The sequence below is a fragment of the Agrobacterium sp. ST15.16.055 genome, from assembly GCF_027956555.1.
GTDB lineage: Bacteria > Pseudomonadota > Alphaproteobacteria > Rhizobiales > Rhizobiaceae > Agrobacterium > Agrobacterium salinitolerans.
Window position 1 is genome coordinate 57432 of record NZ_JAQKGN010000009.1, and the last position, 112357, is coordinate 169788.

At 60.0% G+C, this 112357-nt stretch carries 106 protein-coding genes and 1 tRNA gene (2 of these 107 only partly in view); 56 read left to right on the forward strand and 51 right to left on the reverse strand.

The window, feature by feature from the left end; all coding sequences use genetic code 11:
* Together PL599_RS14455 and PL599_RS14460 are read right to left on the reverse strand one after the other, a co-directional pair.
* Positions 1-58, reverse strand: the start of a protein-coding gene (locus tag PL599_RS14455; RefSeq protein ID WP_077984857.1) for an acyltransferase family protein. Its footprint begins 1091 nt before the window's first position; 58 of the gene's 1149 nt are visible here — the first part of the coding sequence; its start codon is at positions 56-58; its stop codon lies off the left edge, out of view.
* Positions 59-430: 372 nt separating this feature from the next.
* Complete coding sequence (locus PL599_RS14460) at positions 431-1909, reverse strand: lipopolysaccharide biosynthesis protein (protein ID WP_137412509.1); 1479 nt, start codon at positions 1907-1909, stop codon at positions 431-433.
* A gap of 117 nt (positions 1910-2026) precedes the next feature.
* Between PL599_RS14460 and PL599_RS14465 the strand changes: the two genes are divergently transcribed.
* A complete protein-coding gene (locus PL599_RS14465; RefSeq protein ID WP_271359200.1) occupies positions 2027-2992 on the forward strand; it encodes a glycosyltransferase family 2 protein in 966 nt (321 codons plus the stop codon).
* Between the two features lie 51 nt (positions 2993-3043).
* Positions 3044-4012 carry a polysaccharide pyruvyl transferase family protein gene (locus PL599_RS14470; RefSeq protein ID WP_191218037.1) on the forward strand — a complete coding sequence of 323 codons (969 nt, stop codon included), beginning with the start codon at positions 3044-3046 and terminating at the stop codon, positions 4010-4012.
* A 189-nt stretch (positions 4013-4201) separates the two neighbouring features.
* Here the strand turns inward: PL599_RS14470 and PL599_RS14475 are convergent, their stop codons facing one another.
* Positions 4202-5191, reverse strand: a complete 990-nt coding sequence (locus PL599_RS14475; RefSeq protein WP_269824599.1) for a glycosyltransferase family 2 protein — start codon at positions 5189-5191, stop codon at positions 4202-4204.
* Between the two features lie 109 nt (positions 5192-5300).
* The gene (locus PL599_RS14480) at positions 5301-5579 is read right to left on the reverse strand and encodes an exopolysaccharide production repressor protein (protein WP_077984784.1); all 279 of its coding nucleotides are present in this window, start codon (positions 5577-5579) and stop codon (positions 5301-5303) included.
* Positions 5580-5920: 341 nt separating this feature from the next.
* Here PL599_RS14480 and PL599_RS14485 point away from each other — a divergent pair, with 341 nt between their 5' ends.
* Entirely contained in the window at positions 5921-6187 is a 267-nt protein-coding gene (locus PL599_RS14485) for a DUF6074 family protein (RefSeq protein ID WP_077984785.1), read from the forward strand.
* Positions 6188-6258: 71 nt separating this feature from the next.
* On the opposite strand, the gene PL599_RS14490 is transcribed toward PL599_RS14485, so the two are convergent.
* Positions 6259-7158, reverse strand: a complete 900-nt coding sequence (locus tag PL599_RS14490; RefSeq protein ID WP_077984786.1) for a tetratricopeptide repeat protein — start codon at positions 7156-7158, stop codon at positions 6259-6261.
* Positions 7159-7291: 133 nt separating this feature from the next.
* Positions 7292-7519 carry a 30S ribosomal protein S21 gene (rpsU, locus tag PL599_RS14495; RefSeq protein ID WP_003508541.1) on the reverse strand — a complete coding sequence of 76 codons (228 nt, stop codon included), beginning with the start codon at positions 7517-7519 and terminating at the stop codon, positions 7292-7294.
* Positions 7520-7836: 317 nt separating this feature from the next.
* Here rpsU and PL599_RS14500 point away from each other — a divergent pair, with 317 nt between their 5' ends.
* The 5 genes from PL599_RS14500 to PL599_RS14520 are packed head-to-tail and all read left to right on the forward strand — an operon-like array spanning position 7837 to position 13330.
* Positions 7837-9090 (forward strand): sarcosine oxidase subunit beta family protein, encoded by a 1254-nt coding sequence (locus tag PL599_RS14500; RefSeq protein WP_059756984.1) that lies wholly within the window; start codon positions 7837-7839, stop codon positions 9088-9090.
* Positions 9090-9500 carry a hypothetical protein gene (locus PL599_RS14505; protein WP_162520537.1) on the forward strand — a complete coding sequence of 137 codons (411 nt, stop codon included), beginning with the start codon at positions 9090-9092 and terminating at the stop codon, positions 9498-9500. Before PL599_RS14500 ends, PL599_RS14505 begins: the two co-directional genes overlap by 1 nt.
* 11 nt (positions 9501-9511) lie before the next feature.
* On the forward strand, positions 9512-9826 hold the full coding sequence (locus tag PL599_RS14510) for a sarcosine oxidase subunit delta (protein WP_137412503.1): 315 nt from the start codon (positions 9512-9514) through the stop codon (positions 9824-9826).
* On the forward strand, positions 9823-12783 hold the full coding sequence (locus tag PL599_RS14515; RefSeq protein ID WP_271359209.1) for a sarcosine oxidase subunit alpha: 2961 nt from the start codon (positions 9823-9825) through the stop codon (positions 12781-12783). The genes PL599_RS14510 and PL599_RS14515 overlap by 4 nt, the downstream gene beginning before the upstream one ends.
* Positions 12776-13330 (forward strand): sarcosine oxidase subunit gamma, encoded by a 555-nt coding sequence (locus PL599_RS14520; protein ID WP_269824596.1) that lies wholly within the window; start codon positions 12776-12778, stop codon positions 13328-13330. Before PL599_RS14515 ends, PL599_RS14520 begins: the two co-directional genes overlap by 8 nt.
* Here the strand turns inward: PL599_RS14520 and PL599_RS14525 are convergent.
* The 10 genes from PL599_RS14525 to PL599_RS14570 form a co-directional block, all read right to left on the reverse strand.
* Positions 13327-14370, reverse strand: coding sequence for a DUF2332 domain-containing protein (locus PL599_RS14525; protein WP_271359211.1), 1044 nt, complete (start codon positions 14368-14370; stop codon positions 13327-13329). The two genes, PL599_RS14520 and PL599_RS14525, sit on opposite strands and share 4 nt — an antisense overlap.
* Before the next feature lie 23 nt (positions 14371-14393).
* Positions 14394-14882 (reverse strand): MaoC family dehydratase, encoded by a 489-nt coding sequence (locus PL599_RS14530; RefSeq protein ID WP_271359212.1) that lies wholly within the window; start codon positions 14880-14882, stop codon positions 14394-14396.
* A gap of 54 nt (positions 14883-14936) precedes the next feature.
* Positions 14937-16892: a glycogen debranching protein GlgX gene (gene glgX / locus PL599_RS14535; RefSeq protein ID WP_269824593.1), complete on the reverse strand. Its 1956-nt coding sequence runs from the start codon at positions 16890-16892 to the stop codon at positions 14937-14939.
* 106 nt (positions 16893-16998) lie between these two features.
* Positions 16999-18627, reverse strand: coding sequence for an alpha-D-glucose phosphate-specific phosphoglucomutase (locus tag PL599_RS14540; RefSeq protein ID WP_269824592.1), 1629 nt, complete (start codon positions 18625-18627; stop codon positions 16999-17001).
* Between the two features lie 4 nt (positions 18628-18631).
* Positions 18632-20074 (reverse strand): glycogen synthase GlgA, encoded by a 1443-nt coding sequence (gene glgA, locus PL599_RS14545; RefSeq protein ID WP_269824591.1) that lies wholly within the window; start codon positions 20072-20074, stop codon positions 18632-18634.
* A 5-nt stretch (positions 20075-20079) separates the two neighbouring features.
* Complete coding sequence (glgC, locus tag PL599_RS14550) at positions 20080-21342, reverse strand: glucose-1-phosphate adenylyltransferase (protein WP_077984795.1); 1263 nt, start codon at positions 21340-21342, stop codon at positions 20080-20082.
* A gap of 21 nt (positions 21343-21363) precedes the next feature.
* A complete protein-coding gene (gene glgB, locus PL599_RS14555) occupies positions 21364-23571 on the reverse strand; it encodes a 1,4-alpha-glucan branching protein GlgB (protein WP_269824590.1) in 2208 nt (735 codons plus the stop codon).
* Positions 23571-26033, reverse strand: a complete 2463-nt coding sequence (locus PL599_RS14560) for a glycogen/starch/alpha-glucan phosphorylase (protein WP_137412494.1) — start codon at positions 26031-26033, stop codon at positions 23571-23573. The genes glgB and PL599_RS14560 overlap by 1 nt, the downstream gene beginning before the upstream one ends.
* Positions 26034-26518: 485 nt before the next feature.
* Positions 26519-27289 carry a class II glutamine amidotransferase gene (locus tag PL599_RS14565; protein ID WP_077984798.1) on the reverse strand — a complete coding sequence of 257 codons (771 nt, stop codon included), beginning with the start codon at positions 27287-27289 and terminating at the stop codon, positions 26519-26521.
* Complete coding sequence (locus tag PL599_RS14570; RefSeq protein ID WP_269824589.1) at positions 27290-28003, reverse strand: aspartate/glutamate racemase family protein; 714 nt, start codon at positions 28001-28003, stop codon at positions 27290-27292.
* 167 nt (positions 28004-28170) lie between these two features.
* Here PL599_RS14570 and PL599_RS14575 point away from each other — a divergent pair, with 167 nt between their 5' ends.
* Positions 28171-28632, forward strand: a complete 462-nt coding sequence (locus tag PL599_RS14575; RefSeq protein ID WP_077984799.1) for an Lrp/AsnC family transcriptional regulator — start codon at positions 28171-28173, stop codon at positions 28630-28632.
* Positions 28633-28650: 18 nt separating this feature from the next.
* Here the strand turns inward: PL599_RS14575 and PL599_RS14580 are convergent, their stop codons facing one another.
* The 3 genes from PL599_RS14580 to PL599_RS14590 form a co-directional block, all read right to left on the reverse strand.
* Entirely contained in the window at positions 28651-29634 is a 984-nt protein-coding gene (locus tag PL599_RS14580; protein WP_269824588.1) for an aldose 1-epimerase, read from the reverse strand.
* A gap of 158 nt (positions 29635-29792) precedes the next feature.
* Complete coding sequence (locus tag PL599_RS14585; RefSeq protein ID WP_077984801.1) at positions 29793-30686, reverse strand: NAD(P)-dependent oxidoreductase; 894 nt, start codon at positions 30684-30686, stop codon at positions 29793-29795.
* An 87-nt stretch (positions 30687-30773) separates the two neighbouring features.
* A complete protein-coding gene (locus tag PL599_RS14590; protein ID WP_269824587.1) occupies positions 30774-31529 on the reverse strand; it encodes an SDR family oxidoreductase in 756 nt (251 codons plus the stop codon).
* Between the two features lie 219 nt (positions 31530-31748).
* On the opposite strand from PL599_RS14590, the gene PL599_RS14595 reads away from it, so the two are divergent.
* The 10 genes from PL599_RS14595 to cydX all read left to right on the forward strand — a co-directional run bounded on the left by PL599_RS14595 (position 31749) and on the right by cydX (position 41673).
* Positions 31749-32780, forward strand: coding sequence for an L-idonate 5-dehydrogenase (locus PL599_RS14595; protein ID WP_269824586.1), 1032 nt, complete (start codon positions 31749-31751; stop codon positions 32778-32780).
* Positions 32781-32800: 20 nt separating this feature from the next.
* Positions 32801-33244: a hypothetical protein gene (locus PL599_RS22855; protein WP_442866953.1), complete on the forward strand. Its 444-nt coding sequence runs from the start codon at positions 32801-32803 to the stop codon at positions 33242-33244.
* Between the two features lie 68 nt (positions 33245-33312).
* Positions 33313-33537: a DUF6471 domain-containing protein gene (locus PL599_RS14605; protein WP_269824585.1), complete on the forward strand. Its 225-nt coding sequence runs from the start codon at positions 33313-33315 to the stop codon at positions 33535-33537.
* Positions 33534-34397 (forward strand): hypothetical protein, encoded by an 864-nt coding sequence (locus tag PL599_RS14610; protein WP_269824584.1) that lies wholly within the window; start codon positions 33534-33536, stop codon positions 34395-34397. The genes PL599_RS14605 and PL599_RS14610 overlap by 4 nt, the downstream gene beginning before the upstream one ends.
* Before the next feature lie 248 nt (positions 34398-34645).
* Positions 34646-35224, forward strand: a complete 579-nt coding sequence (locus PL599_RS14615; RefSeq protein WP_137412489.1) for a GbsR/MarR family transcriptional regulator — start codon at positions 34646-34648, stop codon at positions 35222-35224.
* A 155-nt stretch (positions 35225-35379) separates the two neighbouring features.
* Entirely contained in the window at positions 35380-37029 is a 1650-nt protein-coding gene (cydD, locus tag PL599_RS14620; RefSeq protein ID WP_442866954.1) for a thiol reductant ABC exporter subunit CydD, read from the forward strand.
* Positions 37026-38717, forward strand: coding sequence for a thiol reductant ABC exporter subunit CydC (gene cydC / locus PL599_RS14625; protein ID WP_269824583.1), 1692 nt, complete (start codon positions 37026-37028; stop codon positions 38715-38717). The genes cydD and cydC overlap by 4 nt, the downstream gene beginning before the upstream one ends.
* 66 nt (positions 38718-38783) lie before the next feature.
* Positions 38784-40361 carry a cytochrome ubiquinol oxidase subunit I gene (locus PL599_RS14630; protein ID WP_271359214.1) on the forward strand — a complete coding sequence of 526 codons (1578 nt, stop codon included), beginning with the start codon at positions 38784-38786 and terminating at the stop codon, positions 40359-40361.
* 6 nt (positions 40362-40367) lie between these two features.
* Positions 40368-41525: a cytochrome d ubiquinol oxidase subunit II gene (cydB, locus tag PL599_RS14635; protein ID WP_269824582.1), complete on the forward strand. Its 1158-nt coding sequence runs from the start codon at positions 40368-40370 to the stop codon at positions 41523-41525.
* A gap of 25 nt (positions 41526-41550) precedes the next feature.
* Positions 41551-41673, forward strand: coding sequence for a cytochrome bd-I oxidase subunit CydX (cydX, locus tag PL599_RS14640; protein WP_077984806.1), 123 nt, complete (start codon positions 41551-41553; stop codon positions 41671-41673).
* 90 nt (positions 41674-41763) lie between these two features.
* On the opposite strand, the gene PL599_RS14645 is transcribed toward cydX, so the two are convergent.
* The 7 genes from PL599_RS14645 to PL599_RS14675 form a co-directional block, all read right to left on the reverse strand.
* On the reverse strand, positions 41764-41952 hold the full coding sequence (locus tag PL599_RS14645; RefSeq protein WP_003522463.1) for a hypothetical protein: 189 nt from the start codon (positions 41950-41952) through the stop codon (positions 41764-41766).
* Positions 41953-41971: 19 nt separating this feature from the next.
* Positions 41972-42388, reverse strand: a complete 417-nt coding sequence (locus tag PL599_RS14650; protein ID WP_077984807.1) for a DUF3597 domain-containing protein — start codon at positions 42386-42388, stop codon at positions 41972-41974.
* 12 nt (positions 42389-42400) lie between these two features.
* On the reverse strand, positions 42401-42652 hold the full coding sequence (locus tag PL599_RS14655; protein WP_046801707.1) for a GlsB/YeaQ/YmgE family stress response membrane protein: 252 nt from the start codon (positions 42650-42652) through the stop codon (positions 42401-42403).
* Between the two features lie 145 nt (positions 42653-42797).
* Positions 42798-43655: a carboxylating nicotinate-nucleotide diphosphorylase gene (gene nadC / locus PL599_RS14660; RefSeq protein WP_269824581.1), complete on the reverse strand. Its 858-nt coding sequence runs from the start codon at positions 43653-43655 to the stop codon at positions 42798-42800.
* 1 nt (position 43656) lies between these two features.
* Positions 43657-45225 carry an L-aspartate oxidase gene (locus PL599_RS14665; RefSeq protein WP_269824580.1) on the reverse strand — a complete coding sequence of 523 codons (1569 nt, stop codon included), beginning with the start codon at positions 45223-45225 and terminating at the stop codon, positions 43657-43659.
* On the reverse strand, positions 45222-46193 hold the full coding sequence (nadA, locus tag PL599_RS14670; RefSeq protein WP_269824579.1) for a quinolinate synthase NadA: 972 nt from the start codon (positions 46191-46193) through the stop codon (positions 45222-45224). The genes PL599_RS14665 and nadA overlap by 4 nt, the downstream gene beginning before the upstream one ends.
* A gap of 69 nt (positions 46194-46262) precedes the next feature.
* Entirely contained in the window at positions 46263-47165 is a 903-nt protein-coding gene (locus PL599_RS14675) for an NUDIX hydrolase (protein WP_077984863.1), read from the reverse strand.
* Between the two features lie 206 nt (positions 47166-47371).
* On the opposite strand from PL599_RS14675, the gene PL599_RS14680 reads away from it, so the two are divergent.
* Together PL599_RS14680 and PL599_RS14685 are read left to right on the forward strand one after the other, a co-directional pair.
* Positions 47372-47746, forward strand: coding sequence for a PAS domain-containing protein (locus tag PL599_RS14680; RefSeq protein WP_269824578.1), 375 nt, complete (start codon positions 47372-47374; stop codon positions 47744-47746).
* 73 nt (positions 47747-47819) lie between these two features.
* Entirely contained in the window at positions 47820-48323 is a 504-nt protein-coding gene (locus PL599_RS14685; RefSeq protein ID WP_269824577.1) for a thermonuclease family protein, read from the forward strand.
* A gap of 72 nt (positions 48324-48395) precedes the next feature.
* Here the strand turns inward: PL599_RS14685 and PL599_RS14690 are convergent.
* A tRNA-Ala gene (locus tag PL599_RS14690) sits at positions 48396-48471 on the reverse strand.
* Positions 48472-48623: 152 nt separating this feature from the next.
* On the reverse strand, positions 48624-49010 hold the full coding sequence (locus tag PL599_RS14695; RefSeq protein ID WP_063947181.1) for a TIGR02300 family protein: 387 nt from the start codon (positions 49008-49010) through the stop codon (positions 48624-48626).
* 226 nt (positions 49011-49236) lie between these two features.
* Between PL599_RS14695 and cmk the strand changes: the two genes are divergently transcribed.
* Positions 49237-49869, forward strand: coding sequence for a (d)CMP kinase (gene cmk / locus PL599_RS14700; protein ID WP_269824576.1), 633 nt, complete (start codon positions 49237-49239; stop codon positions 49867-49869).
* Between the two features lie 169 nt (positions 49870-50038).
* Positions 50039-51739 carry a 30S ribosomal protein S1 gene (gene rpsA / locus PL599_RS14705; protein WP_063947182.1) on the forward strand — a complete coding sequence of 567 codons (1701 nt, stop codon included), beginning with the start codon at positions 50039-50041 and terminating at the stop codon, positions 51737-51739.
* 98 nt (positions 51740-51837) lie between these two features.
* Here rpsA and PL599_RS14710 read toward each other — a convergent pair whose 3' ends face one another.
* The 4 genes from PL599_RS14710 to PL599_RS14725 form a co-directional block, all read right to left on the reverse strand.
* Positions 51838-53385, reverse strand: coding sequence for a hypothetical protein (locus PL599_RS14710; RefSeq protein WP_269824575.1), 1548 nt, complete (start codon positions 53383-53385; stop codon positions 51838-51840).
* 253 nt (positions 53386-53638) lie between these two features.
* Positions 53639-53947 carry a hypothetical protein gene (locus PL599_RS14715; protein WP_137412480.1) on the reverse strand — a complete coding sequence of 103 codons (309 nt, stop codon included), beginning with the start codon at positions 53945-53947 and terminating at the stop codon, positions 53639-53641.
* A gap of 49 nt (positions 53948-53996) precedes the next feature.
* The gene (locus PL599_RS14720) at positions 53997-55223 is read right to left on the reverse strand and encodes a hypothetical protein (protein WP_173991383.1); all 1227 of its coding nucleotides are present in this window, start codon (positions 55221-55223) and stop codon (positions 53997-53999) included.
* An 83-nt stretch (positions 55224-55306) separates the two neighbouring features.
* Positions 55307-55933 (reverse strand): ribonuclease D, encoded by a 627-nt coding sequence (locus tag PL599_RS14725; protein ID WP_077984817.1) that lies wholly within the window; start codon positions 55931-55933, stop codon positions 55307-55309.
* A gap of 176 nt (positions 55934-56109) precedes the next feature.
* Between PL599_RS14725 and PL599_RS14730 the strand changes: the two genes are divergently transcribed.
* The 8 genes from PL599_RS14730 (at position 56110) to PL599_RS14765 (ending at position 64598) form a co-directional block, all read left to right on the forward strand.
* A complete protein-coding gene (locus PL599_RS14730; protein ID WP_269824574.1) occupies positions 56110-56724 on the forward strand; it encodes a nucleoside 2-deoxyribosyltransferase in 615 nt (204 codons plus the stop codon).
* The gene (locus tag PL599_RS14735; RefSeq protein WP_003522480.1) at positions 56721-57470 is read left to right on the forward strand and encodes an SDR family oxidoreductase; all 750 of its coding nucleotides are present in this window, start codon (positions 56721-56723) and stop codon (positions 57468-57470) included. Before PL599_RS14730 ends, PL599_RS14735 begins: the two co-directional genes overlap by 4 nt.
* 551 nt (positions 57471-58021) lie before the next feature.
* Positions 58022-59209 carry a M24 family metallopeptidase gene (locus PL599_RS14740; protein WP_269824573.1) on the forward strand — a complete coding sequence of 396 codons (1188 nt, stop codon included), beginning with the start codon at positions 58022-58024 and terminating at the stop codon, positions 59207-59209.
* 119 nt (positions 59210-59328) lie between these two features.
* Positions 59329-60933, forward strand: coding sequence for an ABC transporter substrate-binding protein (locus PL599_RS14745; protein WP_077984820.1), 1605 nt, complete (start codon positions 59329-59331; stop codon positions 60931-60933).
* A 61-nt stretch (positions 60934-60994) separates the two neighbouring features.
* Positions 60995-62002, forward strand: a complete 1008-nt coding sequence (locus PL599_RS14750) for an ABC transporter permease subunit (RefSeq protein ID WP_077984821.1) — start codon at positions 60995-60997, stop codon at positions 62000-62002.
* Positions 61999-62913 carry an ABC transporter permease subunit gene (locus tag PL599_RS14755; RefSeq protein ID WP_080794364.1) on the forward strand — a complete coding sequence of 305 codons (915 nt, stop codon included), beginning with the start codon at positions 61999-62001 and terminating at the stop codon, positions 62911-62913. Before PL599_RS14750 ends, PL599_RS14755 begins: the two co-directional genes overlap by 4 nt.
* A 3-nt stretch (positions 62914-62916) precedes the next feature.
* A complete protein-coding gene (locus PL599_RS14760; protein ID WP_077984823.1) occupies positions 62917-63756 on the forward strand; it encodes an ABC transporter ATP-binding protein in 840 nt (279 codons plus the stop codon).
* Positions 63753-64598: an ATP-binding cassette domain-containing protein gene (locus tag PL599_RS14765; protein ID WP_142913437.1), complete on the forward strand. Its 846-nt coding sequence runs from the start codon at positions 63753-63755 to the stop codon at positions 64596-64598. The genes PL599_RS14760 and PL599_RS14765 overlap by 4 nt, the downstream gene beginning before the upstream one ends.
* 51 nt (positions 64599-64649) lie before the next feature.
* On the opposite strand, the gene PL599_RS14770 is transcribed toward PL599_RS14765, so the two are convergent.
* Complete coding sequence (locus PL599_RS14770) at positions 64650-66119, reverse strand: mannitol dehydrogenase family protein (RefSeq protein WP_271359219.1); 1470 nt, start codon at positions 66117-66119, stop codon at positions 64650-64652.
* A 109-nt stretch (positions 66120-66228) separates the two neighbouring features.
* The gene (locus PL599_RS14775) at positions 66229-66903 is read right to left on the reverse strand and encodes a GntR family transcriptional regulator (protein ID WP_269824571.1); all 675 of its coding nucleotides are present in this window, start codon (positions 66901-66903) and stop codon (positions 66229-66231) included.
* 230 nt (positions 66904-67133) lie between these two features.
* Between PL599_RS14775 and PL599_RS14780 the strand changes: the two genes are divergently transcribed.
* Complete coding sequence (locus tag PL599_RS14780) at positions 67134-68252, forward strand: mandelate racemase/muconate lactonizing enzyme family protein (protein ID WP_269824570.1); 1119 nt, start codon at positions 67134-67136, stop codon at positions 68250-68252.
* 49 nt (positions 68253-68301) lie between these two features.
* Here the strand turns inward: PL599_RS14780 and PL599_RS14785 are convergent, their stop codons facing one another.
* Positions 68302-69324: an LLM class flavin-dependent oxidoreductase gene (locus tag PL599_RS14785; RefSeq protein WP_269824569.1), complete on the reverse strand. Its 1023-nt coding sequence runs from the start codon at positions 69322-69324 to the stop codon at positions 68302-68304.
* A gap of 133 nt (positions 69325-69457) precedes the next feature.
* Positions 69458-70375 carry a LysR family transcriptional regulator gene (locus PL599_RS14790; protein WP_077984978.1) on the reverse strand — a complete coding sequence of 306 codons (918 nt, stop codon included), beginning with the start codon at positions 70373-70375 and terminating at the stop codon, positions 69458-69460.
* 212 nt (positions 70376-70587) lie between these two features.
* Here PL599_RS14790 and PL599_RS14795 point away from each other — a divergent pair, with 212 nt between their 5' ends.
* From PL599_RS14795 to PL599_RS14855, 13 genes are all read left to right on the forward strand, one after another.
* A complete protein-coding gene (locus PL599_RS14795) occupies positions 70588-71796 on the forward strand; it encodes an ABC transporter substrate-binding protein (RefSeq protein ID WP_077984977.1) in 1209 nt (402 codons plus the stop codon).
* Positions 71797-71821: 25 nt separating this feature from the next.
* Positions 71822-72607, forward strand: a complete 786-nt coding sequence (locus PL599_RS14800) for an ABC transporter ATP-binding protein (protein ID WP_269824568.1) — start codon at positions 71822-71824, stop codon at positions 72605-72607.
* Position 72608: 1 nt separating this feature from the next.
* Positions 72609-73310, forward strand: coding sequence for an ABC transporter ATP-binding protein (locus tag PL599_RS14805; protein ID WP_269824567.1), 702 nt, complete (start codon positions 72609-72611; stop codon positions 73308-73310).
* Positions 73311-73312: 2 nt separating this feature from the next.
* Positions 73313-74200, forward strand: coding sequence for a branched-chain amino acid ABC transporter permease (locus PL599_RS14810; protein WP_077984974.1), 888 nt, complete (start codon positions 73313-73315; stop codon positions 74198-74200).
* Between the two features lies 1 nt (position 74201).
* The gene (locus PL599_RS14815; RefSeq protein ID WP_142913443.1) at positions 74202-75209 is read left to right on the forward strand and encodes a branched-chain amino acid ABC transporter permease; all 1008 of its coding nucleotides are present in this window, start codon (positions 74202-74204) and stop codon (positions 75207-75209) included.
* Positions 75210-75282: 73 nt separating this feature from the next.
* Positions 75283-76878, forward strand: a complete 1596-nt coding sequence (locus tag PL599_RS14820; RefSeq protein WP_269824565.1) for a GMC family oxidoreductase — start codon at positions 75283-75285, stop codon at positions 76876-76878.
* A gap of 13 nt (positions 76879-76891) precedes the next feature.
* Complete coding sequence (gene mmsB / locus PL599_RS14825; protein WP_269824564.1) at positions 76892-77776, forward strand: 3-hydroxyisobutyrate dehydrogenase; 885 nt, start codon at positions 76892-76894, stop codon at positions 77774-77776.
* Positions 77773-79728, forward strand: coding sequence for an acetoacetate--CoA ligase (locus PL599_RS14830; protein WP_269824563.1), 1956 nt, complete (start codon positions 77773-77775; stop codon positions 79726-79728). Before mmsB ends, PL599_RS14830 begins: the two co-directional genes overlap by 4 nt.
* Before the next feature lie 4 nt (positions 79729-79732).
* On the forward strand, positions 79733-80518 hold the full coding sequence (locus tag PL599_RS14835) for a 3-hydroxybutyrate dehydrogenase (protein ID WP_269824562.1): 786 nt from the start codon (positions 79733-79735) through the stop codon (positions 80516-80518).
* A gap of 118 nt (positions 80519-80636) precedes the next feature.
* The gene (locus PL599_RS14840; protein ID WP_173991398.1) at positions 80637-81680 is read left to right on the forward strand and encodes a helix-turn-helix domain-containing protein; all 1044 of its coding nucleotides are present in this window, start codon (positions 80637-80639) and stop codon (positions 81678-81680) included.
* Between the two features lie 155 nt (positions 81681-81835).
* Entirely contained in the window at positions 81836-82108 is a 273-nt protein-coding gene (locus PL599_RS14845; protein WP_161596369.1) for a hypothetical protein, read from the forward strand.
* A gap of 72 nt (positions 82109-82180) precedes the next feature.
* Positions 82181-82522, forward strand: coding sequence for a hypothetical protein (locus PL599_RS14850; RefSeq protein ID WP_077984967.1), 342 nt, complete (start codon positions 82181-82183; stop codon positions 82520-82522).
* A gap of 103 nt (positions 82523-82625) precedes the next feature.
* Positions 82626-84962 (forward strand): glucose/quinate/shikimate family membrane-bound PQQ-dependent dehydrogenase, encoded by a 2337-nt coding sequence (locus PL599_RS14855; protein ID WP_269824561.1) that lies wholly within the window; start codon positions 82626-82628, stop codon positions 84960-84962.
* A gap of 73 nt (positions 84963-85035) precedes the next feature.
* Here PL599_RS14855 and PL599_RS14860 read toward each other — a convergent pair whose 3' ends face one another.
* Positions 85036-85536, reverse strand: a complete 501-nt coding sequence (locus PL599_RS14860; protein ID WP_137412461.1) for a YciE/YciF ferroxidase family protein — start codon at positions 85534-85536, stop codon at positions 85036-85038.
* Positions 85537-85708: 172 nt separating this feature from the next.
* Here PL599_RS14860 and PL599_RS14865 point away from each other — a divergent pair, with 172 nt between their 5' ends.
* Positions 85709-86194: an MgtC/SapB family protein gene (locus PL599_RS14865; protein WP_137412460.1), complete on the forward strand. Its 486-nt coding sequence runs from the start codon at positions 85709-85711 to the stop codon at positions 86192-86194.
* 6 nt (positions 86195-86200) lie between these two features.
* Here the strand turns inward: PL599_RS14865 and PL599_RS14870 are convergent, their stop codons facing one another.
* The 6 genes from PL599_RS14870 to PL599_RS14895 form a co-directional block, all read right to left on the reverse strand.
* A complete protein-coding gene (locus tag PL599_RS14870) occupies positions 86201-87427 on the reverse strand; it encodes an NAD(P)/FAD-dependent oxidoreductase (RefSeq protein WP_269824560.1) in 1227 nt (408 codons plus the stop codon).
* Between the two features lie 19 nt (positions 87428-87446).
* Positions 87447-87857 carry a TIGR02588 family protein gene (locus PL599_RS14875; protein WP_077984963.1) on the reverse strand — a complete coding sequence of 137 codons (411 nt, stop codon included), beginning with the start codon at positions 87855-87857 and terminating at the stop codon, positions 87447-87449.
* Between the two features lie 7 nt (positions 87858-87864).
* Positions 87865-88725 (reverse strand): TIGR02587 family membrane protein, encoded by an 861-nt coding sequence (locus tag PL599_RS14880; protein WP_142913451.1) that lies wholly within the window; start codon positions 88723-88725, stop codon positions 87865-87867.
* Positions 88726-88778: 53 nt separating this feature from the next.
* Positions 88779-89219 carry a PPC domain-containing DNA-binding protein gene (locus tag PL599_RS14885; RefSeq protein ID WP_269824559.1) on the reverse strand — a complete coding sequence of 147 codons (441 nt, stop codon included), beginning with the start codon at positions 89217-89219 and terminating at the stop codon, positions 88779-88781.
* A gap of 62 nt (positions 89220-89281) precedes the next feature.
* Positions 89282-89842 carry a type 1 glutamine amidotransferase domain-containing protein gene (locus tag PL599_RS14890; RefSeq protein WP_269824558.1) on the reverse strand — a complete coding sequence of 187 codons (561 nt, stop codon included), beginning with the start codon at positions 89840-89842 and terminating at the stop codon, positions 89282-89284.
* 18 nt (positions 89843-89860) lie between these two features.
* Entirely contained in the window at positions 89861-90082 is a 222-nt protein-coding gene (locus tag PL599_RS14895; RefSeq protein ID WP_077984959.1) for a hypothetical protein, read from the reverse strand.
* A gap of 290 nt (positions 90083-90372) precedes the next feature.
* On the opposite strand from PL599_RS14895, the gene PL599_RS14900 reads away from it, so the two are divergent.
* The 3 genes from PL599_RS14900 to PL599_RS14910 are packed head-to-tail and all read left to right on the forward strand — an operon-like array spanning position 90373 to position 94134.
* Positions 90373-91203 carry an N-formylglutamate amidohydrolase gene (locus tag PL599_RS14900; protein ID WP_137412455.1) on the forward strand — a complete coding sequence of 277 codons (831 nt, stop codon included), beginning with the start codon at positions 90373-90375 and terminating at the stop codon, positions 91201-91203.
* Complete coding sequence (locus PL599_RS14905) at positions 91200-93077, forward strand: flavohemoglobin expression-modulating QEGLA motif protein (RefSeq protein WP_269824557.1); 1878 nt, start codon at positions 91200-91202, stop codon at positions 93075-93077. Before PL599_RS14900 ends, PL599_RS14905 begins: the two co-directional genes overlap by 4 nt.
* Positions 93078-93087: 10 nt before the next feature.
* Positions 93088-94134: a glutathione synthase gene (locus PL599_RS14910; protein ID WP_269824556.1), complete on the forward strand. Its 1047-nt coding sequence runs from the start codon at positions 93088-93090 to the stop codon at positions 94132-94134.
* Here the strand turns inward: PL599_RS14910 and PL599_RS14915 are convergent, their stop codons facing one another.
* Positions 94135-95154 (reverse strand): NAD-dependent epimerase, encoded by a 1020-nt coding sequence (locus tag PL599_RS14915; protein ID WP_269824555.1) that lies wholly within the window; start codon positions 95152-95154, stop codon positions 94135-94137.
* 86 nt (positions 95155-95240) lie between these two features.
* Positions 95241-96572: a UDP-glucose dehydrogenase family protein gene (locus PL599_RS14920; RefSeq protein WP_269824554.1), complete on the reverse strand. Its 1332-nt coding sequence runs from the start codon at positions 96570-96572 to the stop codon at positions 95241-95243.
* Positions 96573-96952: 380 nt separating this feature from the next.
* On the opposite strand from PL599_RS14920, the gene PL599_RS14925 reads away from it, so the two are divergent.
* Both PL599_RS14925 and PL599_RS14930 read left to right on the forward strand, forming a co-directional pair.
* Entirely contained in the window at positions 96953-97840 is an 888-nt protein-coding gene (locus PL599_RS14925; protein WP_077984955.1) for a DMT family transporter, read from the forward strand.
* 104 nt (positions 97841-97944) lie between these two features.
* On the forward strand, positions 97945-98925 hold the full coding sequence (locus PL599_RS14930; protein ID WP_269824553.1) for a glutathione S-transferase family protein: 981 nt from the start codon (positions 97945-97947) through the stop codon (positions 98923-98925).
* Between the two features lie 12 nt (positions 98926-98937).
* Here PL599_RS14930 and PL599_RS14935 read toward each other — a convergent pair whose 3' ends face one another.
* A complete protein-coding gene (locus tag PL599_RS14935) occupies positions 98938-99840 on the reverse strand; it encodes a LysR family transcriptional regulator (RefSeq protein ID WP_269824552.1) in 903 nt (300 codons plus the stop codon).
* 201 nt (positions 99841-100041) lie between these two features.
* On the opposite strand from PL599_RS14935, the gene amaB reads away from it, so the two are divergent.
* Complete coding sequence (amaB, locus tag PL599_RS14940) at positions 100042-101571, forward strand: L-piperidine-6-carboxylate dehydrogenase (RefSeq protein ID WP_077984952.1); 1530 nt, start codon at positions 100042-100044, stop codon at positions 101569-101571.
* Between the two features lie 131 nt (positions 101572-101702).
* On the opposite strand, the gene putA is transcribed toward amaB, so the two are convergent.
* Positions 101703-105377, reverse strand: coding sequence for a trifunctional transcriptional regulator/proline dehydrogenase/L-glutamate gamma-semialdehyde dehydrogenase (gene putA, locus PL599_RS14945; protein ID WP_269824551.1), 3675 nt, complete (start codon positions 105375-105377; stop codon positions 101703-101705).
* 177 nt (positions 105378-105554) lie between these two features.
* On the opposite strand from putA, the gene PL599_RS14950 reads away from it, so the two are divergent.
* Positions 105555-106025, forward strand: a complete 471-nt coding sequence (locus tag PL599_RS14950) for an Lrp/AsnC family transcriptional regulator (protein ID WP_077984950.1) — start codon at positions 105555-105557, stop codon at positions 106023-106025.
* Between the two features lie 58 nt (positions 106026-106083).
* Here the strand turns inward: PL599_RS14950 and PL599_RS14955 are convergent, their stop codons facing one another.
* Positions 106084-106650 carry an RNA polymerase sigma factor gene (locus tag PL599_RS14955; protein WP_003508744.1) on the reverse strand — a complete coding sequence of 189 codons (567 nt, stop codon included), beginning with the start codon at positions 106648-106650 and terminating at the stop codon, positions 106084-106086.
* The gene (locus tag PL599_RS14960) at positions 106650-106856 is read right to left on the reverse strand and encodes a NepR family anti-sigma factor (RefSeq protein WP_077984949.1); all 207 of its coding nucleotides are present in this window, start codon (positions 106854-106856) and stop codon (positions 106650-106652) included. The genes PL599_RS14955 and PL599_RS14960 overlap by 1 nt, the downstream gene beginning before the upstream one ends.
* Before the next feature lie 138 nt (positions 106857-106994).
* Here PL599_RS14960 and PL599_RS14965 point away from each other — a divergent pair, with 138 nt between their 5' ends.
* Positions 106995-107789, forward strand: coding sequence for a response regulator (locus PL599_RS14965; protein ID WP_080794289.1), 795 nt, complete (start codon positions 106995-106997; stop codon positions 107787-107789).
* 95 nt (positions 107790-107884) lie between these two features.
* A complete protein-coding gene (locus PL599_RS14970; protein ID WP_142913459.1) occupies positions 107885-108877 on the forward strand; it encodes a sensor histidine kinase in 993 nt (330 codons plus the stop codon).
* 260 nt (positions 108878-109137) lie between these two features.
* Here the strand turns inward: PL599_RS14970 and PL599_RS14975 are convergent, their stop codons facing one another.
* Entirely contained in the window at positions 109138-110862 is a 1725-nt protein-coding gene (locus tag PL599_RS14975; protein WP_142913460.1) for a sensor histidine kinase, read from the reverse strand.
* Between the two features lie 235 nt (positions 110863-111097).
* On the opposite strand from PL599_RS14975, the gene PL599_RS14980 reads away from it, so the two are divergent.
* Positions 111098-111673, forward strand: a complete 576-nt coding sequence (locus tag PL599_RS14980) for a PRC-barrel domain-containing protein (RefSeq protein WP_269824550.1) — start codon at positions 111098-111100, stop codon at positions 111671-111673.
* A 103-nt stretch (positions 111674-111776) separates the two neighbouring features.
* On the opposite strand, the gene galE is transcribed toward PL599_RS14980, so the two are convergent.
* Positions 111777-112357 carry the 3' portion of a UDP-glucose 4-epimerase GalE gene (gene galE, locus PL599_RS14985; RefSeq protein WP_269824549.1) on the reverse strand. 403 nt of this gene lie beyond the right edge of the window, so 581 of the gene's 984 nt are visible here — the last part of the coding sequence; its start codon lies off the right edge, out of view — the gene reads right to left on this strand; its stop codon occupies positions 111777-111779.

The window sequence follows — 112357 nt, forward strand, 5'->3', positions numbered from 1 at the left end:
AAATCAGCAATATGCGCATCAAATTGATACGGGAGGATAGGTTCTGATCGACAGTCACATCAGTCACCCCTATTGGGCGGCGTCCACCCACGCCGCGTTGCAACCAGAACGAACTTAAGCCCGCACTGGAAAGTCTGGTTTCGACTTTGGGATAAAATGTGGCGACGCGGGAAAAACACAAGCTTAGATTTTGCGGGTGAATGTCTGGCGTTCCAGTCATTCCTGTCGCTAAAAAAATTCAAACATTTGAAATTACTATCATTTTTACAAACATGGCCATCGTTAAAAATCGCCCTAGCGTGTGAAATTGTCATTTGTCGTGATATTGCGCTGCAAAAAGAACCGCCATACGCCTCTGCCGCGGTGAGGGAAATCACCGCGGAAAAGGCCGGTTAACGGCGGAAATGAGGCGCGTTTTTCTGCGATTGAACTAACCTTGGGTTGCATCGCTCTGCATGCGCCGCGATTTGACCATTCCGAGAATTTTCCCGAGCAGCGCCCGTTCAGTCAGCAGGATCAGCACCGCATAGATGACGCCACCCACGGCAGCGCCGATGAGAACCTGAAGCGTGGCATTGGGAACGCGCTCAGCCAGAACGTGAAGCAGATAACGCACCGCACCGGCCATGATCAGCGCCGCGATCATCGGCCGGCTGCTGACATAAAGGCCGCGGAAGAAGGGTGTATCGCTTGCCTTGAACACCGCCCAGGAATAGGCGACCAGCGTTACCGCATTGACGATGCAGAGCCAAACCATCGCGTCGATCAGGGTGCCATAAAGCGCGGCAAGCCAGACCGCGACGGTGGTGACGATGGCGCGGATCGTCGCCGACCAGAACAGCACGCGGCCGTAACCTGCTCCCTTCAAATACGGGATGAAGGTGCTGCACGGCGTCAGAATGGCCTTCGACAGGGCGAGCAGGCCGAGAACGGGCCAGGCATAGGCCCAGTTCTGCCCGAAGATGACAAGCATGGCCGGCTCCGCCACGGCCCAGAGGCCGAACATCATCGGTGCCAAAAGCACGGTCAGCACCTGCGTACTGAACATCAGCGCATCGCGCCGGCGCTGCGGATCGTCCATCATGCGGCTGAAGGCGGGAAACAGGACACCCATGACAGCCGACAGAACCACCTGGTTGGGAATGCTGGCAAAGCGGTTGGAGGCGGAATAGGCGCCGGCATCCGCCAGCCCAAGATGCCGGGCAATGACCACCATCGGTGACTGGAAGGTAACGAAATTGGCGATTTCCGAGCCCATCAGCCCAGAACTGAAGCCGAGAAGCGGCACCAGTCGGCGCGGTTTCATGACGAAGCGCGGGCAATAGCGGGAAACGGCATAAAGCCCGACAAGCCGGATGAGGGCTGCGGCAAAAAGCTGGATGATCAGCGCCCAGACGCCGAAACCCATGAAAGCAAGCGCGACCGCGACAATGGCCGCGATGCTTTCCGATGCCATGCTCCACAGCGCGTCCTTGCTGAAATTCATCCGTCGCGCCAGCAGCGAATAGGCGACATCACCGGCAAGCTGCAGCGGGATGAGAAATGCCATGATGCGCAGCAGATAGGCGCTTTCCACCGCACCCAGCAGTTCACCGAAAAATTCCGCGAAGATGTAGAGGACGGCGGCCATGGTGCAGGAGATGGCGAGATTGGCCCAGAAGACGGTATGGATCGTTTCCATATCCTCTTCCTTCTCGACGATAAGGGCGGACGTCAGGCCCGCCCCGGCGATCATGGTCAGGAACTGTACAACCGTAAGTCCTACCGCCACCACCCCGAATTCTTCCGGCGTGAGGAGACGAGCGAGAATTGGGACCGTGACAAATTTAAGCCCGAATGTCCCTGTTTTTGATAAAACGCTCCAGCCGACATTCGTGGTGATGGTCTTTACATTTGGCGCTGGGGGCATACAAGCATCCTGTTTCTGGAGGCCGGCGGGAGGAAGCCGGTTGGGAGTTGCCGATACCATCGGGGCCGCTTTTAGGATCGGGCCCGACACTTCTTGATCAACGCAAGGGGCGAAACAATGGCAAGGTTTACTGTCGTCATTCCCTACTACCAAAAGCAGCACGGTGTCTTGGGACGTGCACTCGCATCGGTTTTTGCGCAGACCTACCAAGACTTCGATCTTGTCATCGTCGATGACGAATCGCCATACCCGATCGATCAGGAACTTGCGGAACTTTCGCAGGGTGAGAAAGACCGGATTCTTGTCATTAAGCAGGCCAATGCCGGCCCGGGCGGCGCGCGTAACACCGGTCTCGACCATGTGCCTGGCGGCACCGACTACGTTGCCTTTCTCGATTCCGACGATATCTGGACGCCAGATCATCTGCAGAATGCGGCCTTCGCACTAGAGACTTACGACGGCGATTGCTACTGGGCATCGATGCAGGCAAGTGACGAATTTTATTATCATTTTGCCATTTCCGAGTTGGAGAAAAATGAGGGCGCGGCACGGCTTTCCGAGAAACCGCTGGTGATCGAACTGCCGGATCTGGCAAGTGTGATGCTGCGCAACTGGAGCTTCCTGCATCTCTCCTGCATGGTGATTGGCCGTCCTCTTTTTGAGAAAATCCGCTTCGATCCGGCGCTCAGACTGGCGGCGGAAGACGTGCTGTTTTTCTGCGATTCCATCCTCGCATCGAAGCGGATGCTGCTCTGTGACGATGCCGGTGCGATGCGCGGAATGGGCGTCAATATCTTCCACAGCATCGACAATACCTCGCCGGAATTCCTGCGCCAGCAGTTCAATACCTGGGTGGCGCTCGATACGCTGGAGGGGCGTTTTTCACGCCGGCCGGACGATGTCGCCTCCATTGCGTCCTATAAAAACACGGCGCGCAAACAGGCGCTGTGGAGCCAGGCGGGCAACTTGAAACGGCGAAAGGCGCCCGAATTCGGACTGTTGTTGAAGTGGGCGATGCGTGATCCGGCACTGCTGCGTGCCGCTTTCGAACTCGGCGCCGGAAAAATCGTCCGCCCGCGATGAGCGAATTCTCGCCCGCAAGAATTTATATGTTTTTCACCCAGGAGTGACCTCATGAAACCTTACCACTGGGAATCTCATCACGGAAATTTCGGTGACGATCTCAATCTGTGGCTGTGGGACTTTCTGCTTCCGGGCCTGCGCGATGTGCATGACGATGTCATGCTCGTCGGAGTCGGCACTGTCCTGAACGATGTTCTTTTGCCGGGAAAACAGCGCAAGCTGGTGATCGGCAGCGGTTATGGTTACGGCGCGGTGCCGGATACCAGCACCGAATTCTGGGACATTCGCTGCGTGCGCGGCGAAAAAACTGCCGCCAAGCTCGGGCTCGCGCCCGAAAAAGGCATTGTCGATCCCGCCGTCATGGTCACCGAGATGCCCGATTTCAAAGACCTGCCGAAACTCTACAAGAAGACCTTTGTTCCGCACTGGGAATCGGCGGAATTCGGCATGTGGGAAACGGTCTGCGAGCCGGCAGGCCTCACCTATCTCGACCCGCGCGGCGAGGCGAAAGCGGTCATCCGCGCCATTGCCCAGTCGGAATTCATCGTGGCTGAATCCATGCATGGTGCAATCCTTGCCGATGCCTTCCGCGTGCCGTGGGTTGCGGTCAGCACCTCGCCGTCGATCAACAGCTTCAAATGGAGCGATTGGGCCGGCAGCGTCGGTGTCGACTATCAGCCGCGCTATGTGCCGGTTTCGACCCGCGCCGAGGCGGCGAAAAAGGGCTCGCGCTTCTGGGGTATGAGCTTCCCGCCGCCGCCCGGCCCCGTCATTGCCGAGGCCGGTTCCGTTCCGGTGCATGAAGGTCCGGCGCATGAGGGTGACGTGCTGGTCCGGCCGCAGGAAACGCAGTCCCGGTCATTGCGCAAATTGGCCAAGCAGGTGCTGGCCGCGCCTTCCACGCTGGCGCTCTGGCAGGCAAGTCGCGCGGAGCCGCGTCTCAGCCCGGATGGCCGGCTGGAAGAGCGCAAGGAGCGTTTCGCCGCCGTTCTGGAAACGGTGAAGCGGGATTATCTCTGAGGGCGAAGAGTGGATGCGGCAGGGAGTTTTCTGCCGCCTTCGCATGAGGATGCCATCCTCTAGGGTCTCTATTGTCATGCTCGGGCCTGTCCCGAGCATCTGCAACCGACCGATCATACGATACGTGAGTAAATCCTCGGGACAAGCCCGAGGATGACGGCGAGAAATTGGCGGAGGTCGCCTTTTCCCTTACGAAACCGGCGTGCCGTCCAGCAGATAACGCACATCACGCACCGGTGGCGATTTGCGGAAGCGGGCAGTCTTGTCGCTCCAGATGCCGCGCATGATGGCGGGCAGGGCGGGGAGGCGCGCAAGGGCGTGGCTTAACGCGCCGCCTATGCCTTTCTGCTTTTTCGTATCGAGAAAATGGCGAAGCTCGAATTTGGCGCGGATATGTTTTTCATGTTCGCGCAGGATCGCCGTTTCCTCCGCCGAAAGCCGGCAACCAGCGAGAATGGCTTTGTCCGCCTCGTATAAGCGGCGAAGATCTTCGGTGCGATGGCGGCCGCTCAGCGAGTTGCCGCGCACGATCGCGCCGTAACCGCAATGGTGGATGACCTTGTAGCGCGCGCCGGCGGCCAGCGCCCGCACGTAAAGCTCGTAATCTTCGCCAAGCCTCAGAGCCTCGTCATAACGCAGCGCATGTTTGTCGAGAAAAGAGCGGCGTATCACCGGTTTCAGAAATCCGGTTTCTCCGCGCTCCACGCCGGGCCTGGAAATATTGCCCTCGACGAATTCCGTGAGCGATAAAAACCGCGCCTGCGGCTCGAAACGGGCCGGCTGCATGGAGGAAGCGCCGGAAACCGATTGCTGGATGAAAGCGATATTGTCAGCCACGAGATCCCAGTCGTCATCGGTCAGCATGGCAGTGAAGCGACCCCTGAAGAAGAAGTCGTCCGCATCGAGAATGCTGATGAGCGGGGCAGATGAAATCGAAATCGCGTGGTTGCGCGCGGCCGAAGGACCGCGATTCACATCGAACCGCACGACCCGCAAACGGCCTGTGCCATCATCCGCCGCATGCGCCACGTCGCTTGTCGTGTCGGTGGAGCCATCGTCGATAACCACGACTTCCCCGACCTCGGGCTCCGCAAGGGCGGAGCGAATGGCGATATCGATGGTTTCAGATGCGTTTTTCGCAGCGATGATGACGCAAATGGGCTGTGAACCGCTCACCATGTGGTGTCCTTCTGCTTTGATCAACCGTCAGGATTTGCCCAGCAGAAAGTGTCAGGCGTATGGATGCAAGCGATTTTTTGCGGCGCAATAAAAGAAGCTGCGTAAAAGCTTACATATCGGTGAGTTTGGCGCCGTGCGGCGGGGCGCTTTTTGCCGGTTCCGCCGCCATGGTCTCGGCGCTGCGATCACGCGAAAAGGTTTCCCGCATCCGCCGTTTTTCTCGGGCGACGAGAACCAGAATTCCAATAAAATAGCCGATTTGCAGAATGACTGCACAGATGAGCGTCTGGATGAATGCGGTATAGAATGATCCGTGGATGAAATACGTGCCAACCGCAAAGGCAAGCAATGCACCGATCATGCTGAAAAAGACACGAGGTGCATACATGGTGCTCTCCTCCCGAGAACGATTTCTCCATTTTTGACTGCGCTGCGGCATTTTTTTTCTTTGCAAGAAATATACGATGAGACCGGTGCTGTTTCAACACACATATATAGTTCTTCTAACGGTTGCGGCATGAAATTTCGGTAATCTGGATTGGTAAATTCCTCCATAACTGCCGATTCGCGCCGATCAGGCCTGCCTGACGACACCGGCTCCTGCGTCTGGAAGCGCCAGAACCGTGCTGCGGTCGGCCCTTGCGGGTTGTCTGTCACGCTCTGCAGACTTCGTTAACCATCTCGCCTTTAAAAAGTCGGTATTGATTCCTCGAAGAGCAGGGTGCCCGCGTGACGACGAGTTCAGAAGTAATCGCCTTTCCGGCAAAGAACCGCATTGCCGACGTAAAACGATGTGCAACCATGCTCGACCGGCTGCATGGTGTGGAGGCGAATGATTTCTGGCGCAGGGAGTGCCGTGAACTGGCCGCCCGTTTGACGGCGCTTGGCTATGAGGACGCCGCCATGCGGCGCGAGGTCATGGAATTTCAAAACGCCGTGCAGGCTGAATTGTGGGCGGGGGACGCCACGCCCGAGGCACGCCGCGACAGCCATTGATGGTTCTTTTTCTTTAATAAAAAAAGCCGGCGGGTTATAAACCAGCCGGCTTTTTGTTGGTTCCGTACGCCTCAGGAGGCGCTAGCGGCGCCGCGCGTGCGGGCAACGCCATCCAGTGCGGGCTTATATTTAGGATCGAGTCGCGCCGCATGCGCATAGGACTTGGCAGCCTTGGCCATCTCACCGCGGCGCTCATAGACCAGCGCCTGGTTGGCCCAGGATTCCGCCACATTACCATCAAGCGAAATCGCGTGGTTGAAATCGGCGAAGGCGTTTTCATCGTCGTTCAGCGCGACATAAGAAAGGCCGCGGCCATTATAGGGCTCGGGCGACGTCGATGACAGCGAGATCGCCTTGGAGAAGTCCTCGATGGCCTGGGCATGCTGGTTGCGCAGTTGGTAGATCAGGCCACGATTGTGCCAGGCGCGCCCGTCGGTTGTTTCCAGCTCGATGGCGCGGGAGAAATCGTTGAAGGCTTCGTTCACGCGGCCGGACTGGCGGTAAAGATTGCCACGGCCGATGAGCGCCACATCGTAGCTCGGATTGATCTGCAGGGCAGCGTTGTAGTCCTGAAGGGCCTGCTGCTGCTGGCCGCTATTGCGGTAAACCAGCGCGCGGTTGGCATAGGCCTGGTAGAAGCGCGGGTTCAGCTGCAGCGCCTTGTTGAAATCCTCGATGGCGCGGCGCGAATCGCCGGCGCGGCCGTAGGCCGAACCGCGAACATTGTAACCTTCAGGGTCCTGCGGATTGGCGTTGATGACCGAGGTAAGCGAGGCGATGTTTTCCTGCGAGCCCTGGGCGCGGTCGATCCGGAACACATCTTCCGTCTGGTTGGATGTCGCACAGCCGGAAAGACCGGCAAGGATGGTGCAGACGACCAGAGAAGCGCGGAACCCTCTGTTGTTTTTCAGTGGCAACCGGCGCGCAGAGGCATCGGCGTTTTTCACAACACAGGCGTCGACAGCGATCATTCGGTGTGGGTTCCCTCGCAGGCCGGTCTCACGATCGTTCTCAAGAACATTCTCCGGCCACAAACACAAAAAGCGGCGGCGAATTGATCGCCCCCGCCCAACAAGCATTCAAAAACGTCCAAAAGACGGCCTATTAACGGCCTGCGCGGGGGCCTGCAACCAGACCTTCGCGCTGTGCACGCTTGCGTGCCAGCTTGCGAACGCGGCGAACGGCTTCAGCCTTTTCGCGGGCGCGCTTCTGGGAGGGCTTTTCGTAATAATCGCGCATTTTCATTTCACGGAAAATGCCTTCGCGCTGCATCTTTTTCTTGAGGGCGCGAAGCGCCTGATCAACGTTATTGTCGCGGACTAGTACCTGCACGTTAAACCCGTTCCTTTAGTTTGGTTATCTTGCTGTGAGAATAAAGGCATTCGCACGCAAACGAAAAATGGTTCGTCCGGCTGTCCAGCTGGGCGATTGGTGACGTGCAATAACAGATCATTTGCGCCAAGTCCAGCCGGTAGCGCATAATCCGCCTGCAAAATACGGGCTGTCCCGCGTTCGTCCCGCAATGTCGAAACAAAATCATTGCGACGTCGCAAAATGAATATTGCCTCCCCTCCCGATTTGCCATGTGTATGATATGGGCCGGGACTATCTTTACGGCCTCTGGCCGGTTCTTGAGGAGCAGATTGCGAATGCGCAAATATTCCGTTTTTGCCGTGGCGCGTGAGGCGCTCAGGGGTCACAAAGGGTGGGATGCGCAATGGGCCTCGCCCGAACCGCGCAAGGACTATGATGTCATCATCATCGGTGGTGGCGGACATGGTCTCGGAGCGGCCTATTACCTTGCCAAGGAACACGGCATTACCAATGTCGCAGTTTTGGAAAAAGGCTGGCTTGGCGGCGGCAATACGGGCCGCAACACCACCATCATCCGCTCCAACTATCTCTATGAAGAGAGCATGGATATTTACGAGCATTCCCTGAAACTGTGGGAAGGCCTGAGCCAGGATCTCAATTACAACGTCATGTATTCGGCGCGCGGCGTGATGATGCTGTCGCACAATATTCACGACCGGCAGTCCTTCAGCCGCCATATCAATGCCAACCGTCTTTATGGCATCGACAATGAATGGCTGACGCCGGAGCAGGCGAAAGCCTATTGCCCGCCGCTCGATATCTCAGGCAATGCGCGGTATCCGATCAATGGCGCAGCGCTCCAGCGCCGCGGCGGCACGGCTCGCCACGATGCGGTGGCCTGGGGTTATGCCCGTGCGGCCTCCGACCGCGGCGTGCACATCATCCAGAACTGCGAGGTCACGGGTATTCGCCGTGGGCCGGACGGAGCGGTGACGGGTGTGGAGACCAATCGCGGTTTCATCGGCGCGAAAAAAATCGGGGTTTCCGCCGCCGGCCACTCCTCCGTCATCATGAAAATGGCTGACGTCCGCGTTCCCCTGCATTCCAATCCGTTACAGGCACTGGTGTCGGAGCCGCTGAAGCCGATCTTCCCCTGCGTGGTCATGTCCAACACGGTGCATGCCTATATTTCGCAGTCCGACAAGGGCGAGCTGGTGATCGGTGCCGGCACCGACCAGTATAATTCCTATTCCCAGACCGGTGGTTTGCAGATCATCACCCATACGCTCGACGCCATCTGCGAACTCTTCCCGATTTTCCGCCGTGTCAAGATGATGCGCCAATGGGGCGGCATCACCGACAACACACCCGACCGCTCCGCCATCCAGAGCGTGACGCCGGTGCAAAACCTCTTCGTCAATTGCGGTTGGGGCACGGGTGGCTTCAAGGCGACGCCGGGTTCGGCCAATCTCTTCGCGCATCTCATCGCCCGCGGTGAACCGCATCGCCTCGCGGCCGGGCTGACGCTCGACCGGTTCCGTACCGGCCGCCTGATCGATGAGGCTGCCGCTGCCGCGGTGGCGCATTGATGCTGGCGGCGGCCATGCTTGCGATCAACATATCAGGCGCGGTTGCGGCCGTGCCCGCCGGCAGCGTCATTCCCGAGGCCAGGGATTTTCGCAGTCAGAAGATTGCGAAGATGCAGGGCGAGAAAGACTGGCCGTTCGCGGCGGAAAAAGGCCTGCTTCTCTGTGCTCCCAGTCTTGCAAACAAGATGGTTTATTTTGTCGGCGAGAAGGAGGATGGCGAGCAGGATTACCCTTTCGCGATCGATACCGACATGATGGCGGTCGCCATCGTCAATATGGGCCGGGCCTCGGCGCTGCGTCCCTTCGATAATTTCGAGCAGCTTTTAAAGCGGCTTTCCCCTTTCGTAGCCATGGGAAAGCGGCTGTGTGACCAACCCGCCGGAACCATACTTCCGGAAAACTCTCTCTAGGTGGAGCGACGATGCTTCTGATCCATTGCCCCTATTGCGGGGAAGACCGTTCCGAACTGGAATTCCGCTGGTCGGGCGAAGCCCATATCGCGCGTCCGACAAACATTGCCGATATCTCCGATGAGGCCTTCGCGGAATATTTCTTCATTCGCGACAATGACAAGGGCCTTGTTTTCGAGCGCTGGCGTCACATTCACGGCTGCGGCCGCTTCTTCAACGCCGCCCGCGATTCAGTCAGCGACAAGTTCTTGATGACCTACAGGGCGGGTGAACCGAAACCGGATACTGAGACGGTCCTTTCCGCAGAAAAGGGAGCCGGGCAATGAGCGGCGATTATCGTATAAAGGGTGCCGGCCGGCTGACCCCGGCCAGAACCGCCCGTTTCACCTTCGACGGCAAGATCTATCCGGCGTTGGAAGGCGATACCGTCGCGTCGGCGTTGCTGGCCAATGGCGTGCATCTGATCGGCCGCTCGTTCAAATATCACCGCCCGCGCGGTTTCCTGTCCGCTGGGCCGGAAGAGCCGAACGCGTTGATCGACGTCTCCCGCGACAGCCTGCGCAAGCAACCCAACGTGCGCGCCACGGTGCAGGAAGTCTTCGACGGCGCGATCATCGCCTCGCAGAACCGTTTCCCGTCACTCTCCTTCGATCTGAGCGCCGTCAACGATCTTCTCTCGCCGATGTTCGCAGCGGGCTTTTATTATAAGACCTTCATGTGGCCGAAGGCCGCCTGGCATAAGATTTACGAACCGCTGATCCGCCGCGCCGCTGGTCTCGGAAAAGCGCCGAGCGAGCCGGATGCGGATCATTATTCCGGCCGTTATGCCCATTGCGACGTGCTGGTGGCCGGCGCCGGCGTCGCCGGCCTGACGGCGGCGCTTGCCGCGGCAAAAACCGGTGCCAGCGTCATTCTGGTGGATGAAAATGCCGAAGTCGGCGGCGCGCTGCGCTTCGACACCGGTGCGGTGATCGACGGCCTGCCCGGCTACGAGTGGGCGCAGAAGGTTCTTGCCGAACTGCAATCCATGCCCAACGTCCGGGTTCTGACCCGCACGACGGCCTTCGGTTACTACAACCACAATTTCGTGGCGCTGGCGCAGCGCGTCACCGATCATCTCGCCACGCCCGCCAGACACCAGCCGCGTGAGCGGCTGTGGCAGGTGCGCGCCAAGAAGGTCGTGCTCGCGGCAGGCGCGATCGAGCGCCACATGGTTTTCGCCAATAATGATCGCCCCGGCATCATGCTGGCTTCGGCGGCCCGCACCTATCTCAACCAGTACGGCGTCGCCGTCGGTCACAATGTCGGTGTCTACACTGCGCATGATTCGGCCTATGAGACGGCCTTCGACCTGAAGAAGGCGGGCGTGAAGATCGCCGCCATCGTCGATTGCCGCGAAAATCCGGACCAGCGTCTGCTGGACGAGGCGCGCGCGCTCGGCATCGAGGTGCTGGCGGGCCACAGCGTCTACAACACCGCCGGCCGCCTGCGCGTGTCTTCCATGACCGTTGGCCGCAATGGCGGCTCCAACAAGCGCAAGATCGCCATCGATGCGCTTTTGGTTTCCGCCGGCTGGACACCGTCGGTGCATCTCTTCTCGCAATCGCGCGGCAAGCTGAAGTTCGACGCGGCCAACCAGCGTTTCCTGCCTGATATCCATGTGCAGAACTGCGTTTCCATCGGCGCCTGCAACGGCACGGACGATCTTTCCGCGATCATTGCCGAAGCGGCAGCTGCTGGCGGCGGTTCGGTGGAATTCTCCGGCGAAAATGCCCGGGCATGGACGGGCGGCATGATCGGTGCGGCCGAAGGCGCAGGCGAGGGCACCGGCGTCAAGGCCTTCATCGATTTCCAGCACGATGTCTGCGCCAAGGATATCCGCCTTGCCGTGCGCGAGGGCATGCATTCCGTCGAACACATCAAGCGCTTCACCACCAATGGCATGGCGTCCGATCAGGGCAAGATGTCGAACATGCATGGCCTCGCCATCGCATCGGAAGCGCTCGGCCGGGATTTGCCCAAGGTCGGTCTCACCACCTTCCGCCAGCCCTATACGCCGGTGACCTTCGGCACGCTCATCAACCATTCGCGCGGTGCGCTGTTTGACCCCACCCGCAAGACGCCGATGCACGAGGAAGAGCTGGCGGCGGGTGCGGTGTTCGAAGATGTCGGCAACTGGAAACGCGCGTGGTTCTTCCCGCGTGCGGGTGAGGACATGCATGAGGCGATCAACCGCGAATGCAAGACGGTGCGGACAAGCGTGGGCGTGTTCGATGCCTCCACACTCGGCAAGATCGAGGTGGTCGGCCCGGATGCGGCGAAATTCCTGAACCTCATCTACACCAATGCTTGGGATACGCTGAAACCCGGCCGGTGCCGTTATGGTATCATGACGCGCGAAGACGGCTTCGTTTACGATGACGGCGTCGTCGGGCGTCTGGCCGAGGACCGTTTCCATGTCACGACGACGACGGGCGGCGCGCCGCGCGTTCTCCAGCATATGGAAGATTATCTTCAGACCGAATTCCCCGATCTTAATGTCTGGCTCACCTCGGCCACCGAGCAATGGGCTGTCATTGCCGTGCAGGGGCCGAAGGCGCGCGAGGTTATCGCGCCCTTCGTCGAGGGCATCGACCTGTCGCCGGAAGCCTTCCCGCATATGGCGGTGGCCGAGGGCAAGTTCTGCGGCGTGCCGACGCGGCTTTTCCGCGTCTCCTTCACCGGCGAACTCGGTTTCGAAATCAATGTGCCCGCCGATTATGGCGCAGCCGTCTGGTCGGCGATCCGCGAAAGGGCGGAAGCCGTGGGCGGCTGCCTTTACGGCACCGAGACCATGCATATCCTGCGTGCGGAAAAGGGCTATATCATCGTCGGTCAGGACACGGACGGTACGGTGACCCCTGACGATGCCGGGCTTGCCTGGGCCGTTTCCAAGAAGAAGACGGATTTCGTCGGCATTCGCGGCCTGAAACGCATTGACCTGACGCGCACCGGCCGCAAGCAGCTCGTCGGTCTGAAGACGAAAGACCGACTGACCGTGCCTGACGAAGGCGGACAGATCGTTGCCGATCCGAACCAGCCGAAGCCGATGACCATGCTCGGCCATGTCACTTCGGCCTACTGGTCGGAAAATCTCGGCCACTCCATCGCCTTTGCGCTGGTGGCGGATGGCAGGGCGCGCATGGGTGAAACGCTTTATATTCCGCTTGCCGATAAAACCATTGCCGTCGAAGTGACCGACATGGTCTTCCTCGACAAGGAAGGAGTCCGTCTCAATGGCTGACATGCTGCACGCAAAACGCAAATCCGTGCTTGAGGATTTTCACGGCGGCTCGCCTTTCGTTTCGCTGAAAACCGCCGCCTCCGCCTCGCGGCTGTCGCTGCGGGCGCGGGAAAGTGCCGTACCGGCGCTCTCGGAGGCACTCGGCCTTGCTCTGCCCACCAGCCCGAAAGGCTCCGTCACGTCGGGTCTGCGCTCGGCTCTATGGCTTGGCCCGGATGAATGGCTGGTGATCGATCAGGGTGAAAGCGACCTGATGGCTGCGCTTGCCGGCGTCTCCGGGCTGTTTTCCGCAACCGATGTTTCCCACCGCAACACGGCCGTCATCGTCTCCGGCCCAGGCGCGGAAGCAGCACTCAATGCCGGCTGCCCGCAGGACCTGTCTCCGGCACGGTTCCCGGTGGGCGCCTGCTCACGCACGGTTTTCGGTAAGGCGGAAGTGGTGCTGCTGCGCACGGCGGACGATACGTTCCGGGTGGAATGCTGGCGTTCCTTTGCCGAATATGTCGGCGGGCTATTGCAGGAGGCGGCCGAGGACGTGGCGGTTTAACCCGCCATCCAGCCTCGCCATTCCACCCATCGCCCATGGAAATCGGCCCGGCCGATTTCCTGCTTCTCGCCGGTCGGCCAGATCTGAAGGGTAATGGCGGCGCTGCCCGGCGTCGCGTCTGCCTCCATTTGCAGCCGGGCAAGCGGGGCATCCGGCGTAGCGCGGGCTCCGGCTTCGCTAATTACAGCCTCGCCGGCCTCCTTCAACGCATCGGGCAGATATTGCCAGGCGACTGAGTGATAGACGACGTGGGCAGCACCCGGATATTGCCTGGCAAGGCGGCGTTTCAGCCAGTCGACCGCGTCCACCTTCTCGACATGCAGACCATGTTCTACGGCTATCCGCAGGGCGGCGGCGGTTCGCTGCAGCCTGTCTGTCTGATCGGCCCAGACATAGGACATCAGCCGCAGGCGATCTTCGGCGGATGACGGGTCGAGCGGGTTGAGGTCGCCTCCGGCACGCTCGATAACCTCGATCCGGCCATCCGGCGGGGTGTTGCCGCGCCATTCCGGCGACAGGAAAACATCGGATCGTTCACCCCAGGTGAGGCCGCCGAGGCGATATCGGTAACGGTCGAATTGCAGGTTGAGCCCGGCGCTCGCTCCCACCTCCGACAGCACCAGCGGCTTGCCGGTCAGTGCCGCGATCGAAAGAAAGCCCGGCAGCAGAACGGCGGAACGGCGAACCTCGTTGGTCTGCGGCGGTGATTTCAACCTTGCGAGGATGAAGGGCGAATGAAAACGAAGGGCGCTGGCGCAGGCCTGCCAGAGCGCTTCTTCGTCTTCCGGCGCAATATCGGCAAGCGGCGCGATCTTTTCCTCGATGGCGAGCGCATGCAGGGCGCCCGCCAGCCGCAGGGGAACGGAATCGCCCGAGGGGCCGACATCACCGGGCCAGGATAAAATGCGCTCGCCTATCTCGGTTTGCCTGTCGAGCCTTGCTGCCATGGCACGGCAGAGCCGTGCGGTAAAGGGCGAGCCGAGGCTGTCGCAGGCTCTTGCCTGCGAAAGAAAGGCATTCCTTACGGCTTCGTCATGCATGCCGTCTCTCCGTTGCGGTGGTTTCAGGCGTCTTGCGGCCTGTCCTCCGGGTTGAACTGGCTGATGGTGGTCCAGCGGGCGGTAAGCGCCGACTTTTTTTCGTTTTCGATTTCCACCGTCACGTCATAAGTTGTCATCAGCATGGCCGCACCGCGAAAACGCGCTTCCGCCAGCGTGAAGCGGCCGCGCACCCGCGCACCGCTTTTGACCGGCGTCACGAAACGGACGGTATCGAAGCCGTAATTGATGCCCATGGTCTGTTCGCGAATACGGGGCAGGGCGTCGTAATTCAGCGCCGAAAGCAGCGACAGCGTCAGGAACCCATGTGCGATGGTGCCGCCAAAAGGGCTTTCAGCACGGGCGCGCTCAGGGTCCATATGGATGAACTGTTCATCCAGTGTCGCTTTCCCGAAGGCGTTTATCATCGTCTGGTCGACGGTGATCCAGTCGGAAACGCCCATTTCCGTGCCGACCAGATTTTTCATCTCCGCCAGCGCAATTTCTTTTGTCATGTTACCTCGTCCGCATTGTTTCCAGGGACTTATACGGCTGGCGACGCGAAGGGATCAACTGCGCAGATAAAACACCACGGAACGGGCGGGCAGGAAGGCGGGATTGCCGAAATCCGTGCCGATCGCATGCCAGCCATCGCCGGGCAGCGTGAAAGGAACGACCTCGCGACCGCGATTGATGAGAACCGCAAGCTCGACCTCGTCGCCCGTTTCCCGGTCCGACGTTGAAAGCACCATGGCGAAGGCGGGTCCATTCGGGCTTTCCCAGTCCGCAATCGTCATGGGCTCCCCGCCCGGAGCAAGCCATGTCACATCGCCGCTGCCGGAAAAGAAGCCGGTCTCGGAAAAGACGCCGAAGCGTTTGCGAAGCGCTGCGAGAAATGCCGTGTGATCGATCAGTTCGGGGACAAGCGAAGACCATTCGACCCAGTTGATGTCATTGTCCTGGCAATAGGCGTTGTTGTTGCCCTGCTGACTGCGGCCGCCCTCGTCACCCGCCGTCAACATCAGGGTGCCGCGGCTGACAAAAAGCGTGGAAAGCAGCGCTTTTACATCCGCAAGGCGAGCGGCGACAATGGCGGGATCGTCGGTCAATCCCTCGAAACCATTGTTCCAGGAATGGTTGTCGTTATGCCCGTCGCGATTGTTCTCGCCGTTTTTTTCATTGTGCTTGTGTTCGTGGCTGACGAGATCGAACAGGGTGAAACCATCATGGGCGGCAAGGAAATTGACGCTGCGGCTTTTCAGGCGGCCATGGCGGGAAAAGATCGGCGAGGAGCCGGACAGGGCATTGGCCAGCGCCCCCGTCGTGCCAGCATCTCCACGCCAGAAACGGCGCATGTCATCGCGGGCGCGGTCGTTCCATTCCAGGAAACTTTCTGGGAAATTGCCGAGCTGATAACCGCCGGGGCCGATATCCCAGGGTTCGGCGATCAGCAGGCGGTCGTAAAGCACCGAGTCCGAATGCATCGCGGCCAGCGTCTCGCTCACCATGTCGAAACCCGCGGCCGTCCTCCCGAGCACCGGCGCAAGATCGAAACGGAAGCCATCCACGCCGGCATTGAGAACGAAATGCCGCAGCGAATCGATGATGAGCTGGCGAACATAGGGGTGGTCGCAGGCAACCGTGTTGCCGGTGCCGGTGTCGTTGACCAGCACGCCCGGCTTTCCCGGCGGGTGGCGGAAGGCGGTGAGGTTATCGAGCCCGCGCAGCGACAGGATCGAGCCTTCGATATCGCTTTCGCCGGTATGGTTGAAGACCAGGTCGAGAACGACGCCGATGCCTTGCGCATGCAGTGCCGCAACCGTATCGCGCAATTCCCGCACGCCGCCAGGGCAGAGGCGCGGATCGAGTGCCATGAAACCGACGGGATTATAACCCCAGGCATTGGAAAGGCCGAGCGGCGGCAGGTGGCGCTCATCGATCCATGCGGTGATCGGCATCAACTCCACCGCATCGACGCCGATTTTTTTCAGGTGCGCGACAATGGCGGGATGCGCAAGTGCGGCAACGGTGCCCCTGATCTCTTCCGGCACTTCAGGATGCAGCCGGGTAAAGGATTTGACGGCGAGTTCGTAAATCAGCCCGCCTTCGGCAAAAAGCGGCGGTTGACGCCTGACCGGCTCATATTGCGAAAGGATCGTTTTCGGCATGATCCCGCCGGTCTCCGCACCAAAGGCGTAAAGCGCGGGGTCGTGCCGGAAGGGGCGGTCGATCTCCGTGGCATAGGGGTCGAGCAGCAGTTTCGCAGGATCGAACCAGAGGCCGTGTTCAGGGGCGTAAATGCCGTGAGTGCGAAAGCCGTATCGCGTGCCGGGGCCCGCGTCGGAGACGGTCAACCGGTGAACGTCATCTTCACCGCGCGCCATCGGCAAACGCGCCGTTTCTTTTTCGCCCTTCGTATCGAAAAGGCAGAGATCGATCTGCGAGGCGTGCCGGGAGTAGACCGTGAATTCCGTTCCGTTTTCCGTCTGGATTGCGCCTTTGGGGAAAACGGAAGGTGTCTGCATGGTCGGTCTCTCCGGGAAATGGTGTTTCTCTTCCAGAATGGAACAGGGAGGCAAGGCCGAGTGAGGGACGCTTTCAGTGCGTCCCTCATGAGCGGGCGGCAAGCCCTTACGTAATAACGCTCGGTGCGTTGCGGCCGGTATGAGCCTTGATGCCGGCGATGGTATCGGCAACGGAAATCAGGTCGGCAAGCGCCTCCTGGGTTTCGATACCGTGGCGGGCCGCATCCGGCTCGTAACGCTCGACATAGAGGCGAAGCGTGGCGCCCGCAGTACCCGTGCCGGAGAGGCGAAGCACGATGCGCGAACCGCCTTCGAACAGGATGCGGATGCCCTGATTTTTGCTGACCGACTGATCGACCGGATCGTGATAGGCAAAATCATCCGCCGCCGCGACCTTCAGATTGCCATAGCTGGTGCCGGGAAGTGTGGCGAGTTTTTCGCGCAGGGTGGCGACCAGCGTGTTCGCCGCATCCGAATCCACTTCCTCATAGTCATGGCGGGAATAATAGTTGCGGCCATATTCGGCCCAGTGCTTGGTGACGATGTCCTTCACACTTTCCTTGCGGGCGGCGACAATGTTCAGCCAGTAGAGCACGGCCCAAAGGCCATCCTTTTCTCGCACATGGTTGGAGCCCGTGCCGAAGCTTTCCTCGCCGCAAATCGTTACCTTGCCAGCATCCATGAGATTGCCGAAGAATTTCCAGCCGGTCGGCGTTTCATACATGCCAAGGCCGAGTTTTTCGGCGACACGGTCCGCTGCCGCACTGGTCGGCATGGAGCGGGCGATGCCGGAAATGCCGGCGGCATAACCGGGCGCCAGTTTGGCATTGGCGGCGATGATCGCCAGACTGTCTGATGGGGTGACGAACATGCCCTTGCCGACAACCATGTTGCGGTCGCCATCGCCATCGGAAGCCGCGCCGAAATCGGGGCCTTGCGGGCTCATCACATCGTCATAAAGCTCCTTGGCGTGGACAAGGTTCGGGTCTGGATGGTGGCCGCCGAAATCCGGCAGCGGCGTTGCATTGCGGACGGAGCCTTTCGGCGCGCCGAGACGCTTTTCGAGGATTTCCACCGCATAGGGGCCGGTGACAGCGCTCATGGAGTCGATGACGACCCTGAAGCCGCCAGCGATGAGCGCACGGATGGCGTCGAAATCGAAAAGTTCTTCCATCAGGGTGGCATAGTCTGTGACCGGGTCTATCACCTCGACTGTCAGCTCATCCACCTTGAAGCTGCCGATCTTGTCGAGGTCGATATCGGCGGCATCGGAAATCTTGTAGCTGTCGATGACCTTCGAGCGGGCAAAGATCGCGTCCGTGATCTTTTCCGGCGCGGGGCCGCCATTGCCGATATTGTATTTGATGCCGAAATCTTCGTTCGGGCCGCCGGGATTATGGCTGGCGGAAAGAACGATGCCGCCGAAGGCCTTGTATTTGCGGATGATGTTGGAGGCGGCCGGCGTGGAGAGAATGCCGCCCTGACCAACCAGCACCTTGCCGAAACCGGCGGCGGCAGCCATTTTGATCGCCTTCTGGATGACTTCGCGGTTGTAATAGCGGCCGTCGCCGCCGATCACCAGCGTCTGTCCTTCAAAGCCTTCAAGCGCGTCGAAGATCGACTGGATGAAGTTCTCGGCGTAATTTTCCTGGGCGAAGACCGGCACCTTCTTGCGCAGGCCTGAAGTGCCCGGCTTCTGGTCCTGATAGGGCTTCGTCTGAACGGTCTTGATCATTGTTTCAATGGCCTTTCGAAATAAGCTGGCTGTAAAGCGCGGCGTAAAGACCGGCGCTCTTTTCCCAGGAAACATCGGATTTCATTCCGAGTTTCTGCATTTGTGTCCACAGTTTCGGGTCGTGGTAATAACGGACGGCCCGGCGGATCGCCTGTTTCAGACCATCGAGCGTGACGGGTGAAAATTGCACGCCGGTCGCCGATTTATTGGCGATGGCGGCATGGTTGGCGTCGATCACGGTATCGGCAAGACCGCCGGTGCGGGCGACGACCGGAATGCAGCCGTAACGCAGCGCGTAAAGCTGGGTGAGGCCGCAGGGTTCGAAACGAGAGGGAATGATGATCGCATCGCAGCCCGCCTGCATCAGGTGCGAGAGTGGCTCGTTATAACCGATAGCGACACCGACGCGGCCATGGTGGCGGGACGCCGCCGCCAGAAGCGCGCCCTCCAGCGCCACTTCCCCCGCGCCCAGCACCACGAGGCGACCGCCAAGGGAAACGATCTCGTCCACGGCTTCCGCCATGAGGTCGATACCCTTTTGCCAGGTGAGGCGGGAGATGATGCAGAAAAGCGGGCTGTCATCATCGTCGATGCGGAAATGTTCGGCGACCGCCTTCTTGTTCAGCGCACGGTTCTTGAGATTGGCGGCTGAATAATTGTCGTGAATCAGGTGATCGGTGGCCGGGTTCCAGACGTCGGCATCGATGCCGTTGACGATGCCGTGCAGCACATGGGCGCGGCTGCCGATGACGCCGTGCAAGCCCATGCCGAATTGCGGGGTGAGGATTTCCTCGGCATAGGACGGGCTGACGGTGCTGAGCGCCGTTGCCGTCTGCAGGCCGCCCTTCAGGAAGCTCACATCGTTGTAATACTCGATGCCTTCCATGCCGAAGGCATGGGCGGGGAGGCCAAGCTTGCTGAAGATATTCGCGCCGAACTGGCCCTGAAAGGCGATGTTGTGGATGGTGAGAAGGCTCGGAATCTCGGGCGTTTCGGCATAACGCATATAGACCGGCGCCATTGCGGCCTGCCAGTCATGGGCATGCACCATATCCGGCCGCCAACCGGGAAGCGCGCCGGCGGCGATGCGGGCGGCGGCCAGGGAAAGCGCCGCGAAGCGTTTCCAGTTGTCAGAATAGTCCTTGCCGGTCTGGTCGAGATAGGGGCCGCCGGAGCGCTCGTAATAGGCGGGCGCGTCAAGAATGAGGAGGTTCAGTCCCTCATGCCGCACTTCGAGCACATCGGCTTTTTCGCCGAGCAGATCGGTAAATTCGAAGCATTTGACGGGATCCGTCACGGCGGCTTTCACCGCCGGATATCCGGGTATCAATGTGCGCGTCGTGACGCCATGGGCTTCCAGCGCGATGGGGAGTGCGCCAACAACGTCGGCGAGCCCTCCGGTCTTGATCAGGGGATAGATTTCGGATGAAACCGAAAGGACATTCATGGGCTCTACAGGTCCAGCTTGTCGATCATCGATTGGGTGATAAGGCAAATGCCGTTTTCAGTGCGGCGGAAACGTTTGGCATCCAGTTCTGGGTCTTCTCCTACAATCAGTCCTTCCGGAATGACCACGCCATGGTCGATGACGACATTGCTGAGCTGGGCGTGACGCCCGATCTTCACACTTGGCAGTACTACGGCATTCTCAAGGCGGGAATATGAATTGGCCCGCACACCCGTAAAGAGGAGGCTGCGGTTGAGGGCGGCGCCGGAAATGATGCAATCGCCGGAGACGACCGAAGACACGGCCGAGCCGCGGCGGTTCTCGTCATCGTGCACAAATTTCGCCGGCGGTGTGATTTCCGCATAGGTCCAGATCGGCCAGGATTTGTCGTATATATCGAGGTCCGGCACCACATCCGTCAGGTCGATATTGGCCTGCCAATAGGCATCGATGGTGCCGACGTCGCGCCAGTAGGGGCCATGCTCGAAATCGGAACGCACGCAGGAATCCGCGAAGCGATGGGCGACGGCTTTGCCGTGCTCGACGATATAGGGAATGATGTCTTTGCCGAAGTCTCGGCTGGAGCTCGGATCGGCGGCGTCGCGGCGCAGCGCTTCCATCAGGAATTTCGTGTGAAAGACGTAGATGCCCATCGAGGCGAGCGCGAAGCCTTCATTGCCGGGAATGCCCGGCGGATCGGCCGGTTTTTCGATGAAATCAATGATCTCGTCTTTTTCATTCACATGCATCACGCCGAAGCCGGTCGCTTCCATGCGCGGCACTTCAAGGCAGCCGATCGTTACATCGGCGCCGGAATCGACATGCTGCTGCAGCATGTATTCGTAATCCATTTTGTAGATATGGTCGCCGGCGAGAATGACCATATATTCCGGCGCATAGGGCTCAATGATGTCGATGTTCTGGTAGACGGCGTCGGCCGTGCCTTCATACCATTGCGTTTCGGAAACGCGCTGGGAGGCCGGCAGAATATCGAAGCTTTCGTTACGCTCGGGACGGAAGAAGTCCCAGCCGCGCTGCAGGTGGCGGATGAGCGAGTGCGCCTTGTATTGCGTGGCGACGCCGATGCGGCGAATGCCGGAATTGAGCGCGTTGGAGAGCGCGAAATCGATGATGCGCGCCTTGCCGCCGAAATAGACGGCGGGTTTTGCCCGGCGGTCCGTCAGTTCCTTCAGACGGCTGCCTCTGCCGCCTGCGAGGACATAGGCCATTGCATCGCGTGCCAAAGGCTGAACTCTTTTTTCCGACATGGTGTCCTCCCTCTGTGTCTGTCAGTTTTCCGGCTCGAGCATGATCGTCGCGAGCGGTGGCAGGACGAGCATTGTCCCGATGTCTCCTCCGGCATCGACCGCCTGAACGCGCCCGCCATTTCCCTTGCCGCTGCCGCCATAAATTTCGGCATCGGTGTTGAGAATCTCCCTCCACCGCCCCGCCTGGGGCAGCGGCACATAATAGTTTTCCCGATAGACCGGTGTCAGATTGCAGATGACCGCCACCGGTTTTTCGCCGGGCGCCGTGCGCAGCCAGGCAAAGACGGAGTTCTCGTGATCATCGACCACCAGCCAGCGGAAGCCGTCGGGTTCGCAATCGCGGGCGTGCAGGGCGGCTTTGGATCGATAGGTGAGGTTGAGATCGCGCACGAGGCGGCGCATGCCCTCATGCATCGGATATTGGCGCAGGTTCCAGTCGAGCGAACCCTTCTCGCTCCACTCGCTCCACTGCGCGAATTCCTGCCCCATGAACAGCAGCTTCTTGCCGGGATAACCCCACATGAAGCCGTAATAGGACCGCAGATTGGCGAATTTCTGCCAGTCATCGCCGGACATTTTGGCGATCAGCGATCCTTTGCCGTGCACAACCTCGTCGTGGGACAGCGGCAGCACGAAATTTTCGGTGAAGGCGTAAAGCAGGCCGAAGGTCAGCTCCTGATGGTGGAACTTGCGATGCACCGGCTCACGCGAGAAATAACTGAGCGTGTCGTGCATGAAGCCCATATTCCACTTGAAACCGAAACCGAGGCCGCCCTCGTGGACGGGCTGCGATACTTTCGGCCAGGAGGTGGATTCCTCGGCAATGGTCATGACGCCCGGATGGGTGCCATAAACGAGGGAATTCATCTTCTGCAGGAAGCGGACGGATTCCAGGTTCTCGCGCCCGCCATATTCGTTGGGGATCCACTCGCCTTCCTTGCGGGAATAATCGAGATAGAGCATCGAGGCGACCGCATCGACACGCAGGCCGTCGAGATGGAATTTCTCGGCCCAATAAAGCGCGTTGTTGATGAGGTAGGACATCACCTCGACGCGGCCGAAATTGTAGATGGCCGTGTTCCAGTCGGGATGGAAACCCTGGCGCGGATCGGCATGTTCGTAAAGCGCGGTGCCATCGAACCAGCGCAACCCGTGCTCGTCGGTCGGAAAATGCGCGGGAACCCAATCGAGCAGAACACCGATGCCGACCTTATGGGCGCCGTTGACGAAACGGGCGAAACCTTCCGGATCGCCGAAACGGGCAGTCGGGGCGTAAAGGCCAGTGGTCTGATAACCCCAGGAAGGGTCATAGGGATGTTCGGTGACCGGCAGGAACTCGATGTGGGTGAAGCCCATATCCGTGCAATAGGGAATGAGCTCGGCGGCCAGTTCGTCCCAGCTCAGGAACGTGCCGTCCTCGCGCCGCCGCCAGGAGCCGGCATGCACCTCATAGATACTGATAGGCTGGCGGCGCTGGTCCACCTGCGCCCAATGTTCCCGATGGGCCTGGTCTTCCCATTCCTGGGCGAGTTCAGGTGCGGTAACGGAGGCGTTCTTCGGCCGCAACTCGGCGCGCCGCGCATAGGGGTCCGCCTTCAGCGGCAGGAGCTCGCCGTTTGCGCCGAGGATTTCGAACTTGTAGGCGCAGCCGGCATAGACGTCAGGCGCGAAGATTTCCCAGATGCCGGTATCCTTGCGGAAACGCATGACATGCCGTCGGCCATCCCAATTGTTGAAATCGCCGACAACGGAAACGCGCCGCGCATTGGGCGCCCAGACGGCGAAGTGGAAACCCTCGACGCCCTCGAGCTTCAGCGGATGCGCGCCCATCCTGTCGAAGAGCCGCAGATGCGATCCTTCGCGAACGAAATAATCGTCCATCGGTCCGAGAACCGGGCCGAAACTGTAAGGGTCGGTCACCGCCCATTCGGCATCGTCGCGGCTGGCGCGATACCGCACCGGTTGGCGCTTTGAAAGATCGATCCGGCCTTCGAAAAAGCCGTCGGGATCGAGCCGCTTTAATTCGCCCACGAAGTTTCCGTCCAGCGTCAGGACGGAAACCTCCTCGGCACCGGGAATGAAACAGCGGGCGGAAAATCCTTCCGGCGTTTCGTGAACGCCGAGAAGGGCAAAGGGATTGGAATGCAAACCGCTCTTGATCGCCTCGATTTCAGCCTTCGTGATATCGCCAGTCTTTTTCTCTTCGGCCGAATTGAGCGGTTTTTTCATCAGGCTCTCCAGATCTCGGTGGCGTATTGGCGGATCGTTCTGTCGGACGAGAACCAGCCCATACGCGCCGTGTTGCGCACTGTCTTGGCATACCAGCTGTCCGGATCGCTCCAGATCGCGTCCACCTCGCGCTGTGCATTGGCATAGGCGTCGAAGTCGGCGGCGACCATGAACCAGTCGCTGTTATAGATACCGTCGATCAGGCCGGCGAAACGGGAGCGGTCATCCGGCGAGAAGACGCCGGAGGCGATGGAAGACAGCGCCTGCGACAACTCCGCCGATCCTTCGATGATCGCGCGGGGATTGTGGCCTTCGGCGCGCGCCTTGGCCACTTCATCCGCCGTCATTCCGAAGATGACGATATTTTCCGCGCCGACATGATCGCGCATTTCGACATTTGCGCCATCGAGCGTGCCGATGGTGAGCGCGCCGTTGAGTGCGAATTTCATATTGCCGGTGCCGGAGGCTTCCATGCCGGCCGTCGATATCTGTTCGGAAAGATCGGCGGCGGGAACCATGATTTCGGCCAGCGAGACATTGTAGTTCGGAATAAACACCACTTTCAGAAGCCCGCGCACGGCCGGATCGTTGTTGATGACCCGGGCAATATCATTGGCAAGCTTGATGATCAGCTTCGCGTTGTGATAACTAGGCGCCGCCTTGCCTGCGAAGAACTTAACGCGCGGCACCCAATCCAGTTCCGGGTGAGAACGGATCTGGTCGTAAAGCGCGACCGTCTCCACGAGGTTCAAAAGCTGGCGCTTATATTCATGGATACGTTTGATCTGGATGTCGAACATGGCGGAAGGGTCGACGCGGATGCCCATGCGCTGCGCTACCGTATTGGCAAGCCGCACCTTGTTCAGACGTTTCACCTCGGCGAATTTTTCGCGGAAACCGGCATCGTCGGCGAAACGGTCGAGTGCTGTCAGCTTTTCCGCATCGTCGAGGAAATCGTCGCCGATCGCCTCGCGCAGCAGGCTGGTGAGCCCCGGATTGCACTGCATCAGCCAGCGGCGCGGCGTAATGCCATTGGTCTTGTTGTTGATACGGTCAGGGTAAAGGCTGTGCAGATCGGCAAAGACCGTTTCCTTCATCAGATCGGTATGAAGGGCGGAAACGCCGTTGATGGAATGTGAGCCGATAAAGGCGAGATTGCCCATGCGCACGCGACGCTCGCCGCCTTCATCGATCAGCGAGATCGAGCGGATCTGCTGATCCGCCATCTTCTTTTCCTTGCGGGCGAAAAGCAGCGTGTTGGCGTTGATCGCATAGACGATCTGCATATGTCTTGGCAAAAGACGCTCGAGCAGCGGCACCGGCCAGCTTTCCAGCGCCTCCGGCAAAAGCGTGTGGTTGGTGTAGGAGAAGGTGCCCTGCGTGATCTTCCACGCCTCCTCGAATTCCAGACCGTGCACATCGCACAGAAGACGCATCATTTCGGCGATGGAGATCGCCGGATGCGTGTCGTTGAGCTGGATCGAGACCTTCTCGGGCAGCGAAGTGAAGTCCGGATATTGCTGCAGGTGACGGCGCAGAATGTCCTGCAGCGAGGCGGAGGAGAAGAAGAACTCCTGTCTGAGGCGCAGTTCCTGACCGGCCGGCGTCGCGTCGGCAGGGTAGAGAACCCGCGTCAGGCTTTCCGCCTTGTTGCTCTCGCGCAATGCGCCGATATGGTCGCCGGCGTTGAAGGCGGCCAGTAAAATGGGGTCGATCGGCTGCGCGGACCAGAGGCGGAGCGTATTGACGCGGGTGCCGCGCCAGCCGACGACCGGCGTGTCATAGGCCATGGCGATCACGCGTTCGGCCGGTTTCCATACGAAACGCTGCGGATCTTCGTATCCGCCGATGGTCTCTACCGATCCGCCGAAGCCGATTTCATAAGAGCTTTCGCGTCGCTCGAATTCCCAGGGGTTGCCATGCGCAAGCCAGGTTTCCGGCAGTTCCACCTGCCATCCATCCGCCATCTGCTGGCGGAAGAGGCCGTGCACGTAACGGATGCCGTAGCCATAGGCGGGAATGTCGACGGTCGCCATGGATTCCATGAAACAGGCGGCTAGACGGCCAAGGCCGCCATTGCCGAGTGCGGCATCCGGCTCCAGCCCGGCGATAACGTCAAGATCGACGCCGAGCGAGGACAGCGCATCGCGAATTTCATGCATCAGGCCGATATTGGAGATGGCGTCGCGCATCAGGCGGCCGATCAGGAATTCCAGCGACAGATAATAAACGCGCTTGGAATTATTGGCATAGGCCTTGCGGGTGGATTCCATCCACTTGTCGATGATGCGGTCGCGCACGACGAGGATGGTTGCGGTCAGCCAGTCATGGGGCTTGGCGACCTTGACGTCCTTGCCGATGCGATAGGTCAGTCGTTCGATGATTTCCGCGGCCATGATTTCCGGGTTGGAACTGCGCGGGGCGGGGCGGGGAAGATCGGCGGTGTTGAGGTTATTGATCATTGGTCGGTCAGCACCTTGGTGGGAGGAGAGGGTCTGAGAGGTCGATCCGTGTTGCCTTTGCTGATGCCAGTTTATGCATCGATATGGAGGTGTGGCAACAGCAATTTTCGCGGAAAGTTGAGCGGCTTAGGATTATGAAAAATAAGACCTTTTCTTCCGCATCCCAAGGATCGCGCAAGGCATTGCCGGCCCTTTATCCGCCGTTACCGAAAAGGTTTGCGTGGTCATTGCGATGCCGGGCATCGTTCAAAAAAGGGAAAGAGGCTGCAACACTTTTAAATGGTTCACCGGTCCTGAAATCTGTTTCGCTCAATGTATCCTGTTTTAAACACCGGGCCAAAAACCGCTTAGCGGGTTCGGTCTGATACTTAGGATCACACACTAGCCTTCGCGGCTGTAACAATTCAATGAAAATAAATAGGCCTTCGCCGCAGCCGCACCTGTTGCCGGTGGCGGCGGCGTGAAACCGGGCGATATCGCCGTGTTCACCCGAGGCAAAAAGGCCGCGTCATCATTTCCCCGGCGCGGATCGTTACGCAGGTATTGGGTGGAACGGCGCACCATGGGGTGCAATCAAACGAAAAGGGCTCGGAACTCAGCGCAATACCCTCTTCCAACCCACGCCAGTAGAGCGTCGGTGGTTTGTCATCGCTAGACCAGCGGAAGGCATGCACGCAATCGCCGTCCATCAGCACGGCGCTGAAGCGCAGGGCGGAGGAGACGCCCGCCGCGATCATCTTTTCCTGACAGAGGCGAAGCGCGGTGGAAATGGCGCGTACCGGATCGGCATCAAGGCCGAGGCCGGCGGCGATGAGGAAAATAGCTTCGCTGTCGCCGGTGCCGCGCCGGGATGCATAGATATCATCGGGAATAAGGGAGTCGATATCGCGCCTTATCTGCTCGTAACCGCCGATCTGGCCGTTATGCATGAAGAGATATTGCCCATGCGCAAATGGGTGGCAATTGGCGCGGGATACTTCGCCCGACGTGGCGGAGCGGACATGGGCCATGAACATGCCCGAACGAAGCTGGTGACAGAGTGCCGCGAGGTTGGCATCCGACCAGGCGGGTCTGGTATCGCGAAAGACGCCGGGCGTTCCGCGTTCGCCATACCAGCCAAGGCCGCAACCATCGCCATTGACGACGGTTTTCGCTTCCCTTGCGGCCATGGACTGGCTGACCAGCGATGCTTCCGGCTCGATCAGCAGGCTGTCGAGCCAGACGGGTTTACCGGAATAGGCAAAGAGGCGGCACATTCATGCGGCTCTGTTCAGGGCCTTGTTTCCGAGCGCGAAGCCGACGGCGGCCTTCGCGTGAATTGCGGTCGAATCGTAACCCGGCAGCGGCAGGGCATCGGGATCGATCAGCAGCGAAATCTCGGTGCAGCCAAGAATGACGGAATCGACGCCAAGTGCGCGGGCTTTTTCGATGACCGCGAGATAGCGCTCGCGCGAGCAGGACTTGATTTCGCCCCGGCAGAGTTCGCCGAAGATGATGTCGTGGATCGCAGCCCGGTCTTCCGCATCGGGCACGACCACGTCGACGCCATGGCGGCGCATGCGCTCGGTGTAAAAACCATGTTCCATCGTGTAGCGGGTGGCGAGCAGAAGCGGCTTGCGGCGTCCGTCCGCTTTCAGGGCAGCGGCGGTTTCGTCTATGATATCGATAAGCGCCACGCCGGACATTTTCGCTACGGTTTCAGCGACAAGATGCATGGTGTTGGTGCAGATCAGCACGCAATCGGCGCCCGCATTGGCAAGGCGCGCACCGGCAGCACCCAGAAGTGCGCCTGCCTCATCCCAGCGATCGGCCTTCTGAAGGGCGACGACCTCGGAAAAATCGAGCGAATGCATGACGATGTCGGCCGAAACCAGCCCGCCGCGGCTGTCGCGCACAGCCTCATTGATCATGCGGTAATAGGTTGCGGTGGATTCCCAGCTCATGCCGCCGATCAGGCCGATCCGTTTCATAAGAGTTCCCTTATCGAGTTTGATTGAAAATAAGAATGCCATCGTCGGGGCGAAAACGGCATGCGTTTTTGCAAGGATTTCACGATATATATGCAAAATCAGGGCGTTCTTTCTATGAAAATCGCAAATTTATTGCGCTATTGCGTTAACCTGTGCATTCTTTAACGATGATTGATGATCGCGACCGCCGAATCCTTGCGATTCTCCAGGAAAATGCAGAAACGCCGCTCGCCGACATTGCGGAGGAAGTGGCGCTGTCGCTATCCGCCTGTTCGCGGCGCATTACGCGGCTGCGGGCGGAAGGTTATGTGACGGGTACGATGGCGCTGCTCGACCGTCGCAAGATCAACTTGCCGACCACGGTTTTCCTGCTGGTCAGAACCGGCCTGCATGCGGAGGACTGGCTGGACCGGTTCCATGCCGCCGTCAGCACCATACCCGAAATTGTCGAGGTTCACCGGCTGACCGGCAATTTCGACTATATTCTGAAACTGGTGCTGCCGAATGTCGAATATTACGACACGATCTACAAACAGATCCTGCGCCGCGTCGAGCTTTACGACATGTCCGCCTATATCTCCATGGAGACGGTGAAGCTGTCGTCTTCGCTGCCGACGACACATATCTGAGTGTTCGTCGGGCCTTGATCAGCGCGCCGCCTTAAAGCGGACGCCAAAGCGAAAGCTTCGCGTCTCGCCGGCTTGCAGCGTAATCGCATCCGCGAGTTCCGGTTGGTTGAAGGCGTTGGTCGGCGTTTCCACCGGTTCGAGCGCGATGGATTGCCGCCTGCCGCGTGCAAGCGTATCGCCGGTGAAGACATGCATGTGCCCGCGCTCCTGCCAAACCGTCAGGCTCGAACCGTCGTGGCGGTTTTCCAGCCTCGTCTCGTAAAGCTCGTTTTCGGATGCGATGAGATCGGTGAAACAGACATCGAGTACATGGCCGGACAGCGGTGCGTAAAGAAAGCGGGTGTCGTCCCGTTTGACCATCCCGCCCTGTGCGCCGCGACGGGGGATCAGGTCCTCGTCTGTTTCAATCGCCGTTCGCGAGGGCAGCGTGAGGAGAAGATCGTCGATAGACGTCGTGCCGGGCAGGCGGAAATAGGGATGCCACCCGGCGGCGAAAGGCAGGGGCCGGTCATCGCGATTGATGCCGCGTATGTCGATGGTGACCTCATGGCCGGCGAAACGATATTCCACCTCGATGGCGAGACGGTAGGGATAACCCTCAAAATCCGCAGGCGCTATTTCGGCGCGGAAGACGAGAGTGTGAGCGCCGTGTTCCTCGAAAGACTGCGTAAGCGCGAAGGGCAGGGCTCTGGCAAATCCGTGGAAGACGAGGTCTTCATGGGCAAGCACCGGTTCAATGCGGTGCGCTTGTCCGTCAAAACTGAACTGGCCATCCGGGATGCGATTGGTGAAGGGTGCGAGAATGCCGTTTCTCACGCCATTGTGCGATTGCATTTCGGCAGGCGTCGAATAGCCGTCGACAAGATTTTCGCCTTCGCCGCCATCGGTAGAGACCGGCCGCCAGCTTAGAAGCGTCGCGCCCTCATAAGCGACTTCGGCTGTGAAACCGTTTCCAGAAACGGTCACACCGGCAATCCCCGTGCCTGTCGTGGGGGTAGTCATCGGGAAATTGTCCTTTGCATACATGCATCTGCGGTCATCGAGGCGACTGCCGTGCCGATTCGCCCGATCATCTTCGCTGACGGACAATTTCGCAATGGCCGTTAAGGGCCCGCAAGGGCTGTATCAACAGGCTCCGCCATTCCGGGTCCGCCGTGCAGTCAGTCCGGAAAAGTGCGTTTCGCGCCGCTGAAATATTCCATCAGCGCGGCCTGATCCTCCCCACCCAGCCCGGCCGCAGTCAGCATGCGGTGCACCTCGGCGCAAACGGCTGTCAGCGGCATGGCCGTGTTGGTGCGCCGGGCGAGATCCTGCGCGCCGTTCAGGTCTTTCACCATATTGTCGATGCGTCCGGTGCGGCGGTAATCTTTCGCCACATAACGCGGCATGTATTCCTGCAGGATGGCGCTGTCGGCGCGGCCGCCCTTCAGCGCCTGCGGTATCTTGGCGGCATCGACGCCGGCATCCAGCGCAAGCTGCGTTGCTTCCGCCACAGCAAGGAAATTCAGCCCGCACAGAACCTGGTTGATGAGTTTCGTCGTCTGCCCTGCGCCACAGGGACCCATATGGGTGTAGTTGCTGGCCACATGCCGCAGCACGCGATGCGCATCGGCCACATCCTTGTCGCTGCCGCCGGCCATCAGCGTCAATTGCCCGATGAGCGCCTTGGGTGCACCGCCGGAAAGGGGGCTGTCCACCCAGCGCAGGCCTTTTCCCGCAGCGTCGGCCGCCAGTTCCTTCGTCGCTTCCGGATCGATGGAGGACATGTCGATGATCAGCGTGCCGGGTTTCGCCCCTGCCGCGACGCCATCCTTGCCGAAAACGGCGATGCGAACGATTTTCGGCGAATTGAGGCTGAGGATGACCACATCGGAAACCGAAGCCGCTTCCGCAGCCGTCCCCGCGCTCTGCGCGCCAAGGCTCGTCAGCGCCGCCACCTTTTCCGCATCCAGATCGAAAACCGTCAGCTGATTTCCGGTCTCGATGAGCCGTGTGCCGATCGCCCCGCCCATGGCGCCGGCGCCGATCAGGGCGACTTTGTTCTTCTCGGTCATGGTGTTCACGGCCTCCTCCCAAAGTGTCGTGGTGTCGTCGGTTCAAAACCGGATGGCGGCCGCAGCCGCCCGTCCGGTTTCGGTGTTTTAAAGCGAAGCGGTGATGCCGCCGTCGACATAGAGAATATGTCCGTTCACGAAGGACGAGGCATCGGACGACAGGAAGATGCAGGCGCCGACAAGCTCTTCGACCTTGCCCCAGCGACCGGCGGGCGTACGCTTTTCAAGCCATGCCGAGAAGGTTTCGTCCGCCACCAGGGCCGCGTTGAGCGGCGTGTCGAAATAGCCGGGTGCGATGGCGTTGCATTGCAGGCCGTATTTGGCCCAGTCCGTCGCCATGCCTTTCGTCAGGTTGCCGACGGCCCCCTTGGTGGCGGTGTAGGGCGCGATGCCGGGGCGGGCAAGGGCGGTCTGCACGCTGGCGATGTTGATGATCTTGCCACGGCCACGGCCGATCATGTGGCGCGCGGCAGCCTGCCCGGCGTGGAACACCGAGGCGATGTTGGTCTGCAGCAGGCGCTCGAAGGCATCGGCTGGAAAATCCTCCAGCGGGGTGCGGTGCTGCATGCCGGCATTGTTGACCAGAATATCGATGGGGCCGACCTCCGCCTCGAAACCGCCGATGGCCTTGCGCACCGCTTCGTGATCGGTGGCGTCGAAGGCGAGGGTTTTCGCACCCTTGATGCCGGCGGCGGCGGCTTTCAACTTCGCCTCGTCACGCCCGTTCAGCACCACTTCCGCGCCCGCTTCCGAAAGCCCTTGCGCCAGCGCAAAGCCAATGCCCTGGGACGAACCCGTGATCAGGGCGCGGCGGCCGGAAAGATCGAACAAATTAAGGCCCACTGTTTCCTCCAGTCTCTCGATATTGCATTCGTACAGAATTATGTTATCGATAACATTCATCCCTTTCGGGCGTGGATGTCAAGGCTTAAACGCCCGGTCTCGGTACGGGTCGGGCGCGCGGGGAGGCCGCACGACGTGTAAATGCGCGGCAGGCGGCGGTGACAGGGATGCGGATTATTCGTCGCGCCATTCAGGCGCGATGTCGAGCGGGAGATATTTATGAGAGCGATTGTCGCCCATGGGGCAAAGGATGTGCGCATCGAGGAGCGGCCCGAGGAAGCGCCGGGGCCGGGAGAGGTGCGGCTTCGTCTGGTCCGGGGCGGAATTTGCGGCAGCGATCTGCACTATTACAACCATGGCGGCTTCGGCGCGGTGCGGCTTCGTGAACCCATGGTGCTCGGCCATGAGGTCTCCGCTGTCGTCGAAGAACTGGGCGAGGGCGTGGAAGGGCTGAAGGTCGGCGGTCTGGTTGCCGTTTCGCCGTCCCGCCCGTGCCGAACCTGCCGCTTTTGCCAGGAAGGCCTGCACAACCAGTGCCTCAACATGCGGTTTTATGGCAGCGCCATGCCTTTTCCGCATATTCAGGGCGCTTTCCGTGAGGTTCTGGTGGCCGACGCCCTGCAATGCGTGCCGGCCGATGGCCTGAGCGCTGGCGAGGCCGCCATGGCGGAGCCGCTGGCGGTGACGCTTCACGCCACGCGCCGCACCGGCGATTTGCTGGGGAAACGCGTGCTTGTCACGGGTTGTGGCCCCATCGGCATCCTGTCCATTCTGGCTGCGCGCCGGGCGGGTGCAGCGGAAATCGTCGCCACCGACCTTTCCGCTTTCACGCTTGCCAAGGCGCGTGAGGCGGGTGCGGATCGTGTCATCAATAGCAAGGATGAGCCCGACGCACTTGCCGCTTATGGTGCGAACAAGGGAACTTTCGATGTTCTCTATGAATGCTCTGGCGCAGCCGTCGCACTTTCCGGCGGCATTACCGCGCTTCGTCCGCGCGGCATCATCGTCCAGCTCGGGCTTGGCGGCGATATGAGTCTGCCGATGATGGCGATCACCGCCAAGGAACTGGATCTGCGCGGCTCTTTCCGCTTCCACGAAGAATTTGCCACCGGCGTTGAATTGATGCGTAAGGGCCTGATCGACGTCAAACCGTTCATCACCCAGACCGTCGATCTCGCCGACGCCATCTCGGCTTTCGAATTCGCTTCGGATCGAAGCCGTGCGATGAAGGTGCAGATCGCTTTTTCGTAAGCGCGTTTCCCCGCACGTAAGTGTTTGAAGCTTTTGACCGGTGGCGGATCACTCTGTCACCTGCTTTTTTTGGCGGCGCTTTCCCACCCACGACAACCGTTGAGCATGTTACCGATATCATGTTGTGTTTTGAGCGCTGTACGGGAAAAAGCCAAGCCATTGGCATTTTTCCGGTGTTATGTAGCAAGCGCACCATAAAAATAAGAAAATCCAAGCACCAGTTTGCTTACAATCGCTTGGCAGGCAGCGCACTTGAACTTGCGGCGGGTCTTGATTTCGTAGTGGTCAAGGCAACCGCACTTCTGGCAAATCGGTTCACCACCCTGCCAGCGGAGCTTCCAGAAGGTTTCGTTAGCCTTTTCCTCAGCACCCCTAAAGATTTCCCTGAGGGAGAGGGCTTCTTCGGAGAGAAGGAAATGTCGCGTCATTTGTCATCGTTTCCGTTACCTATGCATCGTATATAGTATATTGACGTGACGCAGTCAATGGCATACGCCATCATTTACGATACATTTTGCATCATAGGTGATACATGGTCGAAAAGACTGACTGGGAAATGAAGGCGGCGAACCTTCTGAAGGCGGAATTGAAGCGAAAAGGCGTGACTTATTCCGGCCTTGTCGAAATGCTAGCCGAGATCGGTGTTGACGAGAAGGAGGTGAACGTGCGGAATAAGCTTTCCAGGGGCAAGTTTACGGCGGCGTTTTTATTACAATGTCTAGAGGCTATTGGTTCGTCATCGCTGCGGTTGGATTGACCCTCACCTTTGGGTCAGGTCAAGCACAGGATCAGCCCGATAAGGCCAGTGGGGAAGCAGGCGCACATCAGAGCGCACCCTACCAGTTTCCGTTTTCTGTCCCGGTTAACATAATCGAGGACAAGGCCACATCCGATGCCCGCGACAGGCATGAGCAAGAAGCTCGCCAGCGCGAGATAGAAGACCTTGTCGCCCAACAAGGCATGAACTTTGCTACGCAGGCTATGAATGATGCCACCCAGAGAATGGCTGAATATGCTTGGTGGTCTACTGTATTTGTCGGAATTGGCACATTACTTCTGATTTTCACTCTCTGGTTGACCCGACTAGCAAACAAAGCGGCCCAAGAAGCCGTTGCCGTTACCCGCGACATGGGGCAACGGCAGTTGCGCGCCTATCTCCACGTTGGCGCCAACTACCCCTTTGCAATCATCGAGGGGGATGTTTCGAGTGATGGTACTAAGATCGTACAAGGGTTTGGCGTCTCCCTTTCCATCGAAAACAAAGGTATCACTCCCGCCAAGAAATTCACCTTTGTGGCCCACGCGAGAGGAACCAGAAACGGCGCTGCCGTTTGGGAACGCAGTCTCTGCGCGATTGATGCCGGAGGCGACTTCGAAGATATCAGCGGTAGTATTGGTTGCAACCTTTCTATCCGGCCCATCCCTAATCTCCAACGCTTGACGCAAATGGAACGGGACGAAATCGACGTTGAGATCGAAATTGGCTATCAATACGAGGACGTTTTCGGAAACCGGTATCCGGGGACTGTCCTTTATTCGGGCCGCTTGGGGCAGCAAGGCTTCCTGAGACGAATGCCTTTCATCGTCGACAAGAACTTCGGGTTGCAAAGTCAGTGAACCAAGAACGAAGCCAATACCTATTAGCATTCCAAACCATTTCCATACGCGCATAGAGCTGTCCTTTCTTTAGGGCTGGCCTTCGTGGAACCGCTTGGTGCGCTTGCTACATAAGGTCGCATTTTTCCTCTGACAGTCACCTGCACCGGCTTGCACATTTTGACGCAGGTCAAAAAGGTGATTTGCCACCTGCCGCTATTTGCGTTATCGAAATTTCAGAAATTACTGAAAATTCAGGAAACGAAGAAATGCCGACCAACCTCTCGCCGCTCGTTCAGTCCTTCGTGCTGCATTTCGGTGAGATGGGCAGCCGCTGGGGCATCAACCGCACGGTCGGCCAAGTCTATGCTTTGCTCTATATTTCGCCGCAGCCGCTGTGTGCGGACGATATTGTGGAGGCCCTCGGTATTTCCCGTTCCAACGTGTCGATGAGCCTGAAGGAGTTACAGGCGTGGAACCTTGCAATTCTCAAGCATTTTCCCGGCGATCGGCGCGATTTTTTCACAACGCCTGACGATGTCTGGCAAATTCTCCGCACCCTTGCCGAAGAGCGCAAGAAACGCGAGATCGATCCCACGCTCAGCGTGCTGCGCGAAATTCTGATGGAAACGCCCGAAAACGAAGACGAGCGGCATGCGCAACAGCGCATCGATGAGATGAAAACGCTGATCGAGCAGCTGACCGGCTGGTATGACGATGTGAAGCGGCTGGAGACGGAACGGCTGGCTTCGCTTCTCGCGCTCGGTTCGAAGGTCACGAAGTTTCTGGAGGCCAAGGACAAGATCGTCTCCCTCGCCAGACCCCGCGGCGCGAAGAAGGACGGGTGAGGAGATCGGCCGTGAGCATATCAGTGGAAATTCGCCAGGGGTCCGATGGTGACGGGGCAGTCTGTCCCGTTCCGGCTGCAGTCTCGCCCGATACGATGGGGCGGCGCAAAGCCAACCGCAAAACCTTTCGCGACAGAGCTGACGGGCGGGCGAAAATGACAGGCGCGCCGGTGGTGGGGAAATTCGTTGCCCTGCCGCATGTGCTGGCGGCGCTGCTCTGGTTGCCGCAGGCAGGTTTGCTTGCCTTTTCAGTCGGAAGAATTGCCGATGGCGCGCCGATGATGGCGATCGTGCCCGCCGCGGCTGCGGTTCTCATCCTCGGCCTCATCAAGGCATGGCTGGAAAAGATGGCGGCGCGTCTGTCGTTTCGTGCCGCCCGTGCGGCGCTGTCGCAACGGCGGCTGGAAGCGCTGAAGGCCGTGGCGAAGGTTTCCCCGCTCGATCTGTCACGTACCGCCTCCGGTGAGGCGGCAGGCGTCGTGGCCGAGGCGGCGGAAGCGCTGGTGCCCTATCTTTCCCGTTTCCAGCCGGCGCGGATGAAGGCGACCTTCGTGCCGCTGGTTTTCGTGCTGGCGATCCTGCCATTCACCTGGATTGCGGCGCTGGTGCTGCTGCTCGCCATGCCAACCATCCCGCTTTTCATGGCGCTCATCGGCTGGCAGGCGAAGGCCGCCAGTGAAAAGCAGCTTGTTGAGACCGGCAATATGAATGCCTTCCTGCTTGATCGCCTGCGCGGGCTGGAAACGATCCGCACGCTTAAAGCCGTCGATCTGACTGCAAAGCGTCTTAGCGCCGATGCGCAGAACCTGAAGAAGCGGACGATGGCAGTGCTCAGGATCGCCTTTCTCTCCTCGGCGGTGCTGGAGCTTTTCGCAGCGCTCGGCGTTGCCATGACCGCCGTCTATATCGGTTTTCATCTGCTCGGTTTTCTCAATTTCGGCGCCTGGGGCCACAAGCTGACACTCGCCGAAGGTCTTTTCATCCTGCTTCTGGCGCCGGCCTTTTTCGAGCCGCTGCGGGAACTCTCCGCCGTCTGGCACGACCGCGCAGCCGGCGAAGCGGCGCTTGATGCGCTCGGCAAATTGACGGCCGGCGGCGCGGCTATTACGGGCGAGGGCGCGGATGTGGCGTCTGTCCCATCCCCGATGCCCGGCCTGGTGGAGATCAATAATCTCTCTTTCGCTTATCCGAGCGCCCCACCTGTCATCCAAAATCTCAACCTGACGGTTCAGCGGGGTGAGAGAGTTGCGATCCTTGGGCCTTCCGGTTGTGGCAAATCCACTGTACTCTCCTTGATTGCCGGGTTGGCCGAGGCTGGAGAGGGCTCGATCAGGGTCGGTGGCGTCAAGCTCGATAATGCGACGGCGGATGGGCTGCGCAGGACGATCGGCTGGGTCGGCCAGAAGCCGTTCTATTTTGCCGGTTCGCTGAAGGCGAATATTCGCTTCGGCCGTTCGGTTGTCAGTGACGGCATGGTGGAAGAGACGCTGCGCCGCACCGGGCTCGACGGCTTGTCGCATGCACGCCGGCGCCTGCAGATCGGCGATGGCGGATATGGAATCTCGGGCGGGGAGGCGGTGCGGCTTGCCATTGCGCGTGCTTTCGCAGACCCCGCAACGCAGCTAGTTCTGGCCGACGAGCCGACAGCCCATCTCGACCGGGAAACGGCTGCTCTCGTCACGGATAACCTGCTGCAACTGGCAAATGGCAGGACATTGATCGTCGCGACCCATGATCCGGTGCTTGCGGCGCGCATGGACAGGATCGTGGATATGACGGCGATCCATTCGAGGGGGCAGCCATGATCGCGCATTTTGCGATATTGAGACCCATTATTGGCCTGTTCTGGTCGACGCGGCGCGGCATGCTGCTGGCGGGCGCGGCTCTGGCGGTAACGACGGTGCTGGCGGGCATCGGCCTTCTCGGCGTTTCCGGCTGGTTCATCACCGCTACGGCGATTGCCGGCCTTCTGCCGGCAACGGCCTATGCTTTCGATGTCTTTGCGCCTTCGGCCGCCATTCGTCTTCTGGCGCTGGCGCGCACCGCCGCCCGTTACGGCGAACGCATGACGACCCATGACGCCACGCTTTCCGTGCTTGCAGCCCTTCGGGAAAAGCTGTTTCGTGGCTTTGCCGCGCCGCAGGCTGCGAAATCCCTGGAGGCGAGGCCTGCGCGCCTGCTGAACCGGCTGACGGCGGATATCGACGCGCTGGATTCGCTTTATCTGCGCGTGCTGGTTCCCGCCGCCGTGGCGATCCTTGCCGCAATCGCGACAGGCCTCGGGCTTGCTTTTCTCCATCCTCTGGCGGGCATTCTGGCGGCGGTTTTCCTCATCGCGGCGGGGCTTGGAATTTCGGTGCGCGCCGCCTTGCGGGCGGAAACATTCTCGCGCCGCCGGGCAATCGGGCTGGAAGCCCTTCGCGCCCGCACGGCCGATCTCGTGAACGGGCAGACGGAGTTCTTGACCGCCGGCCGCCTCTCCGCGCAGGTCACGGCGGTGAAACGGGCGGATGATTACCTCTCTGCCTGCGATGGTACCCTGAACCGCATCGAGACCGGTGCCGGTTTTTCCTTCGGGGTTTCAGCGGCCGTTCTTTTGAGCGCGGCCCTTCTCGGCATGGCCTGGCTTGCCGAACGGGGGGCGGTCACCGCGCCGACGGCGGCGCTCGGGCTGCTGGTCTGTTTTGCCGCGCTGGAGCCTTTCACGGCGCTGCGCCGCGGGGCGATGGAGCTTGGGCGCACGCTGTTTTCCGCAAGGCGCATCGCGCCGCGTCTCTCGGCAACGGTTGAGGGTCGGTGTCCCGTCTTGCCGGCCAGCGGGATGGCGGCAAAACTCGAAGATGTGCATCTGGAGCGGGAGGGGAACGACAATCCTGTCCTGACGAATATCAACCTTGCAATCGCTGCCGGGGAACGGGTTGCGATCGTCGGCCCGAGCGGCGCGGGCAAGACAAGTCTCATCCAGCTTCTGGGGGGTGAATTGCAGCCGGTTGCAGGCACGGTCAGCGCCCTGCCGTCCACTCTTATGACGCAGCGAAGCCAGCTTTTCCGCGACAGTATCGCAGACAATCTGCGGCTCGCGAAACCCGCCGCAACCGGGACCGAGCTATGGGACGCGCTTGAGGCGGCAGGCCTTGCCGAACACGTCAAAACCTTGGCCGCCGGGCTGGAGACAAGGCTTGGCGAGGCGGGCCAAGGGCTTTCCGGCGGCCAGTCGCGCCGGCTGGCGCTCGCCCGTTTCCTGCTCGCCGACCGGCCGCTCTGGCTTCTCGACGAGGTGACGGAAGGGCTGGACGGCGAGACAGCCCGCGACGTGCTCACCCGGCTGTTTGCGAGGGCGGAGGGAAAGACTGTCGTGATGATCACCCATAATCGCCGCGAGGCGGAATTTGCCGATCGCATCATCGTGCTGAAAGACGGGCGCCAACTTGATCAATGTCAAAGCGGCACCCCGGAATACGACGTAGTGCTTGAGACACTACGTCCGGACTGAGATTTTTGAGAGCCGGCGTCGTCTTTGAAATGGAAGGCCGGTCTTCCGGAAAAGGTGGGTAAGACTATGGAACTCGACATAGTGGCGCTGTCGCGCCTGCAATTTGCAGTGACGGCTTTATATCACTTTCTGTTCGTTCCCCTGACGATTGGGCTGTCGGTGGTGATCGCCATCATGGAAACGGTCTATGTCATGACCGGCCGCACGGTCTGGCGGCAGATGACGAAGTTCTGGGGCACGCTGTTCGGCATCAATTTTGTGCTGGGTGTTTCCACCGGCATCGTGATGGAATTCCAGTTCGGCATGAACTGGAGTTATTACAGCCATTATGTCGGCGATATCTTCGGTGCGCCGCTGGCCATCGAGGGTATGATGGCCTTCTTCCTGGAAGCCACCTTCGTCGGCCTGTTCTTTTTCGGCTGGGACAAGCTGTCGAAACTCGGCCATCTCGTCGCGACATGGTGCGTGGCGCTCGGTTCGAATTTTTCGGCACTGTGGATATTGATCGCCAATGGCTGGATGCAGAACCCGACGGGCTCCGCCTTCAATCCCCAGACCATGCGGATGGAGGTGACTGACTTCTTCGAGGTTCTGTTCAACCCGGTGGCGCAGGCGAAGTTCGTTCACACGGTTTCTGCGGGTTACGTGACGGCCTCCATCTTCGTGCTCGGCGTTTCGGCCTGGTATGTGCTGAAAGGCCGCCATGTCGATCTCGCCAAGCGTTCGATGACGGTTGCCGCTTCCTTCGGTCTGGCGTCCGCGCTGTCGGTCGTCGTGCTGGGGGATGAAAGCGGTTATCTCTCCACCGAACACCAGAAGATGAAGCTCGCCTCCATCGAGGCCATGTGGGAAACGGAGCCGGCGCCTGCCCCCTTCACGGCCATCGGTTTTCCTGATCAGGAAGCACGCGAAACGCATTTCGCGGTGAAGATCCCGTGGGTGATGGGCCTCATCGGCACCCGCTCGCTCGACACGCAAATTCCGGGCATCAACGATCTGGTGGAGCAGGCGAAGAGCCGCATCCGTGACGGCATCAAGGCCTATGATGCGCTGATGCAGATACGCGCCACCGGCAAAGGTGCGCAACTGCCGGAAGAGGTGCGCGGCACCTTTGCGGAACTCGGCCATGAGCTTGGTTATGCCCTGCTGCTGAAACGCTATGTCGACGATCCGCGTCAGGCGAGCGTAGAGCAGATCGCCAAGGCGGCTGCCGATACGATCCCCCATGTGCCGACGCTGTTCTGGTCGTTCCGTATCATGGTCGGCCTCGGTATGTTCTTCATTCTGCTGACGGCGACGTTCTTTTATCTCTCGGCCCGCCGGCGGCTGGATCATTATCCACTGCTGCTGAAAGTGGCGGTCTTTGCCATTCCGCTGCCGTGGATCGCTGCGGAAATGGGCTGGATCGTGGCCGAATTCGGCCGCCAGCCATGGATCATCGAGGGCGTGCTGCCCACGGCTGCCGCCGTCTCCAGCCTCAGCGCCTCGACCGTCCTCATCACGCTCCTGTGTTTCATCGCCATCTACACGGTGCTGTTCATCGTCGAAATGGGGCTGATGCTGAAGGCGATCCGCAAGGGCCCCGAGCCGGACCATGAGCCGGAAGCGCCGCTCGTTCCTGAAAAACTCGTCGCTGCGGAGTAAACGATCATGATATTGCACCAACTCATCGACTATGAAATCCTCCGCGTTATCTGGTGGCTGCTGCTCGGCGTGGTGCTGATCGGTTTTGCCGTGACCGGCGGTTTCGATCTCGGCACCGGCGCGCTCCTGCCCTTCGTGGCGAAAACGGACATCGAGCGGCGTGTCGTCATCAATTCCATCGGCCCCGTATGGGAAGGCAATCAGGTGTGGCTCATCCTTGGCGGCGGCGCGATCTTCGCCGCCTGGCCGCCGCTTTATGCGGTGTCGTTTTCAGGGTTTTACCTGGCGATGTTCGCCACCCTGTTTGCGCTGATCCTGCGGCCGGTCGGTTTCAAATATCGCTCCAAGCGTGAAAGCACCGCGTGGCGCAGCGCCTGGGATTGGGCGCTCTTCATCGGCGGCTTCGTTCCCGCGCTGATCTTCGGCGTGGCGATCGGCAATGTGCTGCAGGGCGTTCCCTTCCACCTCAATGACGACCTCAGGATTTTCTATGATGGCACGACGCTGTTCGAGCTTCTGAACCCCTACGCCATCCTTTGCGGCCTCGTTTCCGTCGCCATGCTCGTCATGCACGGTGCCGCATGGCTGGTGCTGAAAACGGATGGTCCGGTAGCCGCCCGCGCTCGCGGTTTCGGCAGCATCGCGGCGCTTGCCACCACCGTTCTTTTCGCGCTCGGCGGCGTCTTTCTGTGGCTCGGTATCGATGGCTATCGCTTTACCTCGGAGGTCGTGACCGACGGTCCGTCCAATCCCCTGTCGAAGACGGTCGAGGTTGCGGGCGGTGTCTGGTTTGCCAATTATGCGGCGCATCCCTGGATGATGCTGGCGCCAGCGCTCGGTCTTGTCTTCCCGCTCGTCGCTTTCGTCTTGCTCCAGGCCCGCAGGGAAGTGCTGGCGCTGCTTTCCAGCTCGCTTGCCATTTTCGGCGTCATCTCAACGGTGGGGCTGACGATGTTTCCCTTCATCCTGCCGTCTTCGGTCGATCCGAAATCGAGCCTGACAGTGTGGGATGCATCTTCCAGCCATATGACGCTGTTCATCATGCTGGTCGTCGCCCTCATCTTCATCCCGATCATCGTTGCCTATACATCATGGGTCTACCGCGTGCTGTGGGGCAAGGTGGATGAAAAGGCGATCCGCGACGACAGCGGTCATGCCTACTGAGACTCAAGAAAGAAGGAGATCGAACATGTGGTATTTCGCCTGGCTGCTCGGCCTGCCTCTCGCCGCCATCTTCGCCGTCATGAACGCCATGTGGTATGAGCTGATGGAAGAAAACGCGAAAAAGGCGCAAGCGAAGCTTGATAAATAAAGCTTCGAGGTTCGTGGCATAAAAAGGGGGCGGCATCCTGTTGGGATGACGCCCCTTTGTGGACAGCAGCCGTGCCTGCGATGCGCGGCTTCAGTGGATCGCGATGCCGCGCTTGTCCGCTTCTTCCTTGATGATGTCTTCGACGATGGCCCTCTTGAGATTTGGATTTCCCAGAAGATAGTCGTCGGCGATCTCGAAGATCGACTTCGGATTCTCGGTCCGGTGCAGGGTGTCGAGGTCCTGGCCGATCTGCTCTCGAAGGCTGGAATAGTCGTCCATCGCGGCGCTCCCGTTTATCTCAATCCAGAAGGTCGGCCGGAACCTTGCCGCCGTTTTCGGAAAGTTTCTTGATGACGGCCTTGTGCAGCCAGATGTTCATCGTCGCCGAATCCGAGGTATCGCCGGTATAGCCGAGCTCGCTGGCGAGTTCCTTTCTGGCGCTCAGGCTGCTGTCGAGGTCGAGAGCCTTGAGAAGATCAACGATGGAATGTTTCCAGTCGAGCTTCTGCCCGTTTTTCTTGACAGCCTCATCCAGAATGGACGCGACATCGACATTGCCGGTCGGCGCCGGAGCCGCCGTTGTCGGGGCTGGTGCTGCCGGGCTTGCTGCGGTCGGGCTGGCCGTAGTCGGCGGTGTTCCGGCCGGAGCGGATGTCTGCGGCGCGGCCTCAGCCTTGCCGAAAATCGCGTTCTTGATCTTGTTGAAAAAGCTCATTCTGTCCTCCCCTTATCTGCGAAATGCGCGCCCGACGGCGATGAGAATGCAGGCACCGATGAAACCGGCGATGAGATAGCCAATCCAGCCTCCGAGCGAGACGCCGATGAGCCCCAGAAGGAAATTGGCGACGATGGCGCCAACAATGCCGAGGATAATGTTCATGAAAACACCCATATTGCTTTTCATGAACTGTTCGGCGAGCCAACCGGCTACGCCGCCGATGATGATTGCTGCAATCCAGCCAACTTGTGCGTCTTCCATAACAGGCCTTTCCTTTCTAGAGAGAGGTCAGAGGCATATGGACCCGCATTTTTTGCGCACGTCCCCCCGCCTTGAATTGACCCCAGGCGCTTATTAACGAAGAGGCGGAAGTTTTGTTCCGTGAGACGTGTACGTTAGCGCAAACTCAACTCTGGCTCTCAAAATCCAGCCCGATATCAAGAACCGGCGCACTATGGGTGATCCAGCCGATGGAGATGAGATCGACGCCGGTGGCGGCGATGGCTGCCGCTGTCTGCGGATTGATACGGCCCGAGGCTTCGGTGATGGCGCGACCGGCAACGATCTCCACCGCCTCACGCAGCTGTTCCGGTATCATATTATCGAGAAGAACCGCATCCACGCCCTCTTCCATGGCCTCGTGCAGCTGGATGAGCGTATCGACTTCCACCTCGATCTTGACGAGATGTCCGACACCCTGCCTCGCACGGCGGATGGCTTCACGCACGCTGCCGGCAACCGCGACATGGTTGTCCTTGATGAGAACCGCGTCATATAGCGCAAAACGGTGGTTCATACCGCCGCCGGCGCGCACGGCATATTTTTCCAGCGCCCGTAGCCCCGGCGTCGTCTTGCGGGTGCAGGCGACCGACGCTTTTGTGCCGGTAATGGCGGCAACGATTTTTGCGGTGACGGAGGCGATGCCCGACAGATGGCCTAGGAAATTCAGCGCCGTGCGCTCCGCCGTCAGAAGGCCGCGCGAGGGGCCTTCGATCGTTGCGATGATATCGCCGGGCGCCACGGTGGCTCCGTCCTGCACATGCCGTTTCATTACGATGGCCGGCTCCACGAGCTGGAAAGCCAGTTCCGCCGCGTCGAGACCGGCAATAACGCCCGGTTCGCGCGCGGCCATGACGACGACCGAGCGATGATCGGCGGGAATGACGGCGGCGGACGTGATGTCGCCCGCCAGGCCAAGGTCTTCCAGAAGGGCGTTGCGTACAAGCGGTTCGATGATGAGGCGTGGCAGGGGAGAAAGGGTCATGTCAGGCGCTCCGCGCAAGGCTGGCCGAAGAATGGCTGGAGGAGGAAAATTCGTGGGCGATGGCGAGGACGTCGCTGAGGCTCAGTCTGCGCCTAGTGGTCGTCGCATCCTTTTCGGGAAAATCATCGCGGAAATGTGCGCCGCGCGATTCCGTGCGCAGCGCCGCGAAGACGGCGATGGCAAGGGCAACAAGGGCGGGATCGGATGCCGGGCCGTTCCGCTCGGTCAGTGGGAGAAGATCGCGGATTGCGCCCGTCAGCCCTTCCGCCTGTCTTACGATGCCGAGATGGCGGGAAACGATGGGCCGCACGGAAGAGAGGTCGACTGCCGGGAAGTCAGGTGCGGGGAGTGTTACGATCTCAGCTGGCTTTTTTCCAGCATAAGTGCGCCTGCCAGCAATATCTTCTGCCGCGTGCATGCCCATGGCGGCCGCTTCCAGCAGGGAATTGCTGGCAAGCCTGTTTGCGCCATGCAGCCCCGTGCAGGCGGTTTCGCCGGCAACCCAAAGACCCGGCACCGAGCTTCGGCCTTTGCCATCGGTGGCGACGCCACCCATATGGTAATGCACCGCCGGGCGCACCGGAACGAGCTCTCGGGCGGGGTCTATCCCGGCTTCGCGGCAGAGCAGGTCGATCGAGGGGAAGCGGGTGGAAAAGCCCGTGCCGAGCGCCTTGCGGGCATCGAGAAACACCCTGCCGCCACGCAATATTTCGCGGTCGATGGCGCGGGCGACAATATCGCGCGAGGCAAGTTCCGCACCCGGAACTCCCGCCATGAAACGTTCGCCGTTTTCGTTGAGAAGCAGCGCGCCTTCGCCCCGCACCGCCTCGCTCACCAGCGCCAGCGGCCGTCGGGGCGAGGAAAGCGCGGTTGGGTGGAATTGCACGAATTCCATGTCGGCGAGGATGGCGCCGGCGCGGGCGGCGAGCATGATGCCCTGCCCGAAGTTGCCGGAGGGATTGGTCGTCGCCTCATAAAGCCCGCCGAGGCCTCCGGTGGCGAGAACGACCTGTGTAGCCGGTAAAGTGAAGCAGCCCTTTGGCCCAATGCAGGCGAGACCGGCGATGACGCCGTCCTCGGTCAGCAGGCGGCGCACTTCCGTGCCTTCCAGCATGGTGATGGACGGCGTGCGAAGAACGGCGGCTGCAAGCGCCCTGACGATCGTCGCACCCGACCCGTCGCCTTCTGCATGGAGAATGCGCCGCCGGCTATGGGCGGCTTCCAGCCCGAAGACATAGTTGCCTGAGGCGTCGCGGTCGAACCTGACGCCCGCCCCCTCCAGTGCATCGATGACGGCGGGGGCCGCGGATATAATCTCAACGGCCAGATATTCATCGCAAAGGCCATCGCCCGCAGCGAGCGTATCGGCAAGATGCAGGGTCGCGCGGTCATCAGGGCCGAGACTTGCCGCGATGCCGCCCTGAGCCCAGGCGCTGGAGGTCTCGCCGCTGAGCGCGCCGCGTGTCAGAAGCAGCACGGGCTGCGGCGCAAGCGTTAGCGCCGCCATCAGGCCCGCAATGCCGCTGCCGACGATGACTGTCCAGTCCCGCTGCGGCGAAAATGCGCTCATACTTCCAACATCCTTTCCACGGCGCGGCGGGCGGCGACAGCGATGGCCGGATCGACCGTCACTTCGTGGCGGTTTTCCTCCAGCGCCGCGCGGATATTGCCAAGCGTGATGCGCTTCATATGCGGGCAGAGATTGCAGGGGCGGATAAATTCGACATCGGGGTGATGCACAGCGACATTGTCGCTCATCGAGCATTCCGTCAGAAGCACCACGCGGGCGGGGCGCTCGCGGCCGACATAATCCGACATGACGGCGGTGGAGCCGGAAAAATCCGCAGCCTCGACGACATCGGGCGGACATTCCGGATGCGCCAGCACGGTGACCCCCGGATGGCTTTCGCGCAATTCGCGAATATCGTCGGCGGTGAAAAGCTCGTGCACCTCGCAATGGCCGCGCCAGGCGATCAGCTCGACATTGGTTTCCTTGGCCACGTTCTTCGCCAGATATTCATCCGGCAACATCAGCACGCGCGGCACGCCGAGCGATTCCACCACCTGGCGGGCATTGCCCGAAGTGCAGCAGATATCCGAAACGGCCTTCACCGCCGCTGATGTGTTTACATAGGTGACGACGGGAACGCCGGGATAGGCCTTGCGCAGAAGTGCGATGTCTTCGGGCGTGATGGAATCGGCGAGCGAGCAGCCGGCTGCCATATCCGGAATGAGCACGGTTTTTTCCGGATTGAGCAGCTTTGCCGTCTCGGCCATGAAATGCACGCCGGCCAGAACGATGACATCGGCTTCCACCTCCATTGCCTTGCGGGCAAGGGCGAGGCTGTCCCCGACGATATCGGCGACGCCGTGGAAGATTTCCGGTGTCTGGTAATTATGGGCGAGGATGACGGCGTTGCGCTGGCGCTTTAGCGCCAGGATCGCCTCCACATCCTCCTGAAAGCCCATCCATTCGGCCTTGGGGATGACGCGGGCGACGCGATCATAAAGGCTGGCGGCGGAAATCTGCTCGTTCACGGTGCTCTCCCATTTATACTCTTATTGAGTATATCTAGAGCAAAGACATATTCTCATTGTGAGCATATGTCAATTGCGGGAGAGTGGCAGTTTCGTTCCGGAAAGGGCGCGTTCATCGAGAACAGTCTGGCGGAAGCGGAAGAGCTTTGCCGGGCGGCCGCCGGTTTCGGTCGCTATCTCACCGGTTTCCTCCACCAGCTGCTGCTGTTCGATCAGCCGGCGGAAATTCTGTTTGTGCAGCGTCAGGCCGGCCAGCGCCTCGACGGCGCGCTGCAGCTGGAGGAGCGTGAAGGCGTCGGCCATCAGTTCGAACACCACGGGGCGATATTTGATCTTGGCCCGCAGACGGGCGATGCCGGTCGCAAGGATACGGCGGTGATCGGCAAACATCGGCCTGCCGAAATTGATCCGCGGTTCGCCCTGCGCTTCCGCGACCAGCCCGGCCTCATAAAGCAGCTCATAACGTTGCAGGGTCAATTCCTCGTTCCAGCCGCCGCCATCGAGACCGAAGGTAAAGTCGGCCCGCAAATGGCGCTGGTTTTTCGCGGCGGGATCGGAATCCGCCCAGGCGCGCAGCCTGTCGATGATGCTTTCCAGAACGTCCGGGCGTCCCTGACGGTGATCCTCCCAGGGGAAATATTCGTACCAGCCGTGCCAGAGCGGGCGTTTGCCGCCGGAGGCTTCCTGTTCGCGAACCAGCCCGAGATAACCGATGGAGATGGTTCTGCCGCCTAAAATGTCGTTATTGCGGTCGCGATCGGCGAAAGTATAGAGCTGCTCGAGGTAGCCCACGGGGTGATGGGTCTGTTCGTGGATCCATTCCCGCAGTCCGCTCTGGAGGGTTCTGTGCCCGAATTCGAACGGTCCCGACGGAAGCGCTGCACCTTCCCGAACGGTCATGACCCGCGGCTCATCCGTGGTGATGGCGGTGACGACGGCGATGAGTTCGGCATGGGCAAGGCCGATGGTCACGGCGGCTCCTCTGGTCGTTGGCGCAAGATCAATCTTCTTTGGCACAAGAAGGTTGCTTCGCCAACATGACGGCCGAAAAGGGCTGTCGATAAGTAGCCTTACTGAAAACGGGACGCCATCAGACAAAAAGATGAGTTCTTGTAGTTAGTCGTCCGTCGTCTGATATGGTACAGAGCCGCACGAGCATTTCAGACTGTAGAAGGCCGATGCTGAAAAACATATCTCTCGAAGAGACACTTGTGGGTTACTACACCTGGAATGTCGGGCAAAATCTGGTTTACCTGGATGCCGTGGCCGCCCGCCTGCGCGAATTTTCGCCGGAATATGCCGCCTGCGGCATCCCGGTCGAAGATTTCATCGCGCAGATCGAAAGCGGCTCGCGGGAGCGTGTCGCCAAGGCGGTTTATAATTCGCTGACAAACGGCGTGTTTTATGATCAGGAATACCGCATTATGCTTAAATCCGGCGGTTTCCGCTGGCTGCGGACAACGGGAAGAGTGATCCTGGATGGCGATCGGATCCCGATCATGGCCATGGGCACGGTGCGGGATGTCAGTGCCAGCAAGGTTTTATTGATGTGATAAGCGGCGAACCTCCTCGCGAGGCGGCGGCCGATCGATTTTAGTTCGTTCATCGTTTTGATGTTGCGGTGGAATGGTCCGGCAGATCGCAATTTTGCTGTTTCAGATCGTCTTGGCCATTGGCCTCGGCATAGCCGGCATCCGCATCGCCTCGCTTATCAATGGTGAGGCGACGTCGGCGCCAGTGGGCCTTGCGGCCAATACGGAACTGCTATGGACGACCTCGCCGGTGCGGGTCGATCCGCGTAGCCAAAATTACGAGCGCATTCCGCCGCCTCCCGATCTTTATCCGCTGAAAATGCGTGCGGACCAGCGCCTGCGCGTCATCTCCAGCAGCCGCTTCGCCTTCAACGGCCAGGAATTCCAACTCGCTGGTGTGGAGGAGGTCGAACGTGACCGCGTCTGCACCGGCCCCGACGGTCGCCGTTACGCCTGCGGCCTAAATGCCTTCAAGGCGCTGCAGAACCGTCTGCACGGCAGATATCTCGAATGTCGGACGGTGGGTGAGCAGGGCAGTGCGCCCCGGTCTGTGGAGTGCCGGATCAACGGCCAGAATGTGCGGGCGTTGTTGCAATAACGATTGCTTCAGGCGGTGCCGCACAACGATAAACTGGTTAGCTGAATGCGAGATATTTTCGTCTTGGAGATTTGGTGGAGCTAAGCGGGATCGAACCGCTGACCTCTTGCATGCCATGCAAGCGCTCTCCCAGCTGAGCTATAGCCCCATAAGGGTTCCGGCATTTCTTCCGGTTCCGGGAACCGAAGCGGTTGTTGTTCCGTTCGGTGGCGGCTTACTACTGCGGCTTTCCGGCGAGTGCAAGCATAAAAAACGGCCCGGCGTCATTTTTTTGTCGTCGGGCCGAATTATCAAGTAAAATCAAGCTTCTTCGTCGTCGCCGGGTACGCCGATGATCCCGGACATATCGTCGTCGTCATCTTCGTCGTCGGTTTCGAGGAAGGTGTCGTCGTCGTCATCGATTTCGACGTCGTCGTCGTCACCCAGATCAGGGATATCGTCGCCGCTGTTGTCGCCGTCGGCATCTTCCAGCGAGACGAGTTCGACTTCCGTGTTTTCGGTATCGACTTCCGCCACTTCCTCTTCTTCAGCCTGTTCCATCTTGGCCTGGGCGGTGCTTTCCTCGAAGAAGGAGAGCGGCCAGGACTTGCCGGTGTAGGGAGAAACGACCGGATCGCGGTTCAGATCGTAGAACTTCTTGCCGGTATCGGGGTCTGTGCGCTTGGTACCAAGTTCCGCTTTTGCCACTGTCTAAGCCTCAAATTGTCGAATGAGTTTCGGTGTGTACGCCGTAAAACCGGCATAGACGGTAAAATTTATAGCCGGTCCCCTTAATCGTTGCGCTCTTTCGTGTCAAAGACAAACTTCGGGTGCGGCCTCCGTTGGCGCAAGCCCTATGCGTCAATGCTGATGTAATAGGAGAGGCTTTGCACACTTTATTATAATGACGACGAATGCACGGACGGAACGCTTCATGACCTTTACGATTGCCATAGACGGGCCGGCTGCGGCGGGCAAAGGAACGCTTTCGCGGAAGATCGCGGAGACCTATGGCTTTCATCATCTCGATACCGGGCTGACATACAGGGCAACGGCCAAAGCGCTTCTGGATGCCGGCCTGCCGCTCGATAATGAAGCGGTCGCGGAAAAAATGGCGCTGGAACTCGATCTTGCCGGGCTAGACCGCGCCGTTCTTTCCCGGCACGAGATTGGCGAGGCGGCGTCGAAAATCGCTGTCATGACGCCGGTGAGGCGGGCGCTCGTCAAGGCCCAGCAGCTTTTTGCCTTGAGAGAGCCGGGCACGGTGCTTGACGGCCGCGATATCGGCACGGTTGTCTGCCCTGAGGCGCCGGTGAAGCTTTATGTCACGGCCTCTGCCGATGTACGGGCGCGGCGCCGTTACGATGAAATTCTGGCCAATGGCGGCAATGGCGATTATGATGCCATTTTCGCCGAGGTGAAACAGCGCGACGAGCGCGATATGGGCCGCGCCGACAGCCCGTTGAAGCCGGCTGAAGACGCGCACTTGCTAGATACGTCGGAAATGAGTATAGAGGCGGCGTTTCAGGCCGCGCGCACGATTATCGACGCCGCCCTGAAGAGATAGGTTTTTCGCGGAACGGCTTGCCGCCCTCTGCGTTTAGTCCGGAATTGCCTGAAGACATGTCCTTGCGCCGGAAAGCCTTTTGAAAAGGCGGGCATGGGTTCGGGTATCAACAACACTAGCCCACCGGCGCTTTGTATTCGCGCTCACGCGGATGCATTCAGGAGATTTCATGTCAGTATCTACCCCCACGCGCGACGATTTCGCAGCGCTTCTCGAAGAATCCTTTGCCTCGAACGATCTTGCCGAAGGCTATGTTGCCAAGGGTATCGTAACGGCAATCGAGAAGGACGTCGCGATCGTTGACGTCGGTCTCAAGGTCGAAGGTCGCGTTCCGCTCAAGGAATTCGGCGCGAAGTCCAAGGACGGCACGCTGAAGGTCGGCGACGAAGTCGAAGTTTACGTCGAGCGCATCGAAAACGCTCTCGGCGAAGCTGTTCTGTCGCGTGAGAAGGCTCGCCGCGAAGAAAGCTGGGTCAAGCTCGAAGCCAAGTTCGAAGCTGGCGAGCGCGTCGAAGGCGTCATCTTCAACCAGGTCAAGGGTGGTTTCACCGTCGATCTGGACGGCGCTGTTGCGTTCCTGCCGCGTTCGCAGGTCGACATTCGTCCGATCCGCGACGTTACCCCGCTGATGCACAACCCGCAGCCCTTCGAAATCCTCAAGATGGACAAGCGTCGCGGCAACATCGTTGTTTCGCGCCGTACGGTTCTCGAAGAGTCCCGTGCCGAGCAGCGTTCTGAAATCGTTCAGAACCTCGAAGAAGGCCAGGTTGTTGACGGCGTCGTCAAGAACATCACCGATTACGGTGCGTTCGTTGACCTCGGCGGCATCGACGGCCTGCTGCACGTCACCGACATGGCATGGCGCCGCGTCAACCATCCTTCGGAAATCCTCAACATTGGCCAGCAGGTCAAGGTTCAGATCATCCGCATCAACCAGGAAACCCACCGTATCTCGCTCGGCATGAAGCAGCTCGAGTCGGATCCGTGGGATGGCATCTCCGCCAAGTACCCGGTTGGCAAGAAGATCTCCGGTACGGTCACGAACATCACCGACTACGGTGCATTCGTTGAGCTGGAGCCGGGCATCGAAGGCCTGATCCACATTTCCGAAATGTCCTGGACCAAGAAGAACGTACACCCCGGCAAGATCCTGTCCACGAGCCAGGAAGTTGACGTTGTCGTTCTCGAAGTCGATCCGTCCAAGCGCCGTATCTCGCTCGGTCTCAAGCAGACGCTTGAAAACCCGTGGCAGGCATTCGCTTACAGCCATCCGGCTGGCACGGAAGTCGAAGGCGAAGTCAAGAACAAGACCGAATTCGGCCTGTTCATTGGCCTCGAAGGCGATGTCGACGGCATGGTTCACCTGTCGGACCTCGACTGGAACCGTCCGGGCGAGCAGGTCATCGAAGAGTACAACAAGGGTGACGTCGTTAAGGCTGTCGTTCTCGACGTTGACGTTGAGAAGGAACGCATCTCGCTCGGCATCAAGCAGCTCGGCAAGGACGCTGTTGGCGAAGCCGCTTCTTCCGGCGACCTGCGTAAGAACGCAGTCGTTTCCGCTGAAGTCACCGCGGTCAACGATGGCGGCATCGAAGTGAAGCTCGTCAACCACGAAGACCTCACCTCGTTCATCCGTCGCGCGGACCTTTCCCGTGATCGTGACGAGCAGCGCCCTGAGCGCTTCTCGGTTGGCCAGGTTGTCGACGCCCGCGTCGTCAACTTCTCGAAGAAGGACCGCAAGGTCATGCTTTCGATCAAGGCTCTGGAAATCGCTGAAGAGAAGGAAGCCGTCGCACAGTTCGGTTCTTCCGACTCGGGCGCTTCGCTCGGCGACATCCTCGGCGCGGCTCTGAAGAACCGCGGCGAATAATCGCTCCGATCTTTGAAATGAAGAACCCGCCGGAATTTTCCGGCGGGTTTTTTGTTGCTCCCAGGTAGCGCCGGTGGGCGGGCAATGGCCCCCGCTTGTCAGAGCATGCCGCTCATCTTGAGATAATAATTTTCCGCGTTGTCGTCGGAAGCCGCTGCAGGCGTGCTTTCCTGCTCGTCGGTCGGGTAATTGGCAGCAATGCGTTCTTCCGTATCATCCTGACCATCGGAATTTTCAGCCTCGGTCTCGGCCTCACCTTCCGCCTCATCCTCGGAAAAGGGACCGCCTCCGCGTGGCGGTGTTTCCGATTCATAGTCTTCGTCCGCCGGCGGATAGGCGATGAGCGGCAGCGGCGTGCCGTCTTTTACCAGGGCGGCGGCGATCAATGACTGCGAAGCCGATTGCTCCAGCATCGCCATTCTCGCTTCCGGGTCCAGTGTGGCGCGCGGCAGGGGCTGGGCTTCTGGACGATGGGTCGCCGTCTCCGTTTCTTCACCCGAGGGGCGGGCGGCGGCCGTTGCGACGGTGGTTTTTTCAGCGGCCTGGTCGTCGGGCGGTTGCTGTGCGCCACTTTGCGGCGCGGGCAGAGGCTGCTGTGTACCGGCTGCCTTGGCAGAAAGCTTGCCGGCTGTGGCGGCAAGCAGCAGGGTGTTCACGGTCTCGGCGTCGTCCGCGAGCGGACCGGATGGCGGGGTAAATCCCGTGCGGATTTCTTTCTGCTCCGGCTTCATCGTCTCCCGATGCGGAAGGGCGGGGCGGGCTTCGCCCGTTTCGGCGCGGGGCGGATTTGCCGGGCGGACCTCGGCCGATACTTCCTTCGTCACGCTGCCGGTTTGTGGCGGAAGCGGACGTGCCGCGTTTTCGGCTCTTCCATCCGGCTTTGCGGCATTGGTCGGCATCTCAAGTGTGTCGGCAGGCGGAGTGGAAGGCGCAGGCCGGGGGTCCAGTTGCGCCGTTAGCGCCGCCACCGTTGCTTTCATTGCTGCGCCGCTGAGGGCGAGCGGCCCGATGAGCAGCGGCAGGAGCCGGCTGACGGTGGCGGAATTTGCCGCCTGCGCTGTCGCGGCCGGAGACGGGCGAGCTTCCGCATTCTGGCTCTGCGCGTTCTGCTGTTTCGGCTGGGCCGATTGCGCGGGCGCGGGATTGGAGGAATTGTTCTGCTGATAGGAGGAAATCACCGCCTTCGCCGCAAGATCCATTCCCCTGTAACGGGAAAGCTCGACCAGTAGCGCGAGGCGGGCGGCATCCGGTCCGGTCGGCTGTTTCAGGATTTCGGCGAGCATCGAAAGGGTCAGACCCTGCAGGGCCTTGCCGACCTGCTGTTCCAACGCCAGGCGTTGTGACGCCGGCAGGGTGCGGAGCGCTTCCGTCAGCCGCGTCACATAGGTCTCTATGGCCTCGCCATCCCGCCGGGGCAGGTTCATCAGCTTGCCGAGTGCTTCCGCGAGAATCGCGGTGCTGCGCGAGAGCTGAAACTCACTGGTAAGGGAGGCGATTGCCGCACGGGCAAAAAGGCTGCTGTTTTCAGGGGCGGGGGTGCTCGGCAATGGCGGTGCGATCTCTTTCACCTGCTCGCGCGGTGTCAGTGAAACCGTGGCTCCATAGGCGGCGTCGGTTGCCGCAATTTTCGCGACAGGCGGTAACATGCTGCGCTCCGTTTCTATCGGTGACCGCCGCTGGCGGCGAAAGGGCCAATCCCCATTGGCTCTGTGATCCGCATCTGGCTTGAATGTTGAAAAAATCGCCGCGCCGGTGATGGACAGGTGTCATCTCGCCCGCTCATGCGGGAGCGCCGTATACGCCTCTGGCCGCAATGCCGGTTGCAGCGCATACAGAATCATCAAGCTCAATCTTGGCTTGCAGATATTAAGATTTGGCTAACCAACGAATTGGCGTCCGTTAGGGAGAAACGCCGATGAACATCCGGTAAAGGCCGTTATCGTCGGAATTGACAGAGGAAATATGGTCGGGATCGCTGGGTGCCGTCTCAAAAGCTTCCGGCGGCATGGCGTCGAGCCAGCTTGCCTTGGGAAGTCTTCTTTCGGGTTGAGCGTTCGCGGGGTCGATGGGGCTGGCTTCCTCAGCGGGCGCGGTGAAGGCCGCATCATCGGGGACGAGCGGCGGGGCGGCCATGGATAGCAGCGCCTGCGCGGCATTGGGTTCTGTGTCGTAAGCGGCGCTGCCAGCCAGGCCGGAAATATCGGTCATGTCTGAACTCACATCATGTTTTGTTCAAGGGAATGATCGGGAGCGGCAATCATGCCGCCTTCTTCTTCAGCAGTTCATAAAGGCCATTGTCGTCGATCGAGATCGGCAAAATGGCTCTGCGGGCGTCTTCGACAAGCGCCTGTGCATCGAGCAGTTTTTGGCCGTCCGTTTCCGTCTCGGCCGGATTGCGGCCGGTGTCTGTCTCCGCGGGCACATTTTCGGTTTCCGCCGGGGCGGCCTGCTCAGCGGGCGCAGCTGCAAGTACGGAGATCAGTGTCGTTTCCGATGACGTGTCGGCCGGCGCCTGCGGGTCGTCGCCTGCCGTTTTTTCGTCGCCGGAAGCATCGATATGCTCCTTCACGACGTCCTGGAGCTCTTTAACGTCGTCAAGCTTGCCCTGCGCATCGCGGGCCTGAATATCCTGTTTCCTTTCGGCCTTCACTTCGGCATCGTTGATTTCGCCGATGCGTTCTTCACCACGTTCGGCCTGCAACTCTTCCTTGGTTTTGGGGTCGGCGACGTCTTCCAGACGCTGGATGACCTTCAGGGTTTCACGCGTCATGAAACTGGCGCTCTGCGTCTGGTGGTTCAGCGCGTCCTTAACGGCGCGCGCCTCATCGCCATAGGGGTTGGCGATGGCGGCGATCATCTGCCGGGCGGAGACGCCGAGTTGTTTGATGCCGGTCGATTCTTCCAGATCGTCGACGTTTTTCGGCAGGGTCGCGCGCGCCGCCATGATGGCATTCGACATCTGCTCGCCGAAATCCTCTTCCGTGCCGGTCAGGCCTGCGCCCTTCGCAATGCGGGCGGCAAGCGCGGCCATGGGGGCGGTCTTGGCGTTGGCGCCGTTGTTCAGCACATCCACGACCTGCGCTTCCGAAACGCCAAAGGATATCAGGGAAATCTTCCTGGCATTTCCCAGTGCGTCGGATTTTTCGAACTGGGTCAGCGTAAGCGCGTCCTGGAGCCGGCTTGCGAAGGCAAAGCTCGATTCGTTTGCTTCCTGCGTGACGCCAAGCGCAGAAACAAACCGGGAGATGAGGGACAAGAAAGCGTCAGGATCGAGTTTCATGGCGCCGAAGAGATAGGCGCTTATCTTCTCGTTGGCGGCGCGCTGGCTTTCGTCCGGGAGCGGGTTTGTCTTGACCGCATCGTTCTTTTTGGTGCCGTTGGCCTTTTCCTGCTCTTCGCGCTGGCGTTCTTCGATAGTTTCAACCATCGAGCGCATGAGGTCGCTGACTGCAATGCCCGCCGTCCGCTGTAACGGAGTAATCATCTGGAAAATCCCCGGCCGCCCAAAGTTGCGGCCGAGAATAGGCAATTCTGGTAAATCAGTGCTTAAACGAAGCGGCAGAAGGCTCAGCTATGGGCGAAAATATCGGTTTCTTCCCAGCCGAGGAGATCGAGCTTCGCGCGGGTCGGCAGAAAGGCGAAACAGGCGTCGGCGTGGTCGAGGCGGCCGTCACGCACGAGACGCCCCGTCAGCTTGTCGCGCAGCGCGTGCAGGTGCAGCACGTCGGAGGCTGCATATTCGAGCTGGGCCGGCGACAGGGTCTCGGCAGCCCAGTCGGAAGATTGCTGGGCCTTGGAAATATCGACTTCCAGCATTTCCTTGAGATTATCCTTCAGCCCGTGCCGGTCGGTATAGGTGCGGGTCAGCCGCGAGGCGATCTTGGTGCAGAAGACCGGCGTGGTCGTCACGCCGAAGGTGTGGAACAAAACAGCGATATCGAAACGGCCATAGTGAAAGATCTTCTGGCGGGCGGGGTCGGCAAGCATCCGCACGAGGTTTGGCGCTTGCCTCTGGCCGGCGGCGATGCGAATGACGTCCGCGGTGCCGTCGCCCGGCGAAAGCTGAACGACGCAGAGGCGGTCGCGGCGCGGCACCAGTCCCAGCGTTTCCGTATCGATTGCGATGGCGCCGTTGTAACGCGCGGCATCTTCGGCGGAAATATCGCCTTCGTGGTAACGGATGGGTGCTGCCATGTCCTGCTCCAGAAATTCCAGTTTCCTGCTCCGGCTATAACGGAAAGAGCGGCGGGACGATACCGTTTTATCGGCCCGCCCAGCGCATCGCGCTCCACCGCCCTTGGTACTTGCCTTTGCGAAAGTCCCCGGGTTAGGGTCAGACATTCTTTCCTGACAAATCGCATGAATTCCTGATGACAAAGAAAATCTATCTCGCCGGACCGGAAGTCTTCCTGCCGAACGCGCGCGAAATGCTCGATCTCAAGGCCTCGCTGGCGCGGGAAGCCGGTTTCACGCCGCTTTCGCCGGGCGATCTGCAAATCCCGCCGGCGGATACCAGGGTCGGTCACGGCTGCAACATCAATGCCGTCGATGAGCGGATGATGCTGGAAGCGGATGCGGTGATCGCCAATCTCACGCCGTTTCGCGGCATCGCGGCCGATACGGGAACCAGCTATGAACTGGGCTTCATGTGCGCGCTGGGCAAGCCGGTCTTTGCCTATACCAATGTTGCGGCCAATCACTTCACCCGCATCAAGGCGCATTATGGCGGCGTCGCCACTCTGGATGAAACGGGCCGTTATCGCGGGCCGGACGGGCTGTCGATCGAGAATTTCGACATGGTCGACAATCTCATGCTGCATGGCGGGATTTTGCGGCGCGGCGGCGTCATCATCATTGGCGATGCTCCCGAAGAGGCCTTGTATACGAATCTCGAGGCCTACAGGCGCTGTCTCGCGGCGGCGGCCGAAAAGTTACTGACACCGATTGACCCTGAAAAAACGAATAGAGTGGAGGCATCATCATGAGCGGAACCATCCTCATCACCGGCGCGACATCCGGCTTCGGACAGGCCACGGCGCGGCGCTTCGTCAAGGAGGGCTGGAAGGTCATCGGCACGGGTCGGCGGGCGGAGCGGCTGGAGGCGCTTTCCGCTGAACTCGGCTCCGCCTTTCATGGCCTCGCCTTCGATATCACCGACGAGGAGGCGACTGGAAAGGCGCTGTCCGGGTTGCCGGAGGGCTTTCGGGATATCGACGTTCTCGTCAACAACGCCGGTCTGGCACTCGGCACCGCGCCCGCACCGCAGGTGCCCTTGAAAGACTGGCAGACCATGGTGGACACCAACATCACCGGTCTCCTCAACATCACCCATCATCTGTTGCCGACGCTGATCGGGCGCAAGGGTATTGTCGTCAACCTCTCGTCAGTGGCGGCACATTACCCCTATACGGGCGGCAATGTGTATGGCGGCACCAAAGCGTTCCTGCGGCAGTTTTCGCTTGGCCTGCGTTCCGACCTGCATGGCAAGGGCGTGCGGGTGACGTCCATCGAGCCCGGCATGTGCGAAACGGAATTTACGCTGGTGCGCACCGGCGGCAATCAGGAAGCCTCGGACAATCTCTACAAGGGCGTCAATCCGATCACGGCGGACGATATTGCCAACACCATTCACTGGGTCGCCTCGCAGCCCAAGCACATCAACATCAACAGCCTCGAACTCATGCCGGTCAACCAGTCCTTCGCCGGTTTCCAGGTCTATCGGGAAAGCTGATTTTCCCACGATTCCGGGGAGTGCTGAAAAACCGGGCAGGAATTGTCGAGCTATGCAGAAATGCAATGCTGCATTGCGAGACTTGCTCTGTTAAAAATCACGGATACCGCTATATTCAAATCATCGAAGCGACGCACTCCTCCTCCCAGCGTTGCTCGATGCGGATCGGTGGTACTCCTCCTCCCAATCGCCGATCAAGTTTGAAGCCTGCCGCACCTCCTCCCGCGGCAGGCTTTTTCCTTTTTGGGCGTGGTTTCCTTGAATATTTTTGGCTGACGACTTCCTGCGCGCCGGCTCAGTGCCGAGGGCGAGCCGTGATCGCCCTTGGATTTCCAGGGGATTTTGAATTTCTCCGTCAAGGCAACGCGTGTTGAAATCAGGCGTGCGTCGATCACATTTCCGTTATGTCTAGATAAATTTGCACAGTTTTGTCGTGGTGCGCCCGGCCGGGCCATTGCTTAGCCCCCGCCCTGTGTTTAAGCATGTGCAAAAGAACGCTTGGGAGGTTGCCGGCACGCCTGTGTCTGCGGCCCGAAAGCGGCGGGGAGAGAATGGCAGACTTTCTAGAGACGCTGAAGCGGTTTCAGCCGATCGCGGTTTCATCGATCGCTGAAGACGAGCTCAGGTTGCGGCTACGCGGCCTGCAGGCGCGAATGATCCAGCAAAATATCAAGGCGGTCTGGCTCGATGCATCATCGTCGCTGACATATTATACCGGCCTGTCGCTTGGTCTTTCCGAGCGCATTCATGGCGCCCTGGTGCCGTCGGAAGGCCCTCCGGTCTATGTCAGTCCGACCTTCGAGGAGCCGAAGCTTCAGACGCTCATCCGCATTCTGGGTGAGGTTGCCGTCTGGGAAGAGGATGAAAGCCCCTTCGACCTGATGGCAAGGCGCATTGAGGCGCTGGCCTGTCCCGGTCATCTTGTTGCCATCGATCCCGCCACCCCCTTTGTCTTCGCATCGGCCCTCATGCAACGTCTGGAAGGCCGCATCATTTCCGCCCAGCCGATGATCGTCGCCCAGCGGCAGGTCAAATCCGCAGCCGAGATCGCCATCATCCAGACGGCGATGGACGCGAGCTACCGCGTGCAGAAGGCCGTTTTCGAAGGGCTGCGTCCCGGCGTTTCCACCACGGAAGTCGCCGATTTCGTCAACGCGGCGCATATTGCCCTTGGCCTGAAGCCGCTATTCGTGGCCGTCCAGTTCGGCGAGGCGACGGCCTATCCGCATGGCGTGCCCCATGCGCAGACGCTCAGCGAAGGCGATATGGTGCTGGTCGATCTCGGCGGCATTCTTCACGGTTATCGTTCCGATATCACCCGCACCTATGTCTTCGGCAAACCGACGGAACGGCAGCGTTTCCTCTGGAACGCCGAGCGCGACGCGCAGGCGGCGGCATTTGCCGCAGCCCAAGTCGGCGCTGCCTGTTCGGATGTGGACAGGGCCGCGCGCGAGAGCCTGAAAGCGGCCGGTTTCGGCCCGGATTATCAGCTTCCCGGCCTGCCGCACCGCACCGGCCACGGGCTTGGGCTGGATATTCACGAAGAACCCTATATCGTTGCAGGAAACACCACGGCGCTTAAGCCGGGCATGTGTTTTTCCATCGAGCCGATGCTGTGCGTTTATGGCGAATGCGGCGTCCGTCTCGAAGACATAGCCTATATGACGGAGGCGGGACCGCGCTGGTTCTGCCCGCCGGAGAAGAACCTCGACCGGTTGTTTCAGCCGGTCGCCGGGTAATTGGTCGGGAGGCAAAGGACCGAACGGCGACATGGGGCTCCCGCGTCGCTGCTGACCAGAAGAGGTAGGCCCCCGGACGGGGCCGCAGGAACTCAGAAAAAGAGGGAAAGGACCACCAGATGAAAACGCTGACCCGCAGTTTGCTTATCGCCTCTGCGATTGCGATCACTTCCGCCATGCCCGCCATGGCGAAGACCTTCGTTTATTGCTCCGAGGCATCGCCGGAAGGCTTCGATCCGTCGCCCTACACCGCCGGCGGCACCTTCGACGCTTCCGCGCATCCGGTCTACAACCGCCTGACCGAGTTCAAGAAGGGCACGACCGAAGTTGAGCCCGGCCTTGCCGAAAAATGGGAAGTTTCGAGCGACGGTCTGGAATATACCTTCCACCTGCGCAAGGGCGTGAAGTGGCACTCCAACGACAAGTTCACGCCGAGCCGCGAATTCAACGCCGATGACGTGATCTTCAGCTACGACCGCCAGCGCGATGCGAAGAACCCGTGGAACCAGTATATCGCAGGCATCACCTACGAATATTTCAACTCCATGGAAATGCCGTCGCTGATCAAGGACATCGTCAAGGTCGACGATTACACCGTCAAGTTCGTGCTGACGCGTCCGGAAGCGCCGTTCCTCGCCAATATCGCCATGCCTTTCGCCTCCATCGTGTCGAAGGAATATGCCGATACGCTGGAAAAGGCCGGCACCAAGGAAGACTTCAACAACCTGCCGATCGGCACCGGCCCGTTCAAGTTCGTCGCCTATCAGAAGGACGCGGTCATCCGCTACCAGAAGAACGCCGACTACTGGGGTGAAGCACCGAAGATCGACGATCTGATCTTCGCGATCACGCCGGACGCCGCCGTTCGTCTGCAGAAGCTGAAGGCCGGCGAATGCCACCTGATGCCGTACCCGGCTCCGGCCGATCTTGCCGCCATCCGCGCCGATTCCAACCTCAAGCTCGACGAACAGCCGGGTCTGAACGTCGCCTATTTCGCCTATAACACCACCGTTGCGCCTTTCGACAAGCCGGAAGTGCGCAAGGCGCTGAACATGGCGATGAACAAGCAGGCGATCATCGACGCCGTGTTCCAGGGCGCCGGTCAGGTTGCCAAGAACCCGATCCCGCCGACCATGTGGTCCTATAACGACAGCATCAAGGACGATGCGTACGATCCGGAAGCGGCCAAAAAGGCTCTCGAAGCCGCTGGCGTCAAGGATCTGTCGATGAAGATCTGGGCAATGCCGGTTCAGCGTCCTTACATGCCGAACGCGCGCCGAACCGCCGAACTCATCCAGGCGGATTTCGCCAAGGTTGGCGTCAAGGCCGAGATCGTCTCCTATGAATGGGGTGAATATCTCAAGAAGTCGACGGAAGTGAACCGCGACGGCGCCGTCATCCTCGGCTGGACCGGTGACAACGGTGACCCTGATAACTTCATGGGCGTTCTGCTCTCCTGCGCTTCGGCAGGCGAAGGCGGCACGAACCGTGCGCAGTGGTGCAACAAGGAGTTCTCCGACCTGATTTCCAAGGCGAAGCAGGCGACTGACGTTGCCGAGCGCACCAAGCTTTACGAACAGGCGCAGGTGATCTTCAAGGAACAGGCTCCGTGGGCGACGCTTGCGCATTCCACGCAGTTCGTTCCCATGTCCGCCAAGGTCTCCGGCTTCACCATGAGCCCGCTTGGCGACTTCACCTTCGAAAACGTCGACATCGCGGAATAATCCCAAACAACGGACGCGCGGAAGGACCCTGTTCTTCCGCGCGTCTTTTCAGGAAAAAGCCATGATCCGGTTCATTCTCGGCAAACTTCTCTATCTCGTTCCGACATTTCTCGGGATCACTTTTGTCGCCTTCTCCTTCGTGCGCGTCCTGCCGGGAGATCCCGTGCTGCTGATGGCGGGCGAACGCGGCATTTCACCCGAACGGCATGCGCAGCTTGCCGAACAACTCGGTTTCAGCCAGCCCATCTGGCAACAATATCTTCATTTTCTCGGACGGTTGCTTCAGGGCGATCTCGGCAATTCGCTGGTTACCAAGAAGCCGGTTCTGACCGAGTTCCTGTCGCTCTTCCCCGCGACGGTCGAGCTTGGTCTCGTCGCCATCATCATCGCAACCTTGATCGGCGTGCCGGTCGGCGTCATCGCTGCCATCCGTCGCGGTTCCTGGTTCGACCAGATTTCCATGACGACCGCGCTTGTCGGCTTCTCCATGCCGATCTTCTGGTGGGGACTGCTGCTGATCATCATGTTCTCCGGCATTCTTCAATGGACGCCGGTGTCGGGCCGCATTTCGCTGATGTATTTCTTCCCCTCCGTCACCGGTTTCATGCTGATCGACAGTCTGATTTCGGGCCAGAAGGGCGCCTTCGTGTCGGCCTTTTCGCATCTTATCCTGCCCTCCGTCGTGCTCGCCACCATTCCGCTGGCGGTGATTGCGCGCCAGACGCGCTCGGCCATGCTGGAAGTCATGGGTGAGGACTATGTGCGCACCGCCCGCGCCAAGGGCATGTCTCCAGCCCGTGTCGTCGGCATTCATGCGCTGCGCAACGCCATGATCCCGGTCATCACCACCATCGGCCTGCAGATCGGCGTGCTGATGGCGGGCGCCATCCTGACCGAAACCATCTTTTCCTGGCCGGGCATCGGCAAGTGGATGATCGATTCCATCTCGCGCCGCGACTATCCTGTCGTGCAGAGCGGCTTGCTCCTGATTGCGGGTCTGGTGATGATCGTCAACCTGCTCGTCGATCTGACCTATGGCCTCATCAATCCGAGGATCCGTCACAAATGACCGATGTGACCACCACTCCCGGCGTCCGCCTTTCGGACGCCGCCATCCGCCGCCGGATGCTTGCCGATTTCTGGTTCTATTTCCGCCAGAACCGCGGCGCCGTCATCGGGCTTGCCGTCTTCATCCTGCTTGTGCTGGTGGCGATCTTCGCGCCTATCCTGGCCCCGCATGATCCGACACAACAATATCGCGATGCGCTGCTCGTGCCGCCGGTCTGGCAGGAAGGCGGTCGTGCCGCCTTCTTCTTCGGCACCGACGCGGTGGGCCGCGACATGCTGTCCCGCCTGATCTATGGTGCGCAATATTCGCTGTTCATCGGCATCGTCGTCGTCTCCATCGCCCTTGTCGGCGGCATCGTCATCGGTCTTGTCGCCGGGTTCTTCGGCGGCTGGGTGGACACCGTCATCATGCGCGTCATGGACGTCATTCTGGCGTTTCCGTCGCTGCTTCTGGCGCTGGTGCTGGTTGCGGTCCTCGGGCCGGGTCTCACCAATGCCATGATTGCGATCGCCATCGTCTACCAACCGCATTTTGCGCGTCTGACGCGTGCGGCCGTCATGACTGAGTTGAGACGAGAATATGTCACCGCCGCCCGCGTGGCCGGTGCCGGCAATTTCCGGCTGATGTTCAAGACCATCCTGCCGAACTGCCTTGCACCGCTGATCGTTCAGGCGACGCTCTCCTTCTCGTCTGCGGTTCTCGATGCCGCCGCTCTCGGCTTCCTCGGCATGGGCGCGCAGCCGCCCGCCTCCGAATGGGGAACGATGCTGGCGGAAGCGCGCGAGTTCATCCTGCGCGCCTGGTGGGTCGTGACCCTTCCGGGCCTGACGATCCTGATCTCGGTGCTCGCCATCAACCTCATGGGTGACGGCCTGCGCGATGCGCTCGATCCCAAACTGAAGCGGAGCTGAGCAATGAGCCTGCTGAAAATCAAAAACCTCACCGTCAAATTCGCCACCGCCACCGGCGCCTTTACGGCCGTCGACGGCATCGACGTCTCTGTCGACAAGCATGAAGTGCTGGCCATCGTCGGCGAGTCCGGTTCCGGCAAGTCGGTATCGATGCTCGCCGTCATGGGGCTTCTGCCCGATACGGCGACGATTACCGCCGATGAGATGACCTTCGACGGCAAGAACCTGTTGGCCATGTCGCCGCAGGAGCGCCGCAGGCTGATCGGCCGCGAGATCACCATGATCTTCCAGGAGCCCATCGCCTCGCTCAATCCGTCCTTCACGGTGGGTTTCCAGATCGAGGAGGTTCTGCGCCTCAATCTCGGCATGAGCGGCGCTGCCGCGCGCGCCCGCGCCCTTGAACTGTTCCGGGCTGTCGGCATTCCCGAGCCGGAAACCAAGCTCAAGGCCTATCCGCACCAGATGTCCGGCGGCCAGTGCCAGCGCGTGATGATCGCGATTGCAATCGCCTCCAAGCCGCGCCTGCTGATCGCCGACGAGCCGACCACCGCCCTTGATGTGACGATCCAGAAGCAGATCCTCGATCTGCTGATGAATCTGCAGGAAGAATACGGCATGGCGCTGATTCTCATCACCCATGACATGGGCGTCGTGGCGGAAACCGCCGACCGCGTCGTGGTACAATATAAGGGCCGCAAGATGGAGGAGGCGGATGTCTTGAGCCTGTTCGAAGCCCCGCAGCACCCCTATACCAAGGCACTGCTTTCGGCCCTGCCGGAAAATGCCACCGGCGACCGTTTGCCCACGGTTTCCGATTTCTTCGGCAAGGAGGGCGTTCAATGAGTATCGTTGTCGAAGGCAAGGGCATTACCCGCGACTATCACGTTCCCGGCGGCATGTTCGGCGGCGCCAAGACGGTGCAGGCCCTGAAGGGTATCGACTTTACCGTCGAGCGCGGCAAGACGCTCGCCATCGTCGGTGAATCCGGCTCCGGTAAATCGACGCTGGCGCGGATCATCGCGCTGATCGATCCGGCATCCGGCGGCGAACTCAAGATCGAAGGCAAGCCGGTCGATATCGCCAGGCGCCGTCCCGATACGGAGATGCGCTCCAAGGTGCAGATGGTGTTCCAGAACCCCTATGGCAGCCTCAATCCGCGCCAGAAGGTGGGCGACGTCCTGATGGAGCCGCTGGTCATCAATACCAAGATGCCGGCTTCCGAGCGACGCGAGCGGGCCGAAGCCATGCTGGTGAAGGTCGGTCTCGGTCCTGAACATTTCAACCGCTATCCACACATGTTCTCCGGCGGCCAGCGCCAGCGCATCGCCATTGCGCGCGCACTGATGCTGAACCCGGCGCTGCTGGTGCTGGATGAGCCGGTCTCCGCGCTCGATCTTTCGGTGCAGGCGCAGGTGCTGAACCTTCTCGCCGACCTTCAGGAAGAATTCGAGTTGACCTATGTTTTCGTCAGCCACGATCTTTCGGTGGTGCGTTACATCGCCGACGATGTGATGGTCATTTCGAAGGGTGTGGCGGTGGAGCAGGGCACGCGCGAGGAACTCTTCGCCGATCCGAAGCATCCCTATACCCGCCAGCTTTTCGCCGCGACGCCGATTACGGATGTCGATGCCATCCGCGCCCGCGTGGAACGCCGCAAGGCGGCACGGCTGGCAGCGACGGCCTGAAGGCTGACGACCGAGGTTAAGAACAGGCCGGATTTCCGGCCTGTTCTTTTTTCAGGACTTCAGGAAACGCTCGATTGCCGCAAGCGCGCCCTGTTCCCGAATGTCGCGATAGGCGGCTTTCAGCGCTAGGACGAAGGTTTCGTTCCTGGGCAGGTCGCTGCCAAATGTGCGCTCGAAAGTCAAAAATCGGTCGACGACTGCATCCGGCGTCATTGCCAGTTGATCCGGCGCATCCCACTCCTTGAAAGCGGGATCGAGAATGGTGATCGGCTGCCCCTTTTCATTCTTGTCCGCGCAGGACCTGATCCAGAGCGCGACGGCGAAAATGACCGCCCGGCTTTCAGCCTTCTCCGCAAGCAATTCGCGCAAGGGGCCAAGAATGCGCAGCGGCACTTTCTGCGACGCATCGGAGGCGATCTGCATGGTCTTGTGCTGCAATGAGGGGTTGGCGAAACGCTCCCGCAGGCCGTCTGCGAATTCCACCCCGTCGACGGCGGGGTCGAGCGTCCGTTCGATCTCGCGCCAATAGGCATCGATGAAATCGCGCACGGGCTTTTCACCCCATGCATCCGCCACCGTCGCAAGGCCGGCAATCTGGCCGATGGCGGCGATGGCGCTGTGGGAGCCGTTCAGCATTCTGAGCTTCATATGCTCGTATGGCTCGACATTGCCGACGAATTCCACGCCCGATTTCTCGAGCGCCGGCCTTCCATGCGGAAAACGGTCTTCAATGACGAAACGGAAATAGGGTTCGGCCACCACCGGCCAGGCGTCGCTGAGGCCGAGTGCGGTCGAAATCGCCTCGCGATCGGCATCCGTGGTGGCGGGAACGATCCGGTCCACCATCGAGCAGGGGCAGGCAATATTGGTTCTGATGAAAGATGCCAGTTCCGGATCGGTCAATTCCGCAAACTCCAGCAGAATCTTTTGCAGCACATGGCCGTTGGCGGGCAGGTTGTCGCAGGAAAGGAGCGTCAGGGGCCGGGAACCCTCTTTACGCCTGCGCCGTGTGGCCGCAAGGATGAAGCCGATGATGGAGCGCGGCCGCTCCGGGTTTTCGAGATCATGGACGATATCGGGATGATCGCGCAGCAGGCTGCGGGAGGCGAGATTGGTCAGGTAACCTTTTTCCGTCACGGTCAGGGTGACGATGAGGACGCGCGGATCGGCCATCCGCTCCAACAGCCGTTCAGGCTCTTCCGGCGCGACGATGGTTTCGAGAATAGAACCGATCACGCGCAGGCGCTCGCTCTCACCGTCACGCAGGCAAAAGGTGTAGAGATTATCCTGCGGCTCGATGGCGTCGCGCGTATCAGGGCTGCGCAGCGATGCCGCGACGATGCCCCATCGGGTTTCGCCGCGATTAAGGCAATCGTCGATGAAAACCGCCTGATGCGCCCGATGAAAGGCTCCGACGCCGAGGTGGACGATGCCGGGCGTGACGCTTTGACGGTCATAGGCGGGTGTCGTGACGGATTGCGCCAGGCGGGGCAGGGTTGCAGCGGAAAGCCGATCTGTCATCGATGCAAAATCCCCATGCGGAACGGGGCGGTTGTGGCTTGCGCCGCTCTCGTTGCGGCATCCGGCTTGTGGCGCATCATGTCGGTTCCTCCCCTTACATGCGGAATGATCAGGCGCCGGCCTCTTTGAGCAGCCGGACCTGGCGCAGCGTATTCTGGCGGCTGCGCTCGAGATGCCGCCACAGGGCATCGACGATCTGGGCCTTGCTGCCGGCGGCGATGGCATCGGCGATATTCTGGTGCTCCTCAACCGAGCGGGCGTAATCGCCGAGGATAGAGACGAAAACCGTGTGGGTCTGGTCGAGAATGCGCTCATGCGAGCCGGAAATGACCGGAATGCGCGCCGCCGACACAAGGGTCGCATGGAAGCTGCGGTCGTAAAAAAGCGCTTTCGACAATTCGTCGAGCGTCGAGCCTTTGGCGAATTCGCGATGTTTCGCAAGGCTTTCCAGAAGCTCCGCGTGCAGGGCTCCATCCAGTTGCCCGGCATCGAAGGCCACTTCCACCGCACCTTTTTCGAGCAGCATTCTGGCGGCGTAAAGTTCCTCCACATCCTCCACGGTGAAATCGCGAACCACCATGCCGCGCCGGGAGGAATTGACCACCAGCCCATCGGCCTCGAGTTTCAGGCACGCTTCCTTGACCGGCGTGGGGCTGATGCCGAGATCGGCGGCAAGCTCGTTCGGGAGCAGGCGTTCGCCGCCGCGCAATCTGCCACTGACAATGCGCGCGCGCAGTTCCTGATGCGCCTGTTCGGCGAGCGTGACTTTGACCAGCGAGTTCATGGCGGCATCATCGCCCAGCTTTGCGGGACTGGCAATGGTAGAATATTAAAAATAAAAAATTTTTTATTTTACAAAGGCCATTTTTGCTTTAGCTCTATCCGTCATTGGAAGCCGGCTGCTGGAGGAGGGCGGTCTGGCAATTTCCCGAAAGCCATCTTCGCGGCCCGTGGTCGCGGCGCGCGGCGTCTATTCCTCCCCGGAAGCGATCAAGCATCGAGGAATGACCGATCATGAGAATTACCGCTGTCGAACCTTTCATCCTGCACCTGCCGCTGACATCGGAGTCCATTTCCGATTCCACCCATAGCATCACCCATTGGGGCGTCGTCGGTGCAAAAATCACCACCAGCGATGGCCTTGAGGGCTATGGTTTTACCGGCACCCACGCGCATCTGCCGTCGGACAGGCTGATCACATCCTGCATCAGCGATTGTTACGCGCCCTTGCTGGTGGGGGAGGATGCGTCGGAGCATTCGAGGCTCTGGACGAAATTGGCCCGTTATCCGGCTCTACAATGGGTCGGCAGGGCGGGCATCACCCATCTGGCGCTGGCGGCAGTGGACGTTGCGCTCTGGGACCTGAAGGCGAAAAAGGCGGGCGTGCCGCTCTGGCACTATCTCGGCGGCGCGCGCACGGCGGCGGTGGAGGCTTATAATACCGATATCGGCTGGCTTTCCTTCGCGCTGGAAGATTTGCTGGCGGGCAGCGCAAGGGCGGTGGAGGAAGACGGTTTCACCCGCCTGAAGATCAAGGTCGGGCATGACGATCCGAATATCGACATTGCCCGCCTTGCGGCCGTGCGCAAGCGTGTCGGTTCGTCCATCCGCATCGCCATCGACGGCAACGGCAAGTGGGATCTGCCGACCTGCCAGCGTTTCTGCGCGGCGGCGAAGGATCTGGACATTTACTGGTTCGAGGAGCCGCTCTGGTATGACGATGTGACGAGCCATGCGCGGCTGGCGCGCAATACATCCATTCCGATTGCGCTCGGGGAGCAGCTCTACACGGTGGATGCGTTCCGCTCATTCATCGATGCGGGTGCGGTCGCCTATGTCCAGCCGGATGTGACCCGGCTCGGCGGCATCACCGAGTATATTCAGGTCGCCGATCTGGCGCTTGCCCATCGCCTGCCCGTTGTGCCGCATGCCGGCGAGATGAGCCAGGTGCATGTGCATCTGAGCTACTGGCACCCGGCCTCGACTGTTCTCGAATATATTCCGTGGATCAAGGATCATTTCGAAGAGCCGATCCATGTGCGGGATGGTGTCTACAAACGGCCGGAGCAGCCGGGGGCGAGCACCACGCCGCTGGCTGAAAGCTTCGCCCTCTACGGCAAGGCGGTGAAATAAAAAGGCGGCGCAGAGAATGCGCCGCCTTACTCATTTCGAGAAATAGCCGTTATCGCCAGCCGAGAGCCGGCGCTACCTGCTTCAGGATCGTCTCGATCACATGGGCGTTGTAATCGACGCCCAGCTGGTTCGGCACGGTCAGAAGCAACGTATCGGCTTCAGCGATGGCTTCGTCGGCCTTCAGCTGTTCGATCAGCTTTTCCGGCTCGGCGGCATAGCTGCGCCCGAAGATCGCGCGCGTCTTGTCGTCTATATAACCGATGTTGTCGTCGCCTTCGTTGCCGTAACCGAAATAGGCCCGGTCGCGGTCGTTGACGAGCGCGAAGATGCTGCGGCTGACCGATACACGCGGCTCGCGGTTATGGCCTGCTTCCTTCCAGGCTTTCCGGAAGGTGCGGATCTGCTGCGCCTGCTGGACATGGAAAGGTTCGCCCGTTTCATCCGTCTTCAGGGTGGAGCTTTGCAGGTTCATGCCAAGCTTTGCCGCCCAGACCGCCGTCGCATTGGAGCTTGAGCCCCACCAGATGCGCTCGCGCAGCCCTTCGGAATGCGGCTCTAGCCGCAGAAGGCCGGGCGGGTTGGGGAACATCGGGCGCGGGTTCGGCTCAGCGAAACCTTCGCCCTTCAGAAGCTCGAGGAAGACTTCGGTGTGCTGGCGCGCCATGTCTTCTTCGCTTTGGCCCTCGGCCGGGCGGAAACCGAAATAACGCCAACCATCAATCACCTGCTCGGGCGAGCCGCGGCTGATGCCGAGCTGCAGGCGCCCGCCGGCGATGAGATCGGCCGAACCGGCGTCCTCCGCCATGTAGAATGGGTTTTCATAGCGCATGTCGATGACGCCGGTGCCGATCTCGATCTTCTTCGTGCGCGCGCCGACGGCGGCCAGCAGCGGAAAGGGTGAGGCAAGCTGGCGGGCGAAATGGTGCACGCGGAAATAGGCGCCGTCAGCGCCCAGTTCTTCCGCAGCCACGGCAAGGTCTATCGATTGCAGCAGCGTGTCCGCAGCCGAGCGGGTTTGCGACTGGGGCGAGGGCGTCCAGTGGCCGAAGGACAGGAATCCGATCTTTTTCATGATGACCTTCCAGATGTCGGAGGATGCCGGCTTTGCCAGCCAGCTTCGTTGTTGTCAGTCATATAAGCAGTTGGGCGCGTTCTCCAATTCGCCACCGGTAGACACGGTGTCGCCGAAATGTGAACGATGCCGCTCAAGCGGTCGTCTTTCGATCGAGCACGAAGAGATTTTGGTGGGCGCGGGCCGTGGTGAGAATGAAATCCATAAGCGAGCGCACCCGCGGCACGTTGGCAAGGTCCTGGTGGCTCGTCAGCCAATAGCCTCGACGCAGCTCCACTTCACCGGAAAGCACCATTTGCAGATCCGGAAAGCGGGCGGCGATGAAATTCGGCAAAATGCAAAGCCCTCTGCCGCTTAGCGTTGCGGTCAGCTGCGCAAAAATGCTCGAGGACTGGAAACTCGGCCGCAGACCGGGCAGCACGTCACGCATATAATCGAGGCCCGGTGAGAAGATCAGGTCCTGCACGTAGCCGATGAAGAAGTGGTCGAGCAGGTCCTCGCGCTTTACGATTTTCGGCCGCCCGGCGAGATAGGAACGCGAGGCATAGATATGCAGCGTGTAATCGATGATCTGTTCATTGATGTAAGGACCGGCCTTTGGCGGATCGAGCGTTACCGCCACATCCGCCTCTTTTTTGGACAGCGCCATGATTTGCTGGATCGTCACCATCTCCACCATGATGTGGGGATGGGTGACGGCGAAGTCTTTCAGCCTCTCCACGAAGAAAAAATTGGAAAAACCTTCAGGCGCGCTAAGGCGCACCACGCCGCGCAGCAAGCTGCCGCTTTCGGAAATGTCCGATTGCAGCCTTTCCGCTTCAGCCTCTATGCGCTCGACGGTATCGACCAGCCGCCGCCCGACGGTCGTAAGTTCATAACCGCGCGGATTGCGCTCGAACAGCTTGGTTTTCAGGGAAAATTCCAGCCGGTCGATATGGCGGGAGACGGTGGCGTGGCTGGTGCGCAGGCTTCGGGCGGCCGATGAGAGCTGTCCGGTGCGGGCCACGGCCAGAAAATATTGTAGGTCGTCCCAGGTGAAAGGGGTGGCCATATTTGTCTCCCATCAAAAGTTCTGTTCAAAAATGAACAGTTCCTGTTCGCAATTTGATGATGCCCCGCTCTTGTGTCAACGGCCGAATTCGAGAAGTCTAGGCTCAGGATGCATCGCTTTGAGGAGGGCGGTGTGACCGTTCAGGTGCAATGGTTTCGTTCACCGTTGCACAGACAATCTGAGGCTCGCAATCATCTCTGGGAGGAGAAGTCATGCGCAAGAGTATCGTTTTATCCACGGCCATGGTGCTGGCCGCTGGCACCGCCGCTTATGCCGCCGAGATTTCGGACGGCAAGGTCAAGATCGGCATTTTGAACGACCAGTCGGGCGTCTACGCCAATTTCGGCGGCAAATACTCTTATGAAGCCGCGAAGATGGCGGTTGAGGATTTTGGCGGCAAGGTGCTCGATGCGCCGGTGGAAGTGGTGACCGCCGATCATCAGAACAAGGCGGATGTCGCCTCCAATATCGCCCGCCAATGGTATGATACCGAACAGGTCGATTCGATCATGGAACTGACCTCGTCGTCGGTGGGTCTGGCTGTGCAGGCGCTGTCGAAGGACAAGAAGAAGATCACCATCAATACGGGTGCGGCCACCACCGAGCTGACCGGCAAGCAGTGCAGCCCCTATGGTTTCCACTGGGCCTATGACACCTATTCGCTGGCGGTCGGCACCGGCGGTGCGCTCGTCAAGCAGGGCGGCGACAGCTGGTTCTTCCTGACCGCCGATTATGCCTTCGGTTATTCGCTGGAAGAAAACACCGGCAATTTCGTCAAGGCGAATGGCGGTAAGGTGCTGGGTTCCGTGCGACATCCGCTCGCCACGACGGATTACTCTTCCTTCCTTTTGCAGGCGCAGTCCTCGGGCGCGAAGGTCATTGGTCTTGCCAATGCCGGTCTCGATACCTCCAACGCCATCAAGCAGGCGGCCGAGTTCGGCATCGTCGCCGGTGGCCAGCGGCTCGCGGCGCTTCTCTTCACACTCGCCGAAGTTCACGGCCTCGGTCTCGAAGCGGCTCAAGGGTTGACGCTGACGGAAGGTTTTTACTGGGATCGCGACGATGAATCGCGCAAATTCGGCGAACGCTTCAAGGAGCGCACCGGCGCCATGCCGAACATGGTCCATGCGGGCACCTATTCCGCCGTGCTGCACTACCTGAAGGCCATCGAAAAGGCCGGCACCGACGATGCCGATGCCGTTGCAAAGGCCATGAAGGAAATGCCGGTCAATGACGTCTTCGCCAAGGATGGCCAGGTCGCCGCCAACGGCCGCATGATTCACGACATGTATCTCATGGAAGTGAAGAAGCCGGACGAAAGCAAGCAGCCCTTTGATTATTACAAGGTGCTGGCCACCATTCCCGGTAAGGAAGCCTTCATGGACCCCGCAAAAAGCGGTTGCCCGCTGGTAACGCAGTAAAGAAGAATAAAAAGGGGAAAGCTTGATGATGATCGCTCCCGCCCCCGCCGGGCAGGCCGAACCTCGCGTCGTTCTTTCGGCGCGTGGTCTCTCCAAGACCTTCGGCGCATTCGCGGCCGTGAAAAACGTCGATCTCGACGTCCACCATGCCCGCGTGCATGCGCTTATCGGTCCGAACGGCGCCGGCAAAACAACGGTCTTTAATCTATTGACCAAGTTTCTCCAGCCGACGGGCGGGGCGATCACCTTCATGGGAACGGATATAACAAGGACGCCGCCGGACAAGGTGGCGCGTCTCGGCCTCGTCAGGTCTTTCCAGATATCGGCGGTGTTTCCGCATCTGACGGTTCTGGAAAATGTGCGGGTGGCGTTGCAGCGGCCGAATGGCCTTGCAACGCAGTTCTGGCTGCCGCTCTCCTCACTCGACAGGCTGAACGCCCGCGCCGAGGAGCTGATCGCCACGGTCGGCCTCACACGGGAAAAACATGCGCTTGCGGCCGATCTTTCTTACGGCCGCAAGCGGGTTCTCGAAATCGCCACCACGCTGGCGCTCGATCCGAACGTTCTGCTGCTCGATGAGCCGATGGCCGGCATGGGCGGGGAAGATGTCTCCCATGTGGCCGAACTCATCCGGGAGGTGGCCAAGACTCGCGCGGTGCTGATGGTGGAACATAATCTGAAAGTCGTGGCGGATATCTGCCATCAGGTCACGGTGTTGCAGCGCGGCGAAATTCTGGCGGAGGGTGATTATGCCACCGTTTCAGCCGATCCGCGGGTGCGCACGGCCTATATGGGCACGGAGGAGGCCTGATATGGCGGCAATGCTCGAAGTCTCCAACCTCAAATCCTGGTATGGCGAAAGCCAGGCGCTACACGGTGTCGATATGACGGTCGGCGAGGGCGAAACCATCACCATTCTCGGCCGCAACGGTGTGGGCAAGACCACGACGCTGCGCACCATCATGGGTATCATCCGCAACCGCAAGGGTTCCATCAAGCTGGGCGGCAAGGATATGATGCCGGTGCCGCTGCATCGCACGGCAAAATACGGCCTCGGTTTCGTGCCGGAGGAACGCGGCATCTTCGCGACGCTGAGTGTCGAGGAAAATCTGATGCTGCCGCCCGTCGTCGCCTCCGGTGGCATGACGCTCGATGAAATCTACGAGCTGTTTCCCAATCTATACGAACGTCGCACCAGCCCCGGCACCAAGCTTTCTGGCGGCGAACAGCAGATGTTGGCCATGGCGCGCATCCTGCGCACCGGCGTCAAGGTGCTGCTGCTCGACGAACCGACAGAGGGACTTGCGCCCGTTATCGTGCAGCGCATTGGCGAGGTGCTGCAAAAGCTGAAGAGCCGCGGCATGACCGTCGTTCTGGTCGAACAGAATTTCCGTTTCGCCAGCCGTATCGCCGACCGTTTCTACCTGATGGATCACGGCCAGATGGTCAGCAACTTTCCGGTGGCTGAGCTTTCCGGCCGTATGGGCGAACTCAACAAAGTGCTGGGGGTTTAACGATGACGATGCTCTTCGGTATTCCAATTCAGGCGCTGCTCGGGCAATTGCTGGTGGGCCTTATCAACGGCTCGTTTTATGCGCTGCTGTCTTTGGGCCTTGCCGTCATTTTCGGCCTGCTGCGCGTCATCAATTTTGCGCATGGGGCGCAATATATGCTCGGCGCTTTTGTCGCCTTTCTCGGCCTGCAATATTTCGGCATCAATTTCTGGGCGGCGCTGGTGGTGACACCGCTCGTTGTTGCGCTTTTCGGCGCGATCGTCGAACGCTTCCTGCTGTCGCGGCTTTATGATCTCGATCCGCTTTACGGGCTGCTCTTCACCTTCGGCTTGGCGCTTGTGGTGGAAGGCACGTTCCGCTGGCTTTACGGTGCGGCCGGCCAGCCTTATTCGGTGCCGCGTGAGCTTGCCGGCGGCACCAATCTCGGCTTCATGTTCCTGCCGAACTACCGCGCCTTTGTCGTCGTGATTTCGCTCATCGTCTGCATCGCCACCTGGGCCTTGATCGAAAAGACGCGTCTCGGCTCTTATCTGCGTGCTGCGACGGAAAACCCGACACTGGTGCAGGCCTTCGGCATCAACGTGCCGGTGCTGCTGACGCTGACCTACGCCCTGGGCGCTGGCCTTGCCGGTTTCACCGGAGTTCTCGCAGCGCCCATCTATCAGGTCTCGCCGCTGATGGGCACCAACCTTATCATCGTCGTCTTCGCCGTGGTCGTCGTCGGCGGCATGGGGTCGATCATGGGCGCCATCGTCACCGGCTACATGCTGGGCGTCGCCGAAGGCCTGACCAAGGTGTTTTATCCGGAAGCCTCCAACATCGTCATCTTCGTCATCATGGCCTTTGTGCTGCTCATCCGCCCCGCCGGACTTTTCGGAAAGGACGCCTGATATGTCCAAAGCCACCCACAACCCCACCGCCGGTGCGATGCCGCAAACCGAAGTCTCTGCGACCGCCGGCGCCATCAAGACCGTGCTTATTCTGGCTGGCCTTGCTGTCCTCGTCGCCGCGCCGATGTTCGTTTATCCGATCTTTCTGATGAAGCTGCTGTGCTTTGCGCTTTTTGCCTGCGCCTTCAATCTGCTGATCGGTTACACGGGACTGCTGTCCTTCGGCCATGCGGCATTCTTTGGCGGTGCGGCCTATTTCACGGCCTATTCGGTGAAGGAATGGGGCGTGACGCCGGAAATCGGCCTTGTCATCGGCATGGCAGGGGCGGCCCTTCTCGGCTTGGTCATCGGCTTTTTCGCCATCCGCCGCCAGGGCATCTATTTCGCCATGATCACGCTGGCACTGTCGCAGATGTTTTATTTCTTCTGCCTTCAGGCGCCGTTTACCCATGGCGAGGATGGGTTGCAGGGCGTGCCGCGAGGCCATCTCTTCGGCCTTCTCGACCTTAATGCGCCGCTCAATATCTATTACACGGTGCTTGCAGCCTTTGTGCTGGCACTGCTGGTCATCTGGCGTTTCGTCAATTCGCCCTTCGGCATGATCCTGAAATCGATCCGCGAAAACGAGCAGCGCGCCATTTCGCTGGGCTACAGCGTGCAGCGCTACAAGCTCGGTGCTTTCGTCATGTCGGCGACGCTGGCCGGTCTTGCGGGAGGCCTCAAAGCGCTGGTGTTCCAGTTCGCAACGCTCACCGACGTCACCTGGCAGATGTCCGGCGAAGTGATCCTGATGACGTTGCTCGGCGGTATCGGCACCATGATCGGCCCGATTTTTGGCGCAGGCCTTGTCGTTACCTTGCAGAACTATCTCGCGACATCGGATTTCCCGGTCACCATCATTACCGGCCTTGTCTTCATGGCCTGCGTCCTGGTGTTCCGGCGTGGTCTTATCGGCGAATTTTACGCGTCGCGGCTCGGGAGAAAACTCGGCTTTCAGCACCGCAGCTAGACATTTTTAAAACACTTGGAAGGCGGCCTCCGCGTCCGGAACGGTGCGGCAAGGGTGACGCGTGGAGAAGAGCATGGGCGAATATGACTATATCGTCATCGGAGCGGGGAGTGCCGGATGCGTTCTCGCCAACCGCCTTTCGAAAGATCCGAACAACCGCGTTTTGCTTCTGGAAGCGGGCGGCAACGATAATTACCACTGGATCCACATTCCGGTCGGTTATCTCTATTGCATCAACAATCCGCGCACCGACTGGTGTTTCAAAACGGTGGAAGAGCCGGGGCTTAACGGCCGCTCGCTGATCTATCCGCGCGGCAAGGTGCTCGGCGGCTGCTCCTCCATCAATGGCATGATCTATATGCGCGGCCAGGCGCGCGACTACGATATGTGGCGGCAGCTCGGCTGCGAGGGCTGGGGGTGGAACGATATCCTTCCCTATTTCCTGAAGTCGGAAGACTTCTATCGCGGCAAGAGCGATCTGCATGCCGCCGGCGGCGAATGGCGCGTGGAAAAGGCGCGGGTGCGCTGGGATGTGCTGGACGCCTTCCAGAAGGCAGCGGGCGAAGCGGGCATTCCAGCGACCGATGATTTCAACCGGGGCGACAATGAAGGCGCCGGTTATTTCGATGTCAACCAGCGGGCCGGCTGGCGCTGGAACACGGCGAAAGGCTTTCTGAAGCCGGTGCTTGGCCGCAAGAACCTGACGGTGCTGACCAAGGCGCATGTTAAGCGTCTTATCATCGAAGAGGGCCGGGTGACCGGCGTCGAGTTTCACCATGACGGCGTCTTGAAAACGATGCGGGCGCGGCGCGAGACGGTGCTGTCCGCCGGCGCGATCGGTTCGCCGCATGTTCTGGAGCTTTCCGGCGTCGGCCGTGGCGATGTGCTGCAGGCGGCCGGTATCGACACCGTGGCCGAGGTTCAGGGTGTGGGCGAGAACCTGCAGGACCATCTGCAATTGCGCATGGTCTACAAGGTCTCCGGCGTCCTGACGCTGAATGAAAGGGCCTCCACCCTGTTCGGCAAGGCGAGGATCGGGCTGGAATATGCGCTGACGCGCTCCGGGCCGATGTCGATGGCACCCAGCCAGCTCGGCGTCTTCACCCGCTCCTCGCCGGAAAAGGAAACCGCCGATTTGGAATATCATGTCCAGCCGGTTTCACTCGACAAGTTCGGCGATCCGGTTCACAATTTTCCGGCCATTACCGCAAGTGTCTGCAATCTGCGGCCGGAAAGCCGGGGTTCAGTGCATGTGAAAGGACCGGATTTCGCCATGCAGCCGGAAATCCGCCCGAACTATCTTTCCACCGAAGGCGACCGCCAGGTGGCCATCGACGCCATGCGGCTGACGCGCCGCATCGTGGCCCAGCCGTCCTTCGCGCGCTTCAAGCCGGAGGAATACAAGCCGGGTCCCTCCTTTGAAAACGACAATGATCTTGCCAAAGCGGCGGGCGATATCGGCACCACCATCTTCCACCCTGTCGGCACGCTGCGCATGGGGTCGGATATGGAAAGCGTTGTCGATGCGCGGCTGAAATTCCGCCGGCTCGCCGGGCTGCGCGTCGCCGACGCATCGGTGATGCCGCGCATTACATCCGGAAACACCAATTCGCCGACGATCATGATTGCCGAAAAGGCTGCCGACATGATCCTTGCGGATAATCGCTGAAAGGAGCGCACCTATGAAGACCGTCGCTTTTCTCGGGCTGGGACATATGGGCCTGCCGATGGCCGCCAATCTCGTCAAGGCAGGTTATGCCGTCAGGGGATATGATCTTGCCGACGCCTGCCGTGCGGCGGCGAAAGAGGCGGGCGTTCCCGTCGCGGCGAATTCGGCCGAGGCCATCGAAGCCGTTGAAGTAATCATCACCATGCTGCCGAAGGGCGAACACGTCGTGTCGGTCTATGGCGATCTGGTTCGGAAAATCCCTGCTGGAACGCTTCTCATCGATTGCTCGACGGTGGATATGGAAAGCGCCCTGAAGGCGCATGAACTCGCCGCTTCCGCCGCTTGCTCCTCGGTTGACGCGCCCGTATCGGGCGGAACAGGCGGAGCTGCCGCCGGCACGCTCACCTTCATGTGCGGCGGTGAGGCTGCGGCCTTCTCTGCGGCAAAGCCGGTGCTTGAGGCAATGGGCAAGAAGATCGTGCATTGCGGCAAGGGCGGTAACGGCCAGGCGGCGAAGATTTGCAACAACATGATCCTCGGCATCTCCATGATCGCAGTCTCGGAAGCCTTCGTGCTGGGCGAAAAACTCGGGCTTTCCCATCAGGCGCTGTTCGATGTCGCCGCCACTTCTTCCGGGCAATGCTGGTCGCTCACCACCTATTGCCCGGTGCCCGGGCCGGTGCCGACATCGCCCGCCAACAAGGATTACCAGCCCGGTTTTGCGGCGGCCCTGATGTTGAAGGATCTGAAGCTTTCGCAGGAGGCGGCGAATGGAGCCGGGGCTTCCACCCCGCTCGGCGCGGCGGCGGCGGCGCTCTATGAAAACTTCGTCGATGCGGGAAGCGGCGGGCGCGATTTTTCCGCCATCGTTGAGATGCTGCGTGGGGTCGATGCATGATGGACGCCACGCCTTCCGATATTCTGTGGGTGCCGCCGCGTGAAAGGCTGGAGCATTCGTCGCTTTTTTCCTTCGCGACGAAAACGGCAAAGCTGCACGGGCAGGCCGCCGATGATTATGCCGGCCTGCTGCGCTGGTCCATCGACGCGCCGGATGAATTTTACGATGCTCTGTGGGACGAACTCGGCATTATCGGCACGCGAGGCGGCGTGGCGTTCAAACCGGGCGCGACGATCCGGGAGGCCGAGTTCTATCCGGGCACGAGGCTCAATTATGCCGAAAACCTGCTGCGCGATGCGGATGAGCGGCTGGCCATCATCGCCTATCGCGACGATGGAACAAGGCGCGAGATTACTCGCAAAGAGCTTTACGCCGAAGTGTCCCGCATGGTGCAGGCGCTTGCCCAAGCCGGTGTGAGGGAAGGCGACCGTGTCGGCGCCATCGTCACCCACGATATCGAGACGATCGTCAGCTATCTGGCTGTCAGCGCCATCGGGGCGATCTGGTCGTCCTGCTCCCCCGATTTCGGCCCCGCCGGGGCCTCGGACCGCCTTTCCCAGATCGACCCGAAAGTCCTCATCGCCGTGCCGGAATATGGTTATGCTGGTAAACGCATCGATGTAGCCCCGACCATCCGTGCGGTGGCGGAAAGTGCACGTCCCGAAAAGATCGTGCTGATCGGCGATGCCGTTCCCAAAAGCCTTGCCGATCTCGGCTGCGTGACGCTTACGGATTTCGTCGCGCCTTATGCGGGGGGTGAGATTGCCTTCAACCGTCTGCCCGTCAAGGCGCCGCTGGCGATCCTTTATTCTTCGGGCACGACCGGCAAACCGAAATGCATCACCCATTCCGGCGGCGGTTTGCTTCTTCAGCACATGAAGGAGCAGAAGCTGCAATGCGACATTCAGGAAGGCGAGCGTTTCTTCTATTTCACCACCTGCGGCTGGATGATGTGGAATTGGCAGGTATCCGGTTTGGCGCTCGGCGCAACGCTTGTCACCTATGACGGCAATCCCGGTTATCCAACCTCCGCGCGGCTGATCGATCTCATCGACGCCGAACGGATCGCCACTTTCGGCACATCGGCGAAGTTCATCGACGCCTGCCTGAAGGCTGGGCTGAAGCCGCGTGAAAGCCATGACCTTTCATCGCTCAGGACGATCCTTTCGACAGGCTCGCCGCTCATCCCGCAATCCTTCGATTATATCTATTGCGACTGGAAGGCCGACGTGCACCTCGCCTCCATTTCCGGCGGCACGGATATCTGCGCCTGTTTCCTCGGCGGCAACCCTTTGCAGCCGGTGCATCGCGGCGAATTGCAGGGCGCGATGCTCGGCATGGATATCGATACGCTTGACGACGAGGGCCGTTCCGTTCGCGGCGTCGCCGGTGAACTTGTCTGCCGCAACGCTCATCTGTCCATGCCGGTGAAATTTTGGGGCGATGTGGACGGTTCACGGTATCAGGCCGCCTATTTCGACCGGTTTCCGGGCATCTGGGCGCATGGCGATTTTGCCGAGCTGCGCCCCTCCGGCGGATACGTCATTCATGGGCGTTCGGACACGACCCTCAATCCCGGCGGGGTCCGCATCGGGACGGCGGAAATCTACCGGCAGGTGGAAACCGTCCCCGAAGTGGAGGAGGCCATTGCCGTCGGGCAGGATATAGAGGGTGACCAGCGGGTTATTCTCTTCCTGCGCATGAAGGGCGGCACTGCCCTGACGGAGGAGTTGGAAAAGACCATCCGCAGCCGCATCCGTTCAGGCGCGACGCCGCGGCATGTGCCGGCAAGGATCATTGCCGTTGCCGCCATTCCCCGCACCCGTTCCGGCAAGATTTCCGAAATCGCGGTACGCGACGCCATCCATGGCCGGCCGGTGAAGAATGTCGATGCGCTCGCCAATCCCGAAGCGCTTGAACTTTTCCGCAACCTGCCGCAGCTGAAGGACTAGGCCTATGGAGGATCAACCGAAAACCGCGCTTGTCACGGGCTCCACCAGCGGCATTGGGCTTGCCATCGCCAAGCGTTTCGCCGAAGCGGGATTTCGGGTCGCGTTGCATGGCATAGAGGCGGCTGAGGAGGCGACGCCGGCGCTGGAGGCCGTGGCGAAGGCGGCGCGGCACAGGCCGGTCTATTTTGCCGCCAACCTCGCCCATTATGACGAGAGCGCGCATCTGCCGGAAACCGTCATCGCCGAGTTCGGCCATATCGACGTCCTGGTCAACAATGCCGGCATTCAGAAGGTCGCGCCGATCGACGAGTTCGATTTCGCCGATTTCTCCCGCATCGTCGCCATCTCGCTCGACAGCGCGTTTCACACCATCCATGCGGCCTTGCCCGGCATGAAGGAAAGGGGCTGGGGCCGCATCGTCAATATCGCCTCCGCCCATGGTTTGCGTGCCTCGCCCTTCAAGGGGCCTTATGTGGCGACCAAACACGCGGTGGTTGGCCTGACGAAAAGCGTGGCGCTGGAGGTGGCCGAACTTGGCATTACCTGCAACGCCATCTGCCCCGGTTATGTCTGGACACCGCTTGTCGCCGCCCAGGTCGCCGATCAGGCGCGCGTGCATGGCATGAGCGAGGAGGACGTGGTGAAAAAGGTAATGCTCGCGCCGCAGCCGACCAGACGGTTTGTACAACCGGAAGAAGTGGCGGAAATGGCGCTCTATCTCGCGGGCGATATGGCCCGCTCCATCACCGGTGCCACCATCTCCATCGATGGCGGCTGGACCGCGAAATAATTTTCGCATACCCGCTTTAAGCGAACCGTCTCGTCGACTTCCGTCATTGTTGAACGGTTTCAATCCTGTATAATTTCGTAGACGGCGGGGTTCAGCGCCGTATTCACGGAAAAGCGGGATGACGAACACAGGGTCTTTTGAGGCGCCGCTGGCGCGCTCACGCTTTGATACGCGCCAAGTGCTGAAACGCGACGCCATGGCGCTGTGGCGGGATTCGATCAATGTGTTGTTCGATGCCCGCCTGCGGCGATCGCAGGATGACGGTTTCTTCGCCAGCGTCGATGCCGCTTTCATCGGCAATGTCGCGCTTGGCCGCACCCAGTCGTTCGCGCAGGATTTCGACCGTTCGCGCCATAAGATCGCCCGCGACGGCATGGATGGTTTTCTCCTGCAGTTCTACGCCAGCGGACGTAGCATGTCGCGGCGCGGATCGGGCGAGACAGCAGGCCCCGGCGACCTCTATCTCATCGATATGGCGCAGCCGCTGGCCACTACTACGTCGGATCACGATCATCTCAGCCTCGTCGTGCCGCGCCGGCTGCTGGAAGGCAGGCTTTGCGGTTCCGGCAATCATCATGAACGCGTGCTGCCGGCCGGTCTGCCGCTGGTATCGCTGCTGCGCGAAACGATGACGAGCATCTATCGCCATTTCGACGTCATGAACGCCAGTGAAGGCGCAGCCACGGTCTCTCCGCTTCTGGAACTTGCTGCGGCCGCCATCAACAATCATGTCGGGCACGGCAATGCGCAGGGCGTGCAGCGGGCGCTCAGGGCATCCATCCGGCGTTATATCGACAATCACCTGCTCGATCCGGCGCTGTCAGTGGAAAAGGTCGTGGGCGAATTCGGCGTGTCGCGACGCACCGTCTACCGGCTCTTCGAGCCGCTGGGTGGGTTTTCGGCCTTCATCACCCACCGGCGTCTCGAGCGCGCGATGGATTTCCTGCGGGCGCCGCAATCGGCGCATATGACGATTGCCGAGGTGGCTGCGTCCTATGGTTTCACCAATCCGGAAAATTTCAGCCGCGTCTTCAAGAAGACCTTCGGCCTTTCGCCGCGCCAGATGCGGCATTTCGCGTTGGAAAGCCGTGATATTGCACCGGATATTCTGAAGCCGGATAGCGCCGAATGGACACGCTGGATCGTACGGCTCGGCCGCTGATCACGCCTGGTCGGGCGTTGATCTGGCACTCAATGGCGGCTTGTTGGCACAATTCGACCATTCGCTGCAGTTGCGGCGCAACGGGGATGCGCATGGCCGCCAGACGTGCCAAAAAGGCGAGGTTATTTTTTTAGATATATTGCCTGACAATCATGATGCTGAAAATTCTTGCTTTTCTGGACCTGTGGCGCGGATGGCGCCCTGCGGTGAAAAAATACTTTTCTTTTTCGGACGCCGAATTTCTCAAGGCGCCATCGCCCTCGCTATTGGCGGATTTGGACGGCCTGCCAGACGAGTTATGGGAAATGGATGATGACGGAGTGCACTTGCCGGTCTCCTGGCTTGGGCTCGGGCAAAGCTTCAGCGCGGTGGATGTGACAGGCTGCGACGGCTCAGAGAGGTCTCGTATACCGGTCGAGTGCGGTTAAGGCGGTCCGGTGATCTGGAACAAAACCCTGACCCCGGGGATTAGATCAGCAGGGTTACAGGGAGTGAAAGACATGGCCAGAGATAATGCCAGCTATCTTCGCGGTCGGGATGCGCCGAAAAGCGAAACTGCAACACGTGCGCGGCAGGGATCGCGCGGGCGTCCCGTCCTTGTCATTCTGATCGTCAGCGTGTTTCTTGCACTGGTGGTCTGGGCCGTTGTCGAATATTCGGTTTTCGAACCAGACGAAAACCGGCCGCAGAATTCGCAGACAGAAACGGCGCCCGTGCCGCAGCAGCCGTCCGGGTCCGGAACCTTCGACAACAATCCGGCAAATGGCCGTGCCCAGCCGCCATCGTCGACAGAGACAAATCCCGTACCGCAGGATTCGACCGGAGCCCCACAAAACCCGTGACCACCATGGCGTGAAGTTTTTTCGCGACGACGATGATTTTCATGGAACCATATCGCGCCCGATTTCATTTCACGCAAAGTGACAGGAATCGGGGGTTTCATTCATGGCAGTCACCGTCACTGCAGTTTTTCTCACGCTGATCGGCCTCGCGCTGTTCGGTTTCGGCTCTCAGCTCGTCATGCTGGGCGGGAGCTTTTATTACGTTCTTTCCGGGCTTGCCTTTCTGCTGACGGCCTTTCTGCTGTTCAAGCGCAATCGCGCAGCCCTCCATGTCTATGCTGTCTTCATTGTCGCGACGCTTGCCTGGGCCATCTGGGAAGTCGGCTTCGACTGGTGGCAACTTGGCCCGCGCGGCGGCGTCATCATTCTCATCGGTCTCTGGCTTCTGGTTCCATGGGTCAGAAAGCCGCTCGGTTTTGCAAGCCCGACCGGACATAGCTATGGGCCGAATGCCTGGCCTCTTGCCCTTTCCGTCCTCGCCTCCATCGTCGTTGCCGGATATTCCATGGCGCAGGATCCGCACGATACGGCAGGTTCCCTGCCGCAGGAAACGGCCTCGGCCACGCCCGTTTATGGTGGCGATGTCCCTGACGGTGACTGGCATCAATATGGCCGCACGCCCTATGGCCAGCGTTATTCACCGCTCACCCAGGTCAATGTCGACAACGTCTCGCAACTCAAGGAAGCCTGGCGTTACCAGACGGGCGATGTGAAGCTGCCAGATGACGTGGGTGAAACCACCTATCAGGTGACGCCGCTCAAGATCGGCAATATGCTTTATATCTGCACGCCGCATAATTGGGCGATCGCCATCGACGCCGCCACCGGTAAGGAAAAGTGGAAATACGACCCCAATGTCGGTCTCAATCCGGACCGCCAGCACCAGACCTGCCGCGGCGTTTCCTATTATGCCGAGCCGAATGCCGCTGAAGGCACGGCCTGCGCACAACGCGTCTACCTGCCGACCTCGGACGCGCGGCTGATTGCTCTTGACGCTGCCACCGGTCAGGTCTGCACGTCCTTTGCCGATCAGGGTGTGCTGCATCTTGAGCAGGGCATGAAATACAATCCTGCCGGTTATTATTATTCAACCTCGCCACCCGTCATCGCCGCGGGCAAGATCATTATTGGCGGTGCGGTGAACGACAACTATTCCACACAGGAACAGTCCGGCGTCATCCGCGCTTTCGATGTGAACAGCGGCGCGCTCGTCTGGAACTGGGATTCCGGCAATCCGGCGAAAACCGAACCGATTGCGGCGGGTGAGACCTACACCACCAATTCGCCCAACAGCTGGTCGGTCTTCAGTTACGATGAAGGCCTCGGTCTCGTTTATGTCCCGCTCGGCAATCAGGTGCCGGATCAGCTCGGCATGGGCCGCAGCGAGAATGTGGAGAAATACTCCTCCTCCATCGTCGCGCTGGATATCAATACCGGTAAGGATCGCTGGGTGCGCCAGACGGTTCATCACGATCTCTGGGACATGGACGTGCCGGCTCAGCCGGTGCTGCTCGACATCACCAAGGACGGCCAGACCGTGCCGGCCCTCGTCGGCCCGACCAAGCAGGGGGATATCTACGTTCTCGACCGGCGCACCGGCGAGCCGCTGCTGCCGATCACCGAAGAGCCTGCACCGGGCGGGGCAATCCCCGAGGATTTCACCTCTCCGACGCAGCCGACGACGGCGTTGTCCTTCAAGCCGGAGCCGTTGCAGGAAAAGGACATGTGGGGCGTTTCCATGTTCGACCAGCTCGCCTGCCGCATCCGCTTCCATCAGTTGAACTACGAGGGCCGCTATACGCCGCCCTCGCTGAACGGCTCGATCATCTATCCCGGCAATTTCGGCACCTTCAATTGGGGCAGCGTGGCGGTCGATCCCGAACGCCAGGTCATGTTCGGCATGCCGACCTATCTGGCCTTCACCTCGCAGCTCGTGCCGCGCGCCGACATTCCGCCGAAGGGTCAGGACGAGAAAGGCAGCGAACAGGGCCTGAACCGCAACGACGGTGCGCCCTATGGCGTGTTCATGGGCCCGTTCCTCGGTCCGCTGCAGATTCCCTGCCAGGCCCCGCCATGGGGTTATGTCGCGGGCGCTGACCTGCGCACCGGCGATATCGCCTACAAGCACAAGAACGGCACGGTCCATGACATGACGCCGCTGCCGCTGCCCTTCAAATTGGGCGTGCCGGGCATTGGCGGGCCGATGATCACCAAGGGCGGCGTCGCCTTCCTCGGTGCTGCCGTCGACAACTATCTGCGCGCCTATGACCTGACGACCGGCAAGCAGCTCTGGGAAGTGCGTCTGCCGGCCGGCGGTCAGGCAACGCCCATGACCTATTCGCTGGAAAACGGAAAGCAATATGTTGTGATGGTAGCGGGCGGCCACGGTTCGGTTGGAACCAAGCCCGGTGATTACGTCATCGCCTATACGCTGCCATAGGGTCTACGGGTCTTCAGGCACAAAAAAACCGGAATGGGTGACCATTCCGGTTTTTGTTTTGAATGAAAGCGCCTTACGCCGCCTTTTTCTCTGCGGCGGCATTAACAGAGGTTTTGGCGAGCGCTGTCAGGGCCTCGTCGGTCTTGGACTCTTCCTTGAGCGTGGCATCCAGCAGTGCGACGGCCTTTGTGTGGCCAAGCTTTTCCGCCCATGCCTTCAACGTGCCATAGCGGGCGATCTCGTAGTGCTCGACCGCCTGTGCCGAGGAGACAAGGCCGGCATCGAGAGCGGGCGTTCCCTTGAAATCCTCAATGATCTCTTCGCCTTCGGCGATGATGCCCTGAATGGCTTCGCAGGTCTTGCCCTGAGCCCGCTTGCCAATGATTTCGAACACTTCCTGCAGGCGTTCGATTTGGCCCTGGGTTTCTTCTTTGTGCTTTTCAAAAGCCTGTTTCAGCTTCGGGTCGGTGGCCGCCCGGGCCATTTTCGGCAGGGCTTTCAGGATCTGCCTCTCGGCGTAATAAATATCCTTCAGCGTGTCATAAAACAGGTCGTCGAGTTTCTTCTCGGCCATTGGTCCTTCTCCCATGTGTGAAAATATGTGACGTGCGCCCATGCGCACGGGAGGCAAACCCTTTGCCTCGGCCATAGTTCCGGCTCTGTTGCGCGCAACGTTTATATTGCCGAGTGGAACCAACACGTCTCCTTAAACTTAGTGTGAAGAAATTGCCGGAGGAGATGCGACCTTGCCCCAAAGCCTAGCAGAAGAATTTTCGATGAATATTTCCATCCCTTTCGAGGTGCTGCTGGTGCGTGTGTTTGGCGCGGTCATCCTGTGCGGCCTGATCGGTCTGGAACGGGAGTTTCACAAGAACACCGCTGGACTGCGCACCAACATGCTGATCGGCCTCGCCGCCGTCACCTTTTGCGTCATCACCGTTCATATGATGGAGACAATGGCGGAAGGTCATGAAGCCGCACGGCTCGATCCCATCCGGTTGGTGGAGGCGGTGACGGCCGGCATCGCCTTCCTCGCGGCGGGTGTGGTCGTTTATACCAGAGGCGATGTCAAAGGCTTGACGACGGGCGCCAGCATGTGGCTTTCGGCGGCAATCGGCCTTTCGGCCGGCCTTGGCATGTGGCCGCTTGCCCTTCTTGCTTCGGGGATGGGTATTGTCGTCCTGTGGACGCTGCGCCGCATGCAGGTGGCGGCGGGCATCAAGGAGGACTAAACGACATCAGTCGAAGCGGAAAAGATCGGCGTCGGGGTCCTTGCCGCCATTGACGGCGGCGGCCACGATTTCAGCGGCGATCTGGCTGAAGGTAATGCCGTTGCCGCCAAAACCCATCACTGCATAAACGTTGTTCATTCCGGGCACGGGGCCAATCAGCGGCAGACCGGTGGTGGTCGTGCCGAAGGCCGCCGCCCAGCGATATTCCGGTTCTCCCACATCGATGTCGAGAAGCTTTTCGATCTTGCGACGGATCGTTTCCGCCTTGGCGGCGAGCTTGCGCTCCGACTGGTAGGCGGTGGGGTTTTCTTCGTCCTCGCCTCCGGCGATCATCCGCCCCTCCCGGTCGGTGCGCAGGTAGAGATAGGGATCGGAGGCCTCCCAGACGATGTGGTTCTCCAGCCAGTCGGGCAGGTCAAGCCCCTTTCTGCTCGCCAGCGCCCAGGTGGAAATGATCTGGTGCTTCGGGCTTTCGAGCATTTTCAGAAATTCATAGCCGGTGCAGAAAACGACATTGCGTGCGGAAAGGATTTTGCCACCGGCGGTGGCGAGGACAACCGCGTCGCCGAGGTTTCTGAGATCGGTGATCTCAAGCTGCGAGACGATTTCGGCGCCCGCGCCCGCCGTGTGGCGCAAAAGGCCGGCCGTCAGCTGTGCGGGATTGGCGGAGGCCGAGATGTCGCTGAGGATGGCCCCGGTCCGGTGCATGCCGTATTGCTCTCTCAGTTCCGCAGCGGTGAGGAAACGGGCCTCGATGCCCGCTTCTTTGCGGGCATCCGCTTCGGCTTTCAACGCGCGCGATCCCATGTCGTCTCCGGCGAGATAAAGCGCCTGTTTGCGCTTCATGCTGCAGGAAATGCCGAGCGAGGAGACGATTTCCTCCAGCCGCAGGACGGCGCGGGCGGAACGCTGCCATGCCCTGTCAGCCGCGTGCCTGCCGATCATCTTTCGAAGCTGCGTCAGCGGCGTATCGATCTCGTGCTGGATCATCGCCGTGCTGGCGACGCTGCTGCCCATGACCGGCTCACGCCGGTCAACGATCAACATGGATTGACCTGGCCGTTGCAGGGCGTGGGATACGAGTGCGCCGCTGATGCCGGCGCCGACGACAATCGTATCGTAATGGTCGGCCTCCGGCATGCGCCTGCTGCGGACTCCGATACGCGGGCTATCCGCCCACACGGGTTTTGAGTCCCTGAGGTCACGTTCTTTTGTCAGTTCCGATGTCGGCATGAAATCATCCTGAAAGGTGTCACGGCTCGGTATAGCCGGCGACATTGATGGTGAGCGTTGCGCTGCGGGGATCGTTGCGGAAGAAAAGCGTGCCGGTGTCGCGAGACTCCGAGGCGACGTAATCGAATGTCACATCGGCGCTCTCCAGCGTCGCGTCGTTTTGCTGCAGGTCGCCGCGCACCTGCACCTGCGCCGCCGTCGTCATGGAAAGGTTGCGGATGTCGAATTTCACCCGGTATTGCCCGGGTTGCCCCTCTACGCCGGTAACGGCGATGTCGAAGCGGGCATCCTCCGGCCTGTAGCGATAAATGTCATAACCGATCGAGCCTAGCATGGCGGCGACCAGAAGCGTGCAGATGGTTCCCGTCACCCATTCGATCCAATGCGGATCGGCGCTTTCCATCTGTTTTCCGTTTTTGGATATCGTCATCTTGTCCTCACAGGATCAGCCGGGCCGACGCCGCGCCGATCGAGGCGGGCACGCCGAGAATGACGGCGGCATTCATGATCTGCGATAGCGAGGTGTGGTCGAGGCGCTCGAAGGTCCAAAGCGTATAGATGCTGATGGCGATGGCGACGACATAGCCGGGCAGGGTGAAGCGGATGAAGGATTGCCACCACTTCTGCCCTTCGTGCAGCTGGTGCGAGCCCTTGAAGTGAAGCGCGTAGACAAAGCCATGCATGATGGCGATCGACAGCAGGCAAAGCGCCAGAATGTGATAGGGCGTCACCTTATAGGCGATCAGGATCATTTCTTCCGTCGGGGCGACATTGAGGCCGAGGAAAAGCGCGCCGACCATCATCATGAACAGTTCGTGCAGATAACCCGTCTCGCCCGAATATTCGCCCTCCTCTTCATCCTTCGTATCAGAATGCTGACCGAGCTGGCTGCGCCCAAGCAGCGCGCCGATGCTGGCTGGAACGGATTGCAACGCAATCTTGGCGATGAAGTTGGAGGCGGTGATCTGGTCGTTCAGAATGCCGAACAGCAGGAGTACGGCGGCGCTGACGGCGATGCCCAGCCCATAGGCCGTTATCGCGTCGCGCAGCGCCTGGCTCCAGGAGTAAACATTCTCGAAACCGATGCGGCGGGCGAGAAGCAGCAGCAGCGGCAGGTTGAGGATGCAAAGCAGAAAAAGCCGCCATGAATTGATGTAAAGGCCGAGAAACCACATTTCCATGGTCATCAGCATGGGCAGGGCAAACAGCAATGCACCCGCCGTGCCGCGTGCGAGACCGATCAGAAATTGCCCGACCTCGTCATCATCCGCATCTCTTTGATTGATCGCCGCCACCATGCTACCCCCTGTCCAGAGCGATAACGCAATGGTGTTTTTCCGGTTCCGTGGGTTTATTTCGCGGGATCGATGAGAGCGATGCCGAATTCCCGGCGATAACTGCGCCGCAACTCCGCAGGTGTTTCGCGGATGACGACTTCCAGCGTTGGCCGCACCACTCCTTTGAGAAAATGGCCGCCCTTCGTGGAGCCGTCGGCAAAGCCCAGAACCACATGCAGGTGCGGATTGGGTGTGTCGTTCTCGTCAAGGGTGATATCGCCGAGCAGGCTCAGAACCTCGCTCTGGTCGGTGACCGGTATTTCATTGTAGTCCCGCGTCGAAAGGTCGAAAAAGGCGAGGGTCGCCGTGGCGAAAGCCCCGATCGCGCTCACCGAGGCGGCGTTGATGTTCTCGGCCTTGGCAAAGCGCGTGATAGCCTCGAATGCTTCTTCTTCGGGATCGATGACGAGGATGAAGGTACGCTCCGCGCCGCTTGCCAGCAATCTGCTTTTCATGTCTTCCTCCCAAATAGAAGTGCCGCCGGAAAACCGGCGGCACGGGAATAAAGGTGCGTGTCTTAAGCGGCGCGGCGTTCGTGGCGGCCTTCCTCGACCTCTTCCACGATCTTGGCGACAAAGGCGTCGAGATCGTCAGGGCTGCGGGAGGTAACGATCCCCTTGTCCGTTACCACCTTTTCATCCTTCCAGTTGGCGCCGGCATTCTTGAGGTCGGTCTTGATCGACCAATAGGAGGTGGCGTCGCGGCCACGCAGGGCGTCAGCTTCGATAAGCAGCCACGGTGCATGGCAGATGGCGGCGACCACCTTGCCGGATTTGACGAAATCGCGGACCACCCGCATCGCATCCTCGTCGTGACGCAGAATATCTGGGTTGATCTGGCCGCCGGGAAGAACCAGCGCGTCAAAATCTTCCGCTTTGACGGCTTTCGCCAAGAGATCGACGGCGATGCTGTCGCCCCAGTTCTTCTTGTCCCAGCTCTTGATCTCGCCCTCCTCGATGGAGGCGATCTTCACGTCTGCACCTTTGGCCTTCAGCTGGTCATAGGGCACGCGCAGTTCGGAACGCTCATAGCCGTCCGTTGCGAGAATGAGGATTTTTGCGGCGTTGATGGCAGTCATGTCTTTCTCCTTGTAGGTTTAGTCGTCCTTGTCAGAATTGATAGATGGCAGGAAAAACTCCACGTCCTTGCGGCGCTCCGCATCGAGATTTTCGATATGCGTTTGCCAGAACCGTTCGGCCTCCGCCGGTTCGTGCTCCCATTGGCGCACGAAGGTCTTGTTATCGTCGATCATCACCTGACGCGTGCCGCCGAGACGCAGATATTCTTCCGCAAGTTTGCGTGTTTCGGTCTTTTCCATGTCGCGGCTCCTTGTGCGTCGAAAGCGGGAACGGAGGGGCGCCGGATGGGTAAGAAGCTCGGCTGCCGTTTCGTTGGCCATCGGGAGAAAACGGAAAAATCCCGATGTTCTTCAGCGCCATCGCGTCCGTTTGACACGGCGGCCCCTCCAGTTGGAACAACGTGATCTTTCCGGTAAGGTTCCGTAGTTTTCCGGCGGCGTCATTGCCGAGCGGAATGTATCGCGCGCAATTTTTCACCGGAACAAACGGGCATGTCCCGCTGTTTTATCCCCGATGCAGGGGAGGCGGCATGGCAGCCAGACAGAGCGACGGTGAATACCGGAATAACCACGAAAACAAAGGCTTCTGGTCGATCGATTTCGGCGGCTCGCCTGTTATCGGCACGGCCATCCATGACGGCCATCGCATTAGACCTGACGTATCGCGGCTCATGGCCCTTTCCCCGGAACAGAGGCTGAGGGAGGAAGATCCTTTCACCGGTGAGATGATCGCCGGGCTGACGAACCGTATCGTCGTTCACCATTCACGTTTCGAAATCGATCTCAACCGAGCGGCCGATCAGGCGATCTATCTGAAGCCGGAACAATCCTGGGGGCTTGAGGTCTGGAAAGAAGAGCCGGCGCAGGAAGCCGTCCGGCAGTCGCTCGACTTTCACGCCGACTATTACACGATGCTGGAGACTATGCTCTCCGCAATCGAAAGGCGGCATGGGGCTTTCGTGGTGCTCGATATACACAGCTATAATCATCGCCGGCAGGGTGCGGCCGCGCCACCGACGGCGCAGGCGGAAGCGCCCGATATCAATATAGGCACCTTTTCCATGGATCGCAGCCGCTGGGGCGATATCGTGAGCGCGGTCGGGCGCCATTTCGCGTCAGCGACCATCGGCGAACGCCACCTCGATGTTCGCGAGAACGTGGCGTTTCAGGGCAAGGGAGAGCAGACCCGTTTCATCCACGAAAGGTTCGCAGAAAATGGCTGCGCCATCGCAATCGAGTTCAAGAAATTTTTCATGGACGAGTGGACGGGAAAGCCGGATGAGCGTGTGGTGGCGGATATTCGCCAAGCGATCGCGGCACTCCAGCCAGTAATCGAAGAATGTCTGAGGTCGCGGCGATGAATCCTTCATCCGCCCCCAGCGCGCCCTCTCCCGTCGCCGATCTGGTCGATGACGTCGTGTCCTGCCTCGAGGCCGGCAAGGCCATCCGCCGCGATGTCGGCAAAGACGGTCGTATGCATATCGACCGGCCGCTGCCGTTCCTGTGCCTGCATCTGACCGGCGGCACGAAAAATCTCGCCGCCCGCGATATCGCCGCCGCCCATGCCTCCTATCTGATCGTGCCGACCATTCAGGAGGCGGCGCCGCTGATCGAGGCTATTGGCACGGTCATGCGGCAGCGTTTCGGCGCCTTCATCGTACTCGATATCGGCGAACTGGAGCACGACATCCTGCTGGCCGACGATTCACCTTTCCTGCCGCATTTTGAGGTTTCGGTCTCCGCCACGTCAGAACCGGAAACCCAGAAAGCGCGTCGGGTCTTCATAAAGGCAGTCTGCGATGCCGAGGTACGCTTTCGCACGCCGCGCATCACCCGGCCGGAGCCGGAAGCCGATCCGATCCTCCGGTTTCAGAATGCCGGGCTGGATTTTCCCTGCATCAGCGTGCGTTTTGCGCCGATCTATCGCCAGCCGGAATCCGGTGCCGATTATCCCGGTTTGCGGGAGACGATGATCGCCGATCTTTTCGATGCGGGTTTGCAGGCCTTTTCGTCTTTTTCCTCCGATATGGATGCGTTAAACGTCGCCAGTCACAGGGCGCTGGGTCGCAAGGCCTTTGTGGATGCGGTGAAACGCGCCGACCGATCTATCGACGACATCGTCTCGTCGTTCGATTTTCTACTCTCGGTCACGCCCATCAATGCGCGACGGGCCTTCGAGGAGTTTCGCGACGGCGGCTTCCAATACGCGCCGCGCCTGCTTTACCGACCGCTGGGCGTGGATGTGGAAGAGCAGAAGCGCAAGCTTTATTCCGTCGCCTTCGATCACCTCGAAGACCCTGTGCTCTATCATCTTTATCGGGAGAAACAGCGGGAGATCGATCTGCAGCTGACGATGCTGGCCAGCCTGCATCATCGTACCTTCACCGATTTCTCCCGCGCGCTATATGGCGCCGTCGAACTCGCGCTTCTGACGCTGGCGCTTCATGTGCTCAAGGATTGCCCGCGCGGGCAGGAAAGTGGCGAAATCGCCATGGTCGATTGTTATGCTGTCGCGAAGAAGTCGCGCGAGATGGTCGAGACCTATCTGGCGGAAGAACCGGAGTTCAAGGCGCGCGTCGAAATCCGCGACGACCTGCCGCCGGGCATGATGGTGACGGGCGAGAAGCTTTTGATCTCCCGCCATACCGTCATGGAACAGCGCCGTGTCGAGGCGCTGCTGTCGCATGAGATCGGGGTGCATCTTCTCACCTATTTCAATGGCTCGTTTCAGGGGTTGCGGCTCTTCCGCACCGGCCTTTCCGGTTACGAAGGCGTGCAGGAGGGGCTGGCAGTGCTGGCGGAATATCTGGCTGGCGGCATGACGCGTGAGCGCCTGCGGCTGATCGCTGGCCGCGTTGTCGGATGCGCCGCAATGCTGGATGGTGCAAGCTTCGTGGAGACCTTCCGCATCATGACCCGCGATCACGGGTTCGATGAGGCCGGCGCCTTCAACATGGTGCTGCGCATCTATCGCGGCGGCGGTCTCTCCAAGGATGCGATTTATCTGCGCGGGCTGGCCGAGGTGATGGACCATCTAAGAAAGGGCGGGGCGCTCGATCCGTTCTGGATGGGTAAGATCGCCGCTCAGCATTTTCCTGTCATGCAGGAGCTGGCGTTGCGCGGCCTGTTACGTCCCCCTGGGATAAGGCCAGCATTTTTATTGCCCGCCAAGGCCAATGAGCGCCTGGAGAAAATCCGGGCGGGATTATCCATCGCCGAACTGGCGACTTTATAGGAGGGGCTTCATGCGTATCGCATTTTTCGTCAATTCCATCGAAACCGAGGGGCCGACCTTCGCCACGGGCCTGCTGGCCATGGCCGCGCTCAATCGCGGCCATGATGTGGTCTATCTGACACCGGGGGATTTTACCCTGCGCTCCGATGACACGCTGGCGGTTCATGCCACTGTTGTCCGCAAGGGAAAATACAAAAAGCCCGAGGCTTTCCATGTGGCACTCCAGGACAAGGCGCTTGAGCGCATGACCATGGACGTGGAGGAAATCGACGCGCTGATGCTGCGCAACGATCCGTCGCTCGACCAGACCACCCGGCCATGGGCCGTTCATGCCGGTATTCTGTTCGGCAGGCTTGCCGAGCAGCGCGGTGTGGTGGTGCTGAACGACCCCGAAGGTCTGGCGCTTGCGCAGAACAAGCTTTATTTTCAGAGCTTCCCGGAAATCGTTCGCCCAACGACGCTGATTTCCCGCAACGTCGAGGAAATCCGAGCCTTTGCCGATGCGCACCCGAAGGGCGTCATCGTCAAGCCGCTGCAGGGCTCCGGCGGCAAGAATGTTTTCAAGATCGGGTCGAGCAAGGAGACCAATCTCAACCAGATTTTCGAGGCGGTGAGCCTTGAGGGTTATTTGATCGCGCAGGCCTATCTGGCGGCCGCGAAAGAGGGTGATGTTCGGTTCTTCATGATGAATGGCAGGCCGTTGATGCGCGATGGCCAATATGCCGCGCTTCGCCGGGTGCCGGCCAAGGGAGACCTGCGCTCCAACATCCACGCCAACGGCACGGCCGAAGCGGTGAAGGTGACGGATGAGATCGTTGAACTGGCTGAAATGATGCGGCCGAAGCTCGTAGAGGATGGCATGTTCCTTGTCGGCCTCGATATCGTCGGTGACAAGATATTGGAAGTGAACGTGTTTTCGCCTGGTGGCCTCTCCAATATCCTTGAGCTCACCAATGTGGACTTTAGCGATACAATTATCGAAGCCGTCGAAACCAAGGTTTCGATGCAGGCGGCGTCGGGGGGTGCTCTCTCCAACCGGCTGCTGGCAACGCTCTGATTATTCTTTCAGATTGCCGTTCATGTCGCGATACCAGGTGACGAGGGCCTTGATGCCCTCCTCGACCGGGGTCTGCGGCACATAACCGGTCAATGCCCTCAGGAGATCGGGCGAGGCGAAGGTGCGGGGAACATCGCCCTGCTGCATCGGCAGCATGTTGCGGATCGCCGGCTTGCCAACGGCCTTTTCGATCGTTTCGACGAAATGCATCAGTTCCACCGGCTGGCCGCCACCGATATTGACGACGCGGAAAGGTGCGTGGTGCGAAAGCGTGTCGGTCACGCCTTCCTGCGTCACACGGTTTTCCTCGGAGGGGATGATCTGGCTCAACCGGACAATGCCCTCCACCAGATCGTCGATATAGGTGAAATCACGGCTCATATTGCCTTGCCCGTAAATATCGATGGGCCGGCCGTTGGAAACGGCATCGACGAATTTGATCGGTGCCATGTCCGGCCGTCCCCACGGGCCGTAGACCGTGAAAAAGCGGAAGGCGGTGGTGGGCAGCTTGTGCAGATGCGCATAGCTGTGCGCCATCAGTTCCATGGATTTTTTGGTGGCGGCGTAAAGCGTCATCGGCTCGTCGGCCTTGTCGCTTTCCGCAAACGGGATTTTCTCGTTGGCGCCGTAGATGGAAGAGGTAGACGCCAGCATCAGGTGCTTGACCTCCAGGCTTCTGGCGAGCTCCAGCATGTTGAACGAGCCGATGAGATTGGAATCGATATAGGCGCGCGGATTTTCAAGGCTGTAACGAACACCGGCCTGTGCGGCGAGGTGGATGATGATCTCAGGTTCGGCGGCCTCAGCCGCGCGCCTCAGCGCATCCGTATCTTCCAGCATGCCGATTTCGGCCCGGAAGCCGTTGGAGCGGGCAAGTATTGCGTGGCGTTTTTCCTTGAGGCTGACATCGTAATATTTCGTCATGCCATCGAAGCCGGTGACAAAATGGCCGGCGTCCAGCAGCCGTTTCGCAACGTAAAAGCCGATGAATCCTGCCGTGCCGGTAACGAGATAACGCATGATGACTAAGTCCCGAATCCGTTGGTGCGTTTGCGGCTGAACCGAAGCGCGAAAATTGTTGGCGTGAAATTCCGAAGGCTGAACCGCTAGAGTTCCTTGCCGGAACCACTCTCATGCGGGCGGCCGACCGCGGCATAGATAAAGCCATGCGCGGCAACTTCATCCGTTCGGTAGATATTGCGCAGGTCCACGAGCACAGGGCTTTTCATGATGGCTTTGAGGCGCGGCAGGTCGAGCGCGCGGAACTGGTTCCATTCCGTCACGATCACGACGGCGTCGGCGTTTTCCGCGGCTTCGTAAGGGCCTGCCGCATAGTCGATGTCTTCCATCAGATGCCGGGCATTCGCCATGCCTTCCGGATCGTAGCCCACCACTTTTGCGCCACCATCCTGCAAAGTCTGGATGATGGCGATTGCCGGGCTGTCGCGCATGTCGTCGGTATTCGGCTTGAAGGTGAGGCCAAGCACGGCGATCTTCTTGCCGCGCACATCGCCGCCCACAGCGTTGATGACCTTGCGGCCCATGGCGCGCTTGCGGTTGTCGTTGATGGCGATGGTGGTTTCGATCAGCCGCACCGGCGCATCATAATCCTGCGCGGTCTTGGCGAGCGCCAGCGTGTCCTTCGGGAAACAGGAGCCGCCATAACCGGGGCCGGCATGCAGGAATTTCGGGCCTATGCGGCCATCGAGACCGATGCCGCGCGAGACGTCCTGCACATTGGCGCCGACCTTTTCGCAGAGATCAGCCATTTCGTTGATAAAGGTGATCTTCATCGCCAGAAAGGCGTTGGCGGCATATTTGATGAGTTCGGAAGCGCGCCTTGTGGTGAAGAGCAGCGGTGACTGGTTGAGGTAAAGCGGGCGGTAAACCTCGGTCATGACGGGGCGGGCGCGCTCATCCGAAAGGCCGACGACGATGCGGTCCGGCCGCTTGAAATCCTCGATGGCGGCCCCTTCGCGCAGGAATTCCGGGTTGGACACCACGGCGAAATCGGCGGATGGGTTTTCCTCGCGAATGATACGCTCCACCTCGTCGCCGGTACCGACGGGAACGGTGGATTTGGTGACGATCACGGTGAAACCATCAAGCGCATGGGCGATCTCTTTCGCTGCCGCATAGACATAACCGAGATCGGCATGGCCGTCGCCGCGTCGCGAGGGTGTGCCTACCGCGATGAAGACGACATCGGCATTGGCCACCGCTGCGGAAAGATCGGTCGTGAAGCTCAACCGACCGGCTTTGGCGTTGTTGGCGACGATTGTTTCGAGACCCGGCTCGAAGATGGGGATATGGCCGCTTTTCAAAGCCTCGATCTTCTCCGGCATCTTGTCGACGCAGACCACGTCATGGCCGAAATCGGCAAAACACGCGCCGGACACGAGGCCGACATAACCCGAACCGATCATCACAATCCGCATTCTTTTTCCTTTCGGTTAGCGAGGCCATGTTAACGCAGCAGCACCGGCCGGGGAAATCGGCGGGTGAAAAATCGCATGATGATGTTTAGCCGCCTTCATGTCCGTCGCCAAGCGCTGCGATCAACACGGGCTAACCTCTTTCCATGACGGGGATGTGATGGCCGAGCGGGACAAATTTGCCGCACCTTGCAGCCGATTGCATCGATGCTGTGAGATCGCCCATTTTTGCCTGTTTTGCGGCTTGCACTCATAGGTAGCCGGGTCTAGCCATAGGGTCGAGGATCACATCTGCCAGACCGTCTGTCCCTTGGTTGGGGCGTCCAGGTCGCGTCACGCGGCCGGGGGATGCTTTGCATTGCGGTCGATGTTGGGGAAGTCAAATGCAAAAGGGTTTTCTGCTCGGTCTGTTCGCTTATGCGACCTTTTCCATGGGCGATGCCACAATCAAGTCGCTGGGATCGCAGATCAGCGTTTTCGAAATCGGCTTTTTCAGCATTCTTTTCTCCGGCATCTTCATCTTCTTCAGCAAGCCGCGCGAAGAAAGGTGGCGTGAATTCTGGCGCATGAGCCGGCCCTTCGCCGTGCATGGGCGCGCCATCTCCGGCCTCTTCGCCGGTATTTTCGGAATCTATGCCTTCACCACCATTCCGCTGGCGGAAGCGTATGCGCTGATCTTCCTGTCGCCGCTCTTCGTGACCGTCCTTTCCGCCGCCGTGCTGAAGGAGAATATCGGCCCGTGGCGCTGGGCGGCGGTTCTGGCCGGCATCGTCGGTGTCATTCTCGTCGTGCGGCCTGGTTTCAAGACACTGGAGCTCGGGCATATTGCCGCCATCGGCGTGGCATTCCTTGCGGCCATGACCATCGTTCTTTTGCGCTCGCTGGCGGGCAAGGAAAAGCGCACCTCGATCATGGGCGTGCTGTTGATCTATGGTTTGACCTTTAATGGCATCGCGTCGATCCCCGATTTCGTCATGCCCAATCTTCACCAGTTGCTCGCCTTCGCTTTCATCGGGCTTTGCACGGCAACGGGCCAGATCACCCTTCTGGTCGCAACCCGCATCGCGCCGGCAAGCCAGATCGCGCCCTCGCATTATTCGCAAATCCTCTGGGCCGTGGCGATCGGCATTGCTTTCTTCCACGAATATCCTGACGCCACTGCTGTGCTTGGGCTCGCCGTCATCGCCGCATCGGGACTGCTGACGATGATCCGTGAGAAGGTAAGGCTCGGCACCGTGCGCTGGAACCCGTTTTTCCGCAATCGTCTTTGAACTCACCCTTGATCGGAAACAGTGCGTCAACCGAAGCGCGGCTTGTGAAGCGGCGGCGACCCGGCCCATAAGGCTTTCATCTTTAGATGAACGGGGAGCCGCAAATGCTCGTGGATGGAAAATGGACCGCCGACTGGCATCCGGTGCAGGCGACCGACAAGAAGGGCGGCTTCGTTCGCCAGACCTCCGGCTTCCGCAACTGGGTGACACCTGACGGTTCGGCGGGGCTGACGGGCGAGGGCGGTTTTGCGGCCGAAAGTGGCCGCTATCATCTTTATGTCGCGCTGATCTGCCCCTGGGCATCGCGCACGCTGATCGGCCGAAAGCTGAAGAAGCTGGAAGAGGTGATTTCCGTTTCCGTGGTCGAGCCGGCGCTTTCCGATGAGGGCTGGAAATTCGGCGACTATCCGGGTTCGGACCGCGATACGCTCAACGGCTTTACCTATATGCACGAAGCCTATACCAGGGCGGATCCGCATTATACCGGCCGCGCCACCGTGCCCGTGCTTTGGGACCAAAAGACAAAAACCATCGTCAACAACGAATCCGCCGATATTCTGCGCATGTTGAATTCCGGTTTCGGCGCTCTGGCCGATGATGGCGTGGACCTGTATCCGGAAGGTTTGCGCGATGAAATCGATGCTCTCAATGACCACATCTATCCGCGCCTCAACAACGGCGTTTACAGAACCGGTTTCGCCACCACACAGGTGGCCTATGAAGAGGCCTTCGCCGACGTCTTCGCAACGCTTCAGGAGATTGAAAATCGTCTTGTCTCAGGCGGGCCTTTCCTTTTCGGCGATCTTCTGACCGAAACGGATGTCCGGCTTTTTGTGACGCTGGTGCGTTTCGACGCCGCCTATTACGGCCTGTTTAAATGCAATCTTCGCCGCATCGCCGATTATTCCGCGCTGCACGCCTATATGATGCGCGTGCTGAACGTTCCGGGCGTGCGCGACACGGTCAATATCGATCACATCAAGCGTGGTTATTATTCCATCAAGGCGCTCAATCCGACCCGTATCGTGCCTGTCGGCCCCGATCTTCCGGGACTTGACGGTGTTTCCCTTCGCCCTTTTCTCTGAGCAGATGATGGATTACACCGGCTTGCCGACCTGATCGAGCAGCCAGGCCTGAAAGGCGCGGGCCAGCGCATTGTCCTGCCGTCCTTCCGGCAGGGCGATGTAATAACTCTTGTCGGTCCGCAGGGGAATGTCGAAGACGATTTCGAGACGGCCGGAGGCGATCTCCGCCTCGATGAGATATTTTGGCAGAAGAGCAAAGCCGATGCCGCTCGCGGCTGCCTCGATGATCATCGAAAACTGGTCGAAACGGCTGCCCTGATAAGCGTTAGCCGCCGTCACACCGTTCATCTCCAGCCATTCCGTCCATAGTTTCGGCCGCGTCGTCACATGCAGGAGCGGTTGTCCGGTCAGGTCCTGCGGCACGCTCACGCTGGCGCGGCGCAGGAGGGTGGGGCTCGCAACCGGCACGATCACCTCGTTGCATAAAAATGTGCAGGTGCCATGCGCCCAGACCGGCTGGCCGTAATGAATGGCGAGATCGAAACCTTCCTCATCGAAATCGAAGGGGTGGGAGCGCGAGCCGATAGTGATTGCCACATCAGGATTGTTGTCGATGAAGCGGCGGAGGCGCGGCATCAGCCAACGGCTGCCGAATGTCGGCAATGTCGCGACGGAAAGCGATGCGTGCGATGTTCCGGCTGAAACCGCGCGCACCATCAGCTGTTCGGACTGCTGCAACAGGCGTCGCACGTCCGGCAGGAATTTGCGGCCCGCCTCCGAGAGCACGACCCGCCTGCGGATGCGCTCGAAAAGCTGCATTCCCGTCTGCGCTTCGAGTTCACCGATCTGCCGGCTCACCGCGCTCTGCGTGAGGTTGAGTTCTTCCGCCGCACGCGTAAAATTGCCGTGCCGCGCCGCGCATTCGAACGCTTGCAGGGTAACGATGTCAGGGACCAGTCTTCTGCGTGGATCCATTCCATTCTCGCATCAACTTACCCGCTTTCCTCATTAGAAAGCGTTATTGTAGCCATATATGATTACGGGAAAGAATGGAACGGTGCAAAACGCCAGTTCCAGAGAACGGATGACAAATTCGGGGAAAGAAAAGTGACGGGAGTTGAAAGCGCCGCATCAAAACGGCCTTTCCTCCCTTTTTTAGCCAAAAGGACGACGGATATGGATGCGACCACGAAGCTCGATGTGAAACAGGAAGCGGCGGCCCTGCTCGACAGGATGGGCGTTGCCCGCGAACTTTATACCAGCGGCGATATGGCGTCCTTCAGCCCGGTGACGGGTGAGCAGGTCGCGAGCCTGAAGACCGTTTCGGTCGAAGGTGTCGCAGCCGTGATCGACCGGGCCGACGCCGCCTTCAAGGCATGGCGCAATGTGCCGGCTCCCCGTCGTGGTGAGTTGATCCGGCTGCTCGGTGAGGAACTGCGCGCCTTCAAGAGCGATCTCGGCCGTCTCGTATCGCTGGAAGCGGGCAAGATTCCGTCCGAAGGTCTCGGCGAAGTGCAGGAAATGATCGACATCTGCGATTTCGCCGTCGGTCTTTCCCGCCAGCTTTATGGTCTCACGATCGCCACCGAACGTCCAGGCCACCGCATGATGGAAACCTGGCATCCGCTTGGCGTTGTCGGCGTCATCTCCGCCTTCAATTTCCCGGTCGCGGTATGGTCGTGGAATGCGGCGCTCGCCATCGTCTGCGGCAATTCGGTGGTCTGGAAGCCTTCGGAGAAGACCCCGCTGACGGCACTTGCAGTTCAGGGCATCTTTGAGCGCGCCGCCGCCCGCTTCGGCGATGCGCCGGAAGGTCTCTCGCAGCTTCTGATCGGCGACCGCGCCGTTGGCGAGGCATTGGTGGATAATCCCAAGGTGCCGCTCGTCTCGGCCACCGGTTCCACCCGCATGGGCCGTGATGTCGGCCCGCGTCTGGCGAAACGCTTCGCCCGCGCCATTCTGGAACTCGGCGGCAACAATGCCGGTATCGTCTGCCCTTCCGCCGATCTCGACATGGCGCTGCGCGCCATCGCCTTCGGCGCCATGGGCACGGCCGGTCAGCGCTGCACCACACTTCGCCGTCTCTTCGTGCATGACAGTGTCTATGACCAGCTCGTGCCGCGCCTGAAAAAGGCCTATGCATCCGTTTCCGTCGGCAACCCGCTGGAAACCTCCGCACTCGTCGGTCCGCTGGTCGACAAGGCGGCTTTTGACGGCATGCAGAAGGCCCTCGAAGCGGCGAAAGCGCATGATGGCGTGGTGAATGGCGGCGGCCGCGTGGATACGGGTGCGCCTGATGCCTATTACGTCCAGCCGGCGCTTGTCGAAATGCCGAAGCAGGCGGGGCCTGTGCTGGAAGAGACTTTCGCGCCGATCCTCTACGTCATGAAATACAGCGATCTCGATCAGGCGATCGACGACCACAACGCCGTTGCCGCCGGTCTTTCGTCATCGATCTTCACCCGCGACATGCAGGAATCGGAACGGTTCCTGTCGTCGGAAGGCTCCGATTGCGGCATTGCCAACGTCAATATCGGCACTTCGGGTGCGGAAATCGGCGGCGCCTTCGGTGGCGAGAAGGAAACCGGCGGCGGCCGTGAATCCGGCTCCGACGCCTGGAAGGCCTATATGCGCCGCGCCACCAACACCATCAACTACTCCAAGGCGCTGCCGCTGGCACAGGGTGTTTCGTTCGATATCGAATAATCGCCTCTTCCAGAGAGAAATTGATCCACCATGCCGGCGCGGCTTCATCCACGCCGGCATTTCTATTCGCCGTGGCGGCACCAACGGACAAGGCATGAACCGGCAGGGCCGAGACCCGCCGGACAATATCGTCAGCCAATGCTCATCAGGCTGGCGTTGCCGCCGGCGGCCGTGGTGTTGACGCTGACGGAGACTTCTTCGACCAGCCAGTCGAGATTATAGGGCTGGCTTTCACCGCAAAGCGCTTCCGTCGCCGCGGCCTGAACGAGAGTGAGCGGGCCGGGCAGGGCGGCGATCTTTTTATTGACCGTCACGATACGATCCGCGTCTCCCTCAACCAGCGCGCCGGCGAAGGGACCGGATTTTTCCCAATCATCCGCCCAGACGATGCGCGAGGTTACAGTTGCCGGCAAGCCATAGATCGACTTCTCCAGTCCAGAAGCATTGTCGATGACAACCGCGTTTCCGGTCGCAAGCGCTGCCGCGAGCTGGCGGTAAAGCCCCTGTTCGGTTGCCGGAACCAGCAGAACCTTTCCACGCGGATGCAGTGCATAGACATTGCGCTCGCCGACAGGCCCCGCCAGCTCGGTTTCAAAGCCGAGGCCGGAAAGCGCTGCCGCCTGACGTGCGGCTTCGGCCGCGACGGTTTCGCCGTTTTCGTCCAGCCAGCGGGCGAGATCGACGGCTGCCTGATCCTGCTGGCTGGCGATGCGGTCGATCTTCGGCGCCTTTTGCGTCATGCGGCCGAGATAAAGCGGGCCGCCCGCCTTGGGGCCGGTGCCGGAGAGGCCGCGTCCGCCAAAGGGCTGCACGCCGACAACCGCGCCGATGATGTTGCGGTTCACATAAAGATTACCGGCCGCGACGCGGGACAGAACGTGCTGGATCGTATCGTCGAGACGGGTGTGCAGGCCGAAGGTGAGGCCGTAACCGGTGGCGTTGATCTCGTCGATCAGCCGGTCGAGATTGTCGCGCTTGAAGCGGATGACGTGCAGCACCGGGCCAAAGACTTCGCGTTTCAGATCGGCAAGCGATTTCATCTCGATGATCGTCGGCGGCACGAAGGTGCCCCTGCCGGTCTCACCCGCAAGCGAAATCTGTTCGATGCGGTGGCCGAGCCCGCGCATGCCCTCGATATGCTTTTCGATGATGCCCTTCGCCTCCGCGGTGATGACGGGGCCGACATCGACGGAAAGCTTGTCGGTGCGGCCGATGCGCAATTCATGCAGCGCGCCTTTCAGCATGGTCAGCGTGCGGTCCGCCACATCTTCCTGCAGGCAGAGGATGCGCAATGCCGAGCAGCGCTGGCCGGCGCTGTCGAAGGCGGACGCGATGACATCGGCGACGACCTGCTCGGCAAGCGCAGAGGAATCGACGATCATGGCATTCTGTCCGCCGGTCTCTGCAATCAGCGGCACCGGCTGGCCATTGGCCAGAACCCGACCGGCAAGCTGGCCCTGAATGAGCCGCGCCACTTCCGTTGAACCTGTAAACATTACACCTGCCGTCGATGGTGAACCGACGAGTGCTGCACCTGTTTTACCGTCGCCCGGCAGAAGCTGCACGGCGTCTTCCGGAACGCCTGCCTCATGCAGCAGGCGTATGCCCTGAGCCGCGATCAGCGGCGTTTCTTCGGCGGGCTTTGCCAGAACCGGATTGCCGGCGACCAGCGCCGCCGCTACCTGACCTATGAAGATCGCAAGCGGAAAGTTCCACGGGCTGATACAGACGACCGGGCCGAGCGGCGTTTCGCCGGCCTTGAAGTTCCTGCGGGCTTCCGCCGCATAATAACGCAGGAAGTCGATCGCCTCGCGCACCTCGGCAATGGCGTTCGGCATGGATTTTCCCGCTTCGCGCATGATGAGGCCGAGCAGGGCGGACATCTCGGCCTGCATCGCGTCGGCGGCGCGCTCCAGGCAGGCGGCGCGTTCATCCACCGGGGTGGAAGGCCAGTTCGAGGCCGCCGCCCGCTGCATGGCCGCTTCGGCATCGGCTTCAGTCGGTTCGGTCACATGGCCGACGATATCATTGTGGTCGCCGGGATTGAGAACCGGGCGCGCGTTACCGCCTGCCTGCGGCGCGGCGGCTTTCCATTCCGTTGCTGTACCTGCCTTGAGGGTTCCGTCCAGTGCGGCGAGCGTCGTTTCGTTGGAAAGATCGAGGCCGGCGGAATTTTTGCGTTCAGGGCCGAACAGACCTTCAGGGGCGGCGATGCGGTCGTGACGCGCGCCGGGAACGGGGTAGGTTTTAACCACCGTGACCGGGTCTTCCAGCAGAGAATCCACCGGCACGGCGGGGTCGGCAATGCGGTTGACGAAGGAAGAGTTCGCACCGTTTTCCAGCAGGCGGCGCACGAGATAGGCCAGCAGCGTCTCATGCGTGCCGACGGGGGCGTAGAAACGGCAGGGACGGTCGAGCTTCTTTTTGCCGACGACTTCGCTGTAGAGCGGTTCGCCCATGCCATGCAGGCACTGGAACTCGTAGTCGCCGAGTTTGAAGTCTGGACCGGCAAGATGGTAGATCGTCGCCATGGATTGCGCATTGTGGGTCGCAAACTGCGGAAAGACCAGGTCGCGCGCGGCGAGCAGCTTGCGGGCGCAGGCGATGTAGGAGACATCCGTGTGCACCTTGCGGGTGAAGACCGGGAAATCCTCCAGCCCCTCCACCTGTGCGCGCTTGATTTCCGCGTCCCAATAAGCGCCCTTGACGAGGCGCACCATGATGCGGCGGCCCGCACGGCGGGCGAGGTCGATGATGTAATCGAGAACGAAGGGGCAACGGCGGCCATAGGCCTGCACCACAAAACCGAGGCCGTTCCAGCCAGCGAGATCCCTGTCGAGCGCCAGTTCTTCGAGAAGATCGAGCGACAGTTCCAGCCGGTCGGCTTCCTCGGCATCGATATTGAGGCCGATATCGTATGTCTTACTAAGCATCATCAGCGATTTGACGCGCGGAAGAAGCTCCGCCATCACCCGCTCGGCCTGGGCGCGGGCGTAACGCGGATGCAGCGCCGAAAGCTTGATGGAAATGCCGGGACCACCATAGATGCCACGGCCGGCCGACGCCTTGCCGATGGCGTGGATGGCGTTTTCATAGTCCTTGTAATAACGCTCCGCATCCTTAGCGGTGGTCGCGGCTTCGCCGAGCATATCGTAGGAATATTGGAAGCCCTGTTCCTCCAGCGGCTTCGAACGCTTGATCGCTTCGCCGATGGTTTCGCCGGTCACGAACTGCTCGCCCATCATGCGCATGGCCATATCAACGCCACGGCGGATGACGGGTTCGCCGGCGCGGGCGATGAGTTTGGTCAGCGCCGACGAAAGGCCGCTATCGTTTACCGTCGACGTCAGCTTGCCGGTGATGACGAGGCCCCAGGTGGCGGCATTGACGAAGAGCGAGCGCCCTCCGCCAATATGGGACTTCCAGTCGCCGCGCGCGATCTTGTCGCGGATCAGCGCGTCGCGGGTGGCTGTGTCGGGAATGCGCAGCAGCGCTTCGGCAAGGCACATCAGCGCCACGCCTTCATGGCTGGAGAGCGAATATTCCTGCACCAATCCCTCGACACCGGTGCCCTTGGTCTTGGCACGCAATGCCTCGATCAGTTTGCGGGCGGTGTCGCGAATGGCTTTCGCCTCTTTAGCCGTCACCGTTGCCGCCTCGATAAGCGGCGCCAGGCATTCTTCTTCCGGGCGACGATAAGCGGCGGTGATCGCCTTGCGCAACAAGCTTTGCTCGCGCACCGGCGGCGCAAAATTCTGGAAGATACCGTTCGCCACTACACCGGCGTTGCTTGCACCATCGGCCATTCTGAAAAACCCTGAAAACGCTGTTGAAGACAGACCTTCGGCGGCCGCGTGTCCTCCGCCCGCCGCTTTTCATCTCTGGCACAGACAATATCATCATCGCAAAAATTGCTATGGCCCTATTTTCGGGATAAAACAGGCTATATGAACTTTTATTTTTCAGATAAGGCGTAAAATCGCGTGGCAAATAGTCAAAAAACAGACGGTCTGGACCACTTCGATCTCAAGATCCTCGAGGCGCTCAGCGAGGACGGGCGGATGTCCGTTCTGCAATTGTCAAAACGGGTCGGTCTTTCCAAGACGCCCTGCCAGACGCGGCTGAAGCGGCTGGTGGATGAAGGCTATATTCTCGGCTTCCGCGCCATGCTCAATCCGCAGAAGCTCGGCGTCGATCACATCGCTTTCGCCGAGGTAAAACTCTCCGATACGCGTGAAAAGGCGCTGGAGGAGTTCAACGCGGCGGTGCGCAAGATCAAGGAAGTGGAGGAGTGCCACATGATCGCAGGCGCCTTCGATTATCTTCTGAAGGTGCGCACCAGCGATATTCGCAAGTATCGAAGGGTACTCGGCGAGAAAATCTCGAGCCTGCCATCCGTGGCCAACACTTCGACCTTCGTGGTCATGCAATCGGTCAAGGAAACCGGCATCTGAAAAGCGGCCATGGAAAAACGGGCAGACGTTTGCCTGCCCGTTTCTGTCGTTCAATTCCTCAGCGCGCCGTGGCAGCGGCGGTCACCGCGCTCATCTGCGCATCCGGGCCGAACTCGTTTTCGTTCTCGATGCCAAGCAATTCCTGCAGGCGCAGTCTCGCACGGCTCACGCGGCTCTTGATTGTGCCGACAGGGCAACCGCAAATCTCGGCGGCTTCCTCGTAGGCAAAACCCGAAGCCCCGATCAGCAGGATGGCTTCACGCTGGTCGTCCGGCAGCTTTGCGAGTGCTGCGCGGAAATCCTGAAGGTCTACCGAACCATGCTGTTCCGGCGGCACCGACAGGCGCGAGGTATAGACGCCGTCCGTATCCTGCACCTCACGGCCGGATTTGCGAATCTGGCTGTAGAACTCGTTGCGCAGGATCGTCACCAGCCATGCCCGCATGTTGGTGCCAGGCTGGTAGCTGTCCTGTTTGGCCCAGGCCTTCATGATCGTGTCCTGCACGAGGTCGTCGGCACGGTCCCTCGAGCGGATGAGCGAAATCGCGAAGGCGCGCAGGTTCGGCAGCGCCGCCAGCATTTCCCGCTTGAAATTGTATTCTGTCTGTTCCGGCTCTTTCGCCATCATTCCTCCGAAGCCTTCGTCTTGGCTCTGCTTTCGGCTTCATCGAGTTTTTCGAGAAGGTCGAGGAATTTGTCAGGGATGCCTTCATCCTGAACGGCATCATAAAGCTCCCTGAGCTTGCGGGAAATCACCGCCCGTCCCGAGTGTGGAACCTGGGGGGCGGCCGGATTGTCCGGCTGGTCTTGGTCCGATTGAAATATTCTCATAACGTCCGGTATTCCTTCTGCGTCGTGGCAAAGAATGCGCGGTGAAAAAAATAGTTCCGGCGATCCGGAACTATTTTTGACATGCGCACGTTGCTATCGTGGGTTTGCGTTGCAGACCGCATGAAAGGGGAGAATTCCATGTCAGTTTCTACACGCATCGCACCGCACCTGCCATATCTGCGCAGGTTCGCGCGTGCCGTTTGCGGCTCACAATCGACGGGCGATGCCTATGTTGCGGCAACACTCGAAGCTCTGATCGCCGATATCAGCATTTTTCCGCAGACAAGCAGCGATCGCGTTTCGCTCTATCAATTGTTCGTATCGATCTTTAGTTCCGTCACGATCAATATTAAGACCGACGAAAACCTGTCGGGATGGGAAAAACGCGCCTCGGCCAACCTCTCCGCCGTGCCGGCGCTGGCCCGTCAGGCTTTCCTCTTGACGACGGTCGAAGAATTCACGCCATCGGAAACCGCAGAGGTCCTGAAAGTCTCCGAGGATCAGGTCGGCAAGCTGATCGATGAGGCAGCCTCCGAGATCGCCCGGCAGGTGGCGACCGACATCATGATCATCGAGGACGAACCTCTGATCGCGATGGATATCGAGCAGATGGTCACCGATCTCGGTCACCGTGTCACTGGCATCGCCCGCACGCATACGGAAGCGCTCGATCTCTTCCATCGCACCCAACCGAAGATGATCCTTGCCGATATTCAGCTTGCCGACGGCAGTTCCGGTCTCGATGCGATGAAAGACATTCTTGAGATGACCACCCTCCCGGTTATCTTCATCACGGCTTTCCCCGAGCGTCTTCTGACGGGCGAACGGCCGGAGCCGACCTTCCTCGTGACGAAGCCGTTTAATCCGGACATGGTGAAGGCGCTTATCAGCCAGGCCCTGTTTTTCAACGAAAGCTCACGCGCCGCGGCGTGAATTTTGCCGAAGCCGCAGGCTGACCGGGAACCAGTCTGGCGCCCGGGCGTTGGCGGTTACAGTCGTGGGGCTAACCTGCGGCGTTCTGCAAGGAGATGAATTTGCATCGGCTGGCATGGCACAACGCGGAGAGGAACGAAAGCGAACTTCACGATTCGCTCGTTCTCGCCTTGCTCGATTCGGGTGAAACAGTCATGCTGCAGGACTGGAACCGCGACTATATATTCGTGGCCAATCTGCCGGATGTCTGGAAACTTCCGGCCGATTCCCACCCGACCGACGAAAATCTGTTCGGCAAAGATCTCTCCGCGCGGCTTGCCGAACTTAAAAAGGACATGAAGACGGCGGGCAGCCGCGGTATGCTGGAAGTCAATGCCGGCAACGATCGTGTCTTTCAGTTTCAGGTCCACTCCACCTTCAACCAGTCGAACCAGGTGGTGATGAAAACCACCATTCGCGAGGTGACGGCGGAAAGGCGGCGCGAGCAGCTTCTGCGCTCGTTGCTGCGCGAGGTCAGCCACCGTTCCAAGAATCTCCTGGCGATCATCCAGAGCCTTGCAGGCCAGACGGCCCGCTTCAGCCTGACCAAGGACGATTTTCTGAGAAAGTTTCGAGGACGGCTACATGCTCTTGCGCAAAGTCAGGATCTCATCACGGATTCGGACTGGCGGGGCGCGCGAATATTCGAGCTGCTGCGCCAGCAATTCGATCTTTATGTGCCGGAATATCCGAACCTCATCCATATGGAAGGCGAAAACCTGCTGCTAAATCCGAACGGCGCGCTTTATATCGGGCTCGCCTTCCATGAACTGGTCGTCAACACCGTCAGCCATAGCGGCAATCTTGCCTATCACCCCCCCATATCCCTGCAATGTCGTCAGGAGGGTGAGTTTTATATGGTTGAATGGAATGAGCCGATGATGCCGTCGAAAGAGCCGGTCGAAACCCGGCGTGGCAGCTTCGGCAGCGTGGTGCTCGAAAAGGTGGTTCCCTCCGCGCTGGGTGGAAGCGCCGAATACGAGTTGACGGCTAAGCGAATCGTCTACCGGCTGAAATTTCCTTCCGGCGACAGCGTGGACGCCGCCTGAAATCGCGATATCGGGCGCGACGCCGGGTTTAACGCTCATGTCCTGGAAATCAAAAACAAATAGCACGGCTCATGAAAAGAGCCGTGCTATTTCATGACAGGTTTTCAGGGGTGAAACCTGTTTATTTTCAGCCAAGCTTCAGGCGGGGACGGGGGAATTGCTTGGCCTGCAGTAAGAATGCACCTGCCGGGAATAGGTTCCCGCAAAATGCATTTTTTAACAATCGACAAATGAGCTGCTTTTGAACCCGCTTGCCAGCATCAGTGCTGGCCTGTCTGTTCCGATCTTTTGGGCGTGAAATAACGCATCGGCGCCTCCAGCGTCCACTCGAAGCCGGCTTCACGATATTGCGTCAGCACCTGCCCACCGAAGGCGCCTTCCGCATGCCTTTTTATGACCGTGGTGCCGAAACCTTTGCGGCTCGGTTCGCTCGCCGGAGGGCCACCCGTTTCGGTCCAGACGAGGTGGATCATCTGGCGCCCGTCTTTTTCAAACGGCTGCCAGCGCACGGTGATTTTTCCTGTTGGAACCGACAATGCGCCATATTTGATGGAATTCGTCGTCAGCTCATGGATCACCAGGCCGAAATTCTGTGCTGCTTCCGGGGAGAGCATGAAATCATCTCCGATCAGCACGACGCGATGCGCCACGGTGCCGAAAACTTCGAGATGGGTCTCGATCAGCTTGCGGATCGGCAGGCCTTGCCATTGAACCTCCGCCAAGGCCCGGATCGACATTCCAAGGCCGCGCAGGCGGTGATCCACCTCCTTTTGAAATTCCGGAATACTTTTATTTTCGCGTCCCAATTGCCGTATCATCGCCTGAACCAGCGTCAGAATGTTCTTGGAACGGTGTACAAGTTCGTGCAGCAGCAATTGCAGACGCTCTTCTGACTGGCTTCTGTCGAAGGACGCGTTGGAGAGTGCTATGGCGACCTGGTTGGCTTCCTTTATCTTGGTATCGATGGGTGCGACGATCTCGCCCTCACCGATGCGCTCGGCCATCAGGGTCAGATCACGAATGGAGCTGCGCAATTGCCGGCCGACCAGATAGGCGCCGCCAATGGCGATAAGCACCAACACCAGGCTGCCGATCATCATCTGTCGCCAGGTATCTATCAGCGCCGCCTGGCTTGCGGCGAGCGGACCCCACATCACCGTCTTCCATTGCCAGCCCGGTAATTGGGCATAGGCATAGAGATTGCCCTTGCCGTCAAAAAAATTGCCGCTGAATGCCTGCATCTCCGAAAGGACGTCCGGGGTGACAAACGGCTTGCCCATTTCCGCCTCATCGGGCGCGCTTGAGACGACAACGCGGTTGTTGCCGTCAATGATGGCGACCGCCCAGTTGCGTGGCAGGGTTTCCGTGGGAATGAGCCGGCTCAGGTCGCTGGTATTCTGCGTCAGGATCAGGGCGTCTCCGGCGGCGTCCAAATCCGGGCCGAGCGGCAAGGTGACGTTGAACACCCATTCCTTGCTGGTCTGGCCGAAAAACATGTTCGAGACGGTGATGCGGCCAGAGTCGATCGCTTTGGCCAGGTTGGCTTCCGCCGGCACCTTGCCGAGCGGCTGGCCATAGGGCATGCGTGTATTGAGACGCTGCTGGCCATCTTTGGTCGTGAGAATGGCGTAGAGGCCCTCCCGCTTCAGGCTATCGGCGACGCGTCCCTGAAACGCGGCGAGATTGCCGCTTTCAAGTTCCGGGAATTGCGACAGGAGATTGAGAGACGTGGCGATTTCCTGCAGGCGGCGGTCGATATTGCGCGAGGCCACCCGCACGTCCTCGATGGTTTCCCGTTGCAGGTCGTCGCGTTTTTCCGCTTCCAGGCGCAGCATCAGATAGCCGCCAAAGAGAATGAGCGGCAGGGTGATGACGGTAGCCATCACCACCAGATAGGTGCCGATGGAAGCCGTTGGGAAAAAATTCGCGCTGCGCCGACGCAAAGCCGAAATCATGTCTTTCAGTCTGTTGCCGGGTAGAGGCATACAAAACTCCGGCAGTTATGGCATTGTTACGGCACGGATAATACCGTGCCGTCCCTCATTAGCAATGCCTGATTTTTTACCTTCGGTCGTTGTGGCAGGCCACAATTGCATCGGTATGATTGAAAAAATCGGAACTATTTCAACGACCAACCCGTTTGCCAGACGAACCGGTCGAGCAGCGGGTATGAAATTCATCACCGCCGGCCAGTTGAGAACGATGAAAGGAAGGTACGAAATGGCAAAGAAAATTACTATCCTCGTCACAGCTGCTTTGATGGGCACCACGGCTTTCGCGCCGCTGGCCATCGCTCAGGGTACGACCCAGCCCGCACCGGCAAATCCGAGTGCGCAGACAGAGCCGGCAAACCCGCCTGCCACCCCGATGACGCCTGCCGCCCCTTCTGCCAATGACAGCGCGGCCACAACGATGGGTGGCGCCTATTTGACCGAGCAGGGCAAAACGCAGGTCAGCGCGAACGATTATATCGGCAAGTCGGTCTATACGGCGGCCGATGAAAGCATCGGTAACGTCACCAACCTGATTATGGAAGAAGATGGCGGTCTGGTTGCTGCGGTGATCGGCGTCGGCGGCTTCCTGGGCATCGGCGCAAAGGATGTTGCGGTTCCGATGGATAAGGTAACGATGACGCGCAACGCGCAAGACGGTACAATCCGCCTGACAACGACGGAAACGGCGGAAACGCTGAAGGCCGCTCCCGAATTCAAGACGCTGGAGCAGCAGGCGAGCGAAAAGAACGCGGCAACGCCGGCGGCCCCTGACGGCACGACGACGTCCGCCACCAAGCCCTAATTCCCGTCCCTGGGAGGCAGGAGCGGGACCGGCTTCAATCAGCTGTCCCGCGAGAGGCACCGGCCAACAGGCCGGTGTCTTTTTCTATCTGATCGCCAGCTGTTCAATCGCCCGCATTGCGGGAGGAGTGCCAGGCCCAGGCGGATTTGATGATGTCGGAGAGGGAATAACGCGGCTCCCAGCCGAGAACCTCCTTCGCCTTGTCGTTATTGGCGACGAGTGTCGTGGAATCGCCGTCGCGCCGCCCGGTATATTCGACGGGGAAGGGGCGGCCGGAAACCTCCGAAATCGCCGCCAACAGTTCCTTCACAGTCGTTCCGGTGCCGGTGCCGAGGTTGAGTTCGACGGTCTCCCCGTCGGCAAGCAGATAATCCACGGCCCGCACATGCGCATCGGCGAGATCGAGAATGTGGATATAGTCGCGCACGCAGGTGCCGTCGCGCGTGTCGTAATCCGTGCCGAACACCTTGAAGCCTTGACGCCGGCCGAGTGCGGCTTCGATGGCCAGCGGGATCGCGTGGGTCTCCGGCTTGTGCCATTCACCGATGCGGCCTTCGAAATCCGCGCCAGCGGCGTTGAAGTAGCGCAGCATGACCGAACGCAGCCCCTTGTAGGTGCTGTAATCCTTCAGCGCCTGCTCCACCACCCATTTGGTGCGGCCATAGGGGTTGATCGGCGCCTGCC

What these genes read in the sequence shown, in the direction of transcription:
- PL599_RS14460 (WP_137412509.1), bottom strand. Translation starts at nt 1,909, where the DNA reads ATGCCCCCAGCGCCAAATGTAAAGACCATCACCACGAATGTCGGCTGG.
- PL599_RS14465 (WP_271359200.1), top strand. Translation starts at nt 2,027, where the DNA reads ATGGCAAGGTTTACTGTCGTCATTCCCTACTACCAAAAGCAGCACGGT.
- PL599_RS14470 (WP_191218037.1), top strand. Translation starts at nt 3,044, where the DNA reads ATGAAACCTTACCACTGGGAATCTCATCACGGAAATTTCGGTGACGAT.
- PL599_RS14475 (WP_269824599.1), bottom strand. Translation starts at nt 5,191, where the DNA reads ATGGTGAGCGGTTCACAGCCCATTTGCGTCATCATCGCTGCGAAAAAC.
- PL599_RS14480 (WP_077984784.1), bottom strand. Translation starts at nt 5,579, where the DNA reads ATGTATGCACCTCGTGTCTTTTTCAGCATGATCGGTGCATTGCTTGCC.
- PL599_RS14490 (WP_077984786.1), bottom strand. Translation starts at nt 7,158, where the DNA reads ATGATCGCTGTCGACGCCTGTGTTGTGAAAAACGCCGATGCCTCTGCG.
- PL599_RS14500 (WP_059756984.1), top strand. Translation starts at nt 7,837, where the DNA reads ATGCGCAAATATTCCGTTTTTGCCGTGGCGCGTGAGGCGCTCAGGGGT.
- PL599_RS14505 (WP_162520537.1), top strand. Translation starts at nt 9,090, where the DNA reads ATGCTGGCGGCGGCCATGCTTGCGATCAACATATCAGGCGCGGTTGCG.
- PL599_RS14510 (WP_137412503.1), top strand. Translation starts at nt 9,512, where the DNA reads ATGCTTCTGATCCATTGCCCCTATTGCGGGGAAGACCGTTCCGAACTG.
- PL599_RS14515 (WP_271359209.1), top strand. Translation starts at nt 9,823, where the DNA reads ATGAGCGGCGATTATCGTATAAAGGGTGCCGGCCGGCTGACCCCGGCC.
- PL599_RS14520 (WP_269824596.1), top strand. Translation starts at nt 12,776, where the DNA reads ATGGCTGACATGCTGCACGCAAAACGCAAATCCGTGCTTGAGGATTTT.
- PL599_RS14525 (WP_271359211.1), bottom strand. Translation starts at nt 14,370, where the DNA reads ATGCATGACGAAGCCGTAAGGAATGCCTTTCTTTCGCAGGCAAGAGCC.
- PL599_RS14530 (WP_271359212.1), bottom strand. Translation starts at nt 14,882, where the DNA reads ATGACAAAAGAAATTGCGCTGGCGGAGATGAAAAATCTGGTCGGCACG.
- glgX (WP_269824593.1), bottom strand. Translation starts at nt 16,892, where the DNA reads ATGCAGACACCTTCCGTTTTCCCCAAAGGCGCAATCCAGACGGAAAAC.
- PL599_RS14540 (WP_269824592.1), bottom strand. Translation starts at nt 18,627, where the DNA reads ATGATCAAGACCGTTCAGACGAAGCCCTATCAGGACCAGAAGCCGGGC.
- glgA (WP_269824591.1), bottom strand. Translation starts at nt 20,074, where the DNA reads ATGAATGTCCTTTCGGTTTCATCCGAAATCTATCCCCTGATCAAGACC.
- glgC (WP_077984795.1), bottom strand. Translation starts at nt 21,342, where the DNA reads ATGTCGGAAAAAAGAGTTCAGCCTTTGGCACGCGATGCAATGGCCTAT.
- glgB (WP_269824590.1), bottom strand. Translation starts at nt 23,571, where the DNA reads ATGAAAAAACCGCTCAATTCGGCCGAAGAGAAAAAGACTGGCGATATC.
- PL599_RS14560 (WP_137412494.1), bottom strand. Translation starts at nt 26,033, where the DNA reads ATGATCAATAACCTCAACACCGCCGATCTTCCCCGCCCCGCCCCGCGC.
- PL599_RS14565 (WP_077984798.1), bottom strand. Translation starts at nt 27,289, where the DNA reads ATGTGCCGCCTCTTTGCCTATTCCGGTAAACCCGTCTGGCTCGACAGC.
- PL599_RS14570 (WP_269824589.1), bottom strand. Translation starts at nt 28,003, where the DNA reads ATGAAACGGATCGGCCTGATCGGCGGCATGAGCTGGGAATCCACCGCA.
- PL599_RS14575 (WP_077984799.1), top strand. Translation starts at nt 28,171, where the DNA reads ATGATTGATGATCGCGACCGCCGAATCCTTGCGATTCTCCAGGAAAAT.
- PL599_RS14580 (WP_269824588.1), bottom strand. Translation starts at nt 29,634, where the DNA reads ATGACTACCCCCACGACAGGCACGGGGATTGCCGGTGTGACCGTTTCT.
- PL599_RS14585 (WP_077984801.1), bottom strand. Translation starts at nt 30,686, where the DNA reads ATGACCGAGAAGAACAAAGTCGCCCTGATCGGCGCCGGCGCCATGGGC.
- PL599_RS14595 (WP_269824586.1), top strand. Translation starts at nt 31,749, where the DNA reads ATGAGAGCGATTGTCGCCCATGGGGCAAAGGATGTGCGCATCGAGGAG.
- PL599_RS14605 (WP_269824585.1), top strand. Translation starts at nt 33,313, where the DNA reads ATGGTCGAAAAGACTGACTGGGAAATGAAGGCGGCGAACCTTCTGAAG.
- PL599_RS14615 (WP_137412489.1), top strand. Translation starts at nt 34,646, where the DNA reads ATGCCGACCAACCTCTCGCCGCTCGTTCAGTCCTTCGTGCTGCATTTC.
- cydD (WP_442866954.1), top strand. Translation starts at nt 35,380, where the DNA reads ATGACAGGCGCGCCGGTGGTGGGGAAATTCGTTGCCCTGCCGCATGTG.
- cydC (WP_269824583.1), top strand. Translation starts at nt 37,026, where the DNA reads ATGATCGCGCATTTTGCGATATTGAGACCCATTATTGGCCTGTTCTGG.
- PL599_RS14630 (WP_271359214.1), top strand. Translation starts at nt 38,784, where the DNA reads ATGGAACTCGACATAGTGGCGCTGTCGCGCCTGCAATTTGCAGTGACG.
- cydB (WP_269824582.1), top strand. Translation starts at nt 40,368, where the DNA reads ATGATATTGCACCAACTCATCGACTATGAAATCCTCCGCGTTATCTGG.
- cydX (WP_077984806.1), top strand. Translation starts at nt 41,551, where the DNA reads ATGTGGTATTTCGCCTGGCTGCTCGGCCTGCCTCTCGCCGCCATCTTC.
- PL599_RS14645 (WP_003522463.1), bottom strand. Translation starts at nt 41,952, where the DNA reads ATGGACGACTATTCCAGCCTTCGAGAGCAGATCGGCCAGGACCTCGAC.
- PL599_RS14650 (WP_077984807.1), bottom strand. Translation starts at nt 42,388, where the DNA reads ATGAGCTTTTTCAACAAGATCAAGAACGCGATTTTCGGCAAGGCTGAG.
- PL599_RS14655 (WP_046801707.1), bottom strand. Translation starts at nt 42,652, where the DNA reads ATGGAAGACGCACAAGTTGGCTGGATTGCAGCAATCATCATCGGCGGC.
- nadC (WP_269824581.1), bottom strand. Translation starts at nt 43,655, where the DNA reads ATGACCCTTTCTCCCCTGCCACGCCTCATCATCGAACCGCTTGTACGC.
- PL599_RS14665 (WP_269824580.1), bottom strand. Translation starts at nt 45,225, where the DNA reads ATGAGCGCATTTTCGCCGCAGCGGGACTGGACAGTCATCGTCGGCAGC.
- PL599_RS14680 (WP_269824578.1), top strand. Translation starts at nt 47,372, where the DNA reads ATGCTGAAAAACATATCTCTCGAAGAGACACTTGTGGGTTACTACACC.
- PL599_RS14685 (WP_269824577.1), top strand. Translation starts at nt 47,820, where the DNA reads ATGGTCCGGCAGATCGCAATTTTGCTGTTTCAGATCGTCTTGGCCATT.
- cmk (WP_269824576.1), top strand. Translation starts at nt 49,237, where the DNA reads ATGACCTTTACGATTGCCATAGACGGGCCGGCTGCGGCGGGCAAAGGA.
- rpsA (WP_063947182.1), top strand. Translation starts at nt 50,039, where the DNA reads ATGTCAGTATCTACCCCCACGCGCGACGATTTCGCAGCGCTTCTCGAA.
- PL599_RS14710 (WP_269824575.1), bottom strand. Translation starts at nt 53,385, where the DNA reads ATGTTACCGCCTGTCGCGAAAATTGCGGCAACCGACGCCGCCTATGGA.
- PL599_RS14715 (WP_137412480.1), bottom strand. Translation starts at nt 53,947, where the DNA reads ATGACCGATATTTCCGGCCTGGCTGGCAGCGCCGCTTACGACACAGAA.
- PL599_RS14720 (WP_173991383.1), bottom strand. Translation starts at nt 55,223, where the DNA reads ATGATTACTCCGTTACAGCGGACGGCGGGCATTGCAGTCAGCGACCTC.
- PL599_RS14725 (WP_077984817.1), bottom strand. Translation starts at nt 55,933, where the DNA reads ATGGCAGCACCCATCCGTTACCACGAAGGCGATATTTCCGCCGAAGAT.
- PL599_RS14730 (WP_269824574.1), top strand. Translation starts at nt 56,110, where the DNA reads ATGACAAAGAAAATCTATCTCGCCGGACCGGAAGTCTTCCTGCCGAAC.
- PL599_RS14735 (WP_003522480.1), top strand. Translation starts at nt 56,721, where the DNA reads ATGAGCGGAACCATCCTCATCACCGGCGCGACATCCGGCTTCGGACAG.
- PL599_RS14740 (WP_269824573.1), top strand. Translation starts at nt 58,022, where the DNA reads ATGGCAGACTTTCTAGAGACGCTGAAGCGGTTTCAGCCGATCGCGGTT.
- PL599_RS14745 (WP_077984820.1), top strand. Translation starts at nt 59,329, where the DNA reads ATGAAAACGCTGACCCGCAGTTTGCTTATCGCCTCTGCGATTGCGATC.
- PL599_RS14750 (WP_077984821.1), top strand. Translation starts at nt 60,995, where the DNA reads ATGATCCGGTTCATTCTCGGCAAACTTCTCTATCTCGTTCCGACATTT.
- PL599_RS14755 (WP_080794364.1), top strand. Translation starts at nt 61,999, where the DNA reads ATGACCGATGTGACCACCACTCCCGGCGTCCGCCTTTCGGACGCCGCC.
- PL599_RS14760 (WP_077984823.1), top strand. Translation starts at nt 62,917, where the DNA reads ATGAGCCTGCTGAAAATCAAAAACCTCACCGTCAAATTCGCCACCGCC.
- PL599_RS14765 (WP_142913437.1), top strand. Translation starts at nt 63,753, where the DNA reads ATGAGTATCGTTGTCGAAGGCAAGGGCATTACCCGCGACTATCACGTT.
- PL599_RS14770 (WP_271359219.1), bottom strand. Translation starts at nt 66,119, where the DNA reads ATGACAGATCGGCTTTCCGCTGCAACCCTGCCCCGCCTGGCGCAATCC.
- PL599_RS14775 (WP_269824571.1), bottom strand. Translation starts at nt 66,903, where the DNA reads ATGAACTCGCTGGTCAAAGTCACGCTCGCCGAACAGGCGCATCAGGAA.
- PL599_RS14780 (WP_269824570.1), top strand. Translation starts at nt 67,134, where the DNA reads ATGAGAATTACCGCTGTCGAACCTTTCATCCTGCACCTGCCGCTGACA.
- PL599_RS14785 (WP_269824569.1), bottom strand. Translation starts at nt 69,324, where the DNA reads ATGAAAAAGATCGGATTCCTGTCCTTCGGCCACTGGACGCCCTCGCCC.
- PL599_RS14790 (WP_077984978.1), bottom strand. Translation starts at nt 70,375, where the DNA reads ATGGCCACCCCTTTCACCTGGGACGACCTACAATATTTTCTGGCCGTG.
- PL599_RS14795 (WP_077984977.1), top strand. Translation starts at nt 70,588, where the DNA reads ATGCGCAAGAGTATCGTTTTATCCACGGCCATGGTGCTGGCCGCTGGC.
- PL599_RS14800 (WP_269824568.1), top strand. Translation starts at nt 71,822, where the DNA reads ATGATGATCGCTCCCGCCCCCGCCGGGCAGGCCGAACCTCGCGTCGTT.
- PL599_RS14805 (WP_269824567.1), top strand. Translation starts at nt 72,609, where the DNA reads ATGGCGGCAATGCTCGAAGTCTCCAACCTCAAATCCTGGTATGGCGAA.
- PL599_RS14810 (WP_077984974.1), top strand. Translation starts at nt 73,313, where the DNA reads ATGACGATGCTCTTCGGTATTCCAATTCAGGCGCTGCTCGGGCAATTG.
- PL599_RS14815 (WP_142913443.1), top strand. Translation starts at nt 74,202, where the DNA reads ATGTCCAAAGCCACCCACAACCCCACCGCCGGTGCGATGCCGCAAACC.
- PL599_RS14820 (WP_269824565.1), top strand. Translation starts at nt 75,283, where the DNA reads ATGGGCGAATATGACTATATCGTCATCGGAGCGGGGAGTGCCGGATGC.
- mmsB (WP_269824564.1), top strand. Translation starts at nt 76,892, where the DNA reads ATGAAGACCGTCGCTTTTCTCGGGCTGGGACATATGGGCCTGCCGATG.
- PL599_RS14830 (WP_269824563.1), top strand. Translation starts at nt 77,773, where the DNA reads ATGATGGACGCCACGCCTTCCGATATTCTGTGGGTGCCGCCGCGTGAA.
- PL599_RS14835 (WP_269824562.1), top strand. Translation starts at nt 79,733, where the DNA reads ATGGAGGATCAACCGAAAACCGCGCTTGTCACGGGCTCCACCAGCGGC.
- PL599_RS14840 (WP_173991398.1), top strand. Translation starts at nt 80,637, where the DNA reads ATGACGAACACAGGGTCTTTTGAGGCGCCGCTGGCGCGCTCACGCTTT.
- PL599_RS14845 (WP_161596369.1), top strand. Translation starts at nt 81,836, where the DNA reads ATGCTGAAAATTCTTGCTTTTCTGGACCTGTGGCGCGGATGGCGCCCT.
- PL599_RS14850 (WP_077984967.1), top strand. Translation starts at nt 82,181, where the DNA reads ATGGCCAGAGATAATGCCAGCTATCTTCGCGGTCGGGATGCGCCGAAA.
- PL599_RS14855 (WP_269824561.1), top strand. Translation starts at nt 82,626, where the DNA reads ATGGCAGTCACCGTCACTGCAGTTTTTCTCACGCTGATCGGCCTCGCG.
- PL599_RS14860 (WP_137412461.1), bottom strand. Translation starts at nt 85,536, where the DNA reads ATGGCCGAGAAGAAACTCGACGACCTGTTTTATGACACGCTGAAGGAT.
- PL599_RS14870 (WP_269824560.1), bottom strand. Translation starts at nt 87,427, where the DNA reads ATGCCGACATCGGAACTGACAAAAGAACGTGACCTCAGGGACTCAAAA.
- PL599_RS14875 (WP_077984963.1), bottom strand. Translation starts at nt 87,857, where the DNA reads ATGACGATATCCAAAAACGGAAAACAGATGGAAAGCGCCGATCCGCAT.
- PL599_RS14880 (WP_142913451.1), bottom strand. Translation starts at nt 88,725, where the DNA reads ATGGTGGCGGCGATCAATCAAAGAGATGCGGATGATGACGAGGTCGGG.
- PL599_RS14885 (WP_269824559.1), bottom strand. Translation starts at nt 89,219, where the DNA reads ATGAAAAGCAGATTGCTGGCAAGCGGCGCGGAGCGTACCTTCATCCTC.
- PL599_RS14890 (WP_269824558.1), bottom strand. Translation starts at nt 89,842, where the DNA reads ATGACTGCCATCAACGCCGCAAAAATCCTCATTCTCGCAACGGACGGC.
- PL599_RS14895 (WP_077984959.1), bottom strand. Translation starts at nt 90,082, where the DNA reads ATGGAAAAGACCGAAACACGCAAACTTGCGGAAGAATATCTGCGTCTC.
- PL599_RS14900 (WP_137412455.1), top strand. Translation starts at nt 90,373, where the DNA reads ATGGCAGCCAGACAGAGCGACGGTGAATACCGGAATAACCACGAAAAC.
- PL599_RS14905 (WP_269824557.1), top strand. Translation starts at nt 91,200, where the DNA reads ATGAATCCTTCATCCGCCCCCAGCGCGCCCTCTCCCGTCGCCGATCTG.
- PL599_RS14910 (WP_269824556.1), top strand. Translation starts at nt 93,088, where the DNA reads ATGCGTATCGCATTTTTCGTCAATTCCATCGAAACCGAGGGGCCGACC.
- PL599_RS14915 (WP_269824555.1), bottom strand. Translation starts at nt 95,154, where the DNA reads ATGCGTTATCTCGTTACCGGCACGGCAGGATTCATCGGCTTTTACGTT.
- PL599_RS14920 (WP_269824554.1), bottom strand. Translation starts at nt 96,572, where the DNA reads ATGCGGATTGTGATGATCGGTTCGGGTTATGTCGGCCTCGTGTCCGGC.
- PL599_RS14925 (WP_077984955.1), top strand. Translation starts at nt 96,953, where the DNA reads ATGCAAAAGGGTTTTCTGCTCGGTCTGTTCGCTTATGCGACCTTTTCC.
- PL599_RS14930 (WP_269824553.1), top strand. Translation starts at nt 97,945, where the DNA reads ATGCTCGTGGATGGAAAATGGACCGCCGACTGGCATCCGGTGCAGGCG.
- PL599_RS14935 (WP_269824552.1), bottom strand. Translation starts at nt 99,840, where the DNA reads ATGGATCCACGCAGAAGACTGGTCCCTGACATCGTTACCCTGCAAGCG.
- amaB (WP_077984952.1), top strand. Translation starts at nt 100,042, where the DNA reads ATGGATGCGACCACGAAGCTCGATGTGAAACAGGAAGCGGCGGCCCTG.
- putA (WP_269824551.1), bottom strand. Translation starts at nt 105,377, where the DNA reads ATGGCCGATGGTGCAAGCAACGCCGGTGTAGTGGCGAACGGTATCTTC.
- PL599_RS14955 (WP_003508744.1), bottom strand. Translation starts at nt 106,650, where the DNA reads ATGGCGAAAGAGCCGGAACAGACAGAATACAATTTCAAGCGGGAAATG.
- PL599_RS14960 (WP_077984949.1), bottom strand. Translation starts at nt 106,856, where the DNA reads ATGAGAATATTTCAATCGGACCAAGACCAGCCGGACAATCCGGCCGCC.
- PL599_RS14965 (WP_080794289.1), top strand. Translation starts at nt 106,995, where the DNA reads ATGTCAGTTTCTACACGCATCGCACCGCACCTGCCATATCTGCGCAGG.
- PL599_RS14970 (WP_142913459.1), top strand. Translation starts at nt 107,885, where the DNA reads ATGAATTTGCATCGGCTGGCATGGCACAACGCGGAGAGGAACGAAAGC.
- PL599_RS14975 (WP_142913460.1), bottom strand. Translation starts at nt 110,862, where the DNA reads ATGCCTCTACCCGGCAACAGACTGAAAGACATGATTTCGGCTTTGCGT.
- PL599_RS14980 (WP_269824550.1), top strand. Translation starts at nt 111,098, where the DNA reads ATGGCAAAGAAAATTACTATCCTCGTCACAGCTGCTTTGATGGGCACC.